The organism is Hymenobacter miniatus (assembly GCF_016427455.1).
GTDB classification, from domain to species: Bacteria; Bacteroidota; Bacteroidia; order Cytophagales; family Hymenobacteraceae; genus Hymenobacter; species Hymenobacter armeniacus.
On record NZ_JAELXR010000017.1, the window covers coordinates 1 to 105,450 of the forward strand.

General features: G+C 64.6%; 99 protein-coding genes. 49 read left to right on the forward strand and 50 right to left on the reverse strand.

The annotated features are described in order from the left end of the window. Together JAO73_RS20110 and JAO73_RS20115 are read right to left on the reverse strand one after the other, a co-directional pair. A partial coding sequence (locus JAO73_RS20110; protein ID WP_317191260.1) for a biotin/lipoyl-containing protein occupies positions 1–352 on the reverse strand: 352 nt, incomplete at its 3' end. Positions 353–519: 167 nt separating this feature from the next. Then, positions 520–1,143 carry a histidine phosphatase family protein gene (locus JAO73_RS20115; RefSeq protein WP_198979062.1) on the reverse strand — a complete coding sequence of 208 codons (624 nt, stop codon included), beginning with the start codon at positions 1,141–1,143 and terminating at the stop codon, positions 520–522. Between the two features lie 138 nt (positions 1,144–1,281). Here JAO73_RS20115 and JAO73_RS20120 point away from each other — a divergent pair, with 138 nt between their 5' ends. The 5 genes from JAO73_RS20120 (at position 1,282) to JAO73_RS20140 (ending at position 6,198) form a co-directional block, all read left to right on the forward strand. Next, positions 1,282–1,713, forward strand: coding sequence for a hotdog fold thioesterase (locus JAO73_RS20120; protein ID WP_190921875.1), 432 nt, complete (start codon positions 1,282–1,284; stop codon positions 1,711–1,713). Continuing rightward, complete coding sequence (locus JAO73_RS20125) at positions 1,714–2,946, forward strand: chorismate-binding protein (RefSeq protein WP_198979063.1); 1,233 nt, start codon at positions 1,714–1,716, stop codon at positions 2,944–2,946. Between the two features lie 89 nt (positions 2,947–3,035). Next, positions 3,036–4,835, forward strand: coding sequence for a 2-succinyl-5-enolpyruvyl-6-hydroxy-3-cyclohexene-1-carboxylic-acid synthase (gene menD, locus JAO73_RS20130; protein WP_317191261.1), 1,800 nt, complete (start codon positions 3,036–3,038; stop codon positions 4,833–4,835). 19 nt (positions 4,836–4,854) lie between these two features. Continuing rightward, positions 4,855–5,679 carry a 1,4-dihydroxy-2-naphthoyl-CoA synthase gene (menB, locus tag JAO73_RS20135; protein ID WP_190921872.1) on the forward strand — a complete coding sequence of 275 codons (825 nt, stop codon included), beginning with the start codon at positions 4,855–4,857 and terminating at the stop codon, positions 5,677–5,679. Positions 5,680–5,796: 117 nt separating this feature from the next. Next, positions 5,797–6,198, forward strand: a complete 402-nt coding sequence (locus JAO73_RS20140) for a ribosomal maturation YjgA family protein (protein WP_198979064.1) — start codon at positions 5,797–5,799, stop codon at positions 6,196–6,198. On the opposite strand, the gene JAO73_RS20145 is transcribed toward JAO73_RS20140, so the two are convergent. Continuing rightward, positions 6,195–6,383, reverse strand: a complete 189-nt coding sequence (locus tag JAO73_RS20145) for a hypothetical protein (protein ID WP_198979065.1) — start codon at positions 6,381–6,383, stop codon at positions 6,195–6,197. The genes JAO73_RS20140 and JAO73_RS20145 overlap by 4 nt on opposite strands. Positions 6,384–6,492: 109 nt before the next feature. On the opposite strand from JAO73_RS20145, the gene JAO73_RS20150 reads away from it, so the two are divergent. Further along, positions 6,493–6,942, forward strand: coding sequence for a hypothetical protein (locus JAO73_RS20150; protein ID WP_198979066.1), 450 nt, complete (start codon positions 6,493–6,495; stop codon positions 6,940–6,942). A gap of 61 nt (positions 6,943–7,003) precedes the next feature. Further along, positions 7,004–8,104, forward strand: a complete 1,101-nt coding sequence (locus JAO73_RS20155) for an AMP-binding protein (RefSeq protein ID WP_198979067.1) — start codon at positions 7,004–7,006, stop codon at positions 8,102–8,104. Positions 8,105–8,128: 24 nt separating this feature from the next. Here JAO73_RS20155 and JAO73_RS20160 read toward each other — a convergent pair whose 3' ends face one another. Both JAO73_RS20160 and JAO73_RS20165 read right to left on the reverse strand, forming a co-directional pair. Next, positions 8,129–8,827 (reverse strand): hypothetical protein, encoded by a 699-nt coding sequence (locus JAO73_RS20160; RefSeq protein ID WP_198979068.1) that lies wholly within the window; start codon positions 8,825–8,827, stop codon positions 8,129–8,131. 74 nt (positions 8,828–8,901) lie between these two features. After that, positions 8,902–10,308: a TlpA family protein disulfide reductase gene (locus JAO73_RS20165; RefSeq protein WP_198979069.1), complete on the reverse strand. Its 1,407-nt coding sequence runs from the start codon at positions 10,306–10,308 to the stop codon at positions 8,902–8,904. A 184-nt stretch (positions 10,309–10,492) separates the two neighbouring features. On the opposite strand from JAO73_RS20165, the gene JAO73_RS20170 reads away from it, so the two are divergent. From JAO73_RS20170 to JAO73_RS20195, 6 genes are all read left to right on the forward strand, one after another. After that, positions 10,493–10,933: an ABA4-like family protein gene (locus JAO73_RS20170; RefSeq protein ID WP_198979070.1), complete on the forward strand. Its 441-nt coding sequence runs from the start codon at positions 10,493–10,495 to the stop codon at positions 10,931–10,933. Positions 10,934–10,971: 38 nt separating this feature from the next. Then, positions 10,972–11,451, forward strand: a complete 480-nt coding sequence (locus JAO73_RS20175; RefSeq protein WP_198979071.1) for a DUF1772 domain-containing protein — start codon at positions 10,972–10,974, stop codon at positions 11,449–11,451. Positions 11,452–11,496: 45 nt separating this feature from the next. Next, positions 11,497–12,354: a hypothetical protein gene (locus JAO73_RS20180; RefSeq protein ID WP_198979072.1), complete on the forward strand. Its 858-nt coding sequence runs from the start codon at positions 11,497–11,499 to the stop codon at positions 12,352–12,354. Positions 12,355–12,406: 52 nt separating this feature from the next. After that, positions 12,407–13,459: a sensor histidine kinase gene (locus JAO73_RS20185; RefSeq protein WP_198979073.1), complete on the forward strand. Its 1,053-nt coding sequence runs from the start codon at positions 12,407–12,409 to the stop codon at positions 13,457–13,459. Further along, complete coding sequence (locus JAO73_RS20190; RefSeq protein WP_198979074.1) at positions 13,456–14,256, forward strand: LytR/AlgR family response regulator transcription factor; 801 nt, start codon at positions 13,456–13,458, stop codon at positions 14,254–14,256. Before JAO73_RS20185 ends, JAO73_RS20190 begins: the two co-directional genes overlap by 4 nt. Before the next feature lie 323 nt (positions 14,257–14,579). Beyond that, the gene (locus tag JAO73_RS20195; protein ID WP_198979075.1) at positions 14,580–17,024 is read left to right on the forward strand and encodes a TonB-dependent receptor; all 2,445 of its coding nucleotides are present in this window, start codon (positions 14,580–14,582) and stop codon (positions 17,022–17,024) included. 123 nt (positions 17,025–17,147) lie between these two features. On the opposite strand, the gene JAO73_RS20200 is transcribed toward JAO73_RS20195, so the two are convergent. From JAO73_RS20200 to JAO73_RS20210, 3 genes are all read right to left on the reverse strand, one after another. Further along, on the reverse strand, positions 17,148–17,948 hold the full coding sequence (locus tag JAO73_RS20200; RefSeq protein WP_198979076.1) for a LytR/AlgR family response regulator transcription factor: 801 nt from the start codon (positions 17,946–17,948) through the stop codon (positions 17,148–17,150). Positions 17,949–17,968: 20 nt separating this feature from the next. Further along, the gene (locus tag JAO73_RS20205) at positions 17,969–19,081 is read right to left on the reverse strand and encodes a sensor histidine kinase (protein ID WP_198979077.1); all 1,113 of its coding nucleotides are present in this window, start codon (positions 19,079–19,081) and stop codon (positions 17,969–17,971) included. A gap of 69 nt (positions 19,082–19,150) precedes the next feature. Continuing rightward, the gene (locus tag JAO73_RS20210) at positions 19,151–19,855 is read right to left on the reverse strand and encodes a hypothetical protein (RefSeq protein ID WP_198979078.1); all 705 of its coding nucleotides are present in this window, start codon (positions 19,853–19,855) and stop codon (positions 19,151–19,153) included. Between the two features lie 231 nt (positions 19,856–20,086). Between JAO73_RS20210 and JAO73_RS20215 the strand changes: the two genes are divergently transcribed. Continuing rightward, the gene (locus tag JAO73_RS20215) at positions 20,087–20,785 is read left to right on the forward strand and encodes an outer membrane beta-barrel protein (RefSeq protein ID WP_198979079.1); all 699 of its coding nucleotides are present in this window, start codon (positions 20,087–20,089) and stop codon (positions 20,783–20,785) included. Between the two features lie 81 nt (positions 20,786–20,866). Here JAO73_RS20215 and JAO73_RS20220 read toward each other — a convergent pair whose 3' ends face one another. Continuing rightward, on the reverse strand, positions 20,867–23,098 hold the full coding sequence (locus JAO73_RS20220; RefSeq protein ID WP_198979080.1) for a TonB-dependent receptor: 2,232 nt from the start codon (positions 23,096–23,098) through the stop codon (positions 20,867–20,869). A 679-nt stretch (positions 23,099–23,777) separates the two neighbouring features. Between JAO73_RS20220 and JAO73_RS23140 the strand changes: the two genes are divergently transcribed. The 4 genes from JAO73_RS23140 to JAO73_RS20245 all read left to right on the forward strand — a co-directional run bounded on the left by JAO73_RS23140 (position 23,778) and on the right by JAO73_RS20245 (position 28,856). After that, the gene (locus JAO73_RS23140) at positions 23,778–26,150 is read left to right on the forward strand and encodes a SulP family inorganic anion transporter (RefSeq protein ID WP_233169312.1); all 2,373 of its coding nucleotides are present in this window, start codon (positions 23,778–23,780) and stop codon (positions 26,148–26,150) included. Between the two features lie 75 nt (positions 26,151–26,225). After that, a complete protein-coding gene (locus JAO73_RS20235; protein ID WP_198979081.1) occupies positions 26,226–26,906 on the forward strand; it encodes a response regulator transcription factor in 681 nt (226 codons plus the stop codon). A 216-nt stretch (positions 26,907–27,122) separates the two neighbouring features. Then, positions 27,123–28,424 carry a PAS domain-containing protein gene (locus JAO73_RS20240; protein ID WP_198979082.1) on the forward strand — a complete coding sequence of 434 codons (1,302 nt, stop codon included), beginning with the start codon at positions 27,123–27,125 and terminating at the stop codon, positions 28,422–28,424. Between the two features lie 72 nt (positions 28,425–28,496). After that, positions 28,497–28,856, forward strand: a complete 360-nt coding sequence (locus tag JAO73_RS20245) for a hypothetical protein (protein ID WP_198979083.1) — start codon at positions 28,497–28,499, stop codon at positions 28,854–28,856. Between the two features lie 121 nt (positions 28,857–28,977). On the opposite strand, the gene JAO73_RS20250 is transcribed toward JAO73_RS20245, so the two are convergent. The 6 genes from JAO73_RS20250 to JAO73_RS23430 all read right to left on the reverse strand — a co-directional run bounded on the left by JAO73_RS20250 (position 28,978) and on the right by JAO73_RS23430 (position 34,949). Continuing rightward, on the reverse strand, positions 28,978–29,745 hold the full coding sequence (locus tag JAO73_RS20250) for a TatD family hydrolase (protein WP_198979144.1): 768 nt from the start codon (positions 29,743–29,745) through the stop codon (positions 28,978–28,980). Positions 29,746–29,816: 71 nt separating this feature from the next. Next, positions 29,817–30,923, reverse strand: coding sequence for a glycosyltransferase (locus tag JAO73_RS20255; protein WP_198979084.1), 1,107 nt, complete (start codon positions 30,921–30,923; stop codon positions 29,817–29,819). Next, a complete protein-coding gene (locus JAO73_RS20260; RefSeq protein ID WP_233169313.1) occupies positions 30,920–31,609 on the reverse strand; it encodes a polysaccharide deacetylase family protein in 690 nt (229 codons plus the stop codon). The genes JAO73_RS20255 and JAO73_RS20260 overlap by 4 nt, the downstream gene beginning before the upstream one ends. After that, positions 31,609–32,151 (reverse strand): hypothetical protein, encoded by a 543-nt coding sequence (locus JAO73_RS20265; RefSeq protein WP_198979085.1) that lies wholly within the window; start codon positions 32,149–32,151, stop codon positions 31,609–31,611. The genes JAO73_RS20260 and JAO73_RS20265 overlap by 1 nt, the downstream gene beginning before the upstream one ends. A gap of 100 nt (positions 32,152–32,251) precedes the next feature. Next, positions 32,252–33,409, reverse strand: coding sequence for a glycosyltransferase family 4 protein (locus JAO73_RS20270; RefSeq protein ID WP_198979086.1), 1,158 nt, complete (start codon positions 33,407–33,409; stop codon positions 32,252–32,254). Between the two features lie 115 nt (positions 33,410–33,524). Beyond that, positions 33,525–34,949 carry an oligosaccharide flippase family protein gene (locus JAO73_RS23430; RefSeq protein WP_317191263.1) on the reverse strand — a complete coding sequence of 475 codons (1,425 nt, stop codon included), beginning with the start codon at positions 34,947–34,949 and terminating at the stop codon, positions 33,525–33,527. A gap of 188 nt (positions 34,950–35,137) precedes the next feature. Here JAO73_RS23430 and JAO73_RS20280 point away from each other — a divergent pair, with 188 nt between their 5' ends. Next, positions 35,138–36,220 (forward strand): GumC domain-containing protein, encoded by a 1,083-nt coding sequence (locus JAO73_RS20280; RefSeq protein WP_198979088.1) that lies wholly within the window; start codon positions 35,138–35,140, stop codon positions 36,218–36,220. After that, positions 36,217–37,713: an O-antigen ligase family protein gene (locus tag JAO73_RS23435; protein WP_198979089.1), complete on the forward strand. Its 1,497-nt coding sequence runs from the start codon at positions 36,217–36,219 to the stop codon at positions 37,711–37,713. Before JAO73_RS20280 ends, JAO73_RS23435 begins: the two co-directional genes overlap by 4 nt. Before the next feature lie 24 nt (positions 37,714–37,737). On the opposite strand, the gene JAO73_RS20290 is transcribed toward JAO73_RS23435, so the two are convergent. The 3 genes from JAO73_RS20290 to JAO73_RS20300 are packed head-to-tail and all read right to left on the reverse strand — an operon-like array spanning position 37,738 to position 40,565. Then, positions 37,738–39,042, reverse strand: coding sequence for a PP2C family protein-serine/threonine phosphatase (locus JAO73_RS20290; protein WP_233169314.1), 1,305 nt, complete (start codon positions 39,040–39,042; stop codon positions 37,738–37,740). Positions 39,043–39,099: 57 nt separating this feature from the next. Further along, positions 39,100–40,305 carry an ABC transporter permease gene (locus JAO73_RS20295; protein ID WP_198979090.1) on the reverse strand — a complete coding sequence of 402 codons (1,206 nt, stop codon included), beginning with the start codon at positions 40,303–40,305 and terminating at the stop codon, positions 39,100–39,102. 2 nt (positions 40,306–40,307) lie between these two features. Next, entirely contained in the window at positions 40,308–40,565 is a 258-nt protein-coding gene (locus tag JAO73_RS20300) for a hypothetical protein (protein ID WP_190921841.1), read from the reverse strand. A gap of 193 nt (positions 40,566–40,758) precedes the next feature. On the opposite strand from JAO73_RS20300, the gene JAO73_RS20305 reads away from it, so the two are divergent. After that, positions 40,759–41,316, forward strand: coding sequence for a YdcF family protein (locus tag JAO73_RS20305; RefSeq protein WP_198979091.1), 558 nt, complete (start codon positions 40,759–40,761; stop codon positions 41,314–41,316). Positions 41,317–41,418: 102 nt separating this feature from the next. After that, positions 41,419–42,159 (forward strand): phosphodiester glycosidase family protein, encoded by a 741-nt coding sequence (locus tag JAO73_RS20310; protein WP_198979092.1) that lies wholly within the window; start codon positions 41,419–41,421, stop codon positions 42,157–42,159. Here JAO73_RS20310 and JAO73_RS20315 read toward each other — a convergent pair. The 3 genes from JAO73_RS20315 to JAO73_RS20325 form a co-directional block, all read right to left on the reverse strand. After that, positions 42,086–42,574, reverse strand: coding sequence for a c-type cytochrome (locus JAO73_RS20315; protein ID WP_198979093.1), 489 nt, complete (start codon positions 42,572–42,574; stop codon positions 42,086–42,088). The genes JAO73_RS20310 and JAO73_RS20315 overlap by 74 nt on opposite strands. A gap of 131 nt (positions 42,575–42,705) precedes the next feature. Continuing rightward, entirely contained in the window at positions 42,706–43,719 is a 1,014-nt protein-coding gene (locus JAO73_RS20320) for a glycosyltransferase (protein ID WP_198979094.1), read from the reverse strand. A 149-nt stretch (positions 43,720–43,868) separates the two neighbouring features. Then, complete coding sequence (locus JAO73_RS20325) at positions 43,869–44,873, reverse strand: lysylphosphatidylglycerol synthase transmembrane domain-containing protein (protein ID WP_198979095.1); 1,005 nt, start codon at positions 44,871–44,873, stop codon at positions 43,869–43,871. A gap of 99 nt (positions 44,874–44,972) precedes the next feature. Between JAO73_RS20325 and ruvC the strand changes: the two genes are divergently transcribed. Beyond that, positions 44,973–45,617, forward strand: coding sequence for a crossover junction endodeoxyribonuclease RuvC (gene ruvC / locus JAO73_RS20330; protein ID WP_198979096.1), 645 nt, complete (start codon positions 44,973–44,975; stop codon positions 45,615–45,617). Positions 45,618–45,703: 86 nt separating this feature from the next. On the opposite strand, the gene JAO73_RS20335 is transcribed toward ruvC, so the two are convergent. Further along, on the reverse strand, positions 45,704–46,555 hold the full coding sequence (locus JAO73_RS20335) for a hypothetical protein (protein ID WP_198979097.1): 852 nt from the start codon (positions 46,553–46,555) through the stop codon (positions 45,704–45,706). Positions 46,556–46,622: 67 nt separating this feature from the next. Further along, complete coding sequence (locus JAO73_RS20340; protein ID WP_317191262.1) at positions 46,623–47,444, reverse strand: PhzF family phenazine biosynthesis protein; 822 nt, start codon at positions 47,442–47,444, stop codon at positions 46,623–46,625. Between the two features lie 167 nt (positions 47,445–47,611). Here JAO73_RS20340 and JAO73_RS20345 point away from each other — a divergent pair, with 167 nt between their 5' ends. Next, positions 47,612–48,184 carry an RNA polymerase sigma factor gene (locus JAO73_RS20345; RefSeq protein WP_198979098.1) on the forward strand — a complete coding sequence of 191 codons (573 nt, stop codon included), beginning with the start codon at positions 47,612–47,614 and terminating at the stop codon, positions 48,182–48,184. Beyond that, on the forward strand, positions 48,181–49,911 hold the full coding sequence (locus tag JAO73_RS20350; protein WP_198979099.1) for a hypothetical protein: 1,731 nt from the start codon (positions 48,181–48,183) through the stop codon (positions 49,909–49,911). The genes JAO73_RS20345 and JAO73_RS20350 overlap by 4 nt, the downstream gene beginning before the upstream one ends. Positions 49,912–49,986: 75 nt before the next feature. Here the strand turns inward: JAO73_RS20350 and hutI are convergent, their stop codons facing one another. Together hutI and JAO73_RS20360 are read right to left on the reverse strand one after the other, a co-directional pair. Beyond that, positions 49,987–51,249: an imidazolonepropionase gene (gene hutI, locus JAO73_RS20355; protein WP_198979100.1), complete on the reverse strand. Its 1,263-nt coding sequence runs from the start codon at positions 51,247–51,249 to the stop codon at positions 49,987–49,989. Between the two features lie 84 nt (positions 51,250–51,333). After that, the gene (locus tag JAO73_RS20360; RefSeq protein WP_233169315.1) at positions 51,334–52,461 is read right to left on the reverse strand and encodes a spore photoproduct lyase family protein; all 1,128 of its coding nucleotides are present in this window, start codon (positions 52,459–52,461) and stop codon (positions 51,334–51,336) included. A gap of 191 nt (positions 52,462–52,652) precedes the next feature. Here JAO73_RS20360 and JAO73_RS20365 point away from each other — a divergent pair, with 191 nt between their 5' ends. After that, a complete protein-coding gene (locus JAO73_RS20365; protein ID WP_198979101.1) occupies positions 52,653–53,174 on the forward strand; it encodes a 2'-5' RNA ligase family protein in 522 nt (173 codons plus the stop codon). A gap of 19 nt (positions 53,175–53,193) precedes the next feature. Here the strand turns inward: JAO73_RS20365 and JAO73_RS20370 are convergent, their stop codons facing one another. After that, positions 53,194–54,735 (reverse strand): glycosyltransferase family 39 protein, encoded by a 1,542-nt coding sequence (locus JAO73_RS20370; protein ID WP_198979102.1) that lies wholly within the window; start codon positions 54,733–54,735, stop codon positions 53,194–53,196. A 159-nt stretch (positions 54,736–54,894) separates the two neighbouring features. On the opposite strand from JAO73_RS20370, the gene JAO73_RS20375 reads away from it, so the two are divergent. After that, positions 54,895–55,512 carry a hypothetical protein gene (locus JAO73_RS20375; RefSeq protein WP_198979103.1) on the forward strand — a complete coding sequence of 206 codons (618 nt, stop codon included), beginning with the start codon at positions 54,895–54,897 and terminating at the stop codon, positions 55,510–55,512. A 6-nt stretch (positions 55,513–55,518) separates the two neighbouring features. Here JAO73_RS20375 and JAO73_RS20380 read toward each other — a convergent pair whose 3' ends face one another. Next, on the reverse strand, positions 55,519–56,736 hold the full coding sequence (locus tag JAO73_RS20380; RefSeq protein ID WP_198979104.1) for a hypothetical protein: 1,218 nt from the start codon (positions 56,734–56,736) through the stop codon (positions 55,519–55,521). Between the two features lie 75 nt (positions 56,737–56,811). Next, positions 56,812–57,057, reverse strand: a complete 246-nt coding sequence (locus tag JAO73_RS20385) for a hypothetical protein (protein WP_198979105.1) — start codon at positions 57,055–57,057, stop codon at positions 56,812–56,814. 56 nt (positions 57,058–57,113) lie between these two features. Between JAO73_RS20385 and JAO73_RS20390 the strand changes: the two genes are divergently transcribed. Continuing rightward, positions 57,114–58,460, forward strand: a complete 1,347-nt coding sequence (locus JAO73_RS20390; protein ID WP_198979106.1) for a YfcC family protein — start codon at positions 57,114–57,116, stop codon at positions 58,458–58,460. A gap of 5 nt (positions 58,461–58,465) precedes the next feature. Here JAO73_RS20390 and JAO73_RS20395 read toward each other — a convergent pair whose 3' ends face one another. Next, on the reverse strand, positions 58,466–58,873 hold the full coding sequence (locus tag JAO73_RS20395; protein WP_198979107.1) for a DUF6960 family protein: 408 nt from the start codon (positions 58,871–58,873) through the stop codon (positions 58,466–58,468). Positions 58,874–58,948: 75 nt separating this feature from the next. Next, positions 58,949–59,641 carry a hypothetical protein gene (locus JAO73_RS20400; RefSeq protein WP_198979108.1) on the reverse strand — a complete coding sequence of 231 codons (693 nt, stop codon included), beginning with the start codon at positions 59,639–59,641 and terminating at the stop codon, positions 58,949–58,951. 193 nt (positions 59,642–59,834) lie between these two features. On the opposite strand from JAO73_RS20400, the gene JAO73_RS20405 reads away from it, so the two are divergent. Together JAO73_RS20405 and JAO73_RS20410 are read left to right on the forward strand one after the other, a co-directional pair. Further along, complete coding sequence (locus JAO73_RS20405; protein WP_233169316.1) at positions 59,835–61,712, forward strand: alpha-amylase family glycosyl hydrolase; 1,878 nt, start codon at positions 59,835–59,837, stop codon at positions 61,710–61,712. Between the two features lie 168 nt (positions 61,713–61,880). Continuing rightward, positions 61,881–62,768, forward strand: a complete 888-nt coding sequence (locus JAO73_RS20410) for a YitT family protein (protein ID WP_198979109.1) — start codon at positions 61,881–61,883, stop codon at positions 62,766–62,768. 95 nt (positions 62,769–62,863) lie between these two features. Here the strand turns inward: JAO73_RS20410 and JAO73_RS20415 are convergent, their stop codons facing one another. Further along, the gene (locus tag JAO73_RS20415) at positions 62,864–63,493 is read right to left on the reverse strand and encodes a nitroreductase family protein (RefSeq protein WP_198979110.1); all 630 of its coding nucleotides are present in this window, start codon (positions 63,491–63,493) and stop codon (positions 62,864–62,866) included. Positions 63,494–63,668: 175 nt separating this feature from the next. Here JAO73_RS20415 and JAO73_RS20420 point away from each other — a divergent pair, with 175 nt between their 5' ends. The 8 genes from JAO73_RS20420 (at position 63,669) to trpS (ending at position 71,191) form a co-directional block, all read left to right on the forward strand. Next, entirely contained in the window at positions 63,669–65,507 is a 1,839-nt protein-coding gene (locus tag JAO73_RS20420) for a glycosyltransferase (protein WP_198979111.1), read from the forward strand. A 30-nt stretch (positions 65,508–65,537) separates the two neighbouring features. Further along, positions 65,538–66,296 carry a hypothetical protein gene (locus JAO73_RS20425; protein ID WP_198979112.1) on the forward strand — a complete coding sequence of 253 codons (759 nt, stop codon included), beginning with the start codon at positions 65,538–65,540 and terminating at the stop codon, positions 66,294–66,296. A 3-nt stretch (positions 66,297–66,299) separates the two neighbouring features. Further along, positions 66,300–67,169 (forward strand): DUF4198 domain-containing protein, encoded by an 870-nt coding sequence (locus tag JAO73_RS20430; RefSeq protein ID WP_198979113.1) that lies wholly within the window; start codon positions 66,300–66,302, stop codon positions 67,167–67,169. A gap of 70 nt (positions 67,170–67,239) precedes the next feature. Continuing rightward, the gene (locus JAO73_RS20435; RefSeq protein WP_046246220.1) at positions 67,240–67,614 is read left to right on the forward strand and encodes an STAS domain-containing protein; all 375 of its coding nucleotides are present in this window, start codon (positions 67,240–67,242) and stop codon (positions 67,612–67,614) included. A gap of 138 nt (positions 67,615–67,752) precedes the next feature. Then, a complete protein-coding gene (locus tag JAO73_RS20440; RefSeq protein WP_198979114.1) occupies positions 67,753–68,664 on the forward strand; it encodes a ribonuclease Z in 912 nt (303 codons plus the stop codon). Positions 68,665–68,702: 38 nt separating this feature from the next. Then, entirely contained in the window at positions 68,703–69,449 is a 747-nt protein-coding gene (locus tag JAO73_RS20445) for a queuosine precursor transporter (protein WP_198979115.1), read from the forward strand. 23 nt (positions 69,450–69,472) lie between these two features. Then, complete coding sequence (locus JAO73_RS20450) at positions 69,473–70,210, forward strand: hypothetical protein (protein ID WP_198979116.1); 738 nt, start codon at positions 69,473–69,475, stop codon at positions 70,208–70,210. Positions 70,211–70,216: 6 nt separating this feature from the next. Then, a complete protein-coding gene (gene trpS, locus JAO73_RS20455) occupies positions 70,217–71,191 on the forward strand; it encodes a tryptophan--tRNA ligase (protein WP_190921814.1) in 975 nt (324 codons plus the stop codon). Between the two features lie 43 nt (positions 71,192–71,234). Here the strand turns inward: trpS and JAO73_RS20460 are convergent, their stop codons facing one another. From JAO73_RS20460 to JAO73_RS20480, 5 genes are all read right to left on the reverse strand, one after another. Continuing rightward, positions 71,235–72,143, reverse strand: coding sequence for a hypothetical protein (locus JAO73_RS20460; RefSeq protein ID WP_233169317.1), 909 nt, complete (start codon positions 72,141–72,143; stop codon positions 71,235–71,237). Between the two features lie 123 nt (positions 72,144–72,266). Further along, on the reverse strand, positions 72,267–73,421 hold the full coding sequence (locus tag JAO73_RS20465) for a CaiB/BaiF CoA transferase family protein (RefSeq protein WP_233169318.1): 1,155 nt from the start codon (positions 73,419–73,421) through the stop codon (positions 72,267–72,269). A gap of 54 nt (positions 73,422–73,475) precedes the next feature. Beyond that, entirely contained in the window at positions 73,476–74,165 is a 690-nt protein-coding gene (locus JAO73_RS20470; RefSeq protein WP_198979117.1) for an ATP-binding cassette domain-containing protein, read from the reverse strand. Beyond that, entirely contained in the window at positions 74,162–74,494 is a 333-nt protein-coding gene (locus JAO73_RS20475) for a hypothetical protein (protein ID WP_198979118.1), read from the reverse strand. The genes JAO73_RS20470 and JAO73_RS20475 overlap by 4 nt, the downstream gene beginning before the upstream one ends. A gap of 42 nt (positions 74,495–74,536) precedes the next feature. Continuing rightward, on the reverse strand, positions 74,537–75,283 hold the full coding sequence (locus JAO73_RS20480; RefSeq protein WP_198979119.1) for a class I SAM-dependent methyltransferase: 747 nt from the start codon (positions 75,281–75,283) through the stop codon (positions 74,537–74,539). 209 nt (positions 75,284–75,492) lie between these two features. Between JAO73_RS20480 and JAO73_RS20485 the strand changes: the two genes are divergently transcribed. Both JAO73_RS20485 and JAO73_RS20490 read left to right on the forward strand, forming a co-directional pair. Next, the gene (locus JAO73_RS20485) at positions 75,493–77,142 is read left to right on the forward strand and encodes a DEAD/DEAH box helicase (protein ID WP_198979152.1); all 1,650 of its coding nucleotides are present in this window, start codon (positions 75,493–75,495) and stop codon (positions 77,140–77,142) included. A 110-nt stretch (positions 77,143–77,252) separates the two neighbouring features. Then, positions 77,253–78,596 (forward strand): carboxylesterase family protein, encoded by a 1,344-nt coding sequence (locus tag JAO73_RS20490; RefSeq protein ID WP_198979120.1) that lies wholly within the window; start codon positions 77,253–77,255, stop codon positions 78,594–78,596. Between the two features lie 79 nt (positions 78,597–78,675). On the opposite strand, the gene JAO73_RS20495 is transcribed toward JAO73_RS20490, so the two are convergent. The 6 genes from JAO73_RS20495 to JAO73_RS20520 all read right to left on the reverse strand — a co-directional run bounded on the left by JAO73_RS20495 (position 78,676) and on the right by JAO73_RS20520 (position 85,310). Continuing rightward, complete coding sequence (locus JAO73_RS20495) at positions 78,676–79,572, reverse strand: 1,4-dihydroxy-2-naphthoate polyprenyltransferase (protein ID WP_198979121.1); 897 nt, start codon at positions 79,570–79,572, stop codon at positions 78,676–78,678. Positions 79,573–79,746: 174 nt separating this feature from the next. Further along, complete coding sequence (locus JAO73_RS20500) at positions 79,747–80,334, reverse strand: glutathione peroxidase (RefSeq protein WP_198979122.1); 588 nt, start codon at positions 80,332–80,334, stop codon at positions 79,747–79,749. 129 nt (positions 80,335–80,463) lie between these two features. Beyond that, the gene (locus tag JAO73_RS20505) at positions 80,464–81,045 is read right to left on the reverse strand and encodes an LOG family protein (protein WP_198979123.1); all 582 of its coding nucleotides are present in this window, start codon (positions 81,043–81,045) and stop codon (positions 80,464–80,466) included. A gap of 130 nt (positions 81,046–81,175) precedes the next feature. Further along, entirely contained in the window at positions 81,176–82,972 is a 1,797-nt protein-coding gene (argS, locus tag JAO73_RS20510) for an arginine--tRNA ligase (protein WP_198979124.1), read from the reverse strand. Positions 82,973–83,038: 66 nt separating this feature from the next. Further along, a complete protein-coding gene (locus JAO73_RS20515) occupies positions 83,039–84,205 on the reverse strand; it encodes an acyltransferase family protein (RefSeq protein WP_198979125.1) in 1,167 nt (388 codons plus the stop codon). Between the two features lie 130 nt (positions 84,206–84,335). Then, positions 84,336–85,310, reverse strand: coding sequence for an arginase (locus JAO73_RS20520; RefSeq protein WP_190921805.1), 975 nt, complete (start codon positions 85,308–85,310; stop codon positions 84,336–84,338). A 314-nt stretch (positions 85,311–85,624) separates the two neighbouring features. Here JAO73_RS20520 and JAO73_RS20525 point away from each other — a divergent pair, with 314 nt between their 5' ends. Continuing rightward, the gene (locus JAO73_RS20525) at positions 85,625–87,022 is read left to right on the forward strand and encodes a type III PLP-dependent enzyme domain-containing protein (protein WP_198979126.1); all 1,398 of its coding nucleotides are present in this window, start codon (positions 85,625–85,627) and stop codon (positions 87,020–87,022) included. A gap of 96 nt (positions 87,023–87,118) precedes the next feature. Beyond that, positions 87,119–87,274: a hypothetical protein gene (locus JAO73_RS20530; RefSeq protein WP_196295739.1), complete on the forward strand. Its 156-nt coding sequence runs from the start codon at positions 87,119–87,121 to the stop codon at positions 87,272–87,274. 104 nt (positions 87,275–87,378) lie between these two features. On the opposite strand, the gene JAO73_RS20535 is transcribed toward JAO73_RS20530, so the two are convergent. Continuing rightward, a complete protein-coding gene (locus JAO73_RS20535) occupies positions 87,379–87,891 on the reverse strand; it encodes a D-glycero-alpha-D-manno-heptose-1,7-bisphosphate 7-phosphatase (RefSeq protein WP_198979127.1) in 513 nt (170 codons plus the stop codon). 35 nt (positions 87,892–87,926) lie between these two features. On the opposite strand from JAO73_RS20535, the gene hemG reads away from it, so the two are divergent. The 4 genes from hemG (at position 87,927) to JAO73_RS20555 (ending at position 93,744) form a co-directional block, all read left to right on the forward strand. Further along, positions 87,927–89,279 carry a protoporphyrinogen oxidase gene (gene hemG, locus JAO73_RS20540; protein WP_198979128.1) on the forward strand — a complete coding sequence of 451 codons (1,353 nt, stop codon included), beginning with the start codon at positions 87,927–87,929 and terminating at the stop codon, positions 89,277–89,279. Between the two features lie 133 nt (positions 89,280–89,412). Further along, positions 89,413–90,156: a polyprenol monophosphomannose synthase gene (locus JAO73_RS20545; protein WP_198979129.1), complete on the forward strand. Its 744-nt coding sequence runs from the start codon at positions 89,413–89,415 to the stop codon at positions 90,154–90,156. A gap of 36 nt (positions 90,157–90,192) precedes the next feature. Then, positions 90,193–91,113, forward strand: a complete 921-nt coding sequence (locus JAO73_RS20550) for a TerC family protein (RefSeq protein ID WP_198979130.1) — start codon at positions 90,193–90,195, stop codon at positions 91,111–91,113. A 63-nt stretch (positions 91,114–91,176) separates the two neighbouring features. Continuing rightward, positions 91,177–93,744 carry a T9SS type A sorting domain-containing protein gene (locus JAO73_RS20555; RefSeq protein WP_198979131.1) on the forward strand — a complete coding sequence of 856 codons (2,568 nt, stop codon included), beginning with the start codon at positions 91,177–91,179 and terminating at the stop codon, positions 93,742–93,744. Positions 93,745–93,817: 73 nt separating this feature from the next. On the opposite strand, the gene JAO73_RS23440 is transcribed toward JAO73_RS20555, so the two are convergent. Continuing rightward, positions 93,818–95,944 carry a transglycosylase domain-containing protein gene (locus JAO73_RS23440; protein ID WP_198979132.1) on the reverse strand — a complete coding sequence of 709 codons (2,127 nt, stop codon included), beginning with the start codon at positions 95,942–95,944 and terminating at the stop codon, positions 93,818–93,820. 332 nt (positions 95,945–96,276) lie between these two features. Between JAO73_RS23440 and purB the strand changes: the two genes are divergently transcribed. Genes purB through JAO73_RS20575 form a run of 3 tightly spaced genes read left to right on the forward strand, consistent with a single transcriptional unit; the run spans position 96,277 to position 99,317 of the window. Further along, positions 96,277–97,617: an adenylosuccinate lyase gene (gene purB / locus JAO73_RS20565; protein WP_198979133.1), complete on the forward strand. Its 1,341-nt coding sequence runs from the start codon at positions 96,277–96,279 to the stop codon at positions 97,615–97,617. Positions 97,618–97,665: 48 nt separating this feature from the next. Then, positions 97,666–98,154, forward strand: coding sequence for a DUF6252 domain-containing protein (locus JAO73_RS20570; RefSeq protein ID WP_198979134.1), 489 nt, complete (start codon positions 97,666–97,668; stop codon positions 98,152–98,154). A gap of 17 nt (positions 98,155–98,171) precedes the next feature. Beyond that, a complete protein-coding gene (locus JAO73_RS20575) occupies positions 98,172–99,317 on the forward strand; it encodes a glycosyltransferase family 9 protein (RefSeq protein ID WP_198979135.1) in 1,146 nt (381 codons plus the stop codon). Here the strand turns inward: JAO73_RS20575 and JAO73_RS20580 are convergent. The 6 genes from JAO73_RS20580 to JAO73_RS20605 form a co-directional block, all read right to left on the reverse strand. Continuing rightward, the gene (locus tag JAO73_RS20580; protein ID WP_198979136.1) at positions 99,314–99,733 is read right to left on the reverse strand and encodes a DUF1801 domain-containing protein; all 420 of its coding nucleotides are present in this window, start codon (positions 99,731–99,733) and stop codon (positions 99,314–99,316) included. The two genes, JAO73_RS20575 and JAO73_RS20580, sit on opposite strands and share 4 nt — an antisense overlap. Before the next feature lie 31 nt (positions 99,734–99,764). Continuing rightward, entirely contained in the window at positions 99,765–100,901 is a 1,137-nt protein-coding gene (locus JAO73_RS20585) for a glycosyltransferase (protein WP_198979137.1), read from the reverse strand. A 39-nt stretch (positions 100,902–100,940) separates the two neighbouring features. Continuing rightward, a complete protein-coding gene (locus JAO73_RS20590) occupies positions 100,941–101,921 on the reverse strand; it encodes a glycosyltransferase family 2 protein (protein ID WP_198979138.1) in 981 nt (326 codons plus the stop codon). Further along, positions 101,914–102,438 (reverse strand): DUF4199 domain-containing protein, encoded by a 525-nt coding sequence (locus JAO73_RS20595; protein WP_198979139.1) that lies wholly within the window; start codon positions 102,436–102,438, stop codon positions 101,914–101,916. The genes JAO73_RS20590 and JAO73_RS20595 overlap by 8 nt, the downstream gene beginning before the upstream one ends. A gap of 37 nt (positions 102,439–102,475) precedes the next feature. After that, complete coding sequence (locus tag JAO73_RS20600; protein ID WP_198979140.1) at positions 102,476–102,967, reverse strand: DUF4199 domain-containing protein; 492 nt, start codon at positions 102,965–102,967, stop codon at positions 102,476–102,478. Between the two features lie 141 nt (positions 102,968–103,108). Further along, complete coding sequence (locus JAO73_RS20605; RefSeq protein ID WP_198979141.1) at positions 103,109–105,166, reverse strand: BatA domain-containing protein; 2,058 nt, start codon at positions 105,164–105,166, stop codon at positions 103,109–103,111. Positions 105,167–105,450: the final 284 nt, after the last annotated feature.

Here is a 105,450-nt window from a genome sequence, read left to right on the forward strand (position 1 = left end):
GCGCAGGAGCCGCCGGGGCTTCGGCCTTGGGCGCCTCGGGCGCGGGCGCCGCGGCCGGAGCCGGCGCGGCAGCACCGCCCTGAGCGCCCGACAACAGGGCCGAATAGTCTTCACCCTCCTTGCCCACAATGGCCAGAATGCCATCAACGGCCACCGATTCTTTTTCCTTGGGGCCGATGTAGAGCAGGGTGCCGTCTTCGTAGTTTTCCAGCTCCATGGTGGCTTTGTCGGTCTCGACTTCGGCCAGGATGTCCCCGGATTTAACTTTATCACCCACCTTTTTGAGCCAGGCCGCGATGGTCCCTTCGGTCATCGTGTCGCTCATTTTGGGCATTTTTATGATTTCGGCCATCAGATTTGTCGCGCTTGGATTGAGGAGGCCAAAATTAGCCCGAAAAGTTGGCCAGACAATGTTTGCGTCTTGCGAGTGTCCGTACGTCAATGCTCATTTTTAGCCGGGCAATGCGCGAGTCTTTCGCAAGGATGACACCGCAATGCCTGGCGAAACAATTGTACCCCCTACTCTGCCACCTGCAAATGGGCTACGTCCAGAAAGTTCTTCACCGTGAACACCGTGCCCGTGTACTCCAGCTTGTACAAGCATAAGTTGCTGTGCTCGAACCCCTCCATGGCGCTGAGCGGGTAGTTGAGCAGCTGGCACAGCATCACCCGCATGGCGCGGCCGTGCATGCACACCAGCACGGTTTGCTCGTCGGTGCGCGCCTTCAGCAGCTCGATGAAGGGGCGCTGGCGGGCGGCTACTTCCTCGGGGCTTTCGCCGCCGGTCAGGCGGGCGTCGGTGCGGCCGTTCACCCAGCCGTGCAGCACCTGGCGGTACTCGGCGTCTTCTTCCATCGTGATGCGGGTGCCCTCGCGCACGCCCCAGCTTATCTCGTTGAGGCCGGCATGGGCTTCGTGGGGCAGGCCGAGGTCGAGGAACTGCTGCACCGACTCGTGGGTGCGGCGCAGGGCCGAGGTATATACTTTATCGAAGGGCACGTGCCCGTAGGCCGCAAAAAACTGCGCGGCCTGGCGGCGGCCGGTGTCGTTCAGGCTCGAATCGACGCCGCTGCCCTGCACGATGCCGCGCACGTTGAAATCGGTCTGGCCGTGGCGCAGCAGGAAGATGGTCCGGGGCCTCACGTTGCGTGGTAGTTTTGCGGTACAATCCGTCAACAATCGTTCAAAGTACGGGGTTTTAGCCCCGGCCGTTGGCCCCCTACCCCTCAACCCGCTGTTCAAAGGCCGTTTTGCGTTTTTGAGCAGCCTTGCCCCTGCCCCATGACCCTGGAAGAAGTGAAGCGCTGGACGGACTCGCGGCCCAACCTGGCCCACGCCCTTGGCATCGAAATCACGGCCGTGTCGGAAGACGCCCTCGAAGGCCGCATGCCCGTCGACGGTCGCACCCACCAGCCCATGGGCCTGCTGCACGGCGGGGCTTCGGTGGCCCTGGCCGAAACGCTGGGCAGCATCGCCGCCGCCCTGCGCGTCGACCGCACGAAACAGGCTTGCGTGGGCCTCGAAATCAACGCCAACCACCTCAAGGGCGTGCGCGACGGCTGGGTGCGCGGCCGCGCCACGCCGGTGCACGTGGGCCGCAGCACGCAGGTGTGGGAAATCCGCATCACGCACGAAGAAACCGGGGCACTGGTGTGCCTCAGCCGCATCACCATGGCCGTGATTGACCTGCCCGGCGGCGAAAAGCAAGCGTAGATGCAGGCCCTCGAACTTCGGCAGTTGCGCTGGCCCGCCGCGGCGGCTGGCCTCGACGCGCGGGCCCGGCTGCGGCACCTGGCGGCGGGTGCGCTGCGCACCGGGCGGCCGCTGGCCTTGTGGCGCGAGCCCGGCGCCGAGCACCCGCGCCTGCTGGTGGCGCGCAGCCTCGAAGCGTCCTTCACCGGCCTGCCCCCGGCCCTGGACGCCCAGGCGCCGGCCGGCTTCGCCTTTTTTCCGTTCCGGGATTCCGACCACAACCCGGCCCTGTTTCTGCCCGCCGACGTGCGCTACGACGTGGCCGAGCCCGATACCGTGACGGTGGCCCCCGCCGCCAGCGACATCGTCCCCGGTCTGGCCGCCTGGCTGGCCGCCGCGCCCCTGGAGCACCTGGCTTGGCACCGCAGCCCCCAGCCCGCGCCGCGCCCCGCCACCCATGCCGAATACACGCAGCTGGTGGAAGAAGGCGTGGCGGCCATCGAAGCCAAGGAAGTGGTGAAGGTGGTGACCTCGCGCGCGGCGCGCCGGCCCCTGCCGGCCGGCTTCGATGCGTTTGCGGCGTTTCTGGAGCTGACGGAGCAGTACTCGCGGGCGTTTGTGTCGCTGGTGAGCGTGCCGGGCGTGGGCACCTGGCTGGGCGCCACGCCCGAGGTGCTGGCCGAGGTGACGACCGACGGCACCTTTCACACCATGGCGCTGGCCGCCACCCAGCCCGTAACGGCCGAGGTGACGCCGCGCACGGCCATCTGGCGCCAAAAGGAAATCGAAGAGCAAGCCCTGGTGGCCCGCTACATCGTGAGTTGCTTCAAGCAGCTGCGGCTGCGCGAGTACCACGAAACCGGCCCGCGCACCGTGGTGGCCGGCCAGCTGCTGCACCTGCGCACCGACTTTGAGGTGAACCTGCGGCAGGTGCCCTTCCCCAACCTGGGCACCGACATGCTGCGCCTGCTGCACCCCACCTCGGCGGTGGGCGGCATGCCCAAGCAGGCTGCCATGCACTTCATTGAGCGGCACGAAGGCTACGACCGCGCCTACTACAGCGGCTTCTTGGGCCCGGTGAACGTGGGGGCCGCCGGCGTGGCCCGCCTCTACGTGAACCTGCGCTGCCTGCAGCTGCGCGACGACGAAGCCATCCTCTACGCCGGCACCGGCCTCACCGTCGACTCCGACCCCGAGCGCGAGTGGCAGGAAACCGAAATGAAGCTGGAAACCGTAGCCACGGTATTACAGTGAACAGTTATTAGTGAGCAGTGAACAGTTGGAGAAATACCGCTCCATGCTAGCCAAATTGCCGCTGACCTCTGCTTGCTGCTAACTATTAATTGATAACTGACCTTATGCAGGCCGTTTACAACATCGCCGAAATCTGCGCCCGCCACGGCATTACCGATGTGGTGCTTTCGCCTGGCTCGCGCTCGGCGCCGCTCACGTTGGCCTTTGCCCGGCACCCGGCGTTTGCGGGCCGGCTGCGGGTGGTGCCCGATGAGCGCGCCGCGGCCTTCATTGGGCTGGGCATTGCGCAGGCCACCCGGCGGCCGGTGGTGCTGGTGTGCACCTCCGGCTCGGCGGGGCTGAACTACGCGCCGGCCGTGGCCGAGGCGTTTTTTCAGCAGGTGCCGCTGCTGGTGCTCACCGCCGACCGGCCGCCCGAGTGGATAGACCAGCTTGACGGCCAGACCATTCGGCAGCAAAACCTCTACGGCCGCCACGCCAAGGGCGCGTTTGAATGGCCGGTCGACACGGCGCACGCCGATGCCAAGTGGCACGCCGAGCGCCTGGTGAACGAGGCCATCAACTTGGCGGGCACCTACCCAGCCGGCCCGGTGCAGGTGAACGTGCCGCTGCGCGAGCCCTTCTACCCCAAAGCCGGCGAAGAGGCCCACTACGAGCAGGACGTGAAAATCATCCGCGACACGGACTACTCCACGCTGAATACCGGTCCGCTGCCGGGCCTACTGCACGAAATTCTGGCTGCTGGCCGCGTGCTGATTGTGGCCGGCCAACACCCCGTGGATGCCAAGCTGGAGGCGGCCCTGCGGCGGCTGGCGGCGGCGCACGGCATCCCGGTGGTGGCCGACGTCATTGCCAACGTAAGCGGCGAGGCCGAGCTGCGCGACAGCGAGGCAGCGGAAGGCGCGGGCCCAGAGGCGGCGTATGATTTTGCCCTGCACCGGCACGACGTGTTTCTGGCCGGGCTGCCAGCGGCCGAAAAAGCGGCGCTGCGGCCCGATTTGCTCATCACCTTTGGGCAGTCGCTGATTTCGAAAGCGCTGAAGCTGTTCCTGCGCGACGCCGCGCCGCGCCAGCACTGGCACGTGCAGGCCAGCGGCCCGGCTTCCGACACGTTCCGGCGCACCACCGACATCGTGCGCCTCACGCCCGCCGCCTTCTTCCAGGGCCTGGCCAATGCCGACCTGCCGCCCGGCGACGGCGCCACCGACGCTTTGGAGACTCTGACCAGCGACTGGCACCGCGCCGATGCGGCGGCGGCTACTCTGCTGAACCAGTTTTTCGCAGCACCCGCGCCGGATTTCAACGAGTTTTCGGCGTTCCGGCTGGCGCTGGCGGCCCTGGCGCCCCACACCGCCCTGCACCTGGCCAACAGCATGGCCGTGCGCTACGCCAACATCCTGGGGCTGCCGCACGGCCGGCACATCGAGGTGTTTGCCAACCGCGGCACCAGCGGCATCGACGGCTGCACCTCCACGGCCGTGGGCGCGGCGCTAGCCCAGCCCGGCCGCCCGGTGGTGCTGCTCACCGGCGACGTGGCGTTTTTCTACGACCGCAACGCCTTCTGGCACAATTACCCCACGCCCAACCTGCGCGTGGTGCTGTTCAACAACCACGGCGGGGGCATTTTCCGCATCATCGACGGGCCGCGCCAGCAGCCGGAATTGGACGAGTTTTTCGAAACGCGCCAGCAACTCACGGCCGAGAACACGGCGCGCGATTTTAACCTGCGCTACTTCCCGGTTTCGGCATTTGCTGAACTTGAAGCCGCGCTGCCGGTTTTCTTTGCAGCCGAAACCGGTGCGGCGGTGCTGGAAGTCTTCACGGATTCTAAAACCAACGCGGCGTTTTTTGAGCAATACCGCGCCGCGGTGAAACAAGCTTTTTCTTAACCCCAACTGCGAACCTAACATGCCCGAACAAATCAGCTGGACGCCCATCAAGGAGTTCAAAGAAATCCTCTTCACGCAGTACGGCGGCATTGCCAAAATCAGCATCAACCGGCCGCAGGTGCACAACGCCTTCACGCCGCTCACGGTGCAGGAGATGATTGAGGCCATGAACATCTGCCGCGACCGCACCGACATCGGCGTGGTGGTGCTCACCGGCGAGGGCGGCCGGGCCTTCTGCTCGGGCGGCGACCAGAGCGTGCGCGGCCACGGCGGCTACGTGGGCGACGACGCCGTGCCCCGCCTCAACGTGCTCGACCTGCAGAAGCAAATCCGCTCCATTCCCAAGCCCGTGGTGGCCATGGTGGCCGGCTGGGCCATTGGCGGCGGCCACGTGCTGCACGTGGTGTGCGACCTGACCATTGCGGCCGAAAACGCCCGCTTCGGCCAGACCGGCCCCAACGTGGGCTCGTTCGACGGCGGCTTCGGGGCCTCCTACCTGGCGCGCATCGTGGGCCAGAAAAAAGCCCGCGAAATCTGGTTCCTCTGCGACCAGTACAACGCCCAGGAAGCTCTCGACATGGGCTTGGTAAACAAAGTGGTGCCGCTGGAACAGCTGGAAGAAACCACCGTGGCCTGGTGCCACAAGATTTTGCAAAAAAGCCCGCTGGCGCTGCGCATGCTCAAGTCGTCGTTCAACGCCGAGCTCGACGGGCAGGCCGGCATTCAGGAGCTGGCCGGCAACGCCACGCTGCTCTACTACCTGAGCGACGAAGCCAAAGAAGGCCGCAACGCCTACATGGAAAAGCGCCAGCCGGACTTCTCGAAATTTCCGAAATTCCCGTAGTGGCGGGGTATTACTCATGTAGAAAAAAGGCCTGCACTTCGGTGCGGGCCTTTTTTTGTGGGCGAACTACATTTGCCTCTGCCGCGCAGGCCGCTCCATTTACTAAGGCCCCGACCCATGTTCACGTTTCGCAAAGGCTATTTCTGGGCGGGCGTGGGCGTGCTGCTGGTTGAAATAGGCATTGCGCGCTACGTGCATGACGCGGTTATCCGGCCCTACATCGGCGATATGCTGGCGGTGGTGCTAGTGTATTGCCTGTTGCGCAGCGTGCTGAAGGCGGGCGTGTGGCCGCTGGCCTGGCTGGCCCTGCTGGTGGCCTGCGCGGTGGAGGCAGGACAATATTTTCACTGGTTGCGGTGGCTAGGGCTTCAGCATTCGGCTTTGGCCCGGGTGGTGCTGGGCACGGCTTTTTCCTTGCTCGACCTGCTCACGTATGCGGCAGGCTTCGTGGCCGTCATCGCCGTGGAAAGGCTTCGAGTGCCCGCAGCTGGGCTGAACGGGCGACCGGCGTCCCTCTAAAACCCTTCCCCAAAGGCCCGGCAGCCCTCGCACCAGCCAAAGAAAAACCGCAGGCGCTCGTGCTTGCGCTCTTTCTTTTCGGCCTTGGCCTGGGCGCGGGCTTGCTGCTGCTCCGGCGTGAGGGCCTGGGGCTGCGAGTTGGAAACCGGGGCGGCGGAGGTCGGGCTTTGCGGGTGGGAGTTCATGGCGGAAGAGCTTGATGGAGAACCTATATTAGCCATTATTTGCCGCAAAGTCAAGTGTTTCGCTCCAGCCCGGGGCGGCCTGCCCCACGACGGCGCCCCTTCTACCGCCATGACCGACGCCGACTTCCACCGCGCCATTCGCTACGTTCGCCGGGTGCACTGGCTGCACTACCCGGTGCAGGGCCTGCTGATGGCGGGCGCGGTGCTGGTGGCCGGCGCGCACGCCGCCGCGGGGCCCAGCACCGAGCCACAGCTGGCTACCTGGCCCGCCCTGCTGAGCCTGGTGGCGCTGGTGCCGGTGCTGGCCGTGGTGCTGGTGGCCCTGTACCGGCGCCTGCGGCCCAGCCTGCGCCGGCCCGCCGAAGAAAACCTGCGCATTTACCTGGGCCGCATTTTCCTGCGCAACAGCTTGGCCGCGCTGGTGGCGCTGCCCATGCTGGGCTCCTACGCCTTCACGCATTCGTGGTTCGACCTGGGGGCGGGCGCGGCCATGCTGCTGGCCCTGTGCTGGCGGCTGGCGCCTTCGGCCCACACCTACCAGCGGTGGCTGCTGAGCTGAGGCCGGGCAACGTTCTGCCCGGGGGCCGCGGCGGCCGGCGGCGCGCAAGTAGTTTTGCCGCATGACCACTGCCCTGCCCACGTCCCTCCTGCTCAACGGCCGCGAATACGCCTACGCCGCCATCCAACAATACCCCGCCCAGCTCGACGCCCCGGTGAATGGCTACGAAGCCAAGGTGCTGGATTTTGTGCGGCAATGGCTGAGCGGGACGCAGGAGTTTGCTCTCACCACGTCGGGCAGCACGGGCACGCCCACGCCCATCACGCTGCGGCGGCGGCAGCTGGAGGCCTCGGCCCGGCGCACGGCCGACTACTTCGACCTCGGCCCCGGCGACCGCGCCCTGGTCTGCCTCAACTGCGAATACATCGGCGGCATGATGATGCTGGTGCGCGGCCTGGAGCGCAACATGCACCTCACCATTGTGGAGCCACACGCCAACCCGTTTGCCTACGTGGCCGCCGAGGCCAAATTCGACTTCGCCGCCTTTGTGCCCCTGCAGCTCAAGGCCGTGCTGGCCGCCGGCCTGGCTCCGCGCCTCAACCAGATGAAGGCCATTCTGATAGGCGGCGCGCCCGCCGATGCCGCCCTGCAGCACGAGGTGCAGCCGCTGCGCGTGCCGGTGTACCTCACCTATGGCATGACCGAAACCTGCTCCCACGTGGCCCTGCGCCGCCTCAGCGGCCCCGAGGCCAGCCCTACCTTCCGCGTGTTCACGGGCATTGCGGCGGGGCAGGACGAGCGCGGCTGCCTCACGCTGCGCGGCGACGTGACCGACGACCAGCTCATCATCACCAACGACCGGGTGAACCTGCTCGACGCCCACACCTTCGAGTGGCTGGGCCGGGCCGATTTTGTGATAAACTCGGGTGGCGTGAAAGTACCGGCCGAAAAGGTGGAGCTGGTGCTCGACGTGGCCCTGGCCGAAATCGGGGAGTCGCGCCGCTGCTTCGTGGCCGGGCAGCCCGACGAGCGCCTCGGCCAGGCCGTGACGGCCTTCATCGAAGGCCCCGCCCTGGCGCCCGAGGTCGAACAACGGCTGCAAACGCTGCTGGCCGAGCGCTTGGGCCGCTACGAGCAGCCTAAGCAGCTGCGCTACGTGCCCGAATTCCGGATGACGGCCACGGGCAAGCTGGACCGGGCGGGCACCCTGCGCAGCTTGTAGGCGGGCGAGGGCCACTGCCCAGGGCTAGTCGCGCCGCAGCCCCTCCTGCGAGAAAAGCGGTTCCTTCTGCTTCAGCACTTTCACCAGTTCGCCCAAAAATACGTTGGCGCGCAGGTAGAACACCGGGCCGTTGAGCTCTTTCTGCACGGCGCGGGGCACAAACAACGGCTGCCGCCACCCTAGGCCCGTGCCGAAACCGGCCCAGTGCAGCAGCCGGTATTGCGCCGCCAGGGCGGGCTCGGCTACGCCCAAAAAGTCGCGTGGGGTTTTGTCGAGGTCGCCGTCGTCGGCCTCATAAAGTACATACACCGAGCCCATGCCCAGCTGCAGGTTGGCGCTGATTTCCCAACGGGGCTTTTCGAGCAGCACGTAGCCGGCGTAGGCGGCCAAGTAGCGAAAACGGAGCTGGGCGTCGGCGTCTTCGGCGGCGTTGTCGGGCTTGGCCTGGCGGGTGGGCACGCCGGTGCTCAGGAAATAAATGGCCGCCCCGGTGCGAAAGCGGCTCTTGAACTCCAGGCCCAGCTTTAGGCCGTTGATGGTGGTGAGGTGGTGGTTGATGATGGAGTAGCGCGAATCGTACTGCGCCACAAACCGGTTGCGCGGCAGGCGCGGAACAGCCGGCCGGCCCTTGATGGTGTCGCGGGGCACGGCAGCGGGTGGGCGGGCCAATGCCGCCGGTGCAGTCAGCAGCAGCCCACCCAACAGGTAGTAAAACAAAGACATAGGTGCCAAATACGTAAAAACTGGCCAGCGGGTGGCGGCCGCCGCCGGATAGTAACCGCGTTGGCGGCCGGTGGTTATCGGGCCAACTCGGCGGTGATGGCAGCCACGGCTTTCTGGCCTTCGCTGGGGCGCGGGGCCGAGCGGGTGATGATGCGGCCATCGCGCCCGATGAGCCAATAGGTGGGGTAGCCCGTTACCTGGTAGCGGTTGGCCACGTCGTCGCCCTCGGGACTGCGCAGGTGAATGCTGTTGGGACCGGTGAGGTGCTCGGCGGCCAGCACCTGCTGCCACTTGTCTTCTTTGTCGCGCACCGAGATGTAGACGAAGGCCACGTCGCGCCCCTCAAACTTCTTCCTGAGCTCGTTGCTGGCGGGCATTTCCTGCATGCACGGCCCGCACCACGTCCCCCAGAAATCGAGGTAGATAACCTTGCCGCGCAGCTCCGCCAGCGACACTTTTTGGCCCTCGTGGTTCAGCAGCGCAAAGGCCGGGGCCGGATTGCCCACCTTCACCGCCAGCTGCCGGCCGATGAGGACGCGCAGGTCGCGCGCCATGGTGGAGTCGTGGTTGTGGGTGCGGAAAGTGGGATAAGCGGCTAGCACGCCATCGAGGTCGGTATCGAGCTTCCAGCTGTAGAACTGGTACATGGCCCGGTCGAGGGCGGCCGTGCTGGGGCCAAAATCGGCCTGGGCCTGGGCGTAGTGCCGGCGGGCTTCGGCGGGGTCGGTGCTGAGTTTGCCCGAGGGCGCGAGGCGGTAATTGTAGTTGGTCAGAAAGTTCATCACGGCCATGTTGCCGTTGAGGCCCCGGTCGCCGAGGTACTGGTCAAATGTTTTCAGGGGCAGCTGCTGCAGAAAGTCGAAGTACGAGGCCGGTGGGGAGGGGTAGCCCCCGGAATGCAGCAGCAGGCGGTGGGCCCAGGTCAGGTCGATGTCGAGGGTGCGGTCGCGCACAAAATCGGCGGGCAGCGGGTGGGCCTTGGCGAACGTGGTCAGGAAGCTGCGCCGGGCCTGGCGGTTGTCGTCGGCCTCCTGCCGCATCTGGGCGAGCGTGGGCCGGGCCGTGGACGCCGGGCGCGGCGCACGGGCGGGGCTAAACTCAAATTTCCACAGCGCCTGCGCCATGTAGTTGCTGGCATTGGCCCCGCGCCCGGTGTACTGCAGGCTTTCGTCGAAGCTCGGGAAGTCGAGCGTCATGCGCACATCGTCGCCGGGCGCGAGGTAGAGGCTGGTGCGCTGGCCCGCATAGGAAAACGTAATGCCCGTGATGCCTTTCAAATCCGGCACCGTCACCTTAAAATCGCCGGTGGGGCTGAGCACCGTGCGCACCCGCTGGTGGTAGAGGTGCTGGTGGTATTCGAGCCGAATTGAATCGCCGGCCGGGGCGTGGGCGAGGTGGCCGCTGAGTGTGGCCGTGGCAGGTGGCGCGGGAAGCAGGCGCAGCGCGGCGCCCATGGCCAGCGCGGGCAGAGCAAGGAGCATGCGAATAGCGTGACGATGGAAAAAGGATTGGAAAGGTAAGATTCGGCCGGCTTGCACTGGGTTGCTTTGCCCCTACCCAATGGCTGCCTGACCCGCCAAATCCGTCGTCTCGCCCCGATTGCGCGGGTGGGCGGCGCGGGCAAAACGTAAGTTTGAGCCAGCTATTGCAACTCATCAGCCGCTTATGCCCACGCCCGACTTCCTGTTTTCCCTCGCCAACCCCGTGGCCCTGCTGGGCTGGGCGCTGCTGGTGCTGGCCCCGCGCTGGCGCGGCACCCGCGCCGTGGTGCTGAGCGGGGCCCTGCCCCTGCTGCTGGCCCTGGCCTACGCCGCGCTCATCACGGCGCACTACCTGGGCCCGCACGGCCACGAAGGCGGCTTTGGCTCGCTGGCCGAGGTGGCGGCGCTGTTTCGCGACCCGTGGGCGCTGCTGGCGGGCTGGGTGCACTACCTCTGCTTCGACATGTGGACGGGGGCCTGGGAGCTGCGCGATGCCCAGCGGCGCGGCGTGCCCCACGGGCTGCTGATTCCCTGCCTGCTGCTCACCTTCCTGTTTGGGCCGGTGGGGCTGCTGCTGTATTTCGGCCTGCGGCAATTCTACCCCACCGCCGAAATCCCGGCCTAACGTTTCTGCCTGCCTGTCTTCCCCCTGGATTGCGCTCCATGAGTCTTGTTTATGAAATTCTGCTGTGGCTGTTCGTGGTGAACCTGGGCCTTGCCACCGGCGCCGGCCTGTTTGAAACGCGCATTGTGCTGCCGCAATGGTTCGGCCGCACGGCCACGGGCTACGCCGTGAACGGCGACGCCATGCGCGACCTCGACACAGGCCGCCGGTTCTGGGGCATGGTCACCACGCTGCCGCTCACCTTGCTCACCCTGGCGAGCTTAGTGGCTAGCTGGCAGGCCCCGCCCCCGCTGCGCGCCTGGTGGCTGGCCGCGGCCCTGCTCACGCTGCTGGAGCGCCTGGCCACCTTCGCCTTTTTCATTCCCACCGCCCTGCGCCTGCAACGCGCCGCCCCCGGGGCTAGCGCCAGCCGGCTCATTGGCTGGTGGCTGCGGCTGAACTACCTGCGCCTGGCCCTCAACCTGCTGGCGTGGCTGGCGGCACTGCGCGCTTTCTCGCTGCTGGGCGCCCTTGGCTGAGGCGGCCCTGGGTCCCGACTCTCTTTCCACTTTTTACTGCGCATCATGAAAACTGCCCTGCTTCAAACCTCGCTCTTTTCGTCGGATGCTTCGGCGGATTCCGTGTTCACCTCGGTGGGTTCGGCGCTGCGGGTGCTGCACCGCGTGAACCCCGTGCTCTCCTGGACCGGCTGGCTGAACGTGGCCCTGGCCGTGCTGGCCGTGGCCGGGCTGCTGCTCGACCACCGCCTGGTGACCGGCGCCCCGGCCTGGCTCAAGCCCCTGAAGTTCTCGCTGTCCATCATCGCCTTTGCCTGGACGCTGGGCTGGCTGCTGGCCGATTTGCCGCAGGCCGCCCAACGCAGCGTGCTCTACCTCAGCTGGGGCCTGGCCGTGAGCATGCTCGTGGAGCAGGCCGTGATTTTTGTGCAGGCCGCCCGCGGCACCACCTCGCACTACAACACCGGCTCGGCGCTGAATGGCGCGCTGTTTGGCCTGATGGGCCTCTTTATCCTGGTGAACACGCTGATGACGGTGTGGGCCCTGTACCTGGTGTGGCACCACCCGCTGCACGGGCCGGCGGGCTACGTGTGGGGCGTGCGCCTGGGGCTGCTGGTGTTTCTGGTGGGCAGCGTGCTGGGCGGCATGATGATTCACAACCTGCAGCACACCGTGGGCGCCCCCGACGGCGGCCCCGGCCTGCCCGGCCTGGGCTGGAGCACCCGCGCCGGCGACCTGCGCATTGCGCACTTTCTGGGCATGCACGCGCTTCAGGCCCTGCCCCTGCTGGGCTGGCTGCTGAGCAGCTGGGCGCCGCGCTGGGCATCGCAGCTCACCTGGACGGGGGCCGCCCTCTACGCCGCACTGGTGGCCGGCACGTTTGCCCTGGCAATGGCCGGGCGGCCGCTGTGGGCCGCACACTAGCAAACCGGCTATTTTTACCCGCGCCGCACCCGCCGGCCCTTCGCTTGTCGCCATGCTCCGCCGCAATGACCGCCGTTTTGTGCTCCTAGGCATTCCGCTGCTGAGCGCGGTGATTACGGCCTTCGGCCTCGTGGGCCAACCCGACAAGAGCGGGGCCGACGTGCTGGTGAGCTGGCTGATTTCGCTGTATTTCACCACGGGCTATTGGCTGAGCAACTACCAGCTGTGGCGGTGGCTGCTCGAGCGCTTTCCCAGCCCCGAACAAACGCCGCGCCGCCTCTGGGTGCTGGCCGGCCTGGCCCTGCTGGTCACGTCGGCGGCCACGGTGGTGCTCACGCTGCCCCTGCACTGGGTGCGGCCCGCCTACTTTCCGCTCACGCCGGCCGCGCTGTGGCAGGGCACGCGTTTCAGCCTGGTGCCCACCGTGGGCGTGCTCACGCTCTACGAAGCCATGTACTTCTTCGAGCAGTGGAAAGCCAACCTGCACCGCGCCGACCACCTGGCCCGCGCTTCTACCCAGGCCCAGCTCGACGCCCTGCAGGGCCAGCTCGACCCGCATTTTCTGTTCAACAACCTCAACACCCTGGCCGCGCTCATCGAGCCCGACAACGTGCCGGCCCAGCAGTTTGTGGAGCACCTGGCCGACGTGTACCGCTACGTGCTGCTGGCCCAGGGCCGCGCCACGGTGCCCCTGGCCGAGGAGCTGGCCTTCGTCGAAACCTACCTGGAGCTGCACAAAGCCCGCTTTCGGGAAAACTTGGTGGTGGAAACGCAGATAACGCCGGCCGCGCTGGCCCGCCACGTGGCGCCCCTGAGCGTGCAGCTGCTGGTGGAAAATGCCCTCAAGCACAACGTGGCCTCGCGCGAGCACCCGCTGCACCTGCGCCTCAGCGCCGCCCCCGAAGCGCCCGACACGCTGCGCGTGGAAAACACGTGGCGGCCCCGCACCGCGGGCCTGGCGCCCGGCACCGGCACGGGCCTGGCCAACGTGCGCAGCCGCTACGCCCTGTTGGGGGCCCCGCAGCCGGTGCAAACGCGCGCGGCCGGGGGCACCTTTGTGGTAGACCTGCCCTTGCTGCCCGCCCCGGCCCCCCGCCTGCCATGACCATTCTGCTGCTCGAAGACGAATACCCGGCCGCCGAACGCCTCCAGCGCCTCGTGGCCCAGGCCGCGCCCGAAGCGCAGGTGGTGGCCGTGCTCGACACCGTGAGCAGCGCCCTGGCCTGGCTGGCCGCCCACCCCGCGCCTGCTCTCATTCTCAGCGACATTCAGCTGGCCGACGGCCTCAGCCTCGAAATCTGGGAGCAGGCCGTGGTGCCCAGCCCGGTCATTTTCACCACCGCGTTCGATGCGTATGCCATTCGGGCGTTTCAGGCCAACAGCGTGGCGTATTTGCTGAAGCCGGTGAAGCTGGCCGAGCTGCAGGCGGCCCTCGCCAAGCTGCGCCAATGGCCCGGCGCTGCGCCGCCCCCGGACTTGGCCAAGGCTGCCAGCGCAACCCTTCCGCCGGCCTCCTCCAACCTGGAGCGCCTCCTGGACGCCCTCCCCCGCCCCGGCCGGCCCTACAAAACGCGGTTTTTGGTGCGCCAGGGCGAGCAGCTGCTGCCGCTGCCCGTGGCCGAGGCGGCCTGGTTTATTAGCCGCAACGAGACCGTGACGCTGGTGGCTGCCGACGGCCGCCGCTTCGTGCTCGACTACACCCTGGAGCAGCTCGAAAGCCTGCTCGACCCGGCGCAGTTTTTTCGGCTCAACCGGCAGGTCATTGCCCACCTGCCCGCCGTGCGCCGCCTGCATCCGCATTTTGGCGGCAAGCTGCTGGTGGAGCTGCACCCCGCCCCAAGCGAGGAGGTGCTGGTGAGCCGGGAAAAAGCCGGCGCCGTGAAAAACTGGCTGGAAGGCTAGGTGCAAAAAAATTCGGGCAAGTCTGTAACGTTCGAAAAGTCGCGCGGTATCCACACCTGCATCCGCTCTTCACCTTTTTTCTGCAATCAACATGAGCGGGCCGCGACGGGCGGCCCGCTCCGGGCCGGGTACTTCCCCGGGCCGGGCATCCTCCGTTCCCCAAGCCGGCAATTGCTGCCTTTCCGCTACCTGCCTTTGGCCGGAACGGGCATCGCCTTGCTTTTGCTCAGCCACCCTGCAGCGGCTGAATTGCTCGCCACTCCACTCACCGCCAATGCCTTATGCCACACCTTGCCTTTCTGCTAAACGCCGTCTCTTCCCGAATGCAGTTCCACGCCTTGCCCACGGTGCTGCTGGTGCTGTGCAGCTGGCTGATTGGCACCACTGCCCAGGCGCAAGTGGCCGCCGTGACGGGCAGCGTGCGCAGCAGCGCGGGCGCGGGCATCGAATTTGCCACCGTCACGCTGCACCGCGCGGCCGATTCTTCGGTGGTGAAAACAGAATTCAGCGACGCACAGGGCGGTTTTCGGCTGGAGTACAAGGCCGGCGGCAGCTACCGGGTGTCGGCCTCGCAAGTGGGGTTTGTGCGCTACTGGAGCCAGCCCTTTGAGCTGCCCGCGGCCGGCGTGGCCCTGCCGGCCATTGCCCTGCACACCAGCGCGGCCACGGCCCTGAAAGAAGTGACGGTGGTGGGCCAGAAGCCCCTGTTTGAGCGCCTGGCCGACCGCACGGTGGTGAACGTGGAAGGCAGCGCCCTGGCGGCGGGCAACACCTCGCTCGATGTGCTGGCCCGCTCGCCCGGTGTGACCGTGGACGGCAGCGACAACCTTGCCCTGAAAGGCCGCACGGGCCTACTCGTGCTCATCGATGGCAAACGCCAGCCCATGACGGGCTCCCAGCTGGCCGACTACCTGCGCGCCCTGCCCGCCGACCAACTCAAGAGCATCGAGCTGATAACGAACCCACCGGCCAAGTACGACGCCCAGGGCGGCGCCGGCATCATTGCCATCAACCTCAAGAAAGACCAGCGCCTGGGCACCAACGGCAGCTTCAACGCCAGCCTGGGCCGGAGCGACTACACAAAATTTACGACCGGCCTCACCTTCAACCACCGGCGCGAGAAGGTGAATCTGTTTTCGTCGGTGACTTACGCCAAACGCGAGTTTTTTAGCGAGCGCAACACGTACCGCTACTTCTACGAGGCGCGCGACGGCCAACCCGAGCTCAAAGGCACCAGCGACCAGCGCAACAGCACCGTGTCGACGAGCCACTTCGTTTACTCGCGGGCCGGCGCCGATTTTAACCTCTCCAACAACACGGTACTTGGCGGCGTGGTGACGCTTTTCTCGGTGCCGGACCCCGGGCCCAGCAGCCGGGGCTTGAACACCAGCGTGTTTTACGACGCCAGCGGCCGGGTGCAGGAATCGTACTCGGCCCTGAGCACCAGCATGGGCTACGACCCCAACTTTTCGGGCAACGTCAATTTCAAGCACACGTTTGGCGAAGGCACCGGCCGGCCTGAGCTCACGGCCGACGTGGACTACTCGCAGTATTACAACCGTCGGACGCAAAGCCAGACCACGTTTGTTGAACCCAATGTGGCCGCCAACACCATCGCCAGCGACCAGACCAGTGAGCTGAGCATCCGGTCCGTAAAGGCCGATTACACGCAGTCACTCAACGAGAAAACGCGCCTCGAAGCCGGAGCCAAAGCCAGCTTGGTGGCCGCCGACAACGACATCCGTTTCGAGAATACCCGCCTGGGCGTGACCACCCTGGACCGTAACCTGAGCAACCGGTTCAAGTACGACGAATTCATTTCGGCGGCCTACGTCAACCTCAACCACACCGCCGGCAAACTCAACGTGCAGGGCGGCCTGCGCGGCGAGCAAACTCACGCCAAAGGACAGCAAATCACCACCAACGAAGGCTTCGTGCGCGACTATTACCAGTTGTTTCCGAGCGCGGCGCTGAAGTACACCCTCAACGAGCGCCACGAAACCTCACTCTCCCTGAGCCGGCGCATCAACCGGCCCGGCTACTGGCAGCTCAACCCCTTCCGCTTTATCATCGACCCGGCCACTTCCGGCAAAGGCAACCCCGACCTGCGCCCCGAAACCAGCTTCAACACCGAAATTAACTATACCTACAAGCAGAAGTACACCCTCGGCCTGAGCTACAGCCGCACGAACGCCCCCATCACCGACGTGGCCTACCCCGAAACCGACAGCACCACGGTGTCGACCAACGTCAACCTCGACCTGCAGCACTACGTGGCCCTCACCCTCACGGCCCCGCTCACGTCCGGCAAGTGGTTGAATATCTACAACAACGCCATCCTTTACTACATTCACTACCAAGGCAACCTGGCCGGCACCTCCCTGCGCGCGGGCAAGCCCACCCTCAACCTCACCAGCAACTGGACTTTCACGATGGGCAAGGGCTGGGGCGCCGAGCTCAATGGCCGCTACACCTCGGCGCAGCGCGTGGGCTTCTTCGAATTTCAGCCCATGGGCCAAGTGGGCGTGGGGGTCAAAAAGGACGTGTGGGACCGCAAAGGCACCTTCCGCCTGGCCGTCACCGATATTTTCTATACCGCCCCGCTGCGGGCCGTTTCGGAGTACACCAACTACCGCCAGGACCTGTACCTGCGCCGCGACTCGCGCGTGGCCACGCTCTCCTTCAACTGGCGCTTCGGCAACGACAAGGCCACCGCCGCGCCCACCCGCCGCACCGGCGCTGAGGAAGAACGCCGCCGGGCACAATAGGCCGCAGCCTCATTTAAAACCCTCATGCCGAGCGCAGCCGAAGCCGCTCTGCCACACTAAACGCGTGGCAGAGCGGCTTCGGCTGCGCTCGGCATGAGGGTCTGTTTACTTTTTACGCCTCCCTTACCTATCCAGCCAGTTCTTGAACACGTTCACTTTTTCGCGGCTCACCAGCACCTGGGCATCGGGGGCGGTGGGCTTGAGCACCGTTTGCAGGCGGGAGTTGGTGTAGTGAATGATGTCCTGAATGGCCGCCTGCTGGGCCAGGTAGGCGCGGTTGAGGCGGAAGAAGCGGCGCGGGTCGAGCAGGCCCTCCAGCTGGTCCATGGTGTAGTCGACCACGAACTTGCGGCCCTCGGTGGTTTGCAGAAACGTGGCTTTTTCGAGGCTGAAGAAGTAGGCAATCTGCTCCACGGGCACCACTTTGAGGTGCTCGCCCACGCGCACCACAAACTGGGATTTGTAGCTGGCGGCGGACGGGGTTTGCTGCATCTGTTGCACCAACTGGGCCAGCAGGGCGGGGTCGAAGGCCGGGGCGGGAGCCGGCTGCGGCGCCGTGGGCAGGCGCTCGCGCAGCTTGCGCACGGCGGCGGCCAGTTCTTCCTCGTCGATGGGCTTGAGCAGGTAGTCCACGCTGTTCACCTTGAAGGCTTGCAGCGCATACTGGTCGTAGGCGGTGGTGAAAATGACCGGGCAGCGCACCTCGGTGCGCTCAAACAGCTCGAAGCTGAGGCCATCGGCGAGGTGAATGTCGAGAAACAGGACGTCGGGCGCGGGCTGGGTGCTCTGCAGCAGGGCCACGGCTTGCGTCACCGATTCGGCCGTGCCCAGCACCTGCACGGGCTCGGGCTGGCGGGCCAGCAGGTCGGCCAGGCGGCGGGCGGCCAGGGGTTCGTCTTCAACTAGCAGGGCGCGGAGGGGCATGACGTTGTTATTGGGGCCGTTCACAGCAACAGCAGCGGCAAAGAAACCACGAACTCGCCTTGCTCCTGCTGCACGACCAGCGGCCGGTTGGTGAGGAAGGCGTAGCGGGCGGCCAGGTTTTTCAGCCCCAGCCCCGACGACTCGCCCGGCGCCAGGCGGCGCGGGCGCAGGGCGTTGCGCACGGACAGGGCCTGGGCGGCGGGGTCGAGGCCGACGCTCACCCGCAAGGGGTCGGCCTGGAAGGCGGTGTTGTGCTTGATGACGTTTTCGAGCAGCAGCTGCAGGGCCAGGGGCGGCACGTAGAAACCGGCCAGGGCGGCGGGCGGCAGGTTCATTTCCACGGCCAGGGCGTCGCCGAGGCGGGTTTTCTGCAGGTACAGGTAGCTTTCGGCAAACTTCACCTCGTCGGCCAGCGGCACCAGCTCCTGGCTTTCGCTGTCGAGCACGTAGCGGTACACCTGCGAGAGCTGCCGAATGAAACGCACGGCCCGGGCGGGGTCGTTTTCCTCCACCAAACTCGTCAGCGCGTTGAGGGAATTGAAGAGAAAGTGCGGGTCGACTTGCTTGCGCAGCGAGTCGAGCCGGGCCACGGCGGTTTCTTTTTCGAGGCGCTCGACGCGCACGGCGGCTTCGCGCCAGTTCACGAAGAACGAGCGGCTGTGGTTGAACAGCGAGATGATGAGCGTGATGGCCAGCGGCACCAGCACCTGCCCGTACATCTGCGGGCGCCACAGCAGCCGCAACGACTCGCCCATCGACACCAGAAACACGGCCTGAATGAGCAGAATGACCAGCACCGACCCGCCCATCGACACCGCCAGCGTGAGCAGCAGGCGCCGCAACGGCCGCTCGGCCCACTTGATGCGCCGGTCGAGCCAGTCCACGGCGTAGCCGTTCGCAAACCACAGCCCGCCGCTGTAGGCCAGGGTGATGGCGAAGGTGATGCCCAGCCGTTTGGCGTCGGTGAGCGAGCCCGGGTTGAGCAGCACCGTGAGCACCGTGGAGATGAGCAGCAGGATGCGCAGCGCCTTCCACATGCCGGCCCGGGAGCTGGGCACGGGCAGGTAGCCGTTGGAAAACTGCGGAACGGTGTCGGACGGGGCCACGGGCAGGGAGAGGGAGAAAGCCGGCATCAAAGTAAGGAATAAGTGGGGCAGCAGACACGCGGCGCGGGCTCGGCGAGTCCGCGCCGGCGGCCGGTCCTATTTAGTGGCCGCAGTGGTGTTGTCGGTGCCGTTGATGCGGGCCAGCGTGGCCGTGGCGGTGGCCTCGCCCCAGTTCGGGCTCAAGGCCGTGGCGGGCTTGAAGGCGGCAAACAAGGCCTTGGCTTTCTCATACAGCGGCTTGGCCTTCTCGGCGCCGCCACCGAACATGGCCGGGCGGAAGTACAGGTCGTTGGCCAGCACGAGGTAGGCGCGCGGGTTGTCGGGGCTGAGCGTGAGGGCCTGGTCGAGGGCCTCGTGCACGCGGCCGGTGTAGAGGGGGCCGCGCGTCATGGGCGCGGCCTGAATGCGGCCCTGGTAGATGTAGGCCTGCAGCACCAGCACTTCGGCCAGGTCGGCGCCGGGCAGCTTTTTGGCCTGCGCCAGGGCGGCATCGGCCCGGTCGAGGAGCTTGTCGGTCTGGTCGCTGTCGGAACCGCCGAAGGCCATTTTGAGGTAGCCGCGGGCCTGGTAGTAGCGGGGCAGCCAGTCGGTGGGCCGGGCGCTGGCGGCGCGCTCCAGCTTGGCCAGGTTGGCGGGCAGGTCGGCCTTCTGGGTGATGGCGTTTTGCTCGGCAATGGTGGCGCCCAGCATGGCGGTGTAGGCATCGGCCGGCGCGGCGGTGGCGGCAGGCGCGGGCTGGGTCTGGGCCACAGCGGCAAGCGAGGCGGCGGCGAGGGCGAGGGTGAGCAGGGCGGTTTTCATGATGACGGGGGGGTTGGTGAAGGTTTTCCTGATTGAATGGCTCAAAGGTGGCCGCGCCGCCCAGCGCCCGAAAATTCTCCTTACCGAAGCGTCGTTTGCGACGGACGAAGCGTCGGAACAGCCGGGCAGGGCTTCCGGCAGAAATAATGAACGACTCCGCACCTTACTTGCAACGCTTTGTTCGTTACGGGCATCACACCGACAATTCCACAGCTTTCCACTGCTTCCCTTATGGCATTACCCCGACTTGCACTCAGCGGCCTGCTACTCGCCGCGCCCCTCCTCAGCCGCGCCCAAAGCGCGGAGCCCGCCCCGGCCGCGCCCCGGTTCTACGTGGGCCTGGCCGCCTACCACAGCAATTATCAGAACCTGCTCAGCAGTCGAAATGGCGATACCGGCTTTCGGGTGCCGGTGCAGCTCACGGCGGGCTACCAGCTGCGCCCGCGCCTGGCCCTGGAGCTGGGCGCGGCCTACAGCGGCCGCACCCAGTCCTTTACCTACGACGCCCTGTACTTTATCAACGCGGGTGGCCCCGGGCCTACCTACTACACCTACGCTTATTCCAACACCACCACGCTGCGCACCACCTCCGTGTCGGCCCTGGCCCGCTACACCCTCACCCGCAAGCCCGAGCACCGCTTCCAGGTCGATGCCCTGGGCGGACTCACGCTGATACACCGCAGCTACTATTCTCGCGGCACCGGGGGCGACGACTCGTCGGGCACCTTCCAAACGGCCCCCTACTCCTACCGCGGCGCGCTCGACTACCTGCTCCTGACCGCCGGCCTGGGCCTGCGCTACCGCCTCACGCCGCATGTTGGGCTCAAATTCGATTTCGCCACCAACCACGACCTCATGCACTGGGGTGCTTACTATCAGTTTACCGGCAGTGCCGCGCTGGGCGTGCAATACCGGTTTGGCAAGCGGTAAGGACAAAGTGCTACTACAGCAGAAAGGCCGCCACGCAAATTGTGTGTCGGCCTTTCTGCTGTAGTTCCTTATTCCAAGCCTTCAGTCCGGCCGCTCGTTCAGGTCCACTTTACGGCTCTTGTTGATGGAAATAAACACGCCCACAAACAGCATCCTCGGCGCCCCTGGCGTCACGGCCACGCTGCGGAGCTGGCCGCTGGCGTCGGGCTGGCTCGCGAAGTTGTAGCCGTACACGTTGTTGCGCCCCAGCACGTTGCTGGCCGACACGTAGACGATGGTGAACTGGCCAAACCAGTGGGTGAGGTAGCTCGCGTTGAAGCTCAGGTCCTGGTAGCTGGGCAGGCTGGCCTGGTTGTAGCCGGGCCGGTTGGGGTCGTGGTAGCGGCGGCCGCTGCCGTAGCTGTAGGTGAAACCGAATTGCGTATGCAGGCGCTGCACCCAGTACTTGCCCACCACGTTCAGGTTGTGCCGGGCCGCAAAAGTGGGTACGGCCACGGTGGGGTCTTGCCGGAACTGGCGGCGCGTGTCCACGAAGCCGTAGCTCACCCAATAATCAGCCTTTTTGAAGGTGGTGCGGTCCCGAAACAGCACGTCGAGGCCCCGGGCATAGCCGCTGCCGGCGTTCTGGTAAGTGGCCGGGTTGTAGGGCTGGGCGGCGCTGAAGGTGGTGAGCTGGGCGTAGTTCTTCTGGTAGATTTCGGCCCGCAGCGTGCGCTGCTGCACCTGGCGCTGGTAGGTGAGCAGCAGGTGCTCGGCGCGCTCAAACTGCAAGGCGTGGCTGATGCGCAGCAGGTCGGTGGTGGGACTTTGGTAGAAATAGCCCCAGGCAGCCGAGAGCTGGCTGTTTGGGCCGGTTTGGTAGGCCAGGCCCAGGCGCGGGGCAGCGGTGGAGCGGTGCAGCAGGGCCGAGTATTCGCCCCGCAGGCCCACGCGGCCGGCCAGCTTGCGGCTCAGCACCAGCTCGCTTTCCAGAAAGGCGCTGCCGCGCTGCTCGTCCACGCCCAGGAGCAGCGGGGCCGTTTCGGCCGCCGCCTGGTACTGCTGACGGTAGCGCTGGGCGTAGCCTTCGAGGCCCATTTTGAGGTTGAACCAAGTGCTGGCCGAGTCGTTGGAGAGCACCAGCCGGGCCACGGCGGAGCGGTCGAGGTCACATACGGACTGGGCATCGGGACGCACGCGGTTGTCGTCTTGGGTCAGGGCCAGGCCGGTGTTCAGGCTCCAGCCGCGGCGCAGCGGCGCGCGGTAGCTGGCGTTGAGGTAGGCGTTGTCGTTGGCCAGGGCCACGGGGTGGCCGGCAGCGTACTCGGGGTTGGCGTCGGGCTGGCGCAGGGCCAGGCGCTGGCGGCTGTAAGTGCCGTACACTTTCAGCATGCCGGCCTCCCCTACTTGGTGGGCCAGCTTGAGCGAGCCGCCGGCGCTTTGGGGCGCTTTCTCCCAGCCAAAGGTTTGGGGCACCAGGTTGAAGTAGGGCGCCAGGTTGGTGTAGTCGGCGGTGAGGGCCAGGCTGGTGCGGGCCCAGCGCTGGGTGCGGGCCAGGCTGCCGCCCACGCTCATCAGCGAGAGGCTGGTCTGGGTTTCGGGCGCCAGGTCGGTCGAGCTCAGGGCCACCACGGCGCTCAGGGCCTGCCCGTACTCGGCCGAGTAGCCGCCCGTGCTGAACACGGTGCCTTTGAAAAGGAAGGGCGAAAACCGCCCCCGCGCGGCCACGTTGGGCACCGAGCCGCCGTAGGGCGTTTGCACGGGCAGCCCGTCGAGGTAGGTTTTGGTTTCCGAAGCCGCCCCGCCGCGCACAAAGAGCTTGCCTTCCTCCCCCACCCGCGTGGTGCCGGGCAGCGAGTTCAGCGCCCCGGCGATGTCGCCGAGCGCGCCGGCCGTGGTCACAATGTCGAGGGGCTTGAGCACGGCGGCGCGTTTCTCGTCGCTGGCCTCGAAGGCGCCGGCCGTCACCACCACGTCGCCGAGGGCGGCACGGCTGGCTTTCAGCTTGAGGCCGGGCAGCACCACGGCGCCCTGGCCCAGCACCACCGGCACTTCCAGCGGCTCGTAGCCGATGAAGGTGGCCACCAGCGTGAGCGGCCCGGCCGGCTGGTCGGTGCCGAAGCGGAAGCGGCCCAGCGAGTCGGTGCTGGCCCCGTCGAAGGTGGTTTTCAGAAACACGTTCACGCCGGGCAAGGGCTGGCCATCGGCGTCGCGCACCGTGCCGGAGAGTTGGGTGGAGGCCTGGGCGGCGGGGCGGGCCTCGGTGGGAGCGGCTTGGGCCAGGGCAGCGGCGGGGGCGCTCAGCAGCAGCAGCGAGAGTAGCGAAGTTTTCATGGGGGCCAGCGGGTAAGTACTGGTCCAAAGGTGCCGGGTGGCCCCGCCGCGGCTCAAGTTCCTGTTGCCGAAGCGTCGTATCGGGGGGCTGAACCGTCGGAGCGGGGGGTTGGGGGTTTCCGCCGGACCCGCCTCCCCCGACGTGGCGCCTCACCCCCTGCCCCTCTCCTAAGCGAGAGGGGAGCCAAGGCGGCTTCAGTTAAGAGTTAATGGTTGAGAGTTAAAAAACAGCAGAGCCGAAAGCACGCGGAGGCCGAAGACGTCCCTTTTTTACTTTTCATTCACGCCTTCTAACCCAAATCGTCAGGCACCCCTCTCCTAAAGGAGAGGTGCCAGGGGTGAGCCGTTACGTCGGGAGAGGGCCCGGGCGAAACCCCAATTGTTTTGGACTTAACCGCGTTTTAATCCCATTAACCAATTCTTAAAAGGATTTAATAAACCTTTAATCGGCTTCTAATAAACTTATAATTCGGCTTTAATCCCGGCCGTAGACCCCGCTTCTACCTTTGTCGTAGAAAGCTAGTCGTCTGCAACGGCAGACGGACGTGTCTTTTTTTTCGCCCGAAGCTCCTTCCCCGCTCGGCCCGCCAGTTCCCAGCGGCCACCTTTTCTCACCACGGTTTCCTGCGTTTCGCTGCCTTCGGGCAGTGCCGGCACCGCTTTGCCTTTTTCCCAGCCTATGCCTACCCCCCCCACCCCTCCCCGCGACTGGGACCTTTCCTATTTCAAAAGTGACGTACAGGGCGGCCTGGTGTCGTTTCTGGTGGCCGTGCCCCTGTGCCTGGGCATTGCGCTGGCCTCGGGAGCGCCGTTGTTTGCGGGCATCATCGCGGGCATTGTGGGCGGGTTGGTGGTGGGGGCGCTCAGCCGCTCGGCCGTCAGCATTTCGGGCCCCGAAGCCGGACTGATTCTGGTGGTGGTGAGCAGCATGAGCGCGCTGGGCTCCTTCAAAGCCGTGCAGCTGGCCATTTGCGTGGCCGGCCTGCTGCAGGTGGCGCTGGGCGTGGCCCGGGCCGGCTTCATCAGCAATTTCATTCCTACCTCGGTCATCAAGGGCATGCTGGCGGCCATCGGCATCATCCTCATCCTGAAGCAGCTGCCCCACCTGCTGGGCTACGACCTCGACGCCGTGGAGTCGCTGGCCCTGTTTCCGTGGACCGGCGGCAACATTGCGGCCCTCGTCGAGCACGCCGTCGGGCAGATAAACGGCACGGCCGTGGCCATTGCGGCGGCCAGCCTGGCCGTGCTGCTGGCCTGGGAGCGGCCGGGGCTGCGCGCCCACCCGGTGCTGTCCAAAATTCCGGCGGCCCTGGTGGCCGTGGTGCTGGGCGTGCTGCTCAACGAGGCGGCGCGGGCCCTGAACCCGGCCTTTGCCTTGTCGGGCTCGCACTTGGTGCAGCTGCCCGTGCCGGGCAGCGTGGCCGAATTTGCGGGCCTGTTCACGCTGCCCGATTTCTCGCAGCTCACCAACCCCAACGTGTATACTTCGGCCGTGGCCATCGCGCTGGTGGCCAGCGTGGAAGCGCTGCTTTCCATCGAAGCCACCGACAAGCTGGACCCGCTCCAACGCAAAACCCCCACCAACCGCGAGCTGAAGGCCCAGGGCGTGGGCAACCTCGTGAGCGGCCTGCTGGGCGGCCTGCCGCTCACCTCGGTCATTGTGCGCAGCTCGGTGAGCATCAACGCCGGCGGGCGCACCAAGCTGGCGGCGCTGGTGCACAGCTCCTTCCTGCTGCTGAGCGTGCTGCTGCTGCCCCGCCTGCTCAACCTGGTGCCGTGGGCGGCGCTGGCGGCCATCCTGCTCATCACCGGCTACAAGCTGGCCCGGGTGAGCGTGTTCCGCGAAACCTTTGCGGCGGGGCTCAACGAGTTTCTGCCCTTCGTGGTCACCATCGTGGCCATCCTGCTGACGGACTTGCTCATCGGCATCGGCATTGGCGCATTGGCGGGGCTGTTTTTCATCCTGCGCGAAACCCACCGCAACGCCCATTTTGCGCAGCGCTACACCGTGCAGGGCCAGGAGCACACCCGCATCAGCCTGGGCGAGCACGTGTCGTTTCTGAACAAGGCCAGCATTTTGTCGGTGCTGAAGGACGTGCCCGCCGACTCGACCGTGGAAATCGACGCGACCAACTCGGCCTTCATCGACCGCGACGTGGTGAACGCCATCGAGAACTACCGCGAAACGGCCCGCCAGCGCAACATCGACCTCATTTTCATGCGCCGCGGCGACGACTACGCCCAAACCGTGGCCCAGCAGGCCCACGTGAGCGGCAAGGAAGCCGACTTCGAGGCCTACTACAAGCTCTTCGACAACAACCGCAACTGGGTGGCCGAAAAGCTGCGCCGCAACCCGCGTTTCTTCGAGGCCGCGGCCCAGCAGGCGCCCCGGTTCCTGTTCATCGGCTGCTCCGACAACCACGTGTCGGTGAGCGAGATAACGGGCACGGCGCCGGGCAAGGTGTTTGTGCACCGCAACGTGGCCAACCTGGTGGTGAGCACCGACCTGAACCTGCTCTCGGTGCTGCACTACGCCATCGAAACCCTGCAGATTCGCCACATCATCGTGTGCGGGCACTACGGCTGCCGGGGCGTGAAAACGGCCATGCAAAACACCGAGGCCGGCGTGGTCACGAGCTGGCTCAACAGCGTGCGCGAGGTGATGCACCGCCACCAGCACGAGCTGGGCAGCCTCGAAACCGAGCCCGAGCGCTACCGCCGCCTGGTCGAGCTCAACGTCATCGAGCAGGTGTACAACCTGCACCAGACCGCCGCCGTGCAGGCGGCGCACCGGCGCGGCGCGCCCCTGCACCTGCACGGCTGGGTCTACGACATCCACGGCGGCACCATCCGCGACCTGGAGGTGGACGTGCGCAAGGATTTCGCCGAGTACGACACCATTTTCCGCTACCAGGTGGTGCCCGAGGGCCTGCGCAAGCTGCCCGGCGAGCTCTACCAAGCGCCCTCCATTTACTCCGTGCACGCGGGCGGGCCGGGTGCCGTCATCGCCATTCCGCCCTTCGACAACGACGACGCCCTGGGCGTGCCGTAGCCCGCGGGCCGCGCTTTTCCCCGGAATTTCCACGGCCGGCGGCCTTCGGGCGCGGGCCAATTAGCCTGATTTGGGATGAAAGTATTGATTGTAGAAGAGGAGCTGCCAGTCATTTCCTATTTGCGCAGCGGCCTCGAAGCCTACGGCATGCAAACCGCCGTGGCCCTCGACGCCACCGCCGCGCAGCAAATGCTGGCCACGGCCCGCTACTCGGCCGTCATCCTCGACGTGCGCCTGCCCGAGATGGACGGCTTCGAGCTCTGCGCCCGCATCCGGCGCGAATACGAGAAGCTGCCCGTGCTCATGCTCACCGACATGGCCGCCACCCACCACAAGCTGCGGGGCTTTGAGGCCGGCGCCGACGACTACCTCGTGAAACCCATCGAAGTGCGGGAGCTGGCCGCGCGCCTGCGGGCCCTGCACCGCCGCTTCGGCACCACGCCCGCCGAGCGGGTGCTGAAAGTGGCCGACCTAGAGCTGCACAGCCACAGCAAAGTGGTGAAGCGCGGCGAAAAGCGCATCGACCTCACGGTGCGCGAGCTGGCGCTGCTCGAATACTTCATGAGCAACCAGGGCCGCGCCCTCACACGGGCCGAAATAGTGGGCAAGGTGTGGGACCTGGCTTTCGACACCGGCACCAACGTGGTGGACGTGTACGTGAGCTACCTGCGCAGCAAAATCGACAAGCACTTCTCACCCAAGCTCATCCATACGCTCAACGGCGTGGGCTACGTGCTAGAACACCGCGCGGCCTGACGCGCCCCCGGCCACGGACCCACGCCAAGCACAACAACGAAAGCGCGAATGACACTGTTGCTGCAAGTTTTAGCAGCGGCTGGAGAGCAAAAAACCGGGGGCATATAACGTGCATTCAGCTCGGAGAGGGTAGCTTTACGTACGTTTTTCGGCAGTTCATGTGGTACACATAACTGCCGACTCACTTTTGCTCCCAGGCTGCTCCTATTCGCTACGATGACTGCTTCCGATACGCCCGTTGATTATCAGCGCTTGTTCCGTTCCCTGCCGGACAATTTCCTGCTCATGGCGCCCGACGCGACCATTGTGGACAACACCGACAGCCACGTGGCCGCGTCGCTGAAATCGCGGGAAGAGGCCGTGGGGCGCACCCTGTTCGAGGCCTACCCGTCCGTCGACCAGAACCAGGGCGACATCATCGCGGCCTCGCACGAGCACGTGCGCCAGCACCTGGAGCCCCACGCCATGCCCGTCATTCGCTACGACTTGGCCAAGCCCGCCGAGCAGGGCGGCGGCTTCGAGGAGATGTACTGGCAAGCCACGCACTACCCCGTGCTCGACGAGCAGGGCCAGTTGCAGTACATCCTGCAGCGCACCCAGAACGTGACCGAGCAGCTACGCGCTGCTCAGGAAGCCGCCAAGGCCCAGGCCGCGCTGGCCGAGGAGCAGGACCGCACCCGCTTCGTGCTCGAAAACCTGCCCGTGCTCATCTGGACCGCCGACGCCCAGGGGCAGCGCGACTACTTCAACTCGCGCTGGCTGGACTTCACGGGCCACCCGCTGGAAAAGCAAATCGGCGTGCAATGGGTCGACAGCGTCCACCCCGACGACCGCAGCCGCGTGCTCAGCACCTGGCAGCGCTCCGTCGACACCGGCGACCTGTACCAGGTAGAATACCGCCTGCGTCGCCACGACGGCCAGTACCGCTGGATTTTGGTGCGCGCCACGCCCCGCCGCGACGCGGAAGGCCGCATCAGCATGTGGGTGGGCGGCGCCACCGACATCCATGAGCAGCGCCAGATGGTGCAGGAGCTGCTGCAGGCCAACGAGCAACAGGGCATGCTCTCGGAGCAGGCCCACACGCTGTACCGCAAGGCCGAAAACCAGCGCGAAACCTACCACAACCTGTTCATGCAGGCGCCGGCCATGATTTGCATTCTGCGCGGCCCCGAGCACCGCTACGAGTTCGTGAACCCGCAGTACCAGCAGCTGTTTCCGCACCGCGAACTGCTGGGCCACAGCGTGGAAGAAGTGGTGCCCGAGGTGCGCGAGCAAGGCATCATCGACCTGCTCGACAACGTGTACCGCACCGGCGAGACCTTCTTCGGCAAGGAGTTGAAAATGCAGCTGGAGCGCGACGCCAGCAAGGAACTGCGCGATTCTTACTTCAATTTCATCTACCAGCAGTTCCGCGAAAACAACCAGCCCGCCGGCATCATGGTCTTTGCCTTCGAAGTGACCGATTTCGTGCTGGCCCGCCAGGCCCTGGAGCGCCTCAACGACGCCCCCGGCAATTAGACTCGCCTAGTGTAGCCGCCCAAGGCGACGCCCGCTCCCTCATTTTTACTTTTTTTGCTTACCCCTCCCCGCATGGCCCTCTCCCCTTTCGACTTTCAGCAAGCCCGCGTGAAGCAGGTGTTGTTTAAGTCGCGGCTGCGCTCGGTGCTCTATGGGGTACGCGAGGCCGAGCCTGAGCTGTTTTCACTGCGCGACAACCCGCTGGGCCAGTGGCTCCAAAGCACCGTGAAGCCCGCCGTGGGCGCCAATTCCGACGTGCGGGAAATAGAGCGCGTGCTCCAGCAAATGCTGCAAACCGGCCAAGACCTGGCCGCCCGCTACAGCCGCGGCCAGATTGAGGAGTCGCGCGCCGGCCTCGACCAAATCAATTCCTACGCCGACCACATCGAAACCCTGCTCCACCGCCTCGAAAAAGACGTGGCCCAAGCGTAATCCTCAGTAACCCATCAAAACGTCCTGCTGAGCTTGTCGAAGCCTCTCTACCGCAATAGTAATCAGTTACTGCTGCGGTGGAGAGGCTTCGACAAGCTCAGCAGGACGTTTCCTCTTATCCCTACAGGTTGAACAGCTCGGCCGCGTTGCGGGTGGTGGCTTCGGCCACTTCGGCTTCGGGGCGGCCCAGCAGGGCGGCCACGCGGCGCAGCACCAGGGGCAGGTAAGCCGGCTCGTTGCGCTTGCCGCGGTGCGGCACGGGCGCCAGGTAAGGGCAGTCGGTTTCGAGGAGCAGGTGCTGCAAGTCAATGCCGGGCAGAAACTGGTCGGCGCCGCCGTTTTTGAAGGTGGCCACCCCGCCGATGCCCAGCTTAAAGCCCAACCGGATGACGCGTTCGGCCTCCGCCGCCGTGCCCGAGAAGCAGTGAAACACGCCGCGCAGGGTGCCGTCCTGGGCTGCTTCCACCAGCGCCGCGGTTTCGGCAAAGGCCTCGCGGGTGTGCAGCACAATGGGCAACTGGTACTTCTTAGCCATTTCTAACTGAATGCGAAGGGCCTCCTGCTGCCCGGCCAGCAGGGTTTTGTCCCAGTACAAATCGAGCCCGGCTTCGCCCACGGCGGCAAATGGCCGGCGCCCCAGCCAAGCCTCCACTTCGTACAAATCCTGCTCGAAGCTGCGCGTGACCGAGCACGGATGCAGGCCCATCATGGCAAAGCAGGTTTCGGGGGCCTGGGCCTCCAGCTCCAGCATGGCGTCGATGCTGCTGTGGTCGACGTTTGGCATCACGATGGTGCGCACGCCCGCGTCCTGAGCCCGGCGCAGGGCGTCGAGGCGGTCGGGCTTGAACTGTTCCGAATAAAGGTGAGCGTGCGAATCGGTGAGGTGCATGTTGTTGAGGTTATGCGTCAAAAATTATGAGTGGAAATGGCGTGGTAACGTCCGGCAACCTTCAATTTTATTCAGGTATAGCGCCGCCCTTTCCAGACCACGGCGCCGCCAAACAGACGGAAGCCGACCAGGCTGAACGTGAGCGCCAGCGTGTAAAATTCAAACAGCGGCAACCACCACCACGCCAGCCGCAAGCCCGCCCGCCGGTGCCCCAGGTGCGCCAGCGCGCCCTGCACCAGCACTTTGGCGGCCCACACCGCCAGCGCCGGCCCCGTGCCTGCCACCCACGCCAGCCCCGCCAGCGCCGGCCAGAAGCCACTGAAGGCCAGCAGCTCCAGCCGCAACCGCAGCGGCAGGGCCTCCACGCCGCGCAGCCAGCGGCGGCGCTGCCGCAGCAAGCCCGCCCAATTCGGCATGGCCAGGGAATCGGCCCGCGCCTCGGTGCTGAAGACGTGCCGGAAGCCAAAGCCCCGCGCCACCACCGCCTGAAACAGGGCGTAATCTTCGGTCACGGAAAAGGGCACGGCCTCGTAGCCGCCAACGGCTTCGTAAGCGGCGCGCGTCACGAGCATGTTGTTGCCCATGGCCGTCACGGGGCGCCCCTGCTCGCTCACCACCTGCACCAGGCTCAGCGACAGCAGCCAATCGATGCCCTGCAGCCGATGAAACAGCCGCGGCCCGCGCACCGCCGTGATGCCCGTGACGGTGCCCACGCCCGGCGCCGCGTGGCCCAGCAGCGCCTCTATCCAGCCGCCGGGCAGGTGAATGTCGGCGTCGGTGATGAAGAATAAATCGGTGGTGGCGTGCCGGGCCAGGTGGGCCAGTACGTTGGCTTTGCCGCGGGCCTGGCCTAGGTTTTCGGCGATGGGAATGACGTGAAACCGGCCCGCAAAGCCCTGCATGGCCGCCGCGGCCACTTCGGCGGTGCGGTCGGTGCTGGCGTCGTCGCCCACCAGTATTTCCAGCAGCTCGGCCGGGTAGCTGAGCGCGCGCAGGCTGGCCAGGCAGCGCGGCAGGGCCGCTTCCTCGTCGCGGGCGGCAATGAGGACGCTCACCCGCGGCAGCGGCCTGGGGAGCGGCACCGCCGGCTGCGCGCCGCGCCGGGTGGCAAACTGCCAGGCGGCAACGCCCAGCCCCAGCAGCCACAGCAGCAGAAACCCCAGCAGCAAGCCGCTCACGGCGCCAAAAACTGGTAGCCCAACTCGGCAAAGTGCGCCAGCACGCGCGGCAGCACGAAGCGCAGCCGCGCGCTGGCCTTGCGGCTGTCGTGAAACACCAGCACGTCGCCGGGCCGCACGGCGGCCAGCGTGTAGCGCAGGCAGTCTTCGGGGCTGAGGGTGGGGTCGTAGTCGCGGGTGAGCACCGACCACATGATGACCCGATACTGCTGCTGCAGCACCGGCAGCAAGGGCCGCGTGAGCCGGCCGTAGGGCGGGCGAAACAGCGGCGCCGGCGCGTTTTCGCCAGCTCCGCCGTGCTCTGTCATCAGCGCCTGGATGGTGGCCTGGCATTCGGCCACTTCGGCCAGGTAGTTAGCCCGCGACAAGCTCCAGGCGCTGCGGTGCCGGTGCGTGTGGTTGCCGAGGCGATGGCCGGCGCCCAGGGCGCTGCGGGCGATGTCGGGGGAGCGGCCCAGGTTTTCGCCCACGCAGAAAAAAGCTGCTTTTGCCTGGTATGCAGCCAACTGCTCAAGCACCCAGGGCGTTTCCTCGGGAATGGGGCCGTCGTCGAAGGTCAGGTACATGACCGGGGCGCCGGCGGGCGTGGCCGGCGGGCCGGTCCACTCGCAGCCGGGAAAGAGGGCGTGCAGCAGTTGGGGAGGCCGCGTGAGCAGCGCCGCTTCGAGCCGGGAACCCATCTTCATCAGGAGCGCACGATGTGCATAAAGGGCACCTCCGTGTCGGGCAAGGGCCCCAGCACGGCCGCCAGCACCGCCAAAAACGCCGCGGCCGTGCCGGGCTGGCCGGCGGCCGGGCCGCGCCCCAGCTGGCGGTGCACCTCGCCCACCCACTCGCTCACCACGGTGGGCGCGCCGGCCGGGCCGCTCAGGCCCAGCGTGGCTTCGAGGGTGAAATAGCGGGGCCGGATTTCCTCGGCTTCGGTTTCGGCGGGCTCGTCTTCTTCGTACACCAGCGCCGAGTAATAGGCCTCCATGGTGGCCTGGGGCGGCGGCAGGTGAAACAGCGCCGTGGCGCGGCCGGCCACTTCGTGCCAGCTCAGCCGCAGGCCGCGGGGCGCTACTTTGTCGGCGGCGGGCAGGTTTTCGGCGGCTTTGTCCCACACGTAGTGCAGCAGCTCCCGGGCCAGGAAGGGGTCGCTCAGCTCGGTGCGCACCGAGCCGGGGCGCCGCCAGGCCAGCTGGGGCAGCAGCACGTGGGTGAAGTTGTAGGAATGCAGACGCGCCATAAGCAGCCACAAAAGTAACGCGCAGAGGCGCGCGCCTGTCAATCAATTGGCCGGAAAGCCAAGGAAATTTTAAGCGCGGGCCTCTCTGATTACCAATCCTTCACTGTTTCCTGCCGATGGCCTGCAACACGGCTTCCCAGAGCACGTCGGCGCTGCGGCTCCACGAGAAGCGGCTCAGGTTTTGCCGGCCCTGGTCCGCCAGCTGGTGGCGCAGGCCGGCGTCGTGCCACAGGTGGGCCAGCCCGGCCGCAATGCTGTCCGGCGAGTGCGGGTCCACGAGCTCGGCGCCGCCCGGCCCGGCCACTTCGGGCATTGAGCTCAGGTTGGAGGTAAGCACCGGGCAGCCGCTGGCTTGCGCCTCCACAATGGGAATGCCGAAGCCTTCGAAATACGGCACGTACACCGTGGCCCGCGCCGCCGCGTACAGGCCGGCCAGTTCGGCATCGGCCACGCGGCCCGTGAAATGCACCGCCGACTGATGACGCATCTGCTGGTAGGCTTCCAGAATGGGCCCGGCTTTCCAGGCCTTGCGCCCCACGATGAGCAACTGGGCCTCGGCCGTGCCCGGCTGGTCCTTGAACAGGTCGAAGGCCCGCAGCAGGTTGCCCAGGTTTTTGCGCGGCTGCAGGGCGCCCACAAACAGGAAATACGGCTGCCCGTGGCTGAACCGGCGCCGAACCTCACGTTGCGCCTCCTCCGGCTGGGGCCGAAACAGCTCGGCCGGGGCGTTGTAGGCCACGCTGATTTTCTCGGGCCGAATGCCGTAGGTCTGCACGAGGTCGGCCTTGGTGGCTTCCGACACGGCCACCAGCTGCTGCGAGGCGCGGGCAAAGCGCGGCATGAAAAAGTGGTAGTACTTGCGCTGCAGCAAGCCCACGTCGAGCGGAAAGTGCTCGAAGGCCAGGTCGTGCATCACCGTGACGCGCGGCACCGCCGTGGCCAGCGTGGTGAACCCGTCCGGGCTCAGAAACGCGGCCGGGCGGTGCCGGGCCAGCCACAACGCCACCGCCCCTTCAAACCACGCCACGAAGAGAAACGGGTGCCGGGCCGGCGGCCGCAGCACGTGCGGCACCACGTTGGGCCCAAACAGGTAGCGCGCGTCAAACGCCCGGTCAAACAGGAAGTGAAACGTGACCTCCGGGTGCCGGGCCACCAGCCGACTCAGCGTTTCGTAGCTAAAGCGCCCGATGCCCTCCAGGTGAGCGCCCGGCAGCAGGAAACGAGTGTTGACGGCGACGTGAAGCGGCGAAATGGGCATTTGGTTGAACGGTCATGCAGAGCGCAGCGAAGCATCTCGCGTGCTAAATACTAATTACTTAACTCAAGCGAGATGCTTCGCTGCGCTCTGCATGACCGTTCCTCCCTCCGGCTTCCTACCGTTTCGGCATCAACTGCCCAATCTCCTTGCGCTGCACCAGGCCGGTGCCCAGCACAATCAGCCCAAACACCGCGGCCATCACGCCGGCCTCCACCCACCAGCGCAGATACAGGCCGTATTGCAGGCCGTACCAAGCGCCACACAGCAGCCCAAAGGCCAGCAGCAACCGCGCCAGCAGCCGAAAGGGCACGCCCACGCCCGTGCGCCGCGCCACCAGCACCAGATAGCCCCCCGACACGGCCACGGCGCACAGCAGCGTATCGAGCGAAGCCGCCACGGCGCCGTAGCGGGGCAGTAAAAACAGGTTCAGGCCAATGTTGAGGAAGATGCTCAGGGCCACCAGCCAGCTCACGGCGCGCTCGTGGGTGGTGCTGGTGAGCAGGGTGCTGTAGATGGCGAAAAAGGCGTGCACCAACACGTTGAGGAATAATATTTTCAGGCACAACGTCATGCGCGCCACCTCGGCCGGGGTGCTGTGGCTGAACTGCCAAAACACCACCTCGCCCCGAAACAGCACGAAGGCCACGATGAACAGCATGGGCAAGGTCACGATGCGCTGCCCGAACATGAGCAGCTGCCGCTGGGCGCCGGCATCTTTCGGCACGCTGGCAAACTTGGCAAAAAACAGCGGCAGCACCGTCCAGGCGTACATCATCACGGCGTCGACCCAGCGGTAGGCGCCGGCGTAGTAGCCCGCCTCGGTGGGCGAGGCCAAGCGTTCGAGCATTACCATGTCGATGCGCTCGTTTACGCCGTACAGCAGCGTCATGAGGGCGAAGGGCAGGCTGGCGCGCAGGGCCGAGCGGGCCACGGGCCCTTGCCAGCGGTACTTCACGTGGCCAAACAGGCGCGTCATCAGCCCGTAGGTGAGCACGGCGGTGAAGGCCGCGGCGCCCAGCCGGGCGCCCACGTAGCGCGGCAAGGTGAGGCCAACCGGCAGCAGCACCAGCACCGCGCCCAGCAGCACAAACTTCTCCAGCACCGAGAGCACGGCGTCGGTGTTGAATTTCTGGTGGGCCTGCAGGGTGCCGCGCAAAAACTGCCCATATTGGGCCAGCAGCAGGGCCCCGCCCACCGCCGCCAGCAGCACCAGCTCCATGCCCCGATAGCCCAGCACCCAGCCCACCATTAGCATGGCCGCCAGCGCCACAAAGTTGAGGGCCCCGCGCAGGGGCAGCAGCGTGGGGAAGGTTTCGGCCATGAAGCGGGGCTCGGCGGCCACGCGCTGCACAGCGTAGGGCGTGAGGCCGAGGTCAGAAAGGGCGGCCACCACCAGCGTGAGGGCCGAGAGGGCCGTGACCAGCCCGAACGTGGCGTGCCCGAGCCGGTCCTGCACCAGGTTTTCGACCACCACCCAGCCGGGTTTCACCAGCAGGTTGAGCAGGACGACGAAGCTGATATTGCCAAAAAACCGTTTGATGCCGACGAGGTAGCTAAGGACGGGAAAGAATACCCGGCGCCCGGGGCCGGGCTTGCAAAGCTACGCACCGCGCCGGGCTGGCCGCGCAACGTGCCGGACGGGCCCGTTTTCCGGCTATCTTTGCCTGCCGCCCTCCCGCTTCTTCCACCCCATTTTAAAGAACGGACGTAGGCACCCTTCTTTTCTGTATGTCTGCACCTTCTTTCTCGCTGGTGGGCCTGGGGCCCATTATCAACCGCTGGAAATACTTAGTGGCCGGGGCCGTGGCGCTGGCCGCCGTCGTGAGCATTGTGGTGGCGCTGCTGTTGCCCAACGTGTACCGCTCCACCGCCATTTTCATTCCCACCAACCCCCAGACCGCCGACCCCGACCGCCTGCTGGAAGAAAACGCGCAGCTGCGCAACAAGCTGGAGCTCAGCGGCCGGGCCGAAGACCTGGACCGCGTTATCACCATCGGCGAGTCGCAGCCGGTGGCCGAGCTCATCATCAAGAAGTTTGACCTTTACCGGCACTACGAGGCCGGCGCGCCCGGCGACGACAAGACCGACAACTTCGTGCTGAAGGAATTTTCCGACAACCTGTCCATTGTGCACAACGAGCGCGACGCCATCGAGCTCACGTTCATGGACAAGGACAAGAAGCTGGCCGCGCAGGTGGCCAACGCCCTGGTGCAGGCCATCGACTCGGTGAACCAGCAGCTTACGCTGGAAAACCGCCGCAAGGTGGTCGACCTCTACCGCCAGCGCTACGATTACCTGAGCACCAGCTTCGAGCGCAGCCGCCGCGAGCTGGTGGGCGCCCGCAACCGCTACGGCATCTTCGGCCTCGAAATGCAGGGCCGCTACCTGGCCAAGCAGCTCATCGAAACGGAATCGGCGTTGCGCAAGGCCGAAGGCGGCGGCGGCGACGTGGCCGGCCTGCGGCGCGCGCTGCGCGGCCTCACCCGCGCCGACGGCGGCAACCTCGTCAACCTCGAAAACTACGTGCGCGGCACCGACTCGCTGAGCATGTTCACGACCCGCGTGGCTGACTTGCAAACCCGCCTCATTGCCGCCCGCTCGGCCTTCGAAACCGCCGAATTGAGCCTGCGGGGTCACCTTTCCAGCATCTACGTAGTGCAGAAGGCTTACCCGGCCACCAAAAAAATCAAGCCCGTGCGCTGGCTGATTGTGGTGGGGTCGGTGGTGCTCACGTTCGTGCTGTCGGTGATGTTCATCGCCCTGCTGGAGCTGTACCGCCGCAACCGGCCCAGCGCCGCCCGCCCGGCGTGACCCCCTCAGTTCCCAACCTGCTGAGCCGCCTGCGCCAGTCCTTCGACGGGCCGCAGCTGCTGTTCATGGCTTTCATCGGGGTGCTGCTGCTGGGCGGTGCCGGGGCGGCCCTGCTGAGCATGCCGGCGCTGCTGCTCCCGGCCTTGCTGGCCGTGGCCCTGCTGGTGGCCCTGGTGGAATGGCGCTGGATATACTACCAGCTGTTTTTCCTGCTGCCGTTCTCCCAGGAAATCGGCCTGTTTGGCGGCCTGAGCATGGACGTGCCCTCCGAGCCCCTCATGCTGGCCCTTACGGGCTGCGTGGGCGCGAGCCTGCTGCTGGGGGCTGGCAACGGCCTGATTCCGCGCCGCGAGTGGCTCAACGCGCTGGTCGTCATCCTGGCCCTGATGCTGCTGTGGACGGCCGTCGACAGCTTTTTTTCCGTCGACTCGGTCAAATCCATCAAGTACCTGCTGGCCAAGGTGTGGTACCTCACCCCGTTCCTGCTGGGCACGCTGCTGATGGTGCGCCGGCCGGCCAATGCCTGGCGCTTTGCCGGGTTCTACGCCGCCGGGGCCTGCCTGAGCGTGCTCTACGTGGTGAGCCGGCACGCCACCAAAGGCTTCAGCTTCGCCGACATCAACTGGGCGCTGCACCCGTTTTTCCGCAACCACGTCATCTACGCCACCATGCTGGCGCTGCTGATTCCGTTTTGCTGGTTTGCGCAGCGCGCCGCCACCAAGGCGGGGCCGCGGCTGGCCTGGCGGGTGGCGCTGGGCATACTATTGTTTGGCCTGCTCACGTCCTACACGCGGGCATCCATCCTGTCGCTGCCCATTGCGGCGCTGTATTTTGCGGTGATGCGCCTGCGCCTCACGCGGGTGGTGCTGGTGCTGGTGGCCGCCGCCACGGCCATCAGCGTGGCCCACATTGCCTCGGGCGACAACTACATGGAATTTGCGCCCAACTACGAGCGCACCATCTTCAACGGCAAAAATTTCGAGAAGCACCTCGAAGCCACCTACAAGCTGCAGGACGTGTCGGGCATGGAGCGGGTATACCGCTGGGTGGCGGCCGCCCGCATGATTGCCGAAAAGCCCCTGGTGGGCAGCGGCGCCGCCACGTTTTACCCCGAGTATAAGCGCTACACGGTGAAGAGCTTCCGCACCTACGTGAGCGACAACCCCGAGAAGTCGACCACCCACAACTACTTCCTGCTGCAGCTGGCCGAGCAGGGCGTCCCGGGCTTTTTGCTGTTCGTCATCTTCATTGCCACGGCCTTGCTCAAGGCCGAGCGCCTGTATCACCGCTCGCAGCAGCAGCCCGAGGTGCGGCGGGTAGTGCTGGCGGCCACGTTGTCGCTGGTGGTCATCGTGTTCCACCTCACCCTGAACGAGTTGGTGGAAGTCGACAAGATTGGGCCGGTGTTTTTCATCTGCGTCGCTTTGCTCATTCGCAGCGAAAGTTGGCTGGCGGAAGCGGAAGACGACAAGCAACCGGCATTGCGGGCCTAGCGAGGCACGAACCGCCGCTTCGCGCTACTTAAACCGGCAGCTCAGAATGGTCACGTCGTCGGCGAACTGCGCGTCGTGGGCGCTGAAGGCGTTGATGCGGCGCAGCAGCTCCTGGTGCAGCTTGGGCAGCGGCAGGTAGCGGTTGCGCTGCAACACGTCGAGCACGCCTTCTTCGCCAAACTCATTGTTGTGCGCGTCAAATACTTCGGTAAGGCCGTCGGTGTAGAGCAGCAGCAGCGAATGGGGCGGAATCTCGACTTCGCCCACCCGCAGCAAGGGCAGTTCTTCCATGATGCCGAGCATGACGGTGCCGTGTTTGAGCGCGTTCACGCTGCCGTTGTCGAACAGCAGCAGCGGGTCGTTGTGGCCGGCGTTCACGTATTGCAGGCGGCGGGTGCGGCGGTCGTAGATGCCAAGGAAGGCCGTAATGAACTTCTCGCCGCCCGAGTTGCGGAACAGCAAGTGGTTGAGCTCGGGCACAATGGTGGCCAGCTCCACGCCCTGGCGCAGCAGCGTGCGCAGCCCCGCCTGGAAGTTCGACATCAGCAGCGACGCCGGCACGCCCTTGCCGCTCACGTCGGCCACGCACAGCAGCAGGCGGTGGGCATCGATTTCGACCACGTCGTAGTAGTCGCCGCCGATTTCGGTGTGGGGCACGTAGCTGCGCTCAATGGCTAGGTGCGCGTCGTTGGGCAGGCTGCGCGGAAACAGCATGGCCTGCACTTCCTGGGCAATTTCTATCTCTTTGCGCACGGCGGCATCGGCCACGCGCTGGGCCTGCAGGCGGCGGTTTTCGACGGCCCCAATCAGGGTATTGGCCAGCGAGCCGAGGAACGGAATGAGCTGCTGACGCACCTCGTTGTCGCGCAGGCCGCCCACGAACACGTAGGCCGCCACCTGCTTCTGGCGCAGCACCGGAATCACCAGTTCGTACCGGTCCCAGGCCTCGCCGAGGTGCAGGTCTTCCACGGCCTGGGGCTGGGTCACGCCGCCGTCGCACAGGTGCTGGGTCAGCTCCAGCTTTTCGGCGTCGGCCAGGTCGCAGCCCAGGGCCACGCGCACCTGGAAGCCGTGTTCTTCGCGCGCAAACAGCAGCAGTTGCACCACGTTGCGCTGGCCCTGCAGGGTGAGGCGCAGCATGTGATAAAGCTCGTCCACGGTATGGTCGCGGGCGGTCATGTCGTGGGCCACGCCGAGCACGGTATCCAACTCGAACTGCTTGAGCAGGAGCTGTCGGCGCAACTGCTTGATTTGGTCGTCGCGCATGGCGACCTGGGTGCTCAACGCATCGGCCAGGGGCTCAGCAGAAGAAAGAGGGGCAGCAGCCATACAGCAAGGTAAGCACCCCGTGTGAAACGCACATGAAAAGCGAACGGGGCTACAAACTTAAGCAGCCACGGGCGTTTTGGGGTCGTAGGCGTCGCGCAGGCCGTTGCCGAGCAGGTTGAAGCTGAGCACCAGCAGCGAAATGGCCGTGCCCGGCAGCAGCGTGAGCCACAGGCCGGCTTCGGTGCCCAGCAGGTCGTAGCCCTCCTTCACCATGAGGCCCCAGCTGGGCGCAGGCGGCTGCACGCCCAGCCCGAGGAAACTCAGGCCGGCTTCGAGCAAAATAGCCGCCGCAAAGTTACTGGTAGCCAATACGATGAGCGGCCCGCGCATGTTGGGCAGCAGGTGCTGGGCGATAAGCCGCCAGGTGGGCAGCCCCAGCACGCGGCCGGCCTCCACGAAGGTGGCCGAGCGCAAGCTCAACATCTGGCCGCGCACCACGCGGGCCACATCGACCCACATGGTGAGGCCCACGGCCACGAAGCTGACCCACACGCCTTTGCTGTCGAGGGCCAAGGAAATGGCGATGACCAGCATGATGCCCGGAATGCTCCATACCACCGTCATCAGCCCCAGCAACAGCGAATCGACCCAGCCCCCAAAATAGCCGGCCACCGCCCCCACCGCCATGCCCAGCGCCAGCGAAATGAGCACCGCCACCAGCCCGATGCCCAGCGAGATGCGCGTGCCCAGCAGCAGCCGGCTCAGCTCGTCGCGCCCGGCTTTGTCGGTACCCAGGAGGTAAGTGCGCGTCACGACGTGCTTCTCCCGAATTTCCTGCTGCAGTGCGGCGCGGGGACCGGTGTGGACCGTCACGGCGGACAACGCCAGCCGGCGCCGGCGCCCGGCCTCGGCCGAATGCTGGCCCAAGGGCTTGAGGATAATGGAATCGCCGGAAAATTCGTAGCCGCCAATGGGCGTTTCCAGCTGGTCGGGCTCGCGGCCGTGCAGCCAGGTGGGGAAGAGGTTGTCGGCGCCGGCAGAGTTGCGGGCCGAGTCGGGCAAGGGCTGGCGCAGCAGTTGCACGCGCAATCCCGGCCGCTCCTTCTGAATCTGCACGAAGCCGTGGCTGGCGTTGGGCGAGTTGTCGGGCAGTATCCAGTAGCCCAGCAGCGCCACCAGCGTGCACAGCGCAATAAAGGCCAGGCCGGCCACGGCGGGCCGGTTTTGCCACAGGCGCTGGCGCACGTAGTAGCCCGGCGGCCGGGCTACGGCGGCCGCGCTGGGGGCCGGGGCCGGAGCGGGCGTTACTGCCGTTGCGGCCATCGTTAGCGGGTGTTGTGCTGCAGCAGACCTTCCTTCGAGGCCAGGTAGGAGGCATCGCGGGCGATGGCGCCGAATGAGGTGGTTTCGTAAGCCAGCTCGGTGTCGACGTCGGGCCAGTAGCTGCGGATGAGGCCCTGCTCCAACAGGCTGCGCAGCTGGGCTTCGAGCTCGGCCGGCGGCAGGCCGGTTTTCTGGAGCAAGGCGCTAAACGGGGTGACGAAGTACAGTTCGTCGAGCAGGTCGAATTCGGGGTCAGTCACGGATAGAAAATCAGGCGGGCTGGGATTGGAGCAAATGTAAGCCGGAAGCTGCCCTCGCCCGATTGCCGATACCGCGGGGCCGGTTTTCTACGCTACTATTGTGGTTTGGGCGCTGGTTCCAGCGCTTCGCCGCTACTAGTACAAACGGTTTGCCGCACTCCATCGCGAAACAAGAAACTTACGCCCGACCCTTATGCGGTATCTGACTGGTGCGAAGGTACTGCTGGGATTGCTGCTTGCCTGGTTTGTCGGCCATACGGCCTTCACCGTCGTCGATGGCCTGACGGATGAGGGAAAAACCGCCGACGTGGCCGTCGTGCTCGGCAATAAAGTGAACGAGGACGGCAGCCTGTCGGCGCGGCTCGAAAGCCGCCTGCAGTGCAGCCTCGCGCTCTACCGCAACGGCCGGGCACACCGCCTGCTGGTGAGCGGCGGACTGGGCCGGGAAGGCTACTTCGAAGCCCGGAAAATGAAAGCTTACCTGATGGCCCACAGCGTGCCCGATTCGCTCATCGTCGTGGACGACCACGGCGACAACACGCAGGCCACCGTGGCCAACACCCTGCGCCTGCGCGACAGCCTGCACTACCGCAGCCTGCTCATCGTGTCGCAGTACTACCACCTCACCCGCACCAAAATGCTGTTCCGAAAGCAGCATTTCGATGCAATAAGCAGCGTCAGCCCCCGCTATGTTGAGGCGCGGGATGTGTACTCGCTCATCCGGGAGTTTTTTGCTTACTATAGCGAATGAACTGATTACCTAACGGCAATAATTGGGCGTTTATCTTCGAATAAGCTGGAATTCTAATTGGAGCAAGTGGATAAAGCAACGACTTGGTGGATGGGAAGCATCATGCTGCTGGCCGCCTGCCAACCCGAGCCCGCCATCAAAACGACTTATGTGAGCTACCAGGTTAACCCGCAACAGCAACAACTGCGACTATACTGGCACAACGCACAGGGGCAGCGTTTCGGCAGCCTGGGTCGGCTGCGCCAGACCTTGGCCGCCCAAGGCGACAGTCTGGTTTTCGCGATGAACGGTGGCATGTTCAATCCCGCTTTTGCACCGCAGGGCCTGTATATCGAAAACGAAAAAACCGTAACGCCCCTCGACACCGCTACCGGTCAGGGTAATTTCTACCTGAAACCCAACGGAGTCTTCTACCTCGCTACCGACCATAGCGCGCACATCGTACCCACCGCCGCTTACCACCACAATGGCCGCGTGGCCTACGCAACTCAGTCGGGGCCGATGCTGGTCATGGATGGGCGTATCCATCCGGCTTTTCGGGCGGGCTCGACCAACGTGCAGATACGCAACGGCGTGGGCATTCTGCCCAACGGCCACGTGCTGCTGGCCATGTCGAAAGTCAAAGTCAGCCTGTATCATTTCGCCGATTATTTCCGGAGTGTCGGCTGCCGGCAGGCGCTCTACCTCGATGGGTTTGTATCGCGCACCTACGCGCCGGCCGTCGGCTGGACGCAGCTCGATGGCGACTTCGGGGTGATTATTGGAATCACTACTCCGAAATCATCGCCACTACGGACTGGGCTCTCCCTTCCTGCGACTCGACGTAGGCGATTATGGCCGTGATTTCTTTGTCCGACAGCGCGAAGGAAGGCATTTGCTGCTTGTTGTATTTCGTGAACAGCGCCACGGCGTAGTCGTCGCCGGCGGCTACTACCTTGCTCGAATTCTTCACCCACGGCAAAATCCACGACACCGGGCGGCGCTTGGTGATGCCAGCCAGCGCCGGGCCCACCACCTGCTCGTTCACGGCGTGGCACTGGGCGCAGTTGCCTTTGAACAAGGCATCGCCAGCGGCCACTTCGGCGGCCTGGGCGCTGGTGAGCTGCGGCAGCGGCGCCGACGCGGGCAAGGCCGGCACCTGCCGTCCTTCCGGCTCGTCGGGGCATTGTTGTTCCGTCAGGGCATCGTCGGCCGAAAAGCCCGCTAGGCCGGCCGCGCTCAACAGGGTAAAACCAATCAGCACGACTATCAGCGCCATGCCCACCGAAAGGGCGAAACCAACCGAATTGAACCGCATAAGTACCGGGGGTTAGATGGAATATATATGCGGCAAATTTACCATCCAAGCCCTGCGAAGCCCTTTTTTGGGCGAATTTCTTCGCCCGCTAACTACTTCACCGCCCGCCCCTTCCACTGGTAGCCGCCGCGCCAGCCGGCGGCGCCTACAGCCAGCGCATACGGCGCGTACAGCAGCTGCAGCGGCAGTAGGCCCCCCAGCCACTTGTGCCGCCCCAGAAACCGCAGCACCGGCGCCAGAAACCACGCATCGGCCCCGAGCTTGAGGGCCCAGGCGGCCAGCACCCACGGCCATAGCTCCGGCCAGCGCAGCCCCGCCCCCACCCCAGCGGCCAGCGCTACGTTGGCGCCCAGCACCAGCACGGCCAAGCGGCGCGAGGCCGGGCTTTGGTAGTGCCGCCACTTGCTGGCCCAGCGCACCCGCTGCCGCAGCAACGCCCGCAGCGTGGGCGGCGCGGCGGTGCGCACCACGGCCGCGGCATCGGCCAGGAAATGCGCGGTGCCGGGGAAAGCGACGTGGATTTTGTGCAGCAGAAACTCATCGTCGCCGCTGGCCAGGTGGGCGTTGTCGGCAAAACCGCCCACGGCCTCGAAGGCCGTGCGGCGGTAAGCCAGGTTGGCGCCGTTGCACATGGTGGGCTGCTGGCGGGCCAGGCAGGCGCCGCCCACGCCCACCAGCCCGGCAAATTCCAGACCCATGAGCCGAGCGAAAAGCGTGTCCGGCCCCGTGAGCAGCACCGGGCTGCTCACGAAGTTGGCCTGCGGATGCCGCTGCAGAAGCGCAGCATAAGCAGCCAGCCAACCGGGGCCGAGCCGGCAGTCGGCGTCGGTGCACACCAGCCAGGGGGCGCGGGCGGCTTGCAGGGCGGCTTGCAGGGCGGCTTTCTTGCCGGTTGCGCCGGCGGGAAGCGCAATCAGCCGCAGCGGAAACTTCGATTTTGATGCGGCGGCCGAAACCAGCGCCGCCGTGGCATCGGTGGAGTGGTCGTCGGCGATGAGCACCTCAAACTGTGCAGCAGGCAGCGTCTGGGCCGCCAGGTCCTGCAACAATTGGGGCACCGTGTCGGCCTCGTTGCGGGCGGCAATGATGACGGAAAAACTCAACAAGGAAGTACCAAGCGCACCCGATTGCTCTTTCTTCCTTTTTGATTCCTCATTAAGCGCAGCAGAACGCGCCGCGTCCCAGCCGCCGCGCAGCCACAGCATCAGCCCAGCGTAGAGCAGCGGCAGCGCCAACAGCATAATTCCCGCCGCCATCATCGGCCGGCGCGCTTCTCGCGCAGCACCCGCAGGCCCGGCACCAGCAGCAGGCCGGCCGCGCTGGGCAGGGCAATGTTGATGACCCACAAGCTCAGGCTGGCCGAGAGCACCGGCAGCGCCGGCTGCCCCAGCAGCCCAAATAAGTGCGTGGCCGACAGCTCCCGCACCCCCACGTCGGCCAGGGCGTTGAGCGACGGCACCAACGACTTCAGCAAGAAAGTGCCCGCCACGGCCGCCAGCCCCGGCCCCAGCGGCGAGCTCACCCCGTAGGCACTGAGCAGCAGCAGAAACTGCGCGCAAAACACCCCATAGCGCAGCCCCGAAATGGCCAGCACCACGTGCAGCGCCCGCGCCGGGTAGGTGGGCATGATGGCCAGCGCCGGCCGAAACCGCCGCAGCGGCCGCCACAGCCCCAGCGCCGCCAGCAGCAGCCGCGAACGGTAGAGCGGCACCAGCACCAGCCCGCACAGCAGCACCGCCGACACCGCCACGCCCAGCCCGGCCGCCGGGTAGCCCCGCAGGTAAAACGTGAGCAAAAAGTAGAGCAGCCCCGCCACGCCCGCCAGCACCGTGGCCACCAGCTGGCAGTAGCGCCCCAGGAAAACGGCCCCCAGCGCACTCACGCGGCGGCTTTTGAGCTCGATGATGCGGCCGGCGTAGTCGCCCACCCGGTTGGGGGTGGCGAAGCCCAGCGTGAGGCCCACCAGCACCGCCCGGAAGCTGCGCCCAAACGTGACGGGCTCGAGGTGCCGGGCCAGGCGGTACCATTTCCAGGCCTCCAGGCCCCAGTTGAGGGGCACCAGCGCCAGGGCCAGCAGCACCGGGCCGCGCCCGGCCCCGCTGAGCGTGGTGGCCAGCAGCTGCCGCCAGGCCGCGGCCGTGTCGGGCGCCGAGAAGATGCTGTTGTACAGCAGCCCCAGCGTGAGCAGCGTGACCCCGATTTTGCCCCAGAACACCAGCCGGCGCCACTGCCGGGCGCGGCGGGGCGCGGGCTCCGGCAAGTTCGGGCCGCGCGGACCTTCCGGGCCCGGTATTGCGTTGGAGCGGGACCGCACCGCGGCTGCTGCCCCGGGCTGGCCGGGGTCGTAACTTTGTGAGAGATGCCTGCCCCCCAACGCCCCCGCCCCGCTCCTGCCCTCGACCTGCTGCCCAAAATCATTCTGGGCGTCGACCCCGGCACCCAGATTATGGGCTACGCCCTGATTGAGGTGCGCGGCCAGCGGGTCGACGTGCTGTGCTACGACGTTATCAATATGAAGGCCTTGGGGTCGAATCACGCCGTAAAGCTAAAGCGGATTTTCGACCGCATGCTGGAGCTCATCGACGAGTACCTGCCCGACGAGCTGGCCATCGAAGCCCCGTTTTTTGGGGTGAACGTGCAGAGCATGTTGAAGTTGGGCCGGGCCCAGGGCGTGGCCATTGCCGCCGCCCTTTCCCGCCAGATTCCCTACGTGGAGTACGCCCCCACCAAGGTCAAGCAGTCCGTCACCGGCTCGGGCTCGGCCACCAAGGAGCAGGTGGCCCACATGCTGCGCCAGACCCTGAAGCTGCCGCCCATCGCCGAAGCCAGCAAGTTTCTGGACGCCACCGATGCGCTGGCCGTGGCCCTCTGCCACCACTACATGAAGGGCAACAACACCACCGTGAGCGGCGGCAAAAGCTGGGGCAAATTCCTGGCCGAGAACCCCGAGCGGCTGGGGGCGAGCACGGGCGCGGCTAAAAAGAAGGCGCCTACGAAACTATAAAGCTGCGGTTTAGTGTGAAGTTCAAATTCAAGCACAGGCGACTAATCACCGCCTATGATTTCCATGCTGGTTGTACAGCCGCCTAGTTACAGCTTTAATATCTCCCTTTGGGAGTGCCATTGTATCAAAATTTCGGGATAGTCTGCTTTAAGCGCATGTTCTATCTCACGAGCCATTTCGTTTTCATCCTGAACACAAGTAGCGCTGTAGAATGAGTGTACAACTCTATCTTCTATTTGTAGCGGCTTTATCGGGCCCAAGAAAGGCTGTAATGTTTCGAGAGCTTGAAAAATAACCCAAGGGTAAGGGCGTATATGCCTATGCATGTAGTGATTTAACCACTCGTTTACCCATTCAATTTCGGTCCAGCGAAAATCATCTGTATAGCTAACAGATTTTAAATTCTTCGAAACTTTAATAAGAGTTGCTAAGCCGATACTTTTCCCCCTACTTGTTGCATAATCGATACCTAAAAGTCCTCTTACTCGACTCTCCAATGACATCCTCAATGCATAAATTGTCAACAGGTCTGTTTGATAGTTATTTTGGTTTTGCGGCCTGATTTGGTGCGAGTAAAACAGTCGTTTCGCAACATCAAAGTGGACTGCTGAAGGCAATGTATTAGTACTAATTAATATAAAGCTTATGTCTTCATTCACGTCTAGAATTGCGACATATTTAGCTATGTCTGCAATTAAAACTTTTACTTGGGCAGGAGTGCAATCAGCTTTTATCGACATTAAATATTCTACTGCATTCTGAATATGGCATCTGATAAGCAGCTTACTGTCTCGCTTAGCCCATTTTATTTTAAAAGCATTCTGCCTCCTGCATGCAAGAGTAAGCGCTTTACCACCCAACTTCCGCAGGTATTCAATAAGAGCCTCTATATTTTCTTTACCAGTGCTTCTGTAAGCGGCCTTCAAATATTCTGTCATGCCCATTTGTCAAATATTTAAAAGTCACCTCATTATTTGAACTGCAAGATTGCAATCTGAATTATGTTCATACCAACAACTCCCCCACCCCATACGTCACTGCGTAGCCGCTGATGTCCACCCTATCGCCGCGCAGGCGGCACCACAAGTCGCCGCCGCGGGGCGAAATCTGCCGGGCGTGCAGCTCGGTTTTGCCCAGCTTCTGGGCCCAGTAGGGAATGAGCGTGCTGTGGGCCGAGCCGGTCACGGGGTCTTCGGGCACGCCCACGCGGGGCGCGAAAAAGCGCGACACGAAATCGATGCCATTGTTGCCGGGCGCGGTGGCGATGACGCCCACGTACTCCAGCGCGGCAATGCGGGAGTAGTCAGGGCGCAGGGCCAGCACTTCGGCTTCGGTGTTGAAGACGACGAGCAGGTCGCGGGCGGCCAGCACGTGCAAGGGCGTGGCGCGCAGGCCGTCGGCCAAGCCGGTGGGGTGCGCGGTCAGTTCCTGCGGCGGGCGCGAGGGGAAGTCGAGGGTGAGGCGGCCATCGGCTTCGCGGGCCACCCGCAAGGGGCCGCTCTGGCTGTGGAAGGTGACCTGCGCTTCGGAGAAGCCCAGGTGCGTGAACAGCACGTGCGCCGAGGCCAGCGTGGCGTGGCCGCACAAGTCGATTTCCACGGCCGGCGTAAACCAGCGGATGTCGTACTCGGCCGGCGCGCCGGCGCGGGGCACGATGAAGGCGGTTTCGGCCAGGCTGTTTTCGGCGGCGATGCGCTGCATGAGCGCGGCCGGTGGGAAAGCGTCGAGCGGGCACACGCCGGCGGGGTTGCCGGTGAAGGGCGTTTGGGCGAAGGCGTCGACGTGGAAGTAGCGCATGGCGTGGGGGCAGGTTAGGCGAGGCAGCAATTGTGCGGCAAGAATACGGCGGCGGGCGCTTGGCCGAATGGTTCGGGGGCGTCGGCGCGTGAATTTTTCAAAATAACTTAGGGGCCACGCAACCGCGCCGGCCGGCCGCCGGTCATGGGTTCAGATGCCGGGGGCTGTACAGCCCGGCGTCTTCACACTTTTACTGCATGCCGCCTCCCCTTGCCCCGGTTGATGAGGCCTTGCTGGCGGCGTGCCGGCGGGGCGAATCGGCCGCGCAGCACCGGCTCTATCAACGCCTCGCCTATGGCCTCATGGGCGTGTGCCTGCGCTATTGCCCCAACCGGGCCGAAGCGGAGGACGCCCTGCAAAACACGTTCGTTAAAATTTTCACCCGCCTCGACCAATACCGCGGCCAGGGCCCCTTCGAAGCCTGGGCCCGCCGCATTGCCGTCACCACCTCGCTGCACGCCCTGGAACAGCACCGCCTGCGCCACCCCGGCCCCAGCGGCGAGGCGCTGGACGAACTGGCGGCCGACCTGCCCGCCCCCGAGCCCTCGGCCATGGAGCAACTGGCCGCCGACGACCTGCTGGCCCTGCTGGCCACGCTGCCGCCCGGCTACCGCACGGTGCTCAACCTCTACGCCGTGGAGGGCTACTCGCACCAGGAAATTGCCGAGCTGCTGGGCATTGCCGAAGGCACCAGCAAATCGCAGCTGGCCCGGGCCCGCCGCCTGCTCGAATCCCGCCTGGCGGCCCACCATCACCCCCAATTGCCATGACCGACCGCGAACCCGACGACCTGTACGATGCCTTGCGCCGCCGCTTGGCCGACCACGGCCAGGAGCCGCCCGCGCCGCTGTGGGCCAACATTCGGGCGCAGTTGCCGCCGCCGGTGGCCGCGCCCCAGCTGCGCAAGCGCCGCCACAAACGCACGGCCGCCGCGCTGCTACTCCTGCTGCTGGCCGTGGTGGGCACGGCCGGCTGGCAGTGGTGGCGCGTGGGCCAGCGCCGCGAGCTGGCGCAGCAGGCGGCCCGGCGGGCCGACCAGCAAAATCAACTGGCCACGTTGCAGCCGGGCACTGCTCCGGCGCCCGGTGCCGCGCGCTCAGGCTCAGCCAGCGAGGGACCCGTGGCGGGCGTTGCGCCGGCTTCAGGTGCAGCCTCTTTCAGTGCGCCAGCATCCGCAACTCCAGCCGTTGCAGCGGCTGGGGAAGCGGCGCCGGGAGCGACTACGCCAAGGAATGCTGTAGCTGGGAATGGTACCGGACTGGTTTCCGGGCCTAGTAGTACTGGCGCGGCAGTCGCTTCCGGCGCTATTACGGCAGCTTCGCGGCCGGCCGTGAAAACCGCGACTGGCCGCACGGAGGGAATAGCTATGGTTGGCCGTTCGGCCCGGAAAGGCCGTTTTGCCGCCGTGCTGGCCAAGCCAGGGGCAGGAGACCAGGAAGCGGCAAGTGCTGCCCGGCCTGGCCAGGCCTGGCGTCCGGTGAACGCTGCCGCTGTCACTGTGGCGGCGGTTGCGCCTCGTGGGGCAGTTTCTGGAGCTGGCCGCATGAACGATAACGGAGCAACTCCAGTCAACCAGAGCGGCTTAGCCAGCGGCGAGATAGGCGGCACGCAGGCAGCGGCCGTCGCCGGAATGTCGAGCAGCGAAGCAGCTTCATCCACGTGGACGGGCCCGTTGGCCTCGCGCCGCGCAGTGCTGTCGCCCGTGGAGATGGCAGCGTTGCGCCTGGCCTTGCCGGCCGACACGCTGCCTCGGCTCCCGGCGGTGCCTGTGCGCCGCTGGGCAGTGCAGGTGGTGGGCGGACCGGCTTACACCTACCGGCACCTCAGCCAATCCAATGACTTAGCATCTAACGCCCTTAGCTCGCCAACGCCAAACACCATCAGGTCGTACGACACAGCAGGCAACGTGCGCGAACAGCAGGAACAAGCCGGCACCGGCCTGGCGCTGGCGCTGCAAGTGCGGCGCGTGCTCAGCGGCCGGTGGAGCCTGAGCACCGGCCTGGGCTACCAGGAATACGCCCTTCAACGGACTTATGACGAGGTAAAAGCCATTACCTCGTCGATTCCGCCGGTGGTGGTATCGAACCCGCGGCCTCCCATCACCACTTACGTCTTCACGCAAAGCACTTACCGCGACACCTACCGCTTCCTCACGGTGCCGGTGCGGCTGAGCTACGTTCTCGGGGCCACCAAAAAAATCAGTTATGCCTTCAGCGGCGGGGCCGATGCCGCTTTTTATCTGGGCGGCAACAGCGCCGGCTCCGATGCGGCCCGCCACGCCTGGGGTCCGAGCGCCGACGGCCCCAACCGCGCGCTGAATCTGTCGCTCAGCGGTGGGCTCGACGTGCGCTACCGCGTGGCCTCGCGCCTGGAGTTGCTGGCCCAGCCCAGCGCCACGTACTTCCTCAGCTCTTTGGCGAAGCCGGTTTCCGGCCTCACACCCCGGCACTTGCTGGGCGCGGGCGTGCTGCTGGGCGTATCCTACGACTGGCGCTAAGCAGCGAGGCTGAACGGGGTAGAGAAGCAACATGTTGCTTCTCTACCTCTTGGCGGCTTCTACCGGGCCCGCAACTTATTGCAGCTCGCCGCCCACAATCACCTCGCGCACCGGGTTTTCGCCCAGCCAGTACGGGATTTCGGCCACGCTGCCCACGTTGAGCAGCAGGAGGTCGGCGCGCTTGCCGGGCTCCAGGCTGCCGCAGTCGGCGGCGTGGCCGAGGGCCCAAGCGGCGTTGAGGGTGGCGGCGGCCACGGCCTCCTGGGGAGTGAAGCCCATTTTGAGGCAGGCCAGGGACATGGCCAGCCACAGGTTTTTGCTGGGACAGGAGCCGGGGTTGAAATCGGTGCTCACCGCCACCGGCAGGCCCTGGTCGATGAAGGCGCGGCCGGGCGCAAATTTCTCCTGCCGCAAAAACAGCGGCACCAGCGGCAGCAGCACCGCCACCGTGCGCCCCTGACTGCGGCGCGCAATGCGGCCGGCGGCTTCAGGCGTGAGGTAGTCGCAGTGGTCGATGCTGGTGGCGCCCAGCTCGGCAGCCATTTCGCAGCCGCCCAGGTCGTGCAGCTGCTCGGCGTGAATCTTTAGCCCAAAGCCCATTTTGTGGGCCTGCGTGAGGAAATACTGCGCCACGTCGAGCGGAAACGCACCCGCCTCGCAGAAAATATCGACGTAGGCCGCCTCCCCTTTCAGGTCCGACAACACTTCGCGGAGAATAAAATCGACGTAGGACCGCGGGCCGGCTTCCTTGAACTCGGGCGGCACCACGTGGGCGCCCAAGAAGGTGGGCACCACCCGCACCGGCTGCCGGCGGCCGGCCTCGCGGGCCACCCGCACCAGCCGCAATTCGGTGTCGCGGTCGAGGCCGTAGCCGCTTTTGGCCTCCAGCGTGGTCACGCCGTAGCGCAGAAACCCGTCGAGGTGGTGCAGGGCGTTGGCCAGCAGTTCGGCCTCCGGGGCGGCGCGGGTGGCGCGCACGGTGCTCAGGATGCCCCCGCCACTGGCCAGGATGTCGAGGTAAGACTCGCCGCGCAGCTTGCGCTCGAACTCATGGGCCCGATTGCCACCAAACACGAGATGGGTGTGGCACTCCACCAGGCCCGGCATTACCACGCGGCCGGAGGCGTCGAGCAAGCGGGTTTCGGGCGTGATGTGGGCCAGGTCGAGCTCGTCCATCGGGCCCACGGCCACGATTTTATCGCCCCGGCAGGCCACGTAGCCGCGCTCGATGATGGTCCAGTTGTGTAGGTCGGGCCCGGCCAGGGGGCGGTCGGCGGGGCCGCCGGCCAGGGTCAGCACCTGGGCCGCGTGCTGAATGACGAGGGTGTAGGGAAGCATGCGGCAAATAACGCTGGCCGTAATGAAGAATAAAGAACCGGCCCTGACATTGCTTCGCTGCGCGCGAATTGACCGGTTTTACGCTTACGTCCAGTACTGCACCGGGGCGGCGGGAAAGCGGCGCTGCCACTCGGCGTAGAACCACGCCTTCATGGCCTTCATCTGCTCGGGCTGGTACACGTATTTGAGGCCGCCGAACTTGTTGCGCTTCACGGCGCGGCCTTCTTCGGCCAGGTCGAGGCTGGTGTTGGGGTACCATTGCAGCAACACGTCTTTGGAACCGGGCGTGAAGCGGTGGGTGATGAACTCGACGGTGAGGTCGCAGTCGAAATCAAATGCCTGTTGCAGGCGGTCGAGCAGCTCAGTGTAGTGCTGCTGCCAGTCGGGAATGGGCATGATGGGCGCCAGCACCACGCCCACCGGGTAGCCGGCGCCGCCCAGGGCTACGGGCAGCGCCAGCCGGCGCATGGCCTGAATCCGGGCCTCGACCGAGGCCGTGCCGCCTTCGAGGCGCCGGGCCACGGGCTCAGCGTTGAGGGAGAAGCGGGCCCGCGTGCGGCCGCGGTGCGGCAGGGCCAGCAGGGAGTCGATGTGGTCGTATTTGCTCACAAAACGCAGCTGGGCGCCCTCGCGGGTGCTGAAGTGGCGCACGGCTTCGGCCAGGCTGCCGGTGAGGTGCTCAATGCCCAGCACGTCGGTGTAGCAGCTGGCCTCGAAACTGGTGACGCGGCCGGGCCGCTCGTAGCTGGCGGTGTTGGCCAGCAGCTGGGGCAGGTTGGCGAAGGCCTTCACCACGGGCGGGCCGCTGAGCGAGCCGGCCAGGTAGCAGTACTGGCAGTGGGCGGGGCAGCCTTCGGCGAGGTTGAGCTGCCAGTCGGCCGAGGGCGGGGTGGGCTGCAGGCGCAGGGCGCCGGCGGGGGCCTTCACCACGGCCAGGGTGTTTTTGGCGGTGCGGTAGGTGGCGCGCACGTCGCCGCCGGGGTCGCGCAGGCCGGTGAGGCGGTTGCTTTTCAGCAGCTCCACTTCCAGGTTTTGGGCCGAGACGCGGGCCAGAATTTGCTGGCCAAACTCTTCGTCGAGCGCGTCGGGGGTGAACACCACGCGCTGGGGCAGCCACAGCTTGGCCGAGTGCGTGCGGGGCGCCAGGGCCGGCGTGGGCACGTCGGTGAGCAGGGCATCAGAAAGCGAAACAAGCGTGCCAGCAGTGAGCATAAAATCAGGTTGGTGACAGATAGTTATGCAACGCTTTTTAGCGTGAATAAAGTCCATAAAAACGGCCTAAAAACACGCGCCAGCGCCTTTTATCACACGAACTCGCCTCCCAAAAACAGGCAAAATCAGCCCTTCCGCGGCGGTTGCCCACGTGGTTGCGTATTCCTCCCCGCCCCTTCCCCAGCTGCCCGATGCCCGACTTTAACAACCCCGCCCCGCTCATTCTTACTCTGATGTTGGACGAAGCATCTCAGACGTATTTCAACGACCTACGCCGGCAGCACTTCCCGCCCAACATCAACTACCTGGCGGCGCATCTCACCTTGTTTCACCACCTGCCGGGAGCAGATTTGGCCAACATTCGCCAGCAATTGAGTGCCTTGTGCCGCAACCAGACCCCGCTCGCGCTGCAGGTCACAGGGCTGCGCTCGCTGGGCCGCGGCGTGGCCTTCACCCTTGAGAATGAGCAATTGCGCGCCCTGCACCGCCGCCTGCAAAGCTTGTTTGCCGCCCACCTCACGCCCCAAGACCAGCAGAAGCTGCAGCCGCACGTCACCATCCAAAACAAGGTGACGCCTGAAGCCGCCCGCCAGCTGCTGGCCGCCCTGCAGCCGGCGTTTGCGCCATTTGCGGCCGTGGGCACGGGGCTGCACCTGTGGGCCTACCGCAACGGCCCCTGGGAAAGCCTGGCCGAGTTTCCGTTTGACATGTAAGGCGGGGCAAGCCCTGCCCCTACTTCGGGCCTTCCCAGTCGGCCAAGGCGGCGCGGTGCTCCTGCGCCACCTGAGCCAGCACCGCCGCATCGGGGCGCAGGCCGATGGTGACGGCGGTGCCGCGCTCGCGGGCGTAGGGGTCGGCCACGGCGCCGAAGCGGCGGTAGCTGCCAAAATGCGAGGCCAGGTCGTCGTCGGGCTCGTCGTCGACGATGAGGATGGCCTGGCACTGCGCCAGCTGGGCCGGCGACGGGTACCAGTAAATGAAGCTGCCGTTGAGGCTGTGGGCCGGCGGCAGTGCCCGGCCGCGGTTGAAGTAGTTGATGGCGCTGGCCTGGCCGTAGTTGGCGCAGTGAATGAGGGTGTGGGCGCGCGCTTCGGCGGGCAAGGACTGGTAGGCGGCCCAGGTGTTGGCGGCCAGCTCGCGCCAGCCGCGCATGTCGGCGTAGTCCTGGGGCAGGGCGTGGTCTTCGCCGTCCTCCCAGCGGTAGAGGCCGAGCTTGGCGTAGGTGGGGCTCAGGGCGGCCATCTCGGCAGGGCCCCGCACCGGAAACAGGAAGGGCGCAAAAAAGACCAGAAACACCAACGGCACCAGCACCAGCGCGGGCTGCAACGCCGCTTTCCAACGGAACCGGCGCAGCCAGGCCTCCCACCACACCGCCCCAAACGCAAACAGCACCGGGTAGTAGCCCAGGGCATAGTAGTCCTTGCCGTGCAGCACGGCCAGCAGGCCCACGCCCAGCACGGCCACCCAGCCCACCGCCCGGTACGGCCGAAATGCCCGCCCCAGCAGCAGGGCCAGCAGGCCGGGCGCCCACACCCAGACGGCGGGCAGGTTCATCAGCAGCTGGGCTTTCCAGAAATCGGCGGGCTCGACGTGCACCAGCTGGCTGGATTTGAGCAGGGCCATGTGGTGCAGAAACGGCACGCCGTGCTGCACCTGCCACACCGCGTTGGGCAGCCACAGCAGCAGCCCCAGCCCCGCCGCGCCCCAAAAATGCCGGTTGAGCAGCATGCGCCGGGCCGGCGTGAGCAGCAGCGCCCCGCCCAGCGCGGCGATGAAAAACAGCGTGGTGTACTTGTTCAGCAAGCCCAGGCCCAACGCTGCCCCCAGCAGGTACAGGTAGCGCGGGCGCTGCTGCTGCTGCAGGTAGCCCACCAGCGCATACAGCGCCAGCACAAACCCAAAGACTTCGAAGGAGTTGGGCTGAAACAGCAGGTTGAGCCGCGCAAAGGCGGTGCCGAGGTAGCAGGCGCCGGCCAGCGCCTGCGCAAACCACCCGCCGCCCAGCCGCCCCGCCAGCCGCACCACCAGGTACACGGTGGCCGCGCCCCACCAAAACGGCCAGAAGTGCACCCAGCCCTCGCCCCCGCCCAGCGCCAGCGTGGCCCAGCCCTGCGCGGCAATGAGCGGCGGCACTTCCAGGTAGCCCCAGGCCAGGTGCCGGCCCTGGTTGAGGTAGAGGTATTCGTCGCGCTGCAAGTCGTACTGCGGGCTCAGCAGGAAGTAGCCCGACACGAACTTGACCAAAGCAAAGGCGAGCGGCAGGAGGCGGTTCATGGGCGGCAAGGTAGCACCCGGCACCGGCTAGCACCTGAATCCTTCAACATAGCCCCATTTACATTGCTATTCTTAGGATTGGCACTTGGCAGGCAAGGCGCTATCTTTAGCCGCCTTCACTTTTTCCCGCTAGTTTTTTGAGCAACCCCTACCCTTCCGATGGTTATTTACGGTTATAACGGTGCCCATGTACGCACCGCTCCGGTGCCCGGCGCCTGCCCCTCCTGCCTGGCCGAAGATTCGCTGCGCGCGAGCGTTTACAGCCGCTACGCCCACGTCTACTACATCCCGCTCTTCCCCTTTGGCAAGCCGGTGGCGGCGGCCTGCGCCAACTGCAACCTGAGCTGGGACCAAAAAGAGCTGCCGGCGCAGCTGCGCGAGCCCGTGCGGGCCCTGAAGCGCGAAACCCGCCTGCCACTGTGGACGTGGTCGGGCACGGCGCTGCTGGTGCTGGGCATGGGCTGGGCCGCCGTGGCCGGCACGCAGAACTCCCGCGAAAACGACGCCTTCCTGGCCGCCCCGCGGGTGGGCGACATCTACACCGTGCGCGCCAAAAACGACGACCCCAACTACTCGCTGCTGAAGGTGGTGGCCGTGAAAGGCCCAACCGTGGACGTGGTGGAAAACCAATTCCAAATCGACAACGACCACCCTATCGACGCGCTCAATTCCCCCGGCAAATACGGCAAGGAGACGTTTTCCCTGAGCCAGTTCGAATTGAAAATTATGCAGAACAAAGGCCAGCTCACCGACGTGGACCGGCTGGAAACCGAGTAGGCGCCGTCAGCGGGCCTGACTCGGCTTGTGGGCGCGCATCATGCGGCCAAACCCGCCGATGCCCACGTCGAGGTAAAAGAGCGTGCCGCTTCCGGCCGGCATCTGCGGGCTGCGGGCGGCGCGCACGCCGCTGCGGATTTTGAGGAACCAGGAGCCGATTTCTGGGCCGCTTTCGGTGCGCCAGAGCAGCACGTTCAGGTCGAGGCCGGCGGTGAGGGGGTAGCCGAAGGTGACGTCGAAATCCAAGTCGGGATTTTTGCGGTCTTCCATTTTGGCCGGCGCGAAATTGCACCACGATACGCCCACAAACGGCGTAACCTGCAGGCGTTTGGCTTCGAGCAGGCGGTAGCCCACCGAAATTTCGGGCACGTAATAGTTGAGGCGCTGCCCGGTGGGCCAGGTACGGCCGTCGTAGGTGTAGGCGTGGCGGGTTTCGGCCGTGCCGATGTAGTTGCGCAGGTACAGCAGGTACCGGTCCCAGCCGAACTCAAACCCGTGCCCGAAGTTGAACACCGGCCGAAAATCCTCGTTCAGCCCGCCCGTGAAAAACCCGGTGCCGGAGTGGAAATCCAACCCGTAGCTGAACCGCGACGGCTGGTACACCGGCCGCACCACGCGCTGCACAAAATAGCCGTACTCCGAGCGCGGGTAGCGGTCCAGGAACTGCTGCAGGTCCGTGTTGAGCTCCTGGGAAGTCGGCGAAAAGCGCCGCTGCGTCATCAGCGAGAGGGCGAGCTGCAGAAAAGTGGAATCTTCGGCCGGCACGCGGGCTTGCCGGGCGCGGGCGCGCAGGTCGGCCTCGTGGCGCACGAGGTAGTCCTGGGTCAGGTCGAGCAGGCCGTCGCGGGGCGGCTGCTGGCGGGGCCGCGCCAGGCGCGGGGCATCGAAGGGGTTGTCGGCCGCCACCCGTTTCAGCAACTGCTCAAATTGCCCGGCCGCCAGCAGCAGGGCCCAGGCCTCGGGCGGCTGCAGGGCGGTCACGGAGTCGGGCACGGTTTGGGCCAGGTAGGCCAGCAGCTGGGGCACCTGGCGCACTTCGTCGCGCCGCAGGTCGGCCAGCAGCACCTCGCGCACCTGCACCACGCGCACCATGGGCGGCACGGCGCCTTGCACGAGGCGCTGGTTCAGGCGCCGGGAAATGGAATCGGTGGCCGGGGCCTGCTGCGCCCACGCCGCCGAGCCCACCAATACGAACAGGCCCGCCAGGGCGCCTCGCCAGGTCATACAGAAACAGTTGCGCCGCGTTTTCGGCAACGGGCCGAGCGAAGGTCGCAAGAAATTTCAAACCAGCGGGCCGGCTCAGAGGGCCTCCGGCAGGCGCACCAGCTTGAGGTAGTCGCCCAGCCCGGCCGGCTTCTGAAACACGTGAATGAACAGGATGTGCTCCTCGCCCCGGCTGCGCCAGGTTTCGGCGTAAAACCCTTCCACCGCATACAGCACCAGGTCGAAGCTGTCTTCCTGGCGCTCGGCCAGGCGCGTGCCGTGCCGGGCCAGGTGCTCGGCCTGGCGGCGCTGGTGCAGGGCTTTGAATTCGGCGAAGGTCATGGCAAAGCGAAACGACGCTTTTGCAAAGTTCGTGCGCCGGCGGCCTACTTTGTGCCATGAACACCTTTCGCTTTCCTCACCCGCTGGTGCTGCTGGTGGGCTTCATCGTGCTGGCCGCGGTGCTTAGCTACGTGCTGCCCGCCGGCCGCTTCGACCGCCGCCAAGACCCCGTTGCCCAGCGCGAAGTGGTGGTGGCCGGGTCGTACCACCGCGTGCCCGCCACGCCCGTGGGCCCGCTCGACATGCTCGTGGACCTGCCCAAGGGCCTGGCCGATGCCGCGGGCGTGGTCTTTCTCATCTTCCTGGCCGGCGGTGCCTTCACCGTGGTCGACCAGACCGGCGCCCTGCGCCACGGCGTCGACTGGCTGCTGCTGAAAACCCAGGGCCGGCAGGTGCTCGTCATTCCGCTGGTGGGCCTGCTGTTTGCCACCATGGGCGCCCTCGAAAACATGGGCGAGGAAATCATTGCCCTGGTGCCGGTACTGCTGGTGCTGATGCGACGATTGGGTTTTCCGGCCCTCACGGCCGTGGCGGCCAGCGCCGGGGCGGCGTTTGTGGGCGCCTCGTTCAGCCCCATCAATCCCTTTCAAGTGGGCATTGCCCAGAAGCTGGCGCAGCTGCCGCTGCTCTCGGGCGGGGCCTACCGGCTGGCGTTTCTGGTGCCGGCCCTGGCGCTGTGGCTGTGGGGCACCATTCGGCACGCCCAGCGCCACCGCGTGCCCGTGGAAATAACCGAGGCCGAAGCCGCGGCCGACACCCGCGGCGCCGGCCGCCACGGCCTGGTGCTGCTGTTGCTGCTGCTGGCCTTCAGCTACTTTGCCTACGGCGTGGTGCAACAGGGCTGGGGCTTCGAGGAGATGGGCGCCCTGTTTTTTGCGCTGGGCGTGGCGGCGGGCCTGCTGGGTGGCCTGGGTGCCACCGGCACGGCCGAGGGCTTCGTGGTGGGCTTCCGCGACATGGCGTTTTCAGCCATGCTCATCGGCTTTGCCCGCACCATTTTCGTGGTGCTGGAGCAGGGCAACATCGTCGACACCATCGTGAACGGCCTTGCCACGCCGCTGGGCCACTTGCCCGTGTCGGTGGCGGCCCTGGGCATGATGGCGGTGCAAACCGCGCTGCACGTGCCCGTGCCCAGCGGCAGCGGCCAGGCCACGCTCACCATGCCCCTGCTCACGCCCCTCTCCGACCTCATCGGCCTTTCCCGTCAGGTGATGGTGCTGGCGTTTCAGTACGGGGCCGGCCTTTGCGAACTCATCACGCCCACCAACGGCACGCTCATGGCCATGCTGGCCGCCACCGGCGTGCGCTTCGAAAACTGGCTGAAGTTTGCCGCGCCGCTCTACCTCGGCCTGGTCATTATCGGCGTCATCAGCATCGTCACCGCCATCGCCGTGGGGATTTAGCGGACCTAATCGGCCCGCAGCTCGCTGGCCTGGAAAATGCGCGGCAGCTTGCGCTTGCGCTCCACAATCTGAAACGTGGCCGTGTCGCTGGCTTCGTCCCAGAACACGTCGGACACGTGGCCGAAGTGGCGGTACTGGCCCGGCTGCGGCGTCACTTCCTCCACCGCGTCGCCGAAGCTGAACGGGGGCTTGTGGTAGATTTCCTTGAACAGCTCGGGGCGCACCAGAAACTGCTGCTCGTCGTAGCGAATGGTGAGCCACTCGCCCTCCTCGTCTTCGGCTATTTTTTCGAAAAGCTTGCCCATGGGCTCCAGCAGCTCAAACGAGCGCCGGTTGGCGGGGTGAATGTAGCGGAAGCCGTAGTCGGGCGACCAGCCGTAGAGGCCAAAAACAACGGGTTTGGGACGGGGCATTGGGTAGGGTAAACGCAGGGCAAAGATTACCCTCAAAACCCCAAACCGACCGTCGAAGTTGCCGCTTGGGGCGCTTTAGTGCTCCTGTGGCGCGGCGTCCAGCTGCGCGGCGGCGTGCGCCAGCAGGCGGTCACGGTGCGCGGCGCCCTCGTGCAGGTGGGCAAAGGAAATGCGGCGGGCGCGGCCGTTGGTGCAGCGCACCAGCACGTCGGCGGGCCCGTCGGGCTCCACGGCGGCCACCTCGGCCCAGCGCAGCTCGTGCTTGCGCCCCAGCCGGTTGGTGCGCAGGGCAAAGCCCCTACCGTGCAGGTGCAGAAACCGCCGGCCGTCCAGCTCCTTCATGCGGAAGGCCATGACCACAAACATGACCGCTGTGGCCGCATAGAGCAGCGGCAGAATCGGGGTTTTGTGCGGGTGGCCTGCCAGCGCGGCTTCGTGGTGGCGGTGCCAGATGTGGTAGCTCTCGAGGGCCAATATGGCAGCCGCGGCCAGTTCCAGCCACGCCACGGGCTCGCGGTGGTGCGGGTGGTGGCGCAGGTGCACCCACTCGCGCACCATCAGCGCGAGGTAGGCGGCGCCTATCAGTACTTCCAGCGCCCGCAACGCGGTGAAGGACTCCTCGCCGCTGAGCACCGGGGCAATGCCGAACAGCAGCACCACGGCCGGCCCAAAATGCCCAAACGACTTGCCCACCTGCTGCCGGGCGTGGCGGCGGTGGTACAGGGTGGTGCGTTCGGGGAGAGCGGTGAGCGGGGGGGCGGTATTCATGGCCGTAATGTCAGCGTGAGGCGGCAATGCGGGGGGTGGGCGCCGCCGGCTAGCGGCCTGAGCGACAGCCTGTACCCGAGCCACGCCGGTGCAAGCTAGCCAAAAGTTTGGCAGGTTCGTATGGTTGAGCTACCTGCTGCTCAGCATCGGCCGCATTTTCGGCTGCCCGGGCAGTGTGGCTTTGCTTTTTTCAATGCTTACCGCTTCCGCTTCCAAACCCGCGCCCCGCGCCGCTACTGCTTCCCAAGCTTCCGCTTCCTCCCCCACCACGGCCCCTTCGCCCGGCCCCCAGCCCGGCATGGGCGCCGTGCCCCACGCCGGCGGCACCACCTTCCGGGTGTGGGCGCCCCACGCCGAGACCGTCGCGGTCATCGGCTCGTTCAACGACTGGAACCCCGAGCAGCACCCGCTGCAACACGAAGCCGACGGCTACTGGGCCACCGACGTGCCCGGCGCCAAGCCCGGCGACGAATACAAATACCGCCTCACCAACGGCAAAAAGCAGTTTGACCGCAACGACCCCTACGCCCGGCAGGTGACGAATTCGGCCGGCTCCTCGGTGGTGCACGACCCGAATTTCGACTGGGCCGACGACAACTTCCAGATGCCGGCCTGGAACGAGCTGGTGATTTACGAACTGCACGTGGGCACCTTCAACGCTCCCGACCAGGAGCGCGTGGGCACCTTCGCCGACGTGGCCGAAAAGCTGCCTTACCTGCGCGAGCTGGGCATCAACTGCATCGAGCTGCTGCCGGCCACCGAGTTTCCGGGCAGCCGCTCGTGGGGCTACAATCCCTCCAACCCGTTTGCCCTCGAAAGCGACTACGGCGGGCCCGTGGCGTTCAAGGAGCTCGTAAAAGAGGCCCACCGGCACGGCATTGCCGTGGTGCTCGACGTGGTGTACAACCACTTCGGTCCCGGCGACCTGGATTTGTGGCAGTTCGACGGCTGGAGCGAAAACGACGGCGGCGGCATCTACTTCTACAACGACTGGAAAGCCGAAACGCCCTGGGGCCACAACCGCCCCGACTACGGACGCCCCGAAGTGCGTCAGTACATCCGCGACAACGCCCTGATGTGGCTGCAGGAATACCGCGTCGACGGCCTGCGCGCCGACGCCATCGCCTTCATTCGCAACGTGCACGGCGAGGAAGACCCCGGCGCCGACCTGCCCGAAGGCTGGAGCCTGATGCGCTGGATTAACGAGGAAATCGACCAGACCATGCCCTGGAAAATCACCATCGCCGAAGACATGCGCGGCAACGCCGGCATCACCGAAAGCGTGGCCAACGGCGGCCAGGGCTTCGATTCGCAGTGGGATTCTTCGTTTGTGTACCCTGTGGTGGAAGCCCTCACTGCCGCCCACGACGCCGACCGCAACATGCCGGCCGTGGCCGCCGCCCTGGCCGTGAGCTACAACGGCGACGCCTTCCGCCGCGTCATCTACACCGAAAGCCACGACGAGGTGGCCAACGGCAAGAGCCGCGTGGCCGAGGAAATCATGCCCGGCGCGGCCGACCATTATTTTGCCAAGAAGCGCACCACCCTGGGCGCGGCGCTGGTGCTCACGGCGCCGGGCATTCCCATGCTGTTTCAGGGCCAGGAGTTTCTGGCGCCCGGCGAGTTCAACGACGCCGAGCCGCTGGAATGGGCGCACGTGGAAACCCGCGCCGGCCTGGTGCGCCTCTACCGCGACCTGATTGCGCTGCGCCGCAATTTCCACGGCTTCACGCGCGGCCTGAGCGGACAGCACACCCGCGTGTTCCACGTCAACGACGACCAGAAGCTGGTGGCCTTTGCCCGCTGGGCCGACGGCGACGGCGGCCCCGGCGACACCACCGTGGTGCTGGCCAACTTCGCCCACCAAGCCCACGAGGCATACACCATCGGCCTGCCCGGCCCCGGCCACTGGACGGTGCGCTTCAACAGCGACTGGCGCGGCTACGACGGCGAGTTCTCCGACTTCGACAGCTTCGGGCTAGACGCCGAAGCGGGCGAATACGACGGCTACGCCTGGCACGGCAGCATCGGCGTGGCGCCGTATGCGGTGCTCATTTTGTCGCAGGATTAGGGCGCTTGGGAAATACCCCCAACGCCGTGCCGCGCCGGCAGTCACGCTCAAGAAGTGTGACAGCCGGCGCGGCATTTTTGCTTTTCTCGACCCAAAATGTAAAGCCCTTTCGCCGCCCAAACGCCGGGTTTGGGCGGTGTTTCTTCCTATTTGCCTTTCCTTTGCCGTATGGCCCACACTCCTGCCACTACCATCAATCGCCCCGCTTCCGAAGTCCAAAACGCGGCTTTTATCATCGCGGGCGTGATTGCCGCAGCCTTTGGCCTCAAGGCCTTCCTGCTTTCCAGCCATTTCATTGACGGCGGCGTGACGGGCGTTTCGATGCTGCTGGCGGCGTTGCTCCACCTGCCGCTGGCCGCCCTCATTCTGGTCATCAACCTGCCCTTTGTGGCGCTGGGCTACCGCCAGATGGGCCGCCGCTTTGCCGTGCGCAGCGCCATCGGCATTGGCGGGCTGGCGCTGGTGCTGGCCTTCGTGCCCTTCCCCGACATCACCTCCGACCGCCTGCTCACGGCCGTGTTCGGCGGGGTGTTCATTGGGGCGGGCATTGGGCTGGCCATGCGCGGCGGCGCCGTGCTCGACGGGACCGAAATAGCCGCCCTGCTCGTGAGCCGCCACCTGACGCTGCTCAAAGTCAGCGACATTATATTGATTCTGAACGTCATCATCTTTGGCGTGGCCGTGTGGGTGCTCGGCACCGAGCCGGCGCTGTACTCCATGCTCACCTACTTCGCGGCGTCGCGCGTGATGGAGTTTGTGCTCAACGGCATCGAGCAGTACACGGGCGTCACCATCGTGTCGGAGCACAGCGAGACCATTCGGCTGGCCATCACCGAGGGCCTTGGGCGGGGCGTGACGCTCTACCAGGGCAAAGCCGGCTTCGGCAAGCGCGGCGAGCAGCTCAATGAGCGCGACATCGTGTTCACCGTCGTTACCCGCCTCGAGCTGCCGCAGCTGCACGCCGAAATCCGCCGCATCGACCCCAATGCGTTTGTGGTGCAGTACGGCATCGACGACGCGCACGGCGGCATCATCAAGAAGCGGCCGCTGCACTAGGTTTGGCTTGTAAAATCGGCACGCAACGGCCCGTCTTGCGGCACTTTTGGCGCAGCGAGACGGGCCGTTGCGTGCCGACGGCTACGTGAAAAGCCTTACACGGGCGCCTGGTCGTAGCGCTCCTCGGCCAGTCCGGGCCAGGCGCCTTCGAAGAGAAACTCGGCCAGCGGCTTGCGGGTGCGCGGGGCCAGCTCTTTTTCGCGCAGCCCATCGGGCAGGCTGGCCGGGTCGCCGGGGTAGCCGAGGGTGAACACGGCCACGGGCTCGTAGTCGGCCGGGATGCTGAAGGCCGCGCGCAGCTTGTCGGGCGAGAAGCCGGCCATTTGGTGCACCTGCAGGCCCAGCTCGGTGGCCTGAATGGCCAGGGTGGCCGTGGCCTGGCCCACGTCGTGCCGGGCCCAGGCGTTGGGGTTGCCGTCGTGCGAGAACGTGAGCTTGGCAATGCTCACGCCCAGCACGGGTGCGTTTTTGGCCCACACTTGGTTGAACTCGCCCATGCTGGCCAGGATGCCGGCAAACGCCTCCGGGCTAGTGGCTTGCGTCCCCACCAGGTAGCGCCAGGGCTGCTCGCCAAAGCACGAAGCCGCCGACGAAGCCGCGGTAAACACCTGGTGCAGGGCTTCGGGCGGCACGGGTTGCGCGCTGTAGGCGCGGGGGCTGCGGCGCTGGGCCAGCACCGGCAAAATGGGGGTTTCGAGGGCAAGCACGTTGGTGGAATCGGTCATGAGATGCGGGCAGGGAAATGAATGAGAAATTGCAAGGCCCGTAACAGACTTGGTGGGTCGAAGTTTAGGCCGGGCGCCGACGCCCGTAAAAAAGGCGGCCCGCAGTGGCATCTACAGCGCCGGCCGGCTTACCTTTCGCCGCGTTCTTAGCCCCCGTCCTCCCGTGCCCACCCCTATGCAAACCACCCCCAACGCCCCCGAAGCCCTCTTTCCCGATTCGCTGCTCGTTGAAGTGGCCTGGGAGGTCTGCAACCAGGTGGGTGGCATCTACACCGTCATCCGCTCCAAGGTGCCCGCCACCATGCCTGCCTGGGGCAACCGGTACTGCCTGCTGGGTCCGTATTTCCCCAATATGGCCCAGGGCGAGTTTGAGCCGTTCGACGACCTCACCGTGCACACCGCCTCCGACCCCTTTGGAGCGGCCGTGCGCACCATGCGCGCCCAGGGCTACGACGTGAACTACGGCACTTGGCTCGTGACGGGCCGGCCCCGCGTAGTGCTCATCAATCCCTTTCAAGCTTATCCAAAGCTCGGCGAGCTAAAGTCGGAGCTGTGGCAGCGCCACGGCATCCCGTCGCCCGATACCGACGACCTGCTGCATCAGGTCATCGCCTTCGGCCACCTCACCACCATTTTCTTCCAGCACGTGGCGGCCCAGGTGAAACCCGCGCAACGCCTGCTGGGTCATTTCCACGAGTGGATGACCGGCGTGGCCATTCCGGAACTGCGCCGCCTGCAGGTGCCCGCGCACCTGCTCTTCACCACCCACGCCACCTTGCTGGGCCGCTACCTGGCCATGAATGACCCCGATTTCTACGACCACCTCATGTGGGTGAACTGGGAAAACGAGGCCCGGCATTTTAACATCGAACCGGCCGTGAAGATGGAGCGCGCCGCTGCCCACGGCAGCCACGTATTCACCACCGTGAGCGAGCTGACGGTGCGCGAGTGCATCTATTTGCTCGACCGAATTCCGGACGCGGTGCTGCCCAACGGCCTCAACATCGAGCGATTTGTGGCCCTGCACGAGTTCCAGAACCTGCACCAGCAGTACAAGGCCAAGATTCACGAGTTCGTGATGGCGCACTTTTTCCAGTCGTATGCGTTCGACCTGGACAAGACGCTGTATTTCTTCACCTCCGGCCGCTACGAGTACCACAACAAAGGCTTCGACCTGACCCTCGAAGCCCTGGCCCGCCTCAACCACCGCCTGCAGCAAAGCGGCCTGGAAGGCCAGGTGGTAATGTTTTTCATCACGAAGCGGCCCTACACCAGCATCAACCCGCAGGTGCTGGAGCGCCGCGCTCTGCTCGATGAAGTGCACGAAACCTGCCAGGCCATTGAGCGGCAAGTGGGCGAGCGCCTGTTCTACGCCGCCGCCGCCAGCCAGGACCACAAGCTGCCCGAGCTCAGCTCCATGGTGGACGACTACTGGCGCCTGCGCTACCGCCGCACCCTGCAAACCTGGAAGACCAACACCCTGCCGCCCGTCATCACCCACAACCTGGTGAACGACCAGGAGGACGACATCCTGAACTTCATGCGCCGGGCCAACCTGCTCAACCACAAGCACGACCGGGTGAAAATGGTGTACCACCCCGACTTTGTGTCGCCGGCCTCGCCGCTGCTGGGCATGGAGTACGGACAGTTTGTGCGCGGCTGCCACCTGGGCGTGTTCCCGAGCTACTACGAGCCCTGGGGCTACACCCCGCTCGAATGCGTGGCCCGCGGCGTGCCCGCCATCACCTCCGACCTGTCGGGCTTCGGCGACTACGTGCTCGAAACCATCCCCGAGCCCGAGCAAAAAGGCATTTTTGTGGTGCACCGCCAGGAAAAATCTTTCGACGAGTCGGCCGAAGAGCTCTGCAACATGATGTGGGACTTCGTGCTGCTCAACCGCCGCGAGCGCATCATGCAGCGCAACGCCGTGGAAAGCTCCGCCGAGCTCTTCGACTGGAAAAACCTGCGCGTGCACTACGACCGGGCCTACGCGCTGGCGCTGGAACGGCAGTAAGTTGATGCCCGACTTTATCCGTGTGCCGACATGCGACTGACATTGAGCGAAAAGCTGCAAATTTTCTTTGGCAGCCTCAGTTTTCTAGCTGGCTTGGCCTTTAGCGCTACCGGAGTAGTGTTGACATGCTTTCTCTGGCCGATAGTAGATTTTTCAAGCGTGTGGTTTCTTGCCCAGCCCGTTGCGCAAACGTCGGGCATTATAACCAGCGCTAACCTTACTAGCCTCTCAGATGGCGATGATGATGAGTCCATCTGGGAAATCAACTACCGCTTTCAAAGAGCAGGCCACCTATACCAGGGCCATTCTTATTCAAGTTCGCACACCGTAGCACCAGGCACTGCGGTTCAGGTTGAGTACGTTAAAAATCAACCCCGTTTTTCTCGTATCAGCGGGACTTCTGGCGCTCCGTATCCACTATGGGCCCTAATTCCAACCATCAGTTGTCTGGTCAGCGGCCTGCAAATGCTACGTAAAGGCATTTCTTATTGCACCCAAGCCGTTGCTATTGCCGACGATATACAGGTAGCACCGGCTATTTGTGCACGCGTCAAGCCTTGTGCTTCCCGTTCAGACGATGAAGAAAAGATATTCACGGCGCACTACACGTATTTTTTTGAAGGCCGCGAATACGAATATTTACATGAAGTCTCGCTAGATGAGTTAGGAAAACTCAACGAGCAAGAAGAATTGGCGTTGCAACGCGCTGCCCCGGCCAATGCCATGTTAATTGCAAACCTACCCAGGCTAGTGCGAAACCGACTGCGATTATCTTCATTCCCTACTTAGGTTATGCGCACCAATCTTGTCGTTTTGGCCCTGTTTGCAAGCAGCCTTACCACCGCTAGCCTCGCCCACGAGTTCTGGCTCGAAGCCCCGCGCTTCCGCCTCTCGCCCGGCGCCACGGTCAGCATTCGGCCCCTCATTGGGGCCGACTTCGCCGGCAAGCCCTGGACCACCAAAGCCACCAAAGTGCTGCGCCTAGTGCGCTACGGGCCCGCCCCGGCCGACACCACCGACCTCACCCCCAAAAACGCCGCCGAAACTGACACTTTCCGCACCGGCTTCGCCTTTGCGCAGCCCGGCACCCACGTGCTGCTCATGCGTTCCACCAACTCCTTTCTTGAGCTGCCAGCGGCCGAATTCACGGCCTACCTGCGCGAAGAAGGCCTGGACTACGCCCTGAAGCTGCGCCAGGAAAACGACCAGATGGCCCAGCCCGGCCGCGAAACCTACCGCCGCTGCGCCAAAGCCTTGGTGCACGTAGGCGCCCCCGCCCCTGCCCTTGCCGACACGGCCTGGCGGCACGTCTACGGCCTGCCCCTGGAACTGGTGCCCGAGCAAAACCCCTACCGCGTGGCCACCGATAAGTCGCTCACGGTGCGGGTGCTGCGCGCCGGCAAGCCCGCGTTTGGGGCGGCCGTGCAGGTGTGGCAGCGCCAGCCGGGCGGGCTGCCCACCACGCATTTCACCACCCGCGCCAACCAAAACGGCCGAATCTTGTTACGACTATCCGGACCCGGCCCCTACCTGCTGGCGGCCGTGGACATGACGGCTGCTCCTACCCGACTGCGCGACCGCGCCGATTGGCAATCTACCTGGGCTTCGCTCACCTTTGCGGGGCCGCTTACTGCCGGGCTACGCTCCGGCGCAAAACATTAGCCGGCTTCACCCAAGATTTTGGGTTTTTTATTTACCTTCGCCGTTCCCTTACTCTCCTTGCTTACGCTGTATGAAGTACACGATTGATAAAAAAGAAAGCTACACCATCATCACCATTGAGGAGAAGAAGCTCGACACCACCGTTGCGCCCGACCTCAAATCGGAGTTCGTGAAGCTGAACGCTGAAGGCATCAACAACTTAATCCTGGACCTCACGAACGTGAAGTACACGGATTCGTCGGGCCTCAGCTCCATTCTGATTGCCAACCGGCTGTGCAACTCCACGGGCGGCCTGCTGGTGCTCACCGGCCTGCAAGACCATGTGCTGAAGCTCATCACCATCAGCAAGCTGGAGTCGGTGCTGCACATCCTGCCCACCGTGGAAGAAGGCATCGACCGCGTGTTTCTGCACGCCATCGAGCGCGACCTGACCGACAAGGAGTAGGTTTTTTTAGCTTCTAGCTATTGGCTGTTAGCTGTTAGCCTTCTTCGCGGAGTGCTACAGTCAACAGCCAATTTCTTTTCTATGGCGCCTGCATCGTCCTCCTTTTCACTTAACAGGCTAACGGCTACCCGCTAACCCTTGACTTTCGAGCTGAAGATATTGGGCTCGGCCTCGGCCACGCCCGTGGCGGGCCGCCACCCCACGGCGCAGGTGCTCACGGTGGGCGCGGCGTCCTACCTCATCGACTGCGGCGAAGGCACGCAATGGCAGATGCTGGAGCACCGCGTGCGGCCCCACCACCTGCGGGCCGTTTTCATCTCGCACCTGCACGGCGACCATTATTTTGGACTGTTTGGGCTGCTGGGCACCATGCACCTGCAAGGGCGCACCCAGCCGCTGCGCATCGTTGGCCCGCCCGGCCTCGACGAGGTGCTCATCACCCAGGCCCGCGTCTCGAACATGCACCTGGCCTTCGCCATGGAGTTTACGCCCGTGAACACTGAGGCCCACGCCGTGGTGTACGAAGACGACGCCATCAGCGTGGCCTCGCTGCCCATGCGCCACCGCATTCCGTGCGCGGGCTACCTGTTTGCAGAAAAGCCCCGTCGGGCCAACCTGCTGAAGGACAGACTTCCCGCCGGCCTGCGCCCCGAGCAGCTGGCGCGCCTGGCCCAGGGCCTCGACCTCGAAGCCGATGCCACCCAGCCCGGCCTGCGCCACGCCGACGTGGCCGGCCCGCCGCCGGTGCCGCGCCGCTACGCCTTCTTCTCCGACACGCTGTACACGCCCGCGCTGGCCGCCCTCGTTCAGGGGGTCGACTTGCTCTACCACGAGGCCACGTTTCTGGAAGACCTGCGCGAGCGCGCCGCCCAAACCCACCACAGCACTGCCCGCCAGGCCGCCCAGCTGGCCCTCGACGCGCACGCCAAACGCCTGCTGCTGGGGCACTTCTCCAGCCGCTACAAGGCACTGGAGCCGCTATTGCACGAGGCCCACGCCGTGTTCCCCCAGGCTGAGCTAGCCACCGAAGGGCTGCTGGTGAGCCTGTAACCCGCTTGTTCCCCGCCCCCGCCGACCATATTTTTTCCATGACTCCCTTCGCGCACAAAAAGCAGCAGTTGTACCTCGTGCTGAGCGGCATTTTCATCGTGAATGCGCTGCTGGCCGAAATCATTGGGGTGAAAATATTCTCGCTGCTGCCGCTGATGGGCCGCGACGACAACCTCACGGCGGGCGTGCTCATCTGGCCGGTGGTGTTCGTGACCACCGACATCATCAACGAGTATTTTGGCAAGGCCGGGGTGCTGCGCGTGAGCTACCTCACCATGGCCCTCATCCTGTTCGCCTTCGGCGTTATCTACCTCACCACCAAGCTGCCGCCGGCGGCATTCTGGCTCGATGTGAACAAGACCGACAACCTGGGCCGGCCGTTCAACATCGATTTTGCTTACCAAAGCATTTTCCGGCAGGGGCTGGGCATCATCACCGGCTCCATTGTGGCGTTTGCGGTGGGGCAGGTGCTCGATGCCACCATTTTTGCGGCCATTCGGCGGGCCACGGGCGGGCGCTTCGTGTGGCTGCGGGCCACGGGCTCCACGCTGGTGTCGCAACTCGTCGATTCGTTTGTGGTGCTCTACGTGGCGTTTTACCTGTTCGGCAACTGGAGCTTCGACCAGGTCATCTCGGTGGCCAACACCAACTACTGGTACAAATTCGCGGCGGCCATTTTGCTCACGCCGGTGCTCTACCTGGCGCATTTTCTGATTGACCGCTACCTAGGTCCGGAAGAAACGGTCGAGCTGCAGGAAGAAGCCGCGGAAAACATCAGCGTGTAATTACCCTCCTTCTTTATCACGGCATGGCTTTCAACTCTACCTTTTTTCTTGGCCTGTTTGGGCTGCTTCTGGGCACCGGCCTGCCCGGCCATGCCCAACTGGGCTTCAGCAAAGGCACCTGCACGCTCGCCAACGGCGAGCAGCTGAACGGTTCGTTTCAGCTGCGCTTGGCCACGGTGCAATCGCCCGCCATTCTGGTGTATTACGACGGCAAGCAGGAGCAGGAACTTGAACCGGCGGCGGTGAAGCGCTGCACGCTGGGCCGCCGCTCCTATGTGGTGGGCGGCAACTTTGTGGCACCCGATGAAAAAGGCGGCGTACCCGTCGACCGCGACTTTGTGGAAGTGGTGGACACCGCTGGGCGCGTGCAGGTGTTTCGCTACGAATACGAGGGCTTCTTGGGCGGCAGCCGAGGCGGCTACATCGTGCCGGCAGCTGCCTTTGCGGCCGGGCTGGGCATGGCCGGCGGCCCCATGTTTGTGCCCATGGGCAGTGGCCCCGGCTACAAGAAAACCTACATCCTGCTGCTGCGCTCCGGTGCCGGGCAGCCGCTAGTCCCCTACTCGCCCGGTCCGCGCAAGGGCCTGTTCACGCCGGCTGAGGAAAAATTCATTCTGCCCGCCGTGGGGGCCACCACGGCGTTCTTTCCCGATGACGCCGAACTGCAGAAGCGCATCGAAACCGGCAAAGTGACGCAGCTGCAGCTGCCCGCTGCCGTGCACGCCTACAACACGGGGGTTCGGCTCCCCGCCAAAAAATAGTTTTTCATGTCCCGCATCCTTACCGGCATCCAAAGCACGGGCCGCCCCCACCTGGGCAACCTGCTGGGCGCCATCCTGCCCGCCATCGAGCTGTCGAAAAACCCGGTCAACGACTCGCTCTATTTCATCGCCGACCTGCATTCGCTCACCACCGTGCGCGACCCCGAGTTGCTGCGCGCCAACACCTATGCCGTGGCCGCCGCGTGGCTGGCCTGCGGCTTCGACACCGAGAAAAACCTGTTTTACCGGCAGTCTGACGTGCCGCAGGTGACCGAACTGACCTGGTACCTGAGCTGCTTCACGCCCTACCCCATGCTGGCCAACGCGCACAGCTTCAAGGACAAGAGCGACAAGCTCTCGGACGTGAACGCCGGCCTGTTTACCTACCCGGTGCTGATGGCGGCCGACATCCTGCTCTACGACGCCGAGGTGGTGCCCGTGGGCAAAGACCAGATTCAGCACCTGGAAATTGCCCGCGACATTGCCAGCGCCTTCAACAACCGCTACGGCGAAACGCTGGTGCTGCCCCAGGCTCGCGTCGACGAGCAGCTCATGACCATTCCCGGCACCGACGGCGCCAAGATGAGCAAGAGCTACGGCAACATCCTCGACATTTTTGCGCCCGAAAAAGAGCTGCTGAAAGCCGTGAAAAGCATCATTTCGGACAGCACCCCGCTCGAAGCGCCCAAAAATCCGGACACGGACGTGACGTTCAAGCTCTACTCGCTGCTGGCCTCGCCGGCCGAGGTTGAGACGATGCGCCAGAACTACCTGGCCGGCGGCTACGGCTATGGCCACGCCAAAAAAGAGCTGTACGAGCTGATTTTGCGCCGTTTTGCGGTGGAGCGCGAACGGTTCGACTTCTACATGAACAACCTGCCGGAGCTGGACGCGGCGCTGGCCATCGGCGCGAAACGCGCCCAGGAATACGGTGCCGGCGTGCTGGCCAAAGTGCGGCAGAAAGTGGGCTACGGGAAGTAGCCCGCCGGTCATTGCTTCGTTGCGCTCGCAATGACCGGCGGGTTTACCCCTCGTGCACCTGCTGGTGCGAGAAGCTGAAGCCCACTTTGCTGCCGCGGCTCACCTGCTGGTTTTCGACTTTCTGCTTGACGCTGATTTTCTGGATTTCGGGCAGCAGCGGGGCAATGAGGTCGTTGTTGACGGCCGCAATCATGGCGCTTTCCACGAAGAGGCGCATGGCGTCGGGCGAGATGATGTTGTCCGACATGTCGTTATCGGGCAGCTCCAGCTGCTGCACGCCTTCGAGGTAGTAGTGGTTTTCGATATTGACCAGCAGGCGGCCCACCAGGTAGCCCGGGTCATTCATGCGCTGGTACTTGATGCTGTCGGCCATGAAGTTATAGGCCATGATGTGGCCGAAGAAGCGCCGCCGAAAGTCGGCGTTGACGTAGGCGCTGGGCATGGGGCCGTAGTCGTCGGGAAAGGTCACGACGTTGGAGTGCATCACGAACACCAGCAAATCGCCCGAAAACTTGATGTGAAACTCCATGTCGTTGATGGAGCGGTACTCAATGACCACGCTCGAATCGAGGGGCGTGAGCTTGCGGCTGAGCTCCACCACCAACTCCTGCGACACCAGCCGCAGGCAGTCGAAAGCCGCTTGGGTGTTGCGGTAGATGGCCTGCTTGGCCACCGACTTCTGCTTGAGGCCCTCAAAAATCTGGTCGAGGCGGTCGGCGGGCGCCTCGGTGGGCGAGCCGGCTTCGGCGGTGGGCTGGTTGTTGGTGGCCGTGGCGCCGCTGTGCCCGGCTTCGGACGGCACGCGCGCGGCGGTGGTAGCGGGCTTAGCGGCTTTGGCGGTTTTGGCTTTCTTTTTGGCCGGGGCCGGCTGCTCGGGCGCCGGCGTGGCGGCGGTTTCGGCGGGAGTGAACAGTTCGGGCTCGGTGCCCCGTTGGGTGGTTGACTTGGCCATGTGAAAAGAATTACGCCCGGAAAAACGGCGGCGCGAGAAATAAAACAACGCTCGGACGCCGCCAGCAGCGGTGCGCCGTGCTTAGGGCGTCCTGAAGGGGTACGCAACCAAGCCGGGCCATAGTTACAAGCCCGGCTCGGCCGGCGGCGGCGCGGCCAGCGCGGGCGGCGGGCCAAGAGCAGCCACGGCCGACCACCCCGAACCCTGGAAGGCCACCGTGCGCAGGCCGGCCGGGCCATTCCCGGACGCGGGCAGCAGCATGGCCGCGGCCGACGGATGCCCCAGGGCCTCTCCCACCGAGTGCACGGCGCCGGCCGGCACGCCGCGGCGCTCCAGCTCGGCCAGCAGCGCGTCGCCGTCTACGGCCCCGATGCGCTGGGTGAGCCGCGCTTCCAGCTCGGCGCGGTGCTGCACCCGGGCCGCGTTGGTTTGAAAGCGGACGTCTTCCGCCCAGGCGGACTGTTCCAGCGCCGCGCACAGCTGTCGAAACTGGCCGTCGGAACCCACGGCCAGCACCAGCTGGCGGCCGTTGGCGGCGCTATACACGGTGCCGTAGGGCACAATGCTGGGGTGGCCCGAGCCCAGCGGCTGCGGGTCGTGGCCAGTGACCAAGTACGTGGCCGCCTGATTGGCCAAGGACGCCAGCGCGCTGCTCAGCAGGTCGACCTGCACCAACGCACCCTGGCCGGTGCGCTCGCGCCGCCACAAGGCCACCAGCAGCCCTTCCTTGAGTTGGTGCGCGGCCAGCAGGTCGACCATGGCCACGGGCATTTTTTGGGGCGGCTGGCCGGCGCCGGCGGCGTTGAGGTGCATGAGGCCGGCCTCGGCCTGCAGCACGGCGTCGTAGCCGGTGCGGGGGCTGTGGGGGCCGTAGCCGGTGAGGTGGCCGTAAATCAGGCGCGGGTTGCGGGCCGATAACGTGGCGTAGTCGGCCCGTAGCTTTTCGGCGTCGCCCGGCTTGTAGCTGGCCAGCACCACGTCGGCCCCCTCGGCCAGCGCGTGCAGGGCGGCCTGCCCGTCGGCAGTGGTCAGGTCGAGCACCAGCGACTGTTTGCCCCAGTTCGACGCCGCGAAATACGCCGAAACGGAGGCCTCCGTAGTGGCCGATGCCGCGGTTTCGGCGCTGGTTTTCCAGGTGCGCGTGACGTCGCCGGCGGGGCTTTCTATTTTGAGGACCTCGGCCCCCAGCTCGGCAAAAAACTGCCCCACCTGCGGGCCTGCCAGCACCGAAGCCAGCTCCAGCACGCGCAGCTGGGCAAAGGGAGGCAACTGAGACATATGCATTGAGGCTGAAAAAAGGCAAGCCCTGCGCCGCCGCGCCCGCAAGTTAGGTCAGGCGGCGAGGTAGCCGTGGTCGCGCAGTTGCTGGCGCACGTCGCCTTCCAGCTTCAGCAGGCGGCCCTGGTGCAGCAGGTACACCACGTCGCAGAGGGGCAGCACCTCGGCGTAGCGGTGGTCGGTGATGAGCAGGCCTTTGCGCGATTTCAGGCGCTGCATTTCTTCGGCCAGGGTTTCGACGTGCACCGGCATCACGCCCGAAAACGGCTCATCGAACAGCGAAAAAGCCGTGGGCTGGTGCAACAGCAGCAGCGCCTGCACCAAACGCGCCGACCCGCCCGACAGCTCTCCCACCCGCTTGCCAAGCTGCGAACGCAGCTCCGGAAACCGGGCGGTGGCCTGGTCAACGTCCATGCCCAGTAGCCGGGCCGCCTTGGCCAGCGAGAGCGACGGCGGCACCAGCGCCTCCTGCGGCAGGTAGTTGAGTAGGCCCGGCTCGCGGAAGGCGGGCACCACGCGCCGGCCGTTCACGCGCACGGAGGCATCGGCCACGGCCCGGGCCCCGAAAACAGTTTGCAGCAGCACCGACTTGCCGCTGCCGTTGCGGCCCAACAGGCCCACAATCTGGCCGGTTTGCACCTGCAGGTAGATGCTGGCCAGCACCTGCCGCTGCCCGAACACGATGCGAATGCCATCGGCCTCCAGCACCTGCATACCAGACTGGTTTACATGGACTTTGCTCATGCCAGCACCGCGCGCAGGAGTAAAGCACCGCCCAGAAACAGCACCGCATCGAGGGCCACCACGCCGCCCCACAACCGCCGCCGCGACACGTTCAGGTTGAAATAAAACCAGTATTGCCCCGGCCGCAACTGCTCCGACAGGTACCATACCGCCGGCGCCGTGGCCAGCTTGGTGAGCATGAGCGCGGGCAGCAGGCCCTCGCCCCAGCCTTCGAGCAGGGCCGGCAGCAGCACGGCCAGCAGCATCAGCCCCGAAATGCCCAGCATAAACGGCGCCACGCTGCGGTAAAACAGGCCTACGGCCCGCAGTTGAGTGGCCAGGTTGGTCATTAAAAGCAGTTGGTTGGGCGGGCTAACGCGGCAATGCGCCAATTATTCTACCCGCCCGGTCCGCGCAAATACCGGGAAGGTGATTTCCCGCGCCCCCGGCCCCCACAGCTGCCTCAGCTCGTCGGCCACCAGGGCCGTCAGGTCGGCGCCGTGGTGCTGCCGGGCGTAGTTGGCCGCCGCCGACCACGTGCCCAGGTACCCCAGCATGTCGGCCACCGTCCACTGGCGCTTTTCGGCAAAGCGCGCGTGTTGCGCATGGGCAAACGGAAAGGGAATGCGGGCGTATTCTTCGGTGATGTGCCGGCGGTTGGCGTCCCAGTACGGCGCCGAGGTTTCGTCGTGGAAGCGGTCGAGCGCCGCGTTCAGGGCGGCGCTGTCGGTGCGGCAGAAGTTGTAGCCCCATTCGGCCAGCAAGGCGCCGGGGCGGGCCACGCGGCGCACTTCGGCGTGGTAGGCGGCGTGGTCGAACCAATGCACCGCCTGCGCCACCGTAATGAGGTCGAAGCGCTGCGGCGGGAAAGGCGTGTGCTCGGCCTGGGCCAGCTGGTAGTGCACATTGGCCCGGGGCGTGGCCTGGGCGAGCTGCGTTGAGCTGAGGTCGGTCGCATCCACGCGCACGAAGCTCTCGGCCAGCACCACGGCCACTTGGCCGTTGCCGGTGGCGCAGTCCCAGGCCCGCTCGCGGCTTTCTACCTGGGGCAGCAGCCAGTCGTAGAGTTCGGCGGGGTAGTCGATGCGGTACCGGGCGTAGTCGGCGGCCTGGGCGGAAAAACGGTCGAGCGTGGGCATGGGGCAGGCGTTGGAATTCGTAAAGAAAGTGATGTCGTGCGCAGCCGGGCTGCGCAGTGCGCAGAGACAGGCTCCGCCGTATCTTTACCTCAAATCAAGCGGTTTGCTGGCCACGGCATCACGGTCAGCCTTTTACAACTCTTATTAGCTGAACCTTGACGTTTCACGAATTCAAGCTGCACGACGACCTGCTGGCCGGCGTCGACGCCATGAACTACCAGCAGGCCACCCCCATTCAGGAGCAGGCCATCCCCAAAATCATCGAGGGCAAAGACCTGATTGCCTGCGCCCAAACCGGCACCGGCAAAACCGCCGCCTACCTGCTGCCGCTGCTCGACAAGATTTCGCACGCCAAGCACGGGCACACCACCACCCTCATTCTGGTGCCCACCCGCGAGCTGGCCACCCAGATTGATGAGCAGGTGATGGGTTTCGGCTACTACGTAGAAGCCAGCTCGATAGCCATCTACGGCGGCGGCAAATCGGAGAACTGGGAGCAGCAGAAGCGCGCTCTTACTTCGGGGGCCGACATCATCATTGCCACGCCCGGCCGCCTCATTGCCCACCTGCAAATGGGCTACGTGAAGTTCGACCAGATTAAGTACCTGGTGCTGGACGAGGCCGACAAGATGATGGACATGGGCTTTTCGGACGACATCCTGAACATTGTGCGCCAGCTGCCCAAGGAGCGCCAGACGCTGCTGTTCTCGGCTACCATGCCCAGCAAAATCCGCGACTTCTCGCAGCAGATTCTGAAGAACCCCGACGAAATCCGACTGGCCGTGTCGAAGCCCGCCGCCGGCATCGACCAGCAGTTTTACATGGCCTACGACCGCCAGAAAATCTACCTGCTCGAGCACCTCATCAAAACCCAGGACGTGCAGAGCATGGTGCTCTTCACCAGCCAGAAAGCGGCCGTGGGCGGCATCGTGAAAGCGGTGAACAAGCTGGGCGTGGAAGCCCGCGGCATTAGCTCCGACCGCACCCAGGAAGAGCGCGAGGAAATCATGCGGGCCTTCAAAAACAAGCAGTTCCCCATTCTGGTAGCCACCGATGTGCTCAGCCGCGGCATCGACATCGACTCGCTGAGCCACGTGGTGAACTACGACATCCCCCGCGCGGCCGAGGACTACGTGCACCGGATTGGTCGTACCGCCAGAGCGGCCACCAAAGGCACGGCCATCACCTTCATCTCGGACCAGGACCAAGACCGGGTGGTGAAGATTGAAAAGCTCATTGAGCGCGACATCGAGAAACAGAAAATTACCGAGCAGTTGGGCTTGGGCGAAGCGCCCGAGTTTGACCCCAAGCGCTTTGCCGGCCTGGGAGGCAAAATCGGCGGCCGCCCGGCCCGTGGTGGCCACGGCGGTGGCGGCGGCCGCGACCGTGGCCCCCGCGCCGAAGGTGACCGGGGCCCGCGCCGCGAAGGTGGCGGCCGGGATGGCGGCCGCGACGGCGGCAAGCCCCGCCGCGACGCGCCCGACCCCAAAGACCCCAAGCACCTAGAGCGTCTGGCCGCCGCCAAAAATGCCCTCGCGGCATTGGATGCCGGCCAGGCCCCGGCCGTGCCCTATCAGCGCTCGCCCCGCCCCGAAGGTGAAGAGCGCCGCGACCGGGGCCCCCGCCCCGAGCGCGCCCCTCGCCCGGAGGGCGAGGCCCGCCCGCCCCGTGAGCCCCGCGCTCCTCGTGCCGAAGGCGAAGCCCGTCCGCCCCGCGAGCCCCGGCCCGAAGGCGAGGCTCGGCCGCCCCGTGCCGAAGGCGAGCGCCGCCGCAACCGCGGTGGCCGTAACCGCAAGCGCGGGCCCAAGCCCGAAGGCGGTGATACCGCTCCCATGGCCGCCAGCCCCGCCGCCGAGTAACCGGAAGGCGTATTGAGCCGCCCCGGTACGTCGCCGCCCAGCGCCCTTCTGCGGGCCGGGCTAGTGACGTACCGGGGCGCTTTTGTGTGCAGTTCCGTCAACCACTCCGTATGTACCCTTCGGATTTTCCTCAATTCCAGACCGCGGCCGGCACCATTGTGGCCCGGCGCGATGGGCGGGTGGTGCGCGCTACCGGCATCCGGTACGCCCGCGCCAAACGGTTTCAGTATCCGGAGCCGGAGCCGGTGGCGGCGTCGCCCATTGTGGCCACGGCCCCCGCGCCGGCGTGCCCGCAGGTGGCCGATACGCGCTTGGAGGAAGTGCTGGGTGATTTGTACCAGGAATTAACCTTCAGCGAAGACTGCCTGCGGCTGTCCGTGACGCTGCCGGCCGATGCTGACCCGGCCGAGCAACTACCCGTGCTGGTGTGGGTACACGGCGGCTCTTACGTGACGGGAGCCGGCGACTTGTCCATTTACGACCCCACCGCGCTGGTGACCGAGCAGCGCGTGGTATTTGTGGCCGTAACGTACCGGCTGGGCCTATTGGGCTTCCTGGGCGGCGAAGGCGGCACGCCGCCCAACCTGGGACTGCTGGACCTGCTGGAGGCCCTGCGGTGGGTGCAGCGCAACATTGCCGGGCTGCACGGCAACCCTGCCTTGGTAACGCTGCTGGGCCACTCCTCCGGCGCCGATGCCATTGCGCAACTCATGCTGACGGCCGAGGCGAGCAGCTTGTTCCGAAGGGTGGTGCTGCACAGCGCCCCGCTGGGCATCACGCGCCACCGCCGCGCCATGAGCCGGGCCATGGTGGCCGCGGCGGGCTCCCTGTCGGCGCTTGGCGCTGTCGGGGAAGTGCTGGCCCGCGAAAGCTCCGTGACGAAAAGCGTGCGCCGGTTTGGGCTGAAAAGCGGAATGCCCTTCGGCCCGCAATACGGCGCCCCGCCCCTGCCACCCGAAACGGCTGTGGAGGAAACCTGGGCGGCGGTGGCCCCGCAGTTCGACGTCCTCATCGGCGCCACAGCTGAGGAAACCCGCTTTTTTGCCGTCATTGAGCCGTCGCTCAACCGGCTGCAGCGGCTGCCGCTGCTCGGAGCGCCGGTGGTGCGGCTCCTCACCAAGCTCAGCTCCAACGCCATTTACCTGCATCCGGCCATTGCTTTTGCCCGGCGGCACGCGCAGGCTGGCGGGCGGGCTTATCATTTCTTGGTGCATTTTCAGCCAATGGGCAGCCCGTTTGGCGCGGCGCATACCATCGATTTGCCGCTGTTGCTGGGCACCGAGGCCAGTTGGGCCGCCACGCCCCTGCTGGGGCAAACCAAGTGGGCAGAATTCAACGAGGCGGCCCGGCAGGTGCGGCAGTTGTGGGCCGGCTTTGCGCGCACGGGCAGCTTGCCGGCGCCGGTGGAGGTTCTCGGCGTGCTGTCGCTGCGTCAGGTAAGCAAAGCCGAGTAATTCCACGAAAGCAGTTGCTTGTAGGAAAGCGGCAGTGGCAATGCCTGCCGCGAAGCACCTGCCAGGGGTTCCGGCGTGCCTACCCCAGCACCTGCCCCACCCCAAACAGCACCGTGAACACCAGCGTGCTCAGGGCCATTTGCTTCAGGAGCGGGTCTATCTGCATCGATTCCTTCCGCTGCCACACCTGAATGGCGTTGAAGGCAAACAGCGGCACGGCCAGCGCATACAGCCACTGCCAGGGCGAATGGTAGGTGAGCGCCACAAACACCGTGGCGCACCCGAGGCCCAGCAGCAGCAGCAGCCAGTGGTAGCGCCGGGCATGCACCGCGCCCAGCCGCACCGGAATGGTGATTTTGCCGGCCAGCACGTCGGAGTTGATGTCGCGGATGTTGTTCACATTCAGCACCGCCGTGGCAAAGCAGCCCAGCGCGGCAGCGGGCAGCAGCACTTGCAGCGGCAGGCTACGGGCCTGCAGGAAGTAGGTGCCGCACACGCCCACGATGCCGAAGAACAGAAACACCGAAATATCGCCAAACCCCGCGTAGCCGTAGGGGTTTGCGCCCGCCGTGTAGTTTACCGCTGCCCAGATGGCCGCCAGCCCCAGCGCCAGAAATCCCAGGAACAATCCCAGCCCGGCCGCGCCCAGCGCCACCCACAGCAAAGCAAGCCCGCTGCCCAGCGCCAGCAGCCCGCAAATCCACATGCCGCGCTTCATTTGCGCGGGGGTGATGGCCCCGCTCTGCACGGCACGCTGCGGGCCCTGGCGGTGCACACTGTCGGCGCCGTTTTGCGAGTCGCCGTAGTCGTTGGCCAGGTTGCTGAGGATTTGGAGCAGGATGGTGGTGAGGGCCGCTAGGCCCACCACCAGGCCGTCGAAGTGGCCATTGGCTTTGGCCAGGAAACCGCCCGTGAGGATGCTGGCCAGGGCCAGCGGCAGCGTGCGGGGGCGGAAGGCGGAAATCCAGGGCGACATGGGCAAAGGGGTAATTTTAGAATGCAAAAGAACGTTACGCAGAGCGCAGCGAAGCATTTTGCTCGCTTCGTTGCAACACTAATCGAATCGGTCAACGATTATTCATTAGTGCGGCACGCGAGATGCTGCGCTGCGCTCTGCATGACGTTCTTTCAAGTCATGATAAAGCAAAAACTACTTGGCAATGTCGGCCAGCAGCTCGGGGCTCAGGGGCGTCACTTTCGAACCGTAAAACTTCACCACCTGGCCTTTTTCATTCACCAGGTACTTGCAGAAGTTCCAGTTCGGGGCGTCGGAAACCACGCCATTCTTGGTCTTGTCCGACAGGTACTTGTAGAGCGGAGCGGCGTTGTCGCCTTTCACCGCCACGGTTTCGAAGAGCGGAAACGTCACGCCGTAGTTTTTCTCGCAGAACGAGGCCACTTCGGCGTTCGAGGCCAGCTCCTGGTTGAAGCTGTTGGAGGGGAAACCCAGCACCACCACTTTGCCCGCGTATTTCTTCGACAGCTCCTCCAACTCCTTATACTGCGGGGTGAAGCCGCATTTGGAAGCCGTATTCACAATGAGGAGTTTCTTGCCCTTATACTGGCTCAGTTTCACGTCCTTGCCGTCGATGGACTTCACCGTGAAATCGTACACGGAAGGGGCCGGTTTGGCGGTTTCGTTGGCGGGTGTCATGGCAGCGGGGTTGGTCGGCTTAGCGACGGTAAAGGCCAGGGCCGAGGCGGCCACGGCCAGGGTGAGAATAAGGGAATTTTTCATGGGTTGAAGGTACGGCATTAGCATTTGCCTGCGTAACCAGCCGAAGGTCAATAGGGTTTTGGCTGGTAGCGCGGGCCGGGGGTTGCGCTGGGTGGCTGCTAAGTGGCGAGTAAGCGAATGGCACCGGGCTTAGGTGGTGGGCGGCGTCAGCCACTTCTCCAGCTGCACCGGCTGGTAGGCGGCCATTTGCTTCAGCAACTCCTCGGGGTTGGCTGATTGCAGGAGTTGGGCGCGGTTTTCGGCGCGCAGGAGCTGGTCATCGCGCATGCGGTCGAGGGATTGCAGCAGCAGGTCGTAGTAGCCGTCCACGTTGAGCAAGGCCACGGGCTTGCGATGCAGGCCGAGCTGGCCCCAGGTCAGCACTTCAAACAGCTCTTCGAGGGTGCCGTAGCCGCCGGGCATGGCAATGAAACCGTCGGCGCGGTCGGCCATCATCAGCTTGCGCTCGTGCATGGATTTCACGACGTGCAGTTCCGTGCAGCCTTTGTGGGCCAGCTCCTTGGCATCCAGAAAATCGGGAATGACGCCGATGACCTGGCCGCCTTCCGCCAGCACGGCATCGGCGATGGTGCCCATCAGGCCCACGCGGCCGCCGCCGTACACCAGCGTGAGGCCGCGGGCCACCATGGCTTGGGCCAGGGCCTGCGCCTGGGTGATGTAATTCGGATTGGTTCCGGCGCTGGAACCGCAATACACGGCAATGCTTTTCATTGATAGAACGAAGTAAAGACGCAAGATTTTGCGTCTCGTCGTTGTTGATGTTGTGTAGTTGGCGCGGTAGTGCGCAGTCACGGCCGTTCAACGCGAGCCGTTCAGCGACGAGACGCAAAATATTGCGTCTCTACATCCGCTCGGGCACTTGGATGCCCAGCAGGCCCATTGAGGCCTTTATCTGCTCGCCTACCCGCGCCGACAGCGCCACCCGCAGGCTGCGCTTGGCCACGTCGGTTTCCTGGAAAATCGACACTTCGGCGTAGAAACGGTTGTAGGCTTTGGCCAGGTCGTAGGCGTATTGGGCAATGACGGCGGGCGAGAGGTTGCGGGCAGCTTCGGCGACCACGGAAGCGTAGCGGGCCAGCTCCTGAATCAGCTCCTGCTCAGTGGCTTCCAGTCCGGCAATGCCGCTCCAATCGGCCGATTCGTCAATGCCCAGCTCGGTGGCTTTGCGGCGAATGGCGGCAATGCGGGCGTGTGAGTACTGAATGAACGGACCGGTGTGGCCTTCCAGACTCACCGACTCTTCGGGGTTGAAGAGCATGCGCTTCTTGGGGTCCACCTTCAGCAGGTAATATTTCAGCGCGCCCAGGCCCAGCATGTGGTACAGCTCTTCCAACTCTTCATCGCTGAGGCCTTCGGTTTTGCCTTTTTCGAGGGTGGCGGCTTTGGCGGCGGCCACCACGTCGCGCACCAGCTCGTCGGCGTCTACCACGGTGCCTTCGCGCGATTTCATCTTGCCCGAGGGCAAATCCACCATGCCGTAGCTAAGGTGGTGAATGGCGTCGGCGTAGGGCTTGCCCAGCTTTTTGAGCGTGGCTTGCAGCACCTGCATGTGGTAGTTCTGCTCGTCGGCGATGACGTAGATGCTGCTGTCGTAGCCAAAATCCTGGTACTTCAGCTCGGCCGTGCCCAGGTCTTGGGTGATGTAGACGCTGGTGCCGTCGGCGCGGAGCAGGAGCTTTTCGTCGAGGCCCTCGGCCTGCAAATCGACCCACACCGAGCCGTTTTCTTTCTTGAAAAACACGCCTTTGGTCAGGCCCTCTTCCACCCGCTCCTTGCCCAGCAGGTAGGTTTCGGACTCGTAGTAGTACTGGTCGAAATCGACGCCAATGGTTTTGTAGGTTTCGTCGAAGCCTTCGTACACCCAGCCGTTCATCTGGCTCCAGAGGGCTTTCACTTCCGGCTCGCCGGCTTCCCAGGCCTGCAGCATCTGCTGGGCTTCGGCCATGAGGGGGGCCTGCTTTTTGGCGATGTCGGTGGCTACGCCTTCGGCTTCGAGCTGCTTGATTTCCTCGCGGTAGTGCTTCTCAAACAGCACGTAGTACTTGCCGGCGAGGTGGTCGCCCTTCATGCCGGCCTGCTCGGGGGTTTCGCCGTGGCCGAAGTGCTGGTAGGCAATCATCGACTTGCAGATGTGGATGCCGCGGTCGTTCACCAGGTTGGCTTTGGTGACGGTGGCGCCGGTGGCTTTCAGAATCTCGGCCACGGAGTAGCCCAGGAAATTGTTGCGCAGGTGGCCCAGGTGCAGGGGCTTGTTGGTGTTGGGCGAGGAGTATTCGACCACCACGTTGCGCGGGCCGCCATCGGTGCCCACGGGCGCAGTGGCAAGCTGGGCACGCAGCTGCGCAAACTGGCTCAGCCACTCGGCATCGGCAATTTCGAGGTTCAGGAAGCCTTTCACCACGTTGTAGCCGCGCACGCGGGGCTCGTGGGTTTTCAGCCACTCGCCCAGAGCCTGGCCGATTTGCTCGGGGCCTTTGCCCAAAGCCTTGGTGAGCGGGAACGTGACGAGGGTGAAGCTGCCGGCAAACTCCTTGCGCGTGGGCTGGAGCGTGAGTCTGGCGGTGGGAACTTCAACGCCAAAAACGGCCTGGGCGGCGTTTTGCAGGGCGGTTTTGAGGGAGGATTCTAACTGTTGCACGGGGCAAAGGTACGGGCCGATGCAGGTAGCACGATAGTAGCCGCTCAGGGGGCGCGGAAACCCGGACTATCGAGGCCGCGCTACGCTTCCGCCGGCCCATACCCGTTCCAAAGGGGTTTTGCGGCGCAGAAACGGTCGCTCCAGCCCATAATAGGAAAGCATGGCCAGCCCCACCGACAGCCCGAGCGTGGCCAGCAGCGTGAGCAGCCAGCGCAGCCCCGCCGCCTGGGCGTCGAGCCAGGGCCCAAGCTGCCACAACACCGCCGCCACGGCCAGGTAGTGCAGCATGTATAGCCCGTAGGAGAGCTTGCCGAGGTAATTTAGCCAGCTCGCTTCCAGGCAGATGACGGGCTTTTCGGCGGCGGCCAGATTCAAAATCAAAACAGCAAACAGGCTGGCGTACACCTGCTCATGCAATGGAAATGGCCGGCCCCAGGCCAACAGCGCCACCACGGCCGCCAACGTGAGCCATTGCGTGGCCGGGGCCATCAGCCCGCGCAGCACGGCGGTGCGCCGCTGAAACAACAGCACCGCCGGCACCGCCCCCAGCACCAGGCAATCGAGCCGGAAATAATAAAGGAAACCGAAGGCGAAATCCAACTCGGGCCCCGGCGTGGGCTGGGCCGCGTGAAACGCCAGCACAATGCCGCGCTGCACCCCCAGCAACAGCAAAAACACCCCGCCCACCACCGGCAGCACGTGGCGGCCGGCCCGCCGCAGTACCCAGGGCCACAGCAGATAAAACTGCTCTTCGGTGCCAATGGACCAGGCCTGCGGCAGAAACGGGATGCCGCCGTAGAGCACCAGCGCCACGTTGGGCAATAGCACGGCGTAGAGCATGAGGCGTTCCGGCCTATGAGTGGCAAGAACCGTGGCGGCTTCCTGTCCTTGCAGCCAGGTGGCAAGCACCAGCACCACCGCGTAATACAGCGGCCAAATGCGCAGCATTCGCCGCCCGTAGAACTTGCCTACGGCAATAGACCCAAATTGCTCCTGCTCCGTCAATAGCAAATATGTAATCAGGAAGCCGCTGAGCACAAAAAACAGCGTTACGCCCTCGTCGCCCATGCGCTGTACCGCCGGTATGTGCCAGTGCGTAGGCCGCCCCTGGTATAAGCGCAGCTGTTCGATGTGATGCACGATGACCATCAGCGCCGCCACAAACCGTAGTCCGTTGAGGTTGGGGAAATAAACCGGACTGCCCGGGCGGCGATAAAATGAAGGAGCCGACATGATGGCAAAGCTAGGGGCCTACCAGGGTATCCAGCCGGGTTGCATCCGCCAGGCGCCCCGCACCCGCCGAGTACTGCGGCCGTGGGCCGGGCGCTTGGCGTCGGCGTTGGTTAGCGTGTCGATGGCGCTCCTACCGGCTCACCACTTCCTCCAGCCGCAGCCGCTTCTCAATGGCATCTGTGGCTTTTTCCAAGATGTTGAAGGCATTTTTCGCCATCGTGTTGCCGTTGTCCAGCGTGGGGTTGATTTCGACCATCTCGAAGCACACCACCCGGTCGTTTTCCAACAGGTCCTGGCAGAGGTTTTCGGCTTCGGAGAGGTAGAGGCCGTCTTCCACGGGCGTGCCCGTGCCGATGCTGAAGCTCGAGTCGAGGCTATCGACGTCGAAGGAAATGTAGACCAGGTCGCAGAAACGCAGGTGCTCGTAAATCTCGCGGGTGAGGCGGCGCGAGCCTTTGGCCTTGATTTCGGGCAGCTTTATCCACTTAATGCCCAGTTCCTCGATGAGGGCGTCTTCTTCTTCCTCGGTGTCGCGCACCACCACGTACACCAAGTGTTCGGGCTTGAGTTTGGGGCCGGGCTCGCCCAGGTTTTGCAGGCGGCGCCAAAAGAAGATGGTTTCGGCGTCGGGGATGTTGCGCTGGTGTTTGAGGTTGTCGACGCCGAGCGAGGCGGCCAGCGGCATGCCGTGCACGTTGCCACTGGGCGTGGTGTAGGGCGAGTGAATGTCGGCGTGGGCGTCAATCCAGATGACGCCCAGCGTTTTGGTGGGGTAGGCGGCCTTGATGCCGGCAATGGTGGCGTTGGCGCTGCTGTGGTCGCCGGCCAGCACCAGCGGGAATTCGCCGAAGCGCAGCGTTTGCTCCACGGCGGCGGCAATGCCCTTCTGCACGGTGTAAATGGCGTCGATGTGCTTGGCGAAGGGGAACGGCGTTTTGTCGAACAGCACGTGGTTCAAATCGGGCACCACCACGGAGTTGAACCGGCGGAAATAGTCGGAGCCCTTGTTGAGGCAGGCCACGCGCAGGGCGTCGATGCCCATGCCGGAGCCGCGGGTGCCGGCCCCAAGCTCGGAGCGGACTTCCAGTAATTTGATGCGTTTCATCGGAGGGTGGGAATTTAGGATAGCTGAATGGTGGCATCGTTCCAAGGATTTTAGTTGTCAGTTGCTGGTTGTCAGTTGTTAGAATCGATGAACGACTTGACAACTGACAACCAGCAACTGACAACTAGAAACACTTCGAGCGCTGCCTTGCGGCAGAAGCATCTGCCGTAGCCAAGTCGCTAATATTCCATCGTCACGATGCGAGGCGGGATAGCGGGAGAACATCAAGCGGTTCCCGGCCGTTATCCTGACCCGGCGGTACTTTTGTACGGCCCGCCGCAAAGGTCGGGCTTTTTCGCCGTTTTCAAAACCGAATGGATACGTACCACGACCTCATTTCTCAGACTTTCGACTTCCCTACGGCCGACTTTACCGTGCAGGACCACGAGCTGCAATTTCACGGCATCGACCTGATGGGTCTCGTCGAGAAGTACGGCACCCCGCTGCGCCTCACGTATTTGCCCAAAATCAGCTCCCAGATTCAGCGGGCCAAGCAATGGTTTGCCGAGGGCATCGAGAAAACCGGCTACACGGGCTCCTACTCCTACGCCTACTGCACCAAGTCGTCGCACTTCCGCTTCGTGCTGGAGGAGGCCCTGAAAAACGACATCCACCTCGAAACCTCGTCGTGGTTCGACATCAGCATCATCCGCAACCTGCACGCCCAGGGCAAGGTGGATAAGCAGAAGCACATCATCTGCAACGGCTTCAAGCCCGAGGCTTACAAGAAGGAAATTGCCGACCTCATCAACGACGGGTTTGTGAACTGCATGCCCATCATCGATTCGCCCAACGAAATCGAATACTACCACGACCACGTGAACGAGAAGGTGAACCTGGGCATGCGCCTGGCCTCCGACGAGGAGCCGCGCTTCCAGTTCTACACCTCGCGCCTGGGCGTGCGCTACGCCGACGTGATTCCGCTCTACGAGCAGCGCATCAAGGACGACCCGCGCTTCACGCTGACGATGCTGCACTACTTCATCAACACCGGCATCAAGGACACGTCCTATTACTGGTCGGAGCTGAGCCGCTTCGTGCACAAGTACTGCGAGCTGCGCAAGGTGTGCCCCACCCTCACCACCATCGACATCGGCGGCGGCTTCCCCATCCAGACTAGTATTCAGCCCGAGTACGACTACCCCTACATGGTGGCCGAGATTCTGCGCACCATCCAGCGCATCTGCCAGGAGGAAGGCGTGCCCGAGCCCAACATTTTCACCGAGTTCGGCATCTTCACGGTGGGCGAAAGCGGCGCCATCATCTACAGCATTCTCGACGAGAAGCTGCAGAACGACAAGGAACTCTGGTACATGATTGACGGCTCGTTCATCACCAACCTGCCCGACACCTGGGCCCTCAATCAGCGCTTCATCATGCTGGCCGTCAACGGTTGGCAGAAGTCGTACAAGCGCTGCCAGCTCGGCGGCCTCACCTGCGACTCGCAGGACTACTACAACGCCGAAAAACACATCTACCAGGTGTTCCTGCCCGAGCGCAAGCCGCAGGACGAGCAGCCGCTCTACGTGGGCTTCTTCCACACCGGCGCCTACCAGGAGAGCCTCAGCGGCTACGGTGGCATCAAGCACTGCCTCATCCCGGCCCCGCAACACGTGATTCTCGACCGCGCCGAAGACGGCACGCTCACCGACACCGTTTTCGCCCCCCAACAGGAAGCCGGCAGCATGATGCGCATCCTCGGATACGAATAATTCAATTTCGGCGTTAGGAAGACGTAGCGAAATATTGAGCTCCCTGCTTATCTTTGAAGCTCAGCCCGTCATCCCTCACCCGTATTAATATAAATTATGAAAAAGTTCGTATTGCTCGCCGCCGGTGCTGCCGCCCTCACCCTCGGCGCCTGCAACCGCCAGAAGTGCCCCGCCTACAGTAGCACCAAGGAGGCCAACCGCGTTTCCTCGCCCATCACGGCCAGCACTGCCCAAAAAGTAGAACGCCAGTAGGCTTATCGGAGTTGAAATGAAAAGGCCGGCTTCCCGCGTGGGAGGCCGGCCTTTTTCGTCCGTCATGCCCCGGCTGTGCTCGACATGGCTTGATTTTGTTGCATTTATGCGTTCAAAATAAGGGCCGTAGCCGCCCGCAAATCGGCCACGTGCGGCGCAAAACCGGCTTCCTCCTCTCCTACCAAAATGCCGCGCACGCCCACCGCGGCGCCGGCTTCTATGTCGCGGAGCCGGTCGCCCACTAGCCAGCACTGCGCGGGGTCGAGGTGGAAGCGGGCCATAGCTTTTTCCAGCATGCCGGAGTTGGGCTTGCGCAGGATGGATTCGCTCACACTGGGATGCGCGTCGGCGAAATAAAGCGCATCGAGGACGTCGCCGCAGGCACTTTGCAGCTTGGCGTGGCAGGCGCGCACGTCGGCGGCGGTGTAGAGGCCCTTGGCGATGCCGGCCTGGTTGGTGACGACGATGAGCCGGTAGCCGGCGGCTTTGAGCCGGGTCAGGCTTTCGGGCACGCCGGGGCAGATGATGAATTTCTCGGGCTGCCACACATAGGTGCCAATTTCTTCGTTCAGCACGCCGTCGCGGTCCAGAAATATGGCTTTGTTTTTTGTTGTCATTGCAGCAAAGCTACGGGCGAACTTTGCAGGCTCATTTGCGCTACGACTTTATGAAAATCGGCATCATCGGCGGGGGCATCAGCGGCCTCACCCTGGCCTGGTACCTGCAGAAAAGCGGCGTGCCCTACGACCTGTTCGAGGCCGATGCCCGGCCCGGCGGCAACCTGCACAGCCTGCCTACGCCCGAAGGCTACCTGCTGGAAGTGGGCCCCAACTCGCTGCAGCTGAGTGCCGAGCTGGAAGAGCTGCTGGCTGACCTCGGCCTGACCGACCAGATTCAGGACGCGGCCGCCGTGAGCCAGCACCGCTACGTGCTGCGCGACGGCCGCTACCGGGTGCTGCCCGGTTCCCCGCCCAGCCTGCTCACCAACGGCTTTTTCAGCCTCAAAGCCAAGTGGCAGTTGCTCCAGGAATTTCGTCGGCCCGCCGCGCCCCTCGACCCGCAGGAAACGGTGGCCCACTTTTTCCGCCGCCGCTTCGGGCCCGAAATCGTGGACTACGCCGTGAACCCGTTCATGGCCGGCATCTACGCCGGCGACCCCGAGCAGCTGCTCATCCACAAGACCTTTCCGCAGCTGGCGGCCCTGGAGCAGCAGTTTGGCTCGGTGCTGCGCGGCTTTGCCAAAACGAGCAAAGGCGCCGGCCGCCGCCGCATCGTCACGCTCAAAAAAGGCATTCAAACCGTTGCCGATGCGCTGGCGGCCCGGCTCAGCGGCTACCAGGCGGGTACCACGGTCACGGCCATTTCGCGGGCGGCCGATGGCACCTACCAGCTGGAATTGAAAGGGCCGCAGGGGCTGGAAGCCGCACCCGGCTACTCGCACCTGGCGCTGGCCCTGCCCACCTATGCGGTGGCGCCGCTGCTGCAGCCGCTGTTTCCGCAGGCCGCGGCGGCGCTGGCGGCCGTGCACTACCCGCCCATGAGCGCCGTGTATACGGCCTACGACCGGGCCGCCGTGGCACACCCGCTCAACGGCTTCGGCGCGCTCCATCCCAAAGTGGAAGGCACCTACGCGGCCGGCTCCATCTGGACCAGCAGCATCTACCCCAACCGCGTGCCGGCCGGGCAGGTGCTGTTCACCACCTTCGTGGGCGGCGCGCAGTACGAAGCCGCCGCCCGGCAGCCCGAGGAAGCCCAAAAAGCCGCCGTGCACGCCGAGTTGAGCAAGCTGTACGGCATCACGGGGGCGCCGCGCTGGCAGTTCCGCTACAACTGGCCGCGCAGCATTCCGCAGTTCGACCAGCGCATAGTGGGGGCGCACGCGGCCGCGGCCGAGCTGGAAGCCGAGCACATTGTGGCCGTGGCCAATTGGCGCGCCGGCGTGGGCGTGCCCGACTGCGTGCGCCACGCCCGCCGCACGGCCGAGCAGTTGGCCGCTGAGCAGTAGCTCCTTGCCCGGAAGTTTGCCCGCGTAGCGCCTTCCAAATACCTTTATAGCTTCTTTTCAGCTTGGCAAAAAAGCCGCTCAGGGGCCCGCGCTACCATGCAGCTTCGTACCGCGAAACCCTATCTTTGACCCCATGAGCGAAGGCCTCGTCCTAATCCCCACCTACAACGAGCGCGAAAATGCGGAGCTGATTATTCGCAAGGTGATGTCGTTGCCGCGGGCTTTCGACGTGCTGATTATCGACGACGGCTCGCCCGACGGCACGGCCGCCATCGTGCGCGGCCTGCAGGCGGTGTTTCCGGGGCGCCTGTTTTTGGAGGAGCGCAGCGGCAAGCAGGGCCTGGGCACGGCTTACATCCACGGCTTTCGGTGGGCGCTGGCGCGCCACTACGAGTACGTCTTCGAGATGGACGCCGATTTTTCGCACAACCCCGACGACCTGGTGCGCCTCTACGACGCCTGCGCGCAGGAGGGCTACGACGTGGCCATCGGCTCGCGCTACATCCAGGGCGTGAACGTGGTGAACTGGCCCATGTCGCGGGTGCTCATGTCGTATTTCGCCTCGTGGTACGTGCGCCTCGTCACGGGCATGCCCATCCGCGACGCCACGGCCGGCTTCAAGTGCTACACGGCGCGGGTGCTGCGCGCCATCGAGCTGGAGAAAATCCATTTCGTGGGCTACGCTTTTCAGATTGAGATGAAATGGCTGGCCTACCAGCTGGGTTTCCGCATCAAGGAAGTGCCCATCATTTTCACCGACCGCACCCGCGGCACCTCCAAAATGTCGAAAGGCATTGTGGAGGAAGCCTTTTTCGGCGTGCTGCAAATGAAGGTGAGCAGCTGGCTGCACCCGCTCAAGCCCGTGGGCAAGGCGTAGCCGCAGCCGGGGCCACGGCGTATCTTGCGCCGGCGCATGGAAAACACTCCCCTGTTTTGGCTGGCTTTTACGGCGTTCGTCATTGGGCTGCTGCTGCTCGATTTGCTGGTGTTCAACCGCAAAGCCCACGAGATTAAGCTGCGCGAAGCCTTGGGCTGGAGCGTGTTTTGGGTCACGCTCTCGCTGGGGTTCAACGTGCTGGTGTACCGCACCATGGGCCACCAGGCCGGCCTGCAATGGCTGACGGGCTACCTGGTGGAGAAGGCCCTGAGCGTCGACAACCTGTTTGTTTTCCTGCTCATTTTCAATTACTTCAAAGTACCGGGGCAGTACCAGCACCGCATCCTGTTTTGGGGCGTGCTGGGCGCACTGATTTTGCGCGCCGTATTTATCCTGGTGGGCGGGGCGCTGCTGGCCAAGTTTCACTTTTTGGTGTATCTGCTGGGGGCCTTCCTGGTTTACACGGGCATCAAGATGGGCGTGGCCGGCGAGTCGGCCGAAATAGACCCCGAAAACAACCCCGTGGTGCGCTTTCTGAGCCGGCACCTGCCCATCACGCGGCAGCTGGAAGGCGGCAAGTTCTTCGTGCAAAAAGAAGGCCTGCGCTTCGCCACGCCCCTCTTTGTGGTGCTGGTGATGGTGGAAACCACCGACGTGGTATTTGCCGCCGACTCCATTCCGGCCATTCTGGCCATCACGCGCGACACCTTTGTGGTGTTTACTTCCAACGTGTTTGCCCTGCTGGGGCTGCGGGCCATGTACTTTGCCCTGGCCAGCCTGATGCGGCTGTTCCATTACCTGCACTACGGCCTGTCCCTGATTCTGGTATTCATCGGCAGCAAGATTCTGCTCGAAAACGTGCTGCCCATTCCCATGCCCTATGCGCTGGGCGTGGTGGGCGGCCTGCTGCTGCTGAGCACGTTGGCTTCGGTGCTGTGGCCCAGGCGCGAAGAATAAGTTTAGCGGGCACCTTTTGCCCGGGCCGGACAACCTTTTCCACCCTCACGCCATCATGCCTGCATGAAAACACTTCGACTCCTAGCAGCGGGATTTCTCCTGGGCCTGCGCTTCTGCCAACCCGCGGCCGGCCAAACGCTGGACCCGAGCTTCACTTCTCCCCTCTCGCTCTACACCACGGGCAAAGTGTACTACATGGGGCCACCGCAGGCCGACGGCAAGCGCGTGCTGGGCGGCTACTTCACGCGGGCCAACGGCGCGGCCGCCAACTCCTTTGCCCGCTTCGACGACCTGGGCAACGTGGACCTGCCGTTTTCGCAAAACGTGGGCAGCGTGGGGGGCGTGGCGCAGGTGCTGGGCCTGCCCACGGGCCAGTACCTGCTGGTGGGCAACGGCAACACGGTGACGGCCGGCGGCCTCACGCGCCCCGAATTGCTGCGCCTGAACGCCAACGGCACCGCCGACGCCAGCTTTGGCGGGGGCGCGGGCCCGAGCAGCAGCCAGGGCTACGGCTTCGGGCAGGCCTTTGCGGTGCAGCCCGACGGCAAGATTTTGGTGGCCGGGTCGTTTGAAACCTACCACGGCGTGCCGGCGGCCGGGGTGGTGCGCCTCAACGCCAACGGCAGCGTCGATGCCACGTTCAACGTGGGCACGGGCTTCGGGGCGGGGGCGTTTCCGGAGACCATTGCGGTGCAGCCCGACGGCAAAATCCTGATTGGCGGCGACTTCACGAGCTTCAACGGCCAGTTCACGCAGAGCTTGGTGCGCCTGAATGCCAACGGCAGCGTCGACGCCTCCTTTGTCTCGCCCCTGCTGGCCAGTTCGTTCGTAGAAGGCCTCGTGCTGCAGCCCGACGGCAAGGTGCTGGCAAATGGCTACCTGGCGCTGTCCGGCGCCGGCGCCACGGCGTATGCGGGCCTGGTACGCCTGCAACCCACGGGCGGGCTCGACGCCAACTTTGCGGTGTCGCTGTTTCAGGACGGCGACGTGTCGAATAGCTCCTCCGACCCCGCCGTGCTGCTGCAGGCCGATGGCAAAATCATTGTGAGCGGCTACTTCACCGGGGCCGTGGGCAACCACGTGGCCCGCCTCAACCCCGACGGCACCGCCGACCTGACCTTTCAGGTGGGCACCGGCCCCAGCCAGGCCCCGGCCACGCTGGGCCTGCAGCCCAACGGCAGCCTGCTGGTGGGCGGCGAGTTTGGCACGTTCAACAACCTGGAGCAGCCGGTGGTGCGCCTCACGCCCGCCGGCGCCCTCGAAACGGCCTTTCTGCCCCGCCTGCAAAACCCGGGCTTTGCCAGCGCCCTGGCCCTGCAGCCCGACGGCAAGCTGCTGCTCGGCGGCGATTTCACCGAGTTGAACGGGCAGCCCGTGCACCGCCTGGTGCGCCTGCTGCCCAACGGCACCCTCGACGCCGCATTTGGGGCTGCCACGGGCGCGCTGTCCGACGCCGTGACCAGCCTCGGCCTTCAGCCCGACGGCAAGGTGCTGGCCGGCACCGCCCTGAGCGTGCTGCGCTTCGACGGCAGCGGTGCCCCCGATGCCACGTTCACGCCTTTCGTTTCGGGACCCGGCTATTACGTGTCCACCGTCAACGACCTGGCCGTGCAGGCCGACGGCCGCATATTGGTGGCCGGCTACCTGAGCGGCACGGCCAACGGGCTGTCCTTCAACGGAGTGGTGCGCCTCACTAGCACCGGCGCCGTGGACCCCAGCTTTGCCCGCCCCGTTGTGAACGGGACGCTGGGCAATGCCGCCGACGCCAATGCCGTGCTGGTGCAGTCCGATGGCCGCATTGTGGTGGCGGGCCGGTTCCGGACGGGCACGCAAGGCTCCGTGTACCGCGTGGTGCGCTACGAAAGCACCGGCGCGCTCGACGCCGGTTTTTTCAACACCACGTCCTACACGCTTGCCAGCACCACCATTGCGCCAGGCCAGGTGTTCGACCTGGCCCAGCAGGCCGATGGCCGGCTGCTGGTGGGCGGCTACTTCAACCAGGTCGGGGGCCTGTCGCGCTACGGCGTAGCCCGCTTGCTGGCCACCGGCGCGCTCGACCCGGGCTTTTCTTCCAACACCGTGCTGACGGGCACGGTGCGCACGCTGGCCATTCAGCCCAACGGCCGCGTGCTGCTGGGCGGCAATTTTAATGCAACCGTGCCCGGGGCCGGCACGCTCTTCAACCTGGCGCGGGTGCTCGACAATGGCCAGCTCGACACCTCGTTTGGCGCCACGGCCAACCCCAATAACGTGGTGCGCGCCGTGGAGGTGCAGCCCAACGGCGCCATTGTGCTGGCGGGCCAGTTCATCAGCGTAGCCGGCTTGCCGCGCGTGGGCGTGGCCCGCATCACGGCCGCCAACGTGCTGGCGGTGCAAGCGCCCACCGCCGTGGCCGAGCGCACCGCTGCCTGGCCGGTGCCGGCGCACGGCCAGCTGCACATTGCCCCCGACCTCAGCGCCCGCCCCATTGCCCTGGACCTCACCGATGCCCTCGGCCGCACCGTGCGCCACCAGGCGGCGGTCAGCGCCCCCAAGCAAACCATGGACCTGACGGGCCTGCCCGCCGGCGTGTACCTGCTGCGCGTGCAGTATGCCTTGGGCACGGTGGTACGCCGCATTGCGGTGGAATAAGCCGTTTTTTCAGCCAGAAAAAAGGGGATGAGCCGCCGTGGTTCATCCCCTTTTTTGTGCTGTTGCCGGGCGGCTACTTGGGCGCTTTGGGCGCTTCCGGGTCGGCGGCGTTGGAGTTCACGCCCGCGTCGGGGGCGGCGGCTCCGGTGTTGAGCAGGTCAATCAGGTTGAGGGGCTCAAACTGGCTCGAATCGGCGGCTACGGTGGCGCGGGTGGTGTCGGGGCGGGCCGAGAAGTGCATGTACTGCCGCGCCGGGCCATTGAGGCTCAGCCCGTAGGGCAGGTTCTCACGGTCGTTGGGCGTGATGAGGCCGCGGGTGGCCATGATGTCGGCAATGAGCCGGAAAAAGTAGCGGGTGCTGCGGCGCAGGTCGCCGTAGGCATCGAAGGAATAGCGCGCGTACTTGGGTTTGGGGATGATGCTGGCCAGGTAGAGACTCTCGGCCAGGTTCAGCTCGCTGGGGCGCTTGCCGTAGTAGAACAGGGCCGCGTCCTTCACGCCATACACGCCGCGCTTGCCGCTGGGCCAGCGGTATTTGCTCGGGCCCCACTCGATGATATTCAAATACACCTCAAACATGCGCTGCTTGCTGGCCAGGTGCGTGTTTTCGAGCAGCCACACGATGAGGGCCTCTTCGATTTTGCGGGCCACGGTTTTCTGGCGGGTCAAAAACACGTTCTTCACCAGCTGCATGCTGAGCGTGCTGCCGCCGCGGGCAAAGCGCTTCTCCTTGATGTTCTGGATGGCCGACTTCACAAACGCCTTCTCCATGAAGCCTTTGTGCGTGAAGAAACGCGGGTCTTCGGCCGTGGTGATGGCGTGGATGAGGTAGGGCGACACCTCGTTGTAGGGCACGAAGTCGGGGTTGGGCGGGCCCACCACGAAGGTGCGCACCGAGTCACCCTTGTCGTTGTACACCGTTTGCACAAAGGGCGTATTCAGCTTGTTGAGGTCTTCTTCGCCGAAGCTGGTGAGCTTGAAATTCTTGCCCTTGAGGCTGGAATCGAACTTCAGGCTGTCGACCTGGGCCATGTCGAGGCTGCCGCTCATGCGGTAGGTGAGCGTGCCGGTGCCCTGGGTGCCGCGCACCTCGTCGAAAATGCCGGTGGGCAGCGAGGCAAAGAAGTCGTTGGCTTCCGTCTCGGCCGACGTCACGTTGATGCTCACGGCCCGGCTGGGCTTCATGCGCACGCTGATTTCGGGGTAGAGCACGATTTTGTTCACCGTAATCTGGCTGCCTTTTTCCAGGGCGGCGGTGCCACGGCCCAGCTTGGCCACGAAGTCGAGGCCGCCGCGCTTCACCTCAATCTCGTTGGCGGCTAGCTTGGGATGGTAGAGGCTGAAATTGCGGGCGGCCAGGGAGCCGCGCACCGTGAGCGTGCCGCCGGTGTCGTCGTCGTCGAAATCCTTGCTGTCCAGGCGCACCTGCACCGTGTCGAAGCTCACCAAGGCCCCGAAGCGGCGGGGCACGTAGGGCAGCTGCACCGAGCCCCCTACCCCGAATATCTTGGCGTTCAACGCGTAATCGCCGGGCTCGATGTGCCCGCTGATGCCTAACTGGTTGGCCACCGAGTCGATGGTGGCCGTGAGGCTGCCGCTGATGTCGCCGTCCTGAATCTTAAGCTCGGGCAGGCGTAGCATGGCCGTGTGGCGCAGGCTGGCGTAGCTCACCGTGAAATCTTTGAAATTTGCTTCGCCGGGCACGTTGTCGAACACCGTTTCGAGGGCCTGGTTCAGCAGCAGGCCGTAGTTGGTGCCTTTGGTGGTGTCGCGCGGGGCGGCGCTGGGCTTCTGTTTCTTAATCAGGAAGCCGTAGTTGTCGGCGGTGGCCGTTTTGTGGGGCGTGAGGCGGGCCGTGATGATTTGCAGGTCGCTGAACACCGGGCGGCCGGCGAAGAGCGAACGCACGCTCAGGCTGGCCTGCAGGCGGCGGGCGGTGAGCAGGGTATCGGTGGGGTTGGCGGTGGGCACCAGGCCCAGGCCCGCAATTTCAACGGTTTTGAAACCCGCGAACTTGGCCGGCCCCAGCGTGAGAATGACCGGGTATTTGCGCTCAATTTTGGCCTTAACCTCTTTCAGCGCGTAGTCCAGCAGCTGCTGGCGCTTCCACTGAAACACGGCAAATGCCAGCAGCAGCAGCACCGCTAGGCCGCCTAAAATGCCGAATACAAGTCGTTTGGTGGAAGGGGAAATGCGCACGGAAATCAATAAAGTGGGCGGCTTAGCCAACGCCAAAGGTACGGAAAACCCAGGCGTAGCAGGAATACGGCTGCAACGCCGGAACGGACGGCTCCGCTACCCACAAAGCCAAGGGCGCCGCCGTTTCCGCAACGGCTAAGGGGCTTAGCCCCGGTTGCCGGCCTTAGACAGTTGGAATAATCGGGCCGAAAGGATGAAATGCAAACTGCCTGCGTATCGTTCAATGACTCCTCTCCCGTGTCAGCAGATAGCCAACGCCGTTGTAGGCCTTCCTCCCCGATAATGGCAGAACCGTTGCGCGGCACCGCTTTCCTGGCCCGTACTTTTGCGCCATGCCCAGCCCCCTCACCGCCCTCTCGCCCCTCGACGGGCGCTACGCCCGCGCCACGGCTCCCCTGGCCACGCGCTTTTCCGAAATGGCCCTCATCCGCTACCGCGTGCTGGTCGAAGTCGAGTATTTCATAGCCCTAGCCGAGCTGCCGCTGCCCCAGCTGCAAGCCGTGCCGGCCGACGCTTTTCCGGGGCTGCGGCGCCTCTACGAAGAATTCAGCGAAGCCGACGCCGAGGCCGTGAAAGCCCACGAAGCCGTGACCAACCACGACGTGAAAGCGGTGGAGTACTGGCTGCGCGACGAGTTTGCCAAACTCGGTCTGGGCGCGTTTGTCGAGTTTATCCACTTCGGCCTCACGTCCCAGGACATCAACAACACGGCCATTCCGCTTAGCTTTCGCGACGCGCTGATGGGCGTGCTGCTGCCGGCCTACGCCCAGGTACGCAACGCCCTGGCCGCCCGCGCTCAGGAGTGGGACGCCGTGCCCATGCTGGCCCGCACCCACGGCCAGCCCGCCTCGCCCACTCGCCTGGGCAAGGAAATTGCCGTGTTTGTGGCCCGGCTCGACGCCCAGGTGGCCCTACTGGCCCAGGTGCCGTTCGGGGCCAAGTTTGGCGGGGCCACCGGCAATTTTAATGCGCACGCCGTGGCCTTTCCCGGCACCGACTGGCACGCTTTCGCCACTACGTTTGTAAACGACCGGCTCGGTCTGGCCCGCTCCTTTCCCACCACCCAGATTGAGCACTATGACCACCTGGCCGCCCATTGCGACGCCCTCAAGCGCCTCAACACCATTCTGATGGACCTGGCCCGCGACGTGTGGCAATACATCTCGCTGGGCTACTTCAAGCAAACCATCAAGGACGGCGAAGTGGGCTCCTCGGCCATGCCGCACAAAGTCAACCCCATCGACTTTGAAAACGCCGAGGGCAACCTGGGCGTGGCCAACGCCCTGCTCGAACACTTTGCGGCCAAGCTGCCCATCTCGCGCCTGCAGCGCGACCTCACCGACTCCACGGTGCTGCGCAACCTGGGCGTGCCGCTGGGCCACGTCCTTATCGCGCTGGGCGCCCTGCAGCGCGGCCTGGGCAAGCTGGCCCTCGACGAAACGGCCCTGCACCGCGACCTCGAAGCCAACTGGGCCGTGGTGGCCGAAGGCATCCAGACCATCCTGCGCCGCGAAGCCTACCCCGACCCCTACAACGCCCTCAAGGCCCTCACCCGCACCGGCGAGGCCATTTCGGCCGCCAGCATCGGCGAGTTCATCAACGGGCTCGACGTGAGCGAGAGCGTGAAGGCCGAGCTGCGTGGCGTGACGCCGCACAGCTACGTGGGCCAGTAGCGGCAATTTGCATTACCTACCATTTCCTCTATCCCCTTCCCAATGCCGATGTTCCTACGCTCCTTCTTCAGCCGTGCGGCCCTGCTAGTGGCGCTCACTTCGCTCGCTGCCTGCTCTTCTTCCAAGAAAGACGACCCGGCGGCCGCGCCCACCCGCGAAATGAGCTGGACAGCCGACGGCGCCACCTTGAAAACCACCACCCTGCAGTCGCAAAAGTTTTCGAACACCCTTTCGGTTGCCGGCACCGTCCCGGGCAGCGCCACTTTTCTTTCGCTGGAATTTCCCAACGCCGTGGGCACCTACACGTTCGGGCCTAATTCCAACGCCACGGCCGCTTACACCGCCAGCTCGGGCGGCACGGTGGGCGTGTATTTTGCCGGTGCCACGGGCTCGGGCACGGTGACGGGGGCAGGCACCATTGTGGTCACGGCACTGTCGGCTACCGAGGTCACCGGCACGTTCACGTTCACGGGCATCAATCCGAATACGGGGGCTTCCAAGTCGGTTAGCAACGGCAAATTCAGCGTGGGCTTGTAAGCACCGTCGGGCTACTTTTGCCCTTTCATCTCCTGCCCCTCGCCGCCGTGCCCCACTTGCTGCACCACACCTTGGTCAACCCCGACTGCCGCCATTTCCGCGGCGACCTGCCCTGCCGTCCCAACAAAACCGATGGCTACGTGTGCGAGGGCTGCCCCGCGTATGCGCCCGTGACCAGCCGCGTGCTCATCATCAAGCTCGGGGCTATTGGCGACGTCATCCGGACCACGCCGCTGCTGCGGCGCCTGCGGCAGGAGCGGCCGGGCTGCTACATCACCTGGCTCACGCACACGCCGGCCATTTTGCCCCAGGGCGAGATTGAGGAGATACTGAAGTTCGATTTCGCCAGCGCGCTGCAGCTGCAGGGCCGCCAGTTCGACGTTGTCATCAACCTCGACAAGGAAAAGGAAGCCTGTGTGCTGCTGAACACCATCGAGGCCAAAGAGAAATACGGCTACGCCCTGCGCCCCTACGACGGCGTGGCCTGGCCCGTGAACCAGCTGGCCGAGCACAAATTCCTCACCGGCGTGTTCGACCAAACCAGCCTGGCCAACACCAAGCCCTACGTGCAAGAAATCTTCGAGCTCTGCGGCTTCGATTTCCGGGGCGAAGAGTACGTGTTCGACACCCACGAGGACAAAGGCTACGACTGGGCTGCATTGCCCACCGCCCGCCCCCGCATCGGCCTCAACACCGGCTGCGGCGACCGGTGGACCAGCCGCCTCTGGAGCACCGAAAAGTGGATTGCGCTCATCCACGGCCTGCACGCCGCCGGCTACACGCCCGTGCTGCTGGGCGGCGAGGCCGAAGACGCCCGCAACCGCGAGCTGCACGCCGCCACGGGCGCGGCCTACCTGGGCACCTTCCCCCTCCCCCAGTTCATCAACCTGATGCACCAAATGGACGGCATCGTGACGCAGGTCACCATGGGCATGCACATCAGCATTGCCCTGCGCAAGCCCACCATCCTGATGAACAACATCTTCAACCCCCACGAATTCGACCTCTACGGCCGCGGCCAGCTCGTGGGCCCCGACAAGCAGTGCGTGTGCTTCTACCGCGGCACCTGCCGCCTGGGCACCAGCTGCATGGAGGATTTGCCGGCCGCCAAGGTGCTGGCCGCCGTGCGCGAAAGCGTGCCGCTCAAGACGGCCGCCGCCTAGCTTGTTGCACGCCCGGCACTGCGCGCCGCCTGCATCTGCGCCAGAAAATCAGCCACCGAGGTAGTCGCGATGACTTCGGCCAGCGCCGCCGTCGGCAGTTCCTCCAGGCGTTTGAAGTTCAGGCAGCCCTTGCCCATTTTCAGCTTCGGCGCGGCGGCCAGCAACCGCTCGCGCAAGCCCGGCATCATGTACACGGGTATCACGTGCAGGCTGAGGTAGCTCTTTTGGTTGGCCAAGGCCAGGCACATTTCCTTGCCCGCCCGAAACTCCAGGAATTTCCGGCCAATGTGTTCGGTGTAGCCCGCCGGCACAGCGGCGCGCACCAGCTGCCACAGCTGGCGCGCCGGTTCCTGCCGCTCAGCCGGCAGGGCGGCAATGAATGCTTCGAAAGAATCGGCAGGCGTAGCAGCGTTCATGAGCACCGTATTTTATGTTTTATGGGATGAACTACCTCTGCTTGCCCGCCACTTCTTTCAGCGCCGCCACCATCACCGGCCACGAAAACTGCTTCTTCTGCTCGCGCACGCCAGCGGTGAAGGTGGCTTCGCGCCGGTTGGCGTAAAAATCCACGATGGCATCGGCAATGGCGGTTGGGGTGGGCGGCACCACGTAGCCCACCACGCCGGCCGGAATCAGCTCGGCCAGGCCGCCCACGTCGGTTACCAGCATGGGCCGCTCAAAATGGTAGGCAATCTGCGACACGCCGCTCTGCGTGGCATTCTTGTAGGGCTGTAGCACCAGGTCGGCCGCGCAGAAATAATCCACCACCTTTTCGTTTGGAATAAAATCGGTGGCGCGCACTATCCGGCCTTCAAGACCATGCTGCCGGATGAGCGCCTCGTACGGCGCGGCGTCTTCGTAAAACTCGCCGGCAATAATCAGTTTAATGGGAAGCGCCGCCACGCGGGCATCGGCCCAGGCTTCGAGCAAAATATCCAGCCCTTTGTAGGCCCGGATAAAGCCGAAGAACAACACGTGGCCCGCTGTGTCGGCCAGGTGCAAAGCGGCCAAGGCTTCCGCTTTGGGCTTAATCGGCCCGAAATTGTCGTAGAGCGGGTGCGGCCGGTACAGGGCCGGCTTCGTGCCGAAGCCCAGCCCGCGCAGGTCGTCGAGCACGCTGCGGCTCATGGTCACAAAGCCGTGGCAGGCGCTCAGGAAGTAGCGCGTCAGGGGCCCGTCGCCCGGCCGCTTTTCGTGCGGAATCACGTTGTCGGTAATGGCCACCACGCGGGTATGGCCGTTGCCGCGCACCAGCCGCGCCACTGTACCCAGCGCCGGTCCCATAAAAGGCAGCCAAAACCGAAAAATCACCACGTCGGGGCGCTCGGCCCGCAATTTCCGGCCCACGCGCCACCACGAAAGCGGGTTCACCGAGTTCAGGCTGACTTCAATCTCCAAATCGGACGGGCCGGGTTCGGTGCTGAACTGGGTTTGGCCAGGAAACAGAAAGTCCGGGTATTGAAGCGAAAACGTCACGATGCGCGCCTCGTCGCCGGCCTGCTTAAACGCCCGCGCCAGCCGCTCGTTGTACGTCGCCAGCCCGCCCCGCAGCGGGTACGCCGGCCCAATTATCACTACTCTCATAAGCCAGCTTGCTACCGTCCGGCGCGCCAGGTGAAAAAATCAATTCACGGTTTCGCGCACCAGATAGTCGTTGCGGCGCGGTCCGTTGAGCTGTATCATCTCGCCCAGAAAGCCCGCCACAAACAGCACCACGCCCACCACCACGGCCGTCAGGGCCAGAAAGAAAAGCGGCTGCTCCGTCACCTGCCGCGCCTTCAGGTTGTGCAGCGAAAGCCACACCTTTTCGCCCGTTAGCCACAAGGTTATCAACAGCCCGAGCATAAATGACAACGTGCCCAGGGTGCCAAAAAAGTGCATCGGTGCCCGCCGAAAACGGCCCACAAACGTGATGCTCAGCAGGTCCAGAAACCCGAAGATGAACCGCTCCAGGCCAAATTTGGTGTATCCGTACTTGCGCTCCTGGTGCTGCACCACCTTCTCGCCAATCTTGCGGAAGCCGTTCCACTTGGCAATCACCGGAATGTAGCGGTGCATCTCGCCGTACACCTCGATGCTTTTCACCACGCGCGAATCGTACGACTTCAGCCCGCAGTTGAAATCGTGCAGCTGGATGCCCGACATCAGCCGCGTGGCGCCGTTGAACAGCTTAGTCGGAATGGTTTTCGACAGCGGGTCGTACCGCTTTTGCTTCCACCCGCTCACGAGGTCGAACTTGTCTTCCACAATCATGCGGTACAGCTCGGGCAGTTCCTCGGGCGAGTCCTGCAGGTCGGCGTCCATGGTGCACACCACCCGGCCCCGCGCCGCCTCAAACCCCACGTTCAGCGCCGCCGACTTCCCGTAGTTGCGGTTGAATCGAATACCCCGCAGCGCCGCATCGTCGGCCGCCAGCGCCTCAATCACCTCCCAGGAAGTATCCGTCGACCCGTCGTCAATCAAAATCACCTCATAGGTCAGCCCGCGCGGGCGCAGCACCTGCGCAATCCAACGGGTTAGTTCCGGCAAAGATTCTGCTTCGTTGAGCAGCGGAATCACGATGGATATCTCCACCGGAAAGGCAGCAGTGGCTGATTTATTCAAACTCGGGTTTGGAATTTTTAACGATAGCCGAAATCACCAGCGAAAGAACCAGTCCAAACAGCAGCGAAAACAGCACCACAAACAGCGCGATGAATCCCGGCGTCATAAACTTAGCCGTCATTTGCATGGCTTGGTCGATTTGCTCGTCCGATACGCCGCCCCGGCTCTCCATGTCGGCGCGGGCTTTGTCCAACATCCGCGTAATCGCGTCGTTGTCCACAAAGCTGACGTAGATGTAGGAGAAAATGGCACCAATTACGCTCGACACCAACGCCAGCAGCATGCCGATGCCCATGCCCTCGCCGTAGCTCATGTAGCCGCCGTTGTGCTGCTTATAAAAGTGTTGCGCCAGCCAGATACCGCCGGCCAGTATCAACAGCGACAACCAGCGGGCAGGGCTTTGCTCCAGGTGGAGCACATTGAGCGCAAACGACACAATGACGCTTACCAACCCCGTGAGCAGCCCGTAGCGCAGGGCAACGGAGGTGGTGGTGACGGGCGTAGAATTGGCTTCCATGGCAGTGAGTTAAATGTGAGGCGAAAGGTAAAAAGAATTATTCTCGCAGAAATATCCCCGCCGGCACCGCCAGCACCAGCCCCAGTACCAACACCTGCAGGAAATTGCTGCTGGCCATGCCGCCCACGGTCAGCCCTTCCACCTTTTGCAGTTGCTGCGCACGCTGCGCGGCCGTCAATGTTCCTTTGTCGGCCAGCCGTTGTTGCGCCTGCACAATTTCCTTCACCTCGGCGCGGTGCCGGGCCACGGCCGTTGGTCCGGCCCCCGCGGCCAACGCCAGCGTGCCCACGGCCGAAACCACTGCCGCCAGCAGCACCGTCAGCACGCCCACGCCCAGGGAACGGCCCAGACCAGGCTTGCCGGGTTTCACCGTGCGACGCAGCATCCATTGGCTGGCCACGGCCACCATCGGGACGAGCAGTTGGGCCAGCAACTGCTTGGGACCAAAGCCATTGTTACCAGTTAGTTGCAGCCCCACCATCCACAGCACGCACAGCAACCCTACCCCAATGCCGAAGCGAAGCGCCAACCCAACAACCAACCTGCCTGGATTGGGGCTGTAAAGAGAAGCAGGTTCAGTTGAGGAAACGGCCATGAGTCACCAGTTAATTGAAGCGGCAAGTTACGCGCGTGGGCAGGTTCGTCGCGTCCAGCCATCGTGCCCGCTACGCTATACCGCCGCAGCCGGACGCGCCTGCACCCCGTTTCCACGCCGCCCAAAGCGTACCAGCAGCACCTCCACCAGCAGCGCCAGCAACGCCAGCAGCACCCAATACCGCCACAACGGGGTGCCCGTTTGCTCGGCTTGCAATGTCCGCAAGCCAGCACCGTTGGCCCCACTTTCCACTACGCGAATGTTCGGGTGGTTGGGTCCAATCAGCTGACGCAACTCATCTGCCGAGTATGCCGCCAGCTCAGATTCTGCTTTGCCGGCATTAAATGCCAAAGTCGTCAGCACTTGCTCCCCTCGCCGCACTTGGTAAAACCCAGGCGTCTCCATGCCTACCGGCAATTCCAAGCGCACCTCATTGCCCTGCCGACGCTGCGCAGGAAGAAGCACAAGGCTGTCCTTTACCAGCCGAATGCCCGCCTCATCCACAGCAGAACCGGCCCCCTTGGCCACTGTCGACTGTTCCGGCAATTGCAGGTTCAGTCCAGTCTGCGTTAACCGATAAGCAGGCAGCTGCTCGTTACGGTAGCTCAGCATCGCCAGCCGGTACATTACCGGGACAAACAGCGCGTGCTCTGCAAAGTCCGAATAAGGCCGCGCCAGCGGCGCCGAAAATACATATGCTTTTCCTTTGCCTGCCGCAAACTCCGCCAGGTAACTTTCCCCGTCGCGCATCCGCAGAATGTCAGTGCCCGTTCGCGCCCACCGCAACACTGGCGCAGCGCGAGGCATGGTCACCGTCCGCGGCTGCGCCCCGAACACATTTCGAAAAAACGGTTCCTGGCCGCTTGGCATAGCCACTTCCCGCAGTTCAGGCACTGCGGCACCGCTCTCCCACTGCGCCTCCCCAATCCCAAGTTCCTTAAACAAAGTTTGGTAAGAATTTCGCCCAGCTGCCTCCGACACGGGTACTACTACTACGCTTCCTCCACGCCTCACCACTTGGCCTAATGCGTCACGCAATCCGGCATCTATCCCCCCCAGTTCGCACACAATAACCAAGTTGGCCTGCTTCAACATACCAAAATCTACCCTCCCGGCTTTTGCGAAGGTATAAGCAAACAAGGGTTCGTTGCCGTACGCCTGCTCCGTAGCGGGTTTTTCCCCAATCTCAACTACCCGGATAGCAGCAGCGGGCTGCAGAGTAAAATTGTAGGTATTATCAAAATTGACGGGCTGTTCCTCAATCACCACACGCCCCAGCGTGGTGCGGGCATCTGCTAACTGGACCTGCACCACCGTCACCACCGACTTTCCAGGCTCAACGGCCACCCGAAATGCTGCCACCTGCTTCGCCCCGAAGTATACTTTCACCGGGCAGTCATTCACCGCAGCATTCCCGCCGTTTCTGACACTGATGTGTATGCCCACATTGGTACGCATTCGCACAAAAGCGTCTTCCACCCATAAGCTGTCAACATAAACGTTGCCCGTTGGTTCGGCCACCAAAGGCACCAACAGCGTTTGTTTTCCTGCCGCAAATGCCTCTATACTTTTCGCACTAAACTGATTGCGTTGAAAGTCTGAAAAGATGTAAACGCTACCGTCAGAATTATCCCCTGAATTAGTACGAATTGTTTTTCCGCTTAAGCGCAGATTAGCAAGCTTTTCCAAATAAGCATCTCTAGGCAAAGCCCTATTACTGGCCTGCCAAAGACGAATCTGTCTCGACTGACCAAGTGCTTGGCCCAATACTTTAGCTTGTTCCACCGCACCATCGAATAACCGCTCACCGGCAGCTTGCGGCGCCTGCATACTAAAAGAATTATCTATCCAAATAGCAACTGATTGCCCCACTGCTCCGCTTACATCATTCCTTACCGGCAGTATAGGCTGACAAAATGCCACTACTAGGGCAGATATCGCCAATATCCTAGCCAATAGAATCAGCAGTTGTTGGACGCGCCGATGACGAACCGTCGTGAGTTCGACATCCCGGATAATTGCAGTATTTGTAAAAAGAACTCGTTGCCGTTTACGCAACTGCAGCAAATGAATGATAATCGGAATAGCAGTCGCTCCCAGCCCCAATAAAAACCACGGATATAGTAACTGCATAATACATTTCTACAAAAGGTTCGGGGGAAACAGAAAATTATTTACAAATAAACTGTATCTAACCAAACAAATTGCGACAGAATTTCCTCACTTTTTTGTCAGAATTGTTGTATAGTTCCGAAATGCTGTAAGTTGCTAGTCCGCGCAGAAGCGGGTGGCGGGCGGGGGTTGCCGGCTACCCGGCGGGGGGGGGGGGTGGGGGTGGGTGGAAACGCAAGCGTCCCCGGGCCGCTGGGGAAAGCGGCGCGGGGACGGGCAAGGAAAAGGTTGGCGGCGACCGACTC

Coding starts and splice junctions, on each gene's coding strand:
- menB (WP_190921872.1), top strand. CDS start 4,855: ATGCCCGAACAAATCAGCTGGACGCCCATCAAGGAGTTCAAAGAAATC.
- JAO73_RS20295 (WP_198979090.1), bottom strand. CDS start 40,305: ATGGCCGCAACGGCAGTAACGCCCGCTCCGGCCCCGGCCCCCAGCGCG.
- JAO73_RS20235 (WP_198979081.1), top strand. CDS start 26,226: ATGAAAGTATTGATTGTAGAAGAGGAGCTGCCAGTCATTTCCTATTTG.
- JAO73_RS20120 (WP_190921875.1), top strand. CDS start 1,282: ATGACCCTGGAAGAAGTGAAGCGCTGGACGGACTCGCGGCCCAACCTG.
- JAO73_RS20190 (WP_198979074.1), top strand. CDS start 13,456: ATGACCATTCTGCTGCTCGAAGACGAATACCCGGCCGCCGAACGCCTC.
- JAO73_RS20240 (WP_198979082.1), top strand. CDS start 27,123: ATGACTGCTTCCGATACGCCCGTTGATTATCAGCGCTTGTTCCGTTCC.
- JAO73_RS20425 (WP_198979112.1), top strand. CDS start 65,538: ATGCGACTGACATTGAGCGAAAAGCTGCAAATTTTCTTTGGCAGCCTC.
- JAO73_RS20360 (WP_233169315.1), bottom strand. CDS start 52,461: ATGCTCACTGCTGGCACGCTTGTTTCGCTTTCTGATGCCCTGCTCACC.
- JAO73_RS20385 (WP_198979105.1), bottom strand. CDS start 57,057: ATGACCTTCGCCGAATTCAAAGCCCTGCACCAGCGCCGCCAGGCCGAG.
- JAO73_RS20450 (WP_198979116.1), top strand. CDS start 69,473: ATGGCTTTCAACTCTACCTTTTTTCTTGGCCTGTTTGGGCTGCTTCTG.
- JAO73_RS20490 (WP_198979120.1), top strand. CDS start 77,253: ATGTACCCTTCGGATTTTCCTCAATTCCAGACCGCGGCCGGCACCATT.
- JAO73_RS20315 (WP_198979093.1), bottom strand. CDS start 42,574: ATGGCGCTGATAGTCGTGCTGATTGGTTTTACCCTGTTGAGCGCGGCC.
- JAO73_RS20445 (WP_198979115.1), top strand. CDS start 68,703: ATGACTCCCTTCGCGCACAAAAAGCAGCAGTTGTACCTCGTGCTGAGC.
- JAO73_RS23140 (WP_233169312.1), top strand. CDS start 23,778: ATGCCTACCCCCCCCACCCCTCCCCGCGACTGGGACCTTTCCTATTTC.
- JAO73_RS20430 (WP_198979113.1), top strand. CDS start 66,300: ATGCGCACCAATCTTGTCGTTTTGGCCCTGTTTGCAAGCAGCCTTACC.
- JAO73_RS20125 (WP_198979063.1), top strand. CDS start 1,714: ATGCAGGCCCTCGAACTTCGGCAGTTGCGCTGGCCCGCCGCGGCGGCT.
- JAO73_RS20475 (WP_198979118.1), bottom strand. CDS start 74,494: ATGACCAACCTGGCCACTCAACTGCGGGCCGTAGGCCTGTTTTACCGC.
- JAO73_RS20260 (WP_233169313.1), bottom strand. CDS start 31,609: ATGAAGATGGGTTCCCGGCTCGAAGCGGCGCTGCTCACGCGGCCTCCC.
- JAO73_RS20480 (WP_198979119.1), bottom strand. CDS start 75,283: ATGCCCACGCTCGACCGTTTTTCCGCCCAGGCCGCCGACTACGCCCGG.
- JAO73_RS20205 (WP_198979077.1), bottom strand. CDS start 19,081: ATGCCGGCTTTCTCCCTCTCCCTGCCCGTGGCCCCGTCCGACACCGTT.
- JAO73_RS20390 (WP_198979106.1), top strand. CDS start 57,114: ATGAACACCTTTCGCTTTCCTCACCCGCTGGTGCTGCTGGTGGGCTTC.
- JAO73_RS20305 (WP_198979091.1), top strand. CDS start 40,759: ATGCGGTATCTGACTGGTGCGAAGGTACTGCTGGGATTGCTGCTTGCC.
- JAO73_RS20505 (WP_198979123.1), bottom strand. CDS start 81,045: ATGAAAAGCATTGCCGTGTATTGCGGTTCCAGCGCCGGAACCAATCCG.
- JAO73_RS20265 (WP_198979085.1), bottom strand. CDS start 32,151: ATGGCGCGTCTGCATTCCTACAACTTCACCCACGTGCTGCTGCCCCAG.
- JAO73_RS20380 (WP_198979104.1), bottom strand. CDS start 56,736: ATGACCTGGCGAGGCGCCCTGGCGGGCCTGTTCGTATTGGTGGGCTCG.
- JAO73_RS20470 (WP_198979117.1), bottom strand. CDS start 74,165: ATGAGCAAAGTCCATGTAAACCAGTCTGGTATGCAGGTGCTGGAGGCC.
- JAO73_RS20250 (WP_198979144.1), bottom strand. CDS start 29,745: ATGCACCTCACCGATTCGCACGCTCACCTTTATTCGGAACAGTTCAAG.
- JAO73_RS20415 (WP_198979110.1), bottom strand. CDS start 63,493: ATGACCGATTCCACCAACGTGCTTGCCCTCGAAACCCCCATTTTGCCG.
- JAO73_RS20335 (WP_198979097.1), bottom strand. CDS start 46,555: ATGACAGAATATTTGAAGGCCGCTTACAGAAGCACTGGTAAAGAAAAT.
- hutI (WP_198979100.1), bottom strand. CDS start 51,249: ATGCTTCCCTACACCCTCGTCATTCAGCACGCGGCCCAGGTGCTGACC.
- JAO73_RS20175 (WP_198979071.1), top strand. CDS start 10,972: ATGAGTCTTGTTTATGAAATTCTGCTGTGGCTGTTCGTGGTGAACCTG.
- JAO73_RS20605 (WP_198979141.1), bottom strand. CDS start 105,166: ATGCAGTTACTATATCCGTGGTTTTTATTGGGGCTGGGAGCGACTGCT.
- JAO73_RS20245 (WP_198979083.1), top strand. CDS start 28,497: ATGGCCCTCTCCCCTTTCGACTTTCAGCAAGCCCGCGTGAAGCAGGTG.
- trpS (WP_190921814.1), top strand. CDS start 70,217: ATGTCCCGCATCCTTACCGGCATCCAAAGCACGGGCCGCCCCCACCTG.
- JAO73_RS20485 (WP_198979152.1), top strand. CDS start 75,493: ATGAACTACCAGCAGGCCACCCCCATTCAGGAGCAGGCCATCCCCAAA.
- JAO73_RS20270 (WP_198979086.1), bottom strand. CDS start 33,409: ATGCCCATTTCGCCGCTTCACGTCGCCGTCAACACTCGTTTCCTGCTG.
- JAO73_RS20280 (WP_198979088.1), top strand. CDS start 35,138: ATGTCTGCACCTTCTTTCTCGCTGGTGGGCCTGGGGCCCATTATCAAC.
- JAO73_RS20400 (WP_198979108.1), bottom strand. CDS start 59,641: ATGAATACCGCCCCCCCGCTCACCGCTCTCCCCGAACGCACCACCCTG.
- JAO73_RS20405 (WP_233169316.1), top strand. CDS start 59,835: ATGCTTACCGCTTCCGCTTCCAAACCCGCGCCCCGCGCCGCTACTGCT.
- JAO73_RS20500 (WP_198979122.1), bottom strand. CDS start 80,334: ATGAAAAATTCCCTTATTCTCACCCTGGCCGTGGCCGCCTCGGCCCTG.
- JAO73_RS20495 (WP_198979121.1), bottom strand. CDS start 79,572: ATGTCGCCCTGGATTTCCGCCTTCCGCCCCCGCACGCTGCCGCTGGCC.
- JAO73_RS20140 (WP_198979064.1), top strand. CDS start 5,797: ATGTTCACGTTTCGCAAAGGCTATTTCTGGGCGGGCGTGGGCGTGCTG.
- JAO73_RS20200 (WP_198979076.1), bottom strand. CDS start 17,948: ATGCCCCTCCGCGCCCTGCTAGTTGAAGACGAACCCCTGGCCGCCCGC.
- JAO73_RS20160 (WP_198979068.1), bottom strand. CDS start 8,827: ATGTCTTTGTTTTACTACCTGTTGGGTGGGCTGCTGCTGACTGCACCG.
- JAO73_RS20545 (WP_198979129.1), top strand. CDS start 89,413: ATGAGCGAAGGCCTCGTCCTAATCCCCACCTACAACGAGCGCGAAAAT.
- JAO73_RS20370 (WP_198979102.1), bottom strand. CDS start 54,735: ATGAACCGCCTCCTGCCGCTCGCCTTTGCTTTGGTCAAGTTCGTGTCG.
- JAO73_RS20525 (WP_198979126.1), top strand. CDS start 85,625: ATGGATACGTACCACGACCTCATTTCTCAGACTTTCGACTTCCCTACG.
- JAO73_RS20165 (WP_198979069.1), bottom strand. CDS start 10,308: ATGCTCCTTGCTCTGCCCGCGCTGGCCATGGGCGCCGCGCTGCGCCTG.
- JAO73_RS20395 (WP_198979107.1), bottom strand. CDS start 58,873: ATGCCCCGTCCCAAACCCGTTGTTTTTGGCCTCTACGGCTGGTCGCCC.
- JAO73_RS20365 (WP_198979101.1), top strand. CDS start 52,653: ATGCCCGACTTTAACAACCCCGCCCCGCTCATTCTTACTCTGATGTTG.
- ruvC (WP_198979096.1), top strand. CDS start 44,973: ATGCCTGCCCCCCAACGCCCCCGCCCCGCTCCTGCCCTCGACCTGCTG.
- JAO73_RS20180 (WP_198979072.1), top strand. CDS start 11,497: ATGAAAACTGCCCTGCTTCAAACCTCGCTCTTTTCGTCGGATGCTTCG.
- JAO73_RS20150 (WP_198979066.1), top strand. CDS start 6,493: ATGACCGACGCCGACTTCCACCGCGCCATTCGCTACGTTCGCCGGGTG.
- JAO73_RS20215 (WP_198979079.1), top strand. CDS start 20,087: ATGGCATTACCCCGACTTGCACTCAGCGGCCTGCTACTCGCCGCGCCC.
- JAO73_RS20585 (WP_198979137.1), bottom strand. CDS start 100,901: ATGAGAGTAGTGATAATTGGGCCGGCGTACCCGCTGCGGGGCGGGCTG.
- JAO73_RS20535 (WP_198979127.1), bottom strand. CDS start 87,891: ATGACAACAAAAAACAAAGCCATATTTCTGGACCGCGACGGCGTGCTG.
- JAO73_RS20410 (WP_198979109.1), top strand. CDS start 61,881: ATGGCCCACACTCCTGCCACTACCATCAATCGCCCCGCTTCCGAAGTC.
- JAO73_RS20220 (WP_198979080.1), bottom strand. CDS start 23,098: ATGAAAACTTCGCTACTCTCGCTGCTGCTGCTGAGCGCCCCCGCCGCT.
- JAO73_RS20550 (WP_198979130.1), top strand. CDS start 90,193: ATGGAAAACACTCCCCTGTTTTGGCTGGCTTTTACGGCGTTCGTCATT.
- JAO73_RS20530 (WP_196295739.1), top strand. CDS start 87,119: ATGAAAAAGTTCGTATTGCTCGCCGCCGGTGCTGCCGCCCTCACCCTC.
- JAO73_RS20185 (WP_198979073.1), top strand. CDS start 12,407: ATGCTCCGCCGCAATGACCGCCGTTTTGTGCTCCTAGGCATTCCGCTG.
- JAO73_RS20210 (WP_198979078.1), bottom strand. CDS start 19,855: ATGAAAACCGCCCTGCTCACCCTCGCCCTCGCCGCCGCCTCGCTTGCC.
- JAO73_RS20460 (WP_233169317.1), bottom strand. CDS start 72,143: ATGGCCAAGTCAACCACCCAACGGGGCACCGAGCCCGAACTGTTCACT.
- JAO73_RS20435 (WP_046246220.1), top strand. CDS start 67,240: ATGAAGTACACGATTGATAAAAAAGAAAGCTACACCATCATCACCATT.
- JAO73_RS20555 (WP_198979131.1), top strand. CDS start 91,177: ATGAAAACACTTCGACTCCTAGCAGCGGGATTTCTCCTGGGCCTGCGC.
- JAO73_RS20145 (WP_198979065.1), bottom strand. CDS start 6,383: ATGAACTCCCACCCGCAAAGCCCGACCTCCGCCGCCCCGGTTTCCAAC.
- JAO73_RS20290 (WP_233169314.1), bottom strand. CDS start 39,042: ATGGCTGCTGCCCCTCTTTCTTCTGCTGAGCCCCTGGCCGATGCGTTG.
- purB (WP_198979133.1), top strand. CDS start 96,277: ATGCCCAGCCCCCTCACCGCCCTCTCGCCCCTCGACGGGCGCTACGCC.
- JAO73_RS20580 (WP_198979136.1), bottom strand. CDS start 99,733: ATGAACGCTGCTACGCCTGCCGATTCTTTCGAAGCATTCATTGCCGCC.
- JAO73_RS20570 (WP_198979134.1), top strand. CDS start 97,666: ATGTTCCTACGCTCCTTCTTCAGCCGTGCGGCCCTGCTAGTGGCGCTC.
- JAO73_RS20520 (WP_190921805.1), bottom strand. CDS start 85,310: ATGAAACGCATCAAATTACTGGAAGTCCGCTCCGAGCTTGGGGCCGGC.
- JAO73_RS20345 (WP_198979098.1), top strand. CDS start 47,612: ATGCCGCCTCCCCTTGCCCCGGTTGATGAGGCCTTGCTGGCGGCGTGC.
- JAO73_RS20155 (WP_198979067.1), top strand. CDS start 7,004: ATGACCACTGCCCTGCCCACGTCCCTCCTGCTCAACGGCCGCGAATAC.
- JAO73_RS20515 (WP_198979125.1), bottom strand. CDS start 84,205: ATGTCGGCTCCTTCATTTTATCGCCGCCCGGGCAGTCCGGTTTATTTC.
- JAO73_RS20465 (WP_233169318.1), bottom strand. CDS start 73,421: ATGTCTCAGTTGCCTCCCTTTGCCCAGCTGCGCGTGCTGGAGCTGGCT.
- JAO73_RS20350 (WP_198979099.1), top strand. CDS start 48,181: ATGACCGACCGCGAACCCGACGACCTGTACGATGCCTTGCGCCGCCGC.
- JAO73_RS20195 (WP_198979075.1), top strand. CDS start 14,580: ATGCAGTTCCACGCCTTGCCCACGGTGCTGCTGGTGCTGTGCAGCTGG.
- JAO73_RS20595 (WP_198979139.1), bottom strand. CDS start 102,438: ATGGAAGCCAATTCTACGCCCGTCACCACCACCTCCGTTGCCCTGCGC.
- JAO73_RS20375 (WP_198979103.1), top strand. CDS start 54,895: ATGGTTATTTACGGTTATAACGGTGCCCATGTACGCACCGCTCCGGTG.
- JAO73_RS20170 (WP_198979070.1), top strand. CDS start 10,493: ATGCCCACGCCCGACTTCCTGTTTTCCCTCGCCAACCCCGTGGCCCTG.
- JAO73_RS20310 (WP_198979092.1), top strand. CDS start 41,419: ATGCTGCTGGCCGCCTGCCAACCCGAGCCCGCCATCAAAACGACTTAT.
- JAO73_RS20420 (WP_198979111.1), top strand. CDS start 63,669: ATGCAAACCACCCCCAACGCCCCCGAAGCCCTCTTTCCCGATTCGCTG.